We start from the raw sequence: 115,343 nt of genomic DNA on the forward strand, positions 1-115,343 counted from the left end.
TCCCCTTCGACCAGCACGCTATAAAACGCGGTGATCGATCCTTGCTCGGTGGTCCCGGCTCGCTCCACCAGTCGTGGCAACATTGCAAACACACTGGGCGGATAGCCACGAGTGGTCGGCGGTTCTCCGGCAGCCAACCCAATCTCACGCTGGGCGAGTGCAAACCGAGTGACCGAATCGATCAGCAATAAAACGTTTTGCCCCGCATCCCGTAACGACTCAGCGACGGCGGTTGCCGTCCAGGCCGCTTGGACGCGGAGGGCGGCTGGCTGATCGCTGGTCGCCGCGACCATGATCGTCCGTTTCATCCCGTCGGGGCCGAGACTATGTTCGATAAATTCACGGACTTCACGTCCTCGTTCGCCGACCATTCCCACCACAATCGTATCGGCGGCGGTTCCCTGAACCAACATGCTGAGGAGGGTACTTTTGCCGACTCCCGATCCTGCGAAAATCCCGATACGTTGCCCTAGACCACACGTCAAAAAAGCATCGATCGCACGAACTCCGGTTTCCAGCGGTTTACTAATCGCGGGGCGTTTCAAAGAATCGGGGCAGTCACGTTCTAGTTCGGCAGGCTGCAGTCCCGCTGGCAGTGGGCGACCATCGATCGGTTCTCCCAACGCGTTGATCACACGGCCTCGGAGTTCTGGGCCGACATGGATTCGAGCTCGCGTCGCCAACAATTCGACTTCGTCCCCGGCAGCCACTCCATCGGGAAAAGCAAGCGGTGCCAAGATCGGGCGGACTCCTTGGAATCCGATCAGCCGCGCCAGACAGGTTTGATTCCCAGCCATGCGAATTCGACAAACCGCACCGACAGGGGCCGTCATCCCTTCAATTTCAATATTCCCCCCCGAAACCGCAGCAACGCGGCCTCGGATTTGAATCAACGTGCTTTCGCAAACGGCGTCGCACAACGTCTGAGCTGACGGCAATGTGGGGAAGGTCAGATTCAAGACTCTTCTCCCTTCTCGGTGGTCGGCAACAACTGACGCGCCAAGCTTTCCAATTGACTGGATAACTGCGAATCGATACTGCCCCCCAGCTGACGCACCACCACTCCAAAAGGCTCTAGCGATTCATCCGGTTCCAATCGCGTGTCGTCGGGGACGCCGGCAGAACGCAACAGCGCTTCCAACGGCTCTCCTAATTTCACCAACGTTTCAGGATGGACAGCGACGACCAACGACCTGGCCGAACGCGCATGTCTGAGTGCCTGTTCGGTCCACCGGACAACCACCTCGGGCTCCGATTCCAAACGTGTCAGAATGACTTTCTCAGCGACCTGGATCGCGGTCTGCGTCATCGTCGACGCGTATTGCTCAAGCCACTCCGACGTCTGCTGCGTCAACTGTTGTGAGGTTTTTTCAAGGACTTGTAACCGCCGCTGGACTTCCCCGGCGACTCGTTTGGCGATTTCATCCTCGATCGTTTTTTTTCCTTCAGCGATCCCTTTTGCACGTCCTTCGACGGCCGCCTTTTCGGCGATTTCAGTCGCTTTGGTTTCCGCCTGAGCGATGACCCGTGCGGCTTCTTGTTGAGCTTGAACAATCAACTGGCGACTATTACTGGCGAAATCATCCAGGTTAAAACCGGCCAAACCGCTCGGGCCAACTTGTGATGTCTGCGATTTCGATTTCAGGACCGATGCCACTTAACAATTCCCGCAGAGAGCAAATTCTAGAAGTTGAAGGGGTCGTATGATTCTTGTTCGTTTTGGAACGTCCCGTTTGAGGGACGAGCCGTTTGTTTGGAGCCACTTTAAGCAGCGGCGGCAAGTGGACGATCGACGGGCTGCCGCGGGTTCCGGACCTGCGGTGACTGCATGGCAATGCCCAACTGCTCGCCCAAATGAGTTTTCGCAGTATCGATTTCTTTCAGCGTGACCGAACCAAAACTCTTCAGTTGTTGCCGAATCAACCGAGCTTGTTTGCGAGGCAAAGTTCCCAGCACCTGATCTGCAACTCGTCCTGGTAGCCCACAAACGGCCAGCAGCGCTTCCTGCCCGTCCAATCGAGAAAGCGCGTCCCGCAGTTCGACGGGGGCTTTTCTTTGCAGTTGCGAATCAAGCCAAGCCATATCGATCGGCAACGACTCTTCAGGTTCCGCCACGGTTTCCGCAGCCACTCGCAAAGGACGTGGTTCCGGGGATAGCGACGCGCCCGCGTGGAAGTCGTCGACGACGCCTAAATCGGGGCTGGCGACAGGGCGATTTTCCCATCCCACCACAGCCGCCAAGCCTTGCCGAACGTCGCCGGGCACCTGGTCCAAGATTGCCGAGAGGCAACGGGAACCGGTCGCATCACCAGCGTAGGGGCTGGCATTTGCAACCAATTGTTTCAGATGCTCACCGATCGAATCCAACGCGTCAGGAGGAAATTGGTCCAATTTTGCCAATCGATGCATCGCCGCGTTTCGTGTCGTTTCGGACATCCGCGGCAACAGACGCGCGGCTTGTTTGGGTTGTAGCGAAGCAAGCACGATCGCGATGGTTTGGGGATGTTCCTCTTCAATCGCACGAAGCAGGACCGGATCGGGAACCGTTTCCAGAAACGAAAGGGGAGTCTCCGCAGGAGATTCAGACGGTGTTCCCGATGGCCTTCCACCGGTAGGCGGATAAGTTCCCGCAGACGAGGGTCCCGTCGGTGCCGACGAAGCGGGGCTAGCCGCAGTTGATTGCAGCGACTGAACGCCCTGCAAAAATTCCCGCATCGCATGACTGCGTTCCATCGGATCGACATCGGTCAAATCGACCATAGCCCGTCTTAGTCGCGCACGATTTAGCGGCGGCATGCCCAAGAGCAAGCGACGGGTAATTGAATCATCCAAGGTCGTCAGCAAGATTGCAGCGCGGCGTAGCGCGGCCGGCGAATCAATCGTTGTCAGGGACATCGTAGGACTCCATTCCGTCTGTCGCAAAGAGAAGTCATCCTGACTTTTCTTTTTTAAAAAATAACTGGAGAAATCGGTTTTAGCGTCCGAGAGCAAATGGAGCCAGAGTAATTTCAGAGCAAGAGAGCCGATTGCGATACGAAAGGATTGCTTTCGCGGGGGCCGCGACATTTATTAGTGACGTACTGCCGGCCTGTTCTCGCCCCGGCGAGCGTAGCGACGTGACTGCCGTAGCTACCTTCGCCAGACGGTGGTTCCTGCGGCATGAGCATCACGGCCGCACTCGTTGCGCCGACGCTCCAAACCCACCGTCTGCAGACAGAGTTCCGTTTCCGGGCTTGCCACGGCGGACTTACAACTGGCAGCTACCGTATTGGGCGATCAAAAGGCTGGCGGAGAAGGATGAAATAGCAAAAAGGCATGGGGGTAGCTGCCAGTTGTTGCCCCAGACCGGGACAAGCCCGGCGGAAGCAAACTAGCCAACTCCCAAAAGCGCAACTTCAAAGCTTACGCAGCGGGTTGGGATTTTCGGATGCCTTGCCGTCGACCAACCTGTTCGGAAACATTCAAGAATTGATTTTACGTCCCTAGCGAAAGGCGACAGACGGAGAGAGCTGGATGTCGCACAAAAAAGGATGGCGATGCCCACTTTCACTAAGCGGCGTCACCGATCCAGGCTCGCAGCACGTTGGCCGCGACGTCGGGATTGCTTTCGATCAACTCGGTTAGTTCATCCTGCAGACTCTGCCCGGTGATTTTCATTCCGGGCGTGGAAGCCGGATCATCGGAACTTCCGCTTGGGGAATCTGCAGAGTCGGCTGAGATTTCCAAACCGAACCCTTCTTCAAACGATGCGGGTGCCGGTGGTGAGATACTGCGAGCCACCCCACGAGCGATCAGCAGCGCGACCAAAGCCAATCCCAATAAGGCAATCGTTTGCCATGATTCGGCCAACCAACCAAATGCCTTGTCGGCCGTTGTCGGACCGGCTATCGAAGCGACGGGCAAATCCGAGTAATCCCACACCTGAACCAGTTTCATGCGATCATCCCCTGGATCGACCGACTTCAACAGCACACTGACAGCCCCCTGAATCGTATTCTGAGTCTCTTCACGAATTTTCGCCAATCTGTCGGCAGGAGGTGGCGGGATCTCGGTAACATCCGCGTCCGGATTCTCTTTCAGATAATCGATCCGGTAAACCGATTCATAATAGGTTTTGGGCAATCCGATGCTGACTTGGACACGTCGCTCCTGCAGCGGCGCCACTTCCGACTGCTCGTACGTCTGCCCCGCGATCCCACGACTGGCTCTTGTTTCATCACTGGTTTTGATCGTTGTCGGGGTATCATTAATCGTCATCCGCTGGTTTTCAGCCAACGCATTGGGTTCGACACCCGGCACCCCTCCTCGCGCCCCTTTGGTGGTTTCCGATTCTTGTTTCCGCGAATGTTCGTCAAGCGGTTGGCGGTTGTCGTACGTCACCTTGGTTGTTTGGCTTCGAATCGTCGGATCGACGTCGGCGGTCACCAACAAGCGAAAATCGCCATACGGAAGAAGCAGATTACGAATCCGATTTTCATAATCGGATTCGATGCGTCGTTTGGCTGCCAGCAACTCACTCTCTTCGTCCCCCCAACCTCCAGACAACATCGCATTGGTATCGGTGACGGTGACATGCTCATCCTTTAATCCGGCAAAAGACGCGCGAACCAATTCACGAATTTGATTGATGCGCATCTTGCCGAGCGGACTTGTTCCTGCGGGGGTAACCGTCACGCTAGCGGTTTGACTATGCTGACTTCGAAAACCGCCCTTGTCCGCATCGTACTGGACCTCTGCCCATTCGACATCGGGAAAGCGTTCGATTTGAGCTCCGATTTGTTTCAGCTTTGCGTATTCAGTGCGGTAGCGAAATTGGTCGTTCAGTTCCAACGGGCTTGATTGTTCCAACGCTTTTTGCACGGCCGATTCAAAGCGTGAGGGAACGTTTCCCGCTTCGACCAGGGCGGCCAGGAATTCATGCTCGTTGGCCGCTGGCACCAGCAACCGCTTGCCCTCGCGCACCGACCCGTTCAAACGGGCTGCGCTAAAGGCCAACTCCATCTCCGCCAGTTCCGTGTCATTAAACAACGCACCGCCAAACAGCGGAGTCATTTTATTCTCGGAAGTCCCTTGCACAAGAAACGCAAGCGCAATCGCGATCGCAACGATCAACATCAATCCAATCCCGCGAGACGCCATCGGCATCGCAAGAAAAGCATTTTTGAATTGTTCGGCGGCGTCTTTGAAAAAATTCATCGTCTGCTACGAAAACGAATAAGGACTAGATTTGAATCTGCTGGACTTCCCGGTAGGCATCCATCAACTTGTTCCGCATCTGCAACATCAAGCGAAATGCCATGTCTGCTTTCTGGACCGATGTGAGGACTTCGGCTTGATTGACGTCTTCTCCTGTCAACATCCGATGCACTAACTGGTCCGCACTCTGCTGTGCCGTATTCACTTCCTGCACTTTTCCTGCAACCAGATCGAGGAACGGATTCCCCACCGGGTTGGTCGCTCCCGCTGCAAACCCTGGCGCTGCCGGAGGCGGCGGTGGTAGCGGCGGGGTATGAGAGGAAAAGCGAAGCGGTTGCATTTACTAAGCGATAATCGAAAGGGATTCGCGGCTAAGGTCTTTTGTAATTTCCATCACCCCAACGTTTGCTTCGTACGACCGAGTCGCCTCCAACGCGTCAACCATTTGCCCGGTCAGGTTGATATTTGGGTAGGCAACGTAGCCTTTCCACTTGCCCTCTTTGATCGCCAACGGATGTTTCGGGTCGTGCTTGTACAGCGGTTCGGACTCATCGGTTTGGATTTCCGATACTTTGACGCCGGATGCACCACTGCTGGTGGTCAATTCGTCATCGGTTTGAAAGACGACGCGACGAGCCCGATACGGGTTCGGCTTGCCCGTTTCATCCGTCAACGAAGACATATTTGCGATATTCCCCGAAACGGTATCGAGTCGTGTCCGCTGAGCAACCAGCGCCGAAGTGCTGATATCAAGAGATCGAATCATGATCCTACCTGTAAGCGAGGAACGTCAAAATGATGGACTACTATGCGCGTTCGGTGATCGCCGCTCGCAACACGTTGAACTGACTTCGCATCAAAGCGATTGCCAGATTGTGCGTGTGTTGGTTCTTAGCAATTTGAGTGACTTGAGTTTCCAGGCCAACGTCGCTGCCGTCATGAAAGACGACTTGCTCCATTGCTTTGCGGGGCCCATCGGCAAATTCAGGCTGGACTTCTCCGACCTGGGAGGGCGGTGCAAAGGCGAGGGCACTTGCGGACATCGGAGGCGAGGTTCTAGGCGTATTCGCTTCGTGGATCGATTCCGCCAACGCTTCTTGAAATGCGTCGACTTTTAGATCGCGTGATCGATACCCCGGAGTATCCGCGTTGGCCATATTCCCAGCCAAGACTTGATGGCGTCGCTGGGCAAAAATCGCCGTTTGCTCAAGCGCAGGGATCGAGGTCGATTGAAACAGATTCAGCATTAGGCTGCCTCCGTTTGGACCGCTCCAAGAGGAAATCGAACGGTAACGGCCGCACCACCTTGTGGGCAGTTTTGACGCACGATTTCACCGTGCAAACGAGCGACTGCCAGTGGGAACGAAGCGGAGCGTTCCTCGATCGAGCATCCCGAATCGGCGATTTCTAATTCCAGTAAGCCGCCACCTTGCCAGGCCACAATCGATAGTTCCCCATTGTCCATCTCGTTTAAAGACTGACCGATTAGGATCTCTAACAACTGCAACATGTCATCGGGATTTCCAGGCGAAGCGATGGTCGCTGGAATATTCATTTCCAGGACCACTTGCCCAGAATGCTGACTCAACACATTTTCGGCAGCTTTGGCGGCCAAACGACTCAGCGTGGTCGTTGTGGCTGTTGATTGCGAGGCCATCCGCGATTCCTTCAACAAGGGTTGGTTTTTCATTCAACCCTGTGATTACTAAGAATCACCGCCTCAAGACAAGAGAAATTTCCAGAATTATTAAAGTCGATGGATTCAAGTTCGAATCGATGGTGGAAATTCGGCTCAATCGCTGGAAGAAAGATCCAGGCGGCTAGGCCCGCGATTTTCATCCGCTTGGCGATAAGCCGACGCGGCATGCTGGGAACCGGTACTTTGCCGCATCCGCTCGGCCAACGAATCACGACTAACCATCAGCGTCGCCTCCGCTTCTTGCTCCATTTCCATCATGGCAGCCAGCAAGCGTTCGCCTTCATCAAAGTACTCCTGGCACTGCTGCCGGAGGTCTTCACTTGCCCAGCGGCGCGAGGCGGCCGGTTGGCTAGCAAAAGGTCTTAGTTCTTCTTGAAGTGCCGCAAACTTTTCCAAGTGTTTCTGTTTTTTGGCCAAATGAGGTAACAACTGAGAGACCTGTTCCTTGCGAACGAACCCCATCTGCTCCTCCGACAGCTCGTACAACTCTTGCAGCACAAGCATTCGCTGAGTTACCAGGTCGAGCAACTTTTCTGTTTCATGCGACATTTCTAAGACTCCCTTGTCTTGTCAAAGCGAAGTTACGCGTCCGCGTCCTGGGGGGCGACTTCCGGCGGAACCATCCAAGCGAATAACCTTTGCCATTGCTCACGATCATAGCGGGTCGTTTCCACAAACAGGCTATCCATTTCTTTGGGAATGCGTTGCAACACGCGTTCGGCTTGCCGGACAATCAGGTTGGCTTCCCGTTTTCGGCCCAAATCTTCCATGCACTGTGCCTGACCAAGCATCGCCTCCAGAGAGGCCGGTTCGTTCATGTATCGCAGCGAAACGCCGCGGTAGGCTTCGGCCGCTTCTTCATACTTCCCCAACTGACGCAGCACATCGGCTTCGGCAAGAAAGCAATTCCTGAGCATCGATTGGTCTTGGTTTGACAATTCCTGGTCTTCTTCACTGCGATCGAGTTGCTGTCGCAGCCCACTAAAGCCGTCGGCCGCCTGCTGCAGGTATTCATCACGGGACTGGCTAAGCCTTCTCCGGGCGACGTCCAGCAGGTCGGGAGCCTCGGATTCGACCTCAGGCCAATGGGCCGCCATCTGACGCGAGCGAGCTGCCAAATAGCGGGCATTCCGAGCTCGCTCCTGCGCTTCACGCAGCAATTCGTCTCCTGCGATTCGGTTTTCCGAGATCAGAATTTCTTCACGGTCCGCCGTTTCGTCCAGCCGACCGATAGCGGCCAGCAAGAGTTCCTGGTTATCTCGAAATTGAATTTGGTCGTCCGTCGGCGGCTGGATTTCCGGAGGCAATTCGCCTGTCAGGAAAAGATGATTTCGGTACGCATCCCGATAGAGCAACTGCCCCAGCAAATAGAGCGAATCACGCCAAACTTTGCTTTCGGGGGCAAGCGTCCCGTCGTACAGGTTTTCGTCCAGCAGTTCTCTAGCTTCGACGAAACGGTTCAGTTCTGCGTTGGCCAGTGCGGCAATCAAACGGGCTTCATAACGCAACGAATCGCGGGGATGTTCAACCACACAGGTGGTCAACGGCCGCAACGCATCTTCCGGTCGGTCGAGTGCTAGCAGCGTCCGCCCTTTAACTAGTAAGCCTCGCGGCTTGAGGGCTCGCTTTTCATAACGGAGGTATTCTTCCACCCAGGTCAGGGTTCGCCCGAAATCGCCCGCTTGTTCGTAAGCCTCGATCGTATCCCAAACCGCGGGAATGTACTCCGTGGTCGTATAGCGTTCCTTGGCGGCCGATGCCCGGGCATCGCCTGCTGCACGGTAATATTGGCGAGCCTTGGCGGCGACCTCCGGCGGCATCGCTCCATCGCTCTGGCGACCGTTCTCCAAAGTCGATTCGGCCCAGTCGCTAAGGGCTAGGCCTTCAAGCATGTAGGCCTGATCCAGAGGAAGGACGGGTGGTAGGCTGCGAGCCAAATCGACCGAGTACCTGTATTCTCCGGCTTCTCGCAACTGGTCTGCGACGCCCGCCATTCGCTGGCGAAATTCTTCCAAACGGATAATCCGGCCATCAAAAAGCCGGGGGTCACCAATTTCACGAACCAGATATCGAGCCGTCTGCAGCACATCTTCTCCCATTCCCTGAGACGCTAGCAATTCGGACTCGAGGACTCCGCCGGCAATGGATTCGGCATTGAAGGGGCGGTGCAGGCGAACGGTCGTGGCGACAGCAATCGCCGCCTCGTTCTCTTTCAAAGCCCGCAAGCCACGCGCGACCCACAACCGCGACCGAGTCGCCAAGAGCGGATCGGCTTCTCGATCAATCGCTTCAAGGTCTTCGATAGCCTTGCGGATTTTGGTCCGGATCGCAGGGGAGGGCAGGGCCGCTTTCGATCCCTCTTCTAAGCTGATCGCTTCGGTGATTTGAGAAATCGCATCCAGCAAGCGGGCTTCCTGAACGATTTGCGGATCGCTTCCGTTGTCGATCACTTCGCGAATCGGTTCGCGTGCCGCCGCCCATTGCTCTTTCTGTATCAACGCACGTCCCAGCAACAATTTCGCATTATCCAGGCCGATCGTTCCCGGCGTTTCCCATTCCAACAGGTTGCGGGCCGACTGAAGTGCGACCTCCGGCTCCATTTCGGCAGCCTGCAACTGGCTTTCCACCAACAGCGGCATCAGTTGCAAACGGGTAGCCGGGTCGATATCGATCGCCGTTTCTAAATACTTCGCCGCTTTCGAGAATTTCCCTTTGCTCAAGAAAGCTTCTCCCAGCAACTGATTTCCTTCGGCTTCCCGGCCAGGGGGAAAGCCATGTTCGGCGGAAGCCTGCAAATGAGGGATGGCACCATCCATCGCGATTCGCCACTCATTCAAATCGACTTGCTTGTTGGCCGCCGCTGCCAATCCTGCACCGATCAAAAATTCTTTCAGATGAATTTGGTCGGCATCTTCGTATTCTTCGGGGAATTCAACGGTCTGAGCCAACTTTGCCGCGACCGCCGGTCGGCCGGCAACATATTCCTCCGACGCCAATCGCAACGTTTCCTCGATCCCCGGAGCTCCACTTCGAGCCCATACGGTGAAAAGTGTTGCAAAGGCTCCGATGGAAGCGATTCCCACAACAGCTATCAGCGCAGCGGTCATCCCCATCGACCGATCAGGACGTTTGGACGAACTCGCTTCCGGGGATTTCTCTGCCATCGACGGCCAACTAAAGGAAATTCAAACCTAGTAGAACAGCGCAAGCCGTCACGCTATTACGCTGAATTCGCAGGTTCTATCGCCGAACGGCCTTTGCCGCCCCGCATTTAAAAAGGCATTTCACTCACTGTCTGGCCAGACTGCTTGCACTCTTTGGCCACAAAGTGGGCACTTCATTTACAAAGATGTGTCAGAAACGGTCAATACGAACGTGCTTAAGGAAACTTCCGAGCGGAAACCGCCGTCCAGGTCACCGGTAATCCGCAGAACCAGCACAACCGACCAAACTGCCCAGGCAGCACACTTTCACCAGTCCTTTCTACACCTAAAAACTCCGTCATCCTCCTACTTTGCGTGCTAGGTTTGTTTGGCATCATCGCCAGCCGTCACACGATCTACTTCATTCCTATCAGCCTCGCAGTCACCCACGGGGGGTCGAATACGAGGCCGCCGAGCCGAGAGGAACCTTGCACGTGCCCAAATCCAACACCGCTATCGAAACCGTTGCTTCCGAAACCGTCACCATCGACCGCCGTCGTCAAGAGCGTCGCGAAGAGGAAACCAACAGTGCAGCTCCTGAAGTCCGTCGCAAAACGCAACGTCGTCGTCAAATCGACCCGACCACCTGCGAACGGGACTACAACGAGCAAGAGATCGAATTCATGCACGCGATGGACGAGTACAAGCGAGCCGCGGGCCGCATGTTCCCAACCTGCAGCGAAGTCTTGGAAGTGATTCGTTCGCTTGGTTACGTCCAACTGAACGAAGATCAGCGAGCTCAGCTGGCATGGGACGAAAGCGACACGGTCGAACCCTACACCAACAGTCAAGACGAAGAAGATTTCGACTGCGAAGACGAATAAGTCGCGATTACCGGACAGCTCGCGTTGTACCGATAAGAGAGTGAGCGCGAATCAAAAATTCCAAATTCCTAGCGGAAGGGCGCGAGCCCTCCGGCCCGGGAACCACTCCGCAAGAAAGGCCGGACGGCTTGCGCCGTTCCGCTATGAGAGTGCTCGCACACCAAAATTTCTTAGCGGCAGGGCGCGAGCCCTCCGGCCAGAAAACCACTCCGCAAGAAAGGCCGGACGGCTCGCGCCGTTCCGCTAAGAGAGTGATTGCACACCAAAATTTCTTAGCGGAAGGGCGCGAGCCCTCCGGCCAGAAAACCACTCCGCAAGAAAGGCCGGACGGCTCGCGCCGTTCCGCTAAGAAAGTAGATGCCGGACGGCTTGCGCCGTTCCGCTTAAAGTCTGGCCGGTTATCACCGGCCAGACCGATCTATCAACGACGCCATGCTCGCTTTGCCTCAATCCTGTAGTTTGATTTCTTCCAGCGTCCAAGGCTGTGCCTGCAGGACTTCATGCCACTGAGGATTTGTTTCGCCGGACAGTTGCAATTGGTTCTTATCTCCCAATTTTTCAGCGACCATCAAAGCGACATGTGGCAGTTGTACGAAACGGCTTACGTTCAGCAGATCCGGAGCGTCTGCATTATTCACGGGCAGGTCGCTCAAGCTTAAATCTCCCAGCAAGTCACTAAACAGACTGGCGTACAAAGTCCACACCGCGGCCTCTCCTTTAGCCTGAATTTCGATTTTCAAATCTTTTCCCTGTGACATCCTTTCTTGGATCACCTGGAGAGCTCGGCAAACATCAAAGACTTGCATTCCTGCAACGGTTTGTCCCAGCAGCATGAAACGTCGACGGATATGCGTCCGCTCTTTCGAATCACGATCCCATTCCGTTGGCCCGACTCCACGCGGAAGAACATAAAACACAGGCGTTTCTTGCTGCGCGATCTTTTCCCAGGCAGCTTGCTCCGGTTCGACATTTGGAACTTGATTGGGGAACACGACGGCCAACCCGGCAGCAACCGCGGGCCATGATTCGCTGTCCAACACAACCACTTTAACTTTCGCCGGAGCTTCCGGCGACTTTGTGGCAGGCCCCACAACGTACATTCGCAGGCGATACGGATCCTGACTGGTGAAATCAACAACCGCACAAGCTCGCTTGTCTTTGTTGGCAACGTTAACCACTTCGGTTTCTAACGCACCATCCAAGGCAGGCCATCCACGAAAAACCTTGGATTGTAGGTTTTCAAGCCAGGTCGGTGCCTTCTCACGAAGCACTTCAACAGATTCAGGCAAACTATCGACAGACACAGCGGGAACAAAATCGTTGTGAATGGTGGTCACGCGTTCTTCGGGCGGCAAGGTTTCGAAGACTTTTAACTCGGCTGGTTCGAATAGCTTTGTCGCCGCCATTGAAATCAGCTCGCTATCGTTTCGCAAGTATTTATTCATCCAACGAAACGCGTGAATGCGAAGTTCCTGGGTATCCGAATGCGGGCCTGAGGTAATCTGCAAACCCAAGTCCGTCTCCGCCCCGTAAAGCCGATAAATCTCCCGGGTTTTCCGATAGACATCGACAACCCCTTCTAAAGGGAAGATTCGATCGCGATCCGTATTCGAAATCAATAACGGGCGAGGGGCGATCATTGCAGCCAGCTGGGCGTAATCCCACCGATAGGTGTTGACCATGTACATGCAGTCGCAATGCCCTTCGACGCAGCCGTCCACGATATGGTTATGCAGGTTGGTGATTCCAGCGACGGGAACCACGACTCCGATCCTTGGATCGATGGCAGCGGTAAACCAAGAATAAGATCCGCCGCCACTGCGGCCGGTGATCCCAATTTTCTCCCCATCCACTTCGGGACGTGAAATCAAATAATCGACCGCACGCGATCCGTTCCAGGCTTCGACACCCACGGGCGTGTAACCACGATTGTTCCACCACCACATTTTCTCGCGATAGGTTCCGTGATGGGTCCCCTCAATCTCTCCCAGCTGGATGGTATCGATCGTCAAGCAAACGTAACCGTTTCTTGCGAACCAAGCACCATGGTGTTGGTAGTAGACTTTGTTGCCATAGCTGACCCCATCGATTTCGACTTTCCCATGCCCACAGACATACAGGATGGCGGGCAGAGGGCCATCTTGTTTTGCCGGACGGTAAAGATTGCCAGTAACAAACAGTCCAGGCATCGATTCAAAGTAGACATTTTCGACGATCACTCCGTCGCGTTCGGTTTTTCCCGTCACGACCGCGTTTAATGGCGTCCGCTCTGGCATCGGGTCCAAGCCCAGCATCTCGAACAACTGGCTTTGGTAGACCTTGCGTTTTTCTTCCCAGTCGGCCAAGGAATGGATATCGGCAAACGTGGTTTCCTCGATCCGTGCGGTTTCCGCCGCAAAGTAATCACCTAGGGCAACATCCCCTTCGTAGGTTTTGCTTTCCTTGTCAGGAACGTTGACAAACTGTCCGCTCGCCGGGGAAAGGGAAAGTGCAAAACACAACCCCAAAAAACTACGTGACAATAAATCGCGAAAGCGAATCATGATCTTGCCTATCAATCTGAGATGAATTGGATTGCCGGCTTGTAGGGTACCCGATCCATTCACCGCGAACGGGAACGGGTTTTCACCAGCGGAAGGAAAACTGCGCAGCGGAAAGAATACTGTACAGCGATTTTGCAGAGCGTGCGAATGATACGATGCGAGCGCGTGACGTCTTGAACAACGGCCCCGTCAAATGGACCAACAAGCAAGCGTCGAGCTTTGCAAGCCAAGAGTCGCATTTCGGGCGTGCCAAAGCGGATTCACACCTTGCAGCGACCAGGACAAACCCGGGCGAAACAAAGAATCCGCATGCAACCTTGCACGACCATCGCGATTCGATTTTCGTGTCATTCTGCAGCTGCTGGAATTACAGCTGTTCTAAGACTCGGCGCACAATCGCGTTGATCGTGCTGATATCGTCCGCGGTGACTCCCGCGATCGGCTGGTTAGACAGCTGACTGACCAGACGTTCGATTTCGCTTCGGACTCCGTCAAGTGCAGCCTGCTGTTGTGGCGTTTTGGGCTGGCGCCCCGCTCCCATGTCCCAACCACGGGCACGTGCCCCTTGGCGGAACCCTTCGGGAAATTCGCCGGCACCTAACATCGCGTCAAACAGAGGCAGCAGTTGATACTGCATCTGCATCGCTTCTTCGATACGCCCCTCTTGAACCGATTGATAGATGGCTCGCGTCAGTTCGGGGACAACGCCACTGGTCGCGTTGGTGCCACCATCACAACCGGCGATCAGCATCGGAACCAACGCGGCGTCCCAGCCAGTCAAGAACGAGAAATCACTTCGTTGTGGGCGGATCGATTGAATCATCCGCATCATGTTCGGCAGGTCGCCTGAACTATCTTTGATCCCGATCACGCGTGGACAATCCATTGCCAAGCGCCGCACGGTTTCCACATCGATTGGGGATGCGAAGAGCGGGATATTGTACAAAGTCACATCGACGTCGACCGAATCGGCGATCTGCCGAAAGTAGGCGTACACCCCTTCGGAGCTTAAACGGTAATAGTAAGGAGCGACAATCGCGACGGCCCGAACTCCCATCTCGCCATAGGCGTTGCAGGCTTCGATCGTTTCTTTCACATTCGCTTCAGCGGCTCCGGCCAAAACCGGCACGCGGCCACGATTTTGATCGACAACCACCTGCACGATGTGGCGACGCTCGCTAGGAGTAAAGCGGATGAACTCCCCGGTACTGCCGTTGGGGTACAACCCATCGACGCCTCGTTCGATTAACCAGTCGACGTAGCCGCGAAGGCAATCATCGTCAACGCGTCCCTGAGAATCGACAGGGGTCAGGTTGGGGGTCAGAATTCCGGAGATACGATTCAGTGAAGACATGAGGTTGGGGTTCCTAGATGATTAACAGGGTGCACGTCTACAATGTACTTCGCCAAAACGGTTCTGTTCTCCCACCGTGCAATTGAATGCCCACTAAGAAGACAAAAAAGTCGCGAAATCCCCCTAAAACGCATGATCCAACCCAAATTCCGGCTTTGGCCCCTCCGCAAATAAATCGATTTTCGTGGAAATTCCTTCTCGCCAGCGGGCTCGGCTTGATTTGGATCCTGCTCTATTTGCGGCAACCGATTTGGCCCGTCAGCATGGTCCCCCTGGATGCCGATTCCAACGGACCGCGTTGGCTGTTATTCCTGGCGCCCGATCAGATGCTGGATGGCTGGCTGAATGGACCGGTCAACCTTTCCAGTTTGACGATTCGACTGGCCGTCTTTCTGCCAGCCTGCATCGTTTGGGCGGTTAGCTGGGACGCCGGCCGCCGCCTGCTGCGGGCATTCCCGCCGTTGAACTTTTTCCCCCAAAGACCTATCCGCGATCAGGCTAACGACAAACAGCAAACTCCCGGTCGTCTCTCCTTGCGAACGTTTGCCATCGAAAAAGGGGCCTTGGCAATCGCCATCGGCCTCAGTCTGCATTCCTTGATCGTCTTATTCGTCGGAATCGCCGGAGGTATCGGACATGCGTCTAGCTCGCTTCTCATTGCACTGCTGACACTTTCAATTGGCTGGCTGGCCGACTTTTTCACCAGAGGACGACAAGAGGCGGTTTCAGCAGCCGCTTCGATCGATTCAATTAACGCCGTGGAGCCAACCGTTTCCAGCGAAATCGAATGCACCGAACCAAACACGTCAGTCTCTCCCACGCTGCTCACACTCGGCTGGATGGCCACCGCCACGTTAGCCTGCTTGGTGATCGCTCGCAGCTTCATGCCTCCCGCAGAATACGATGTTCGTGAATACCATTTGCAGGGCCCAAAGGAATGGTCGCAGGATGGTCAGATCCATTTCCTCCCGCACAACATTTACACCAGCATGCCGATGGGTGCGGAACTGCATACGATCGCAACAATCGATTGGTGGCGATGGACCGGCAAAGAGGACGCTTGGTGGTGGGGAGCCCTGTCAGGCAAAATCGTGATCGCCGGGTATGCGTTGTTAGCCGCAATTCTGGCCGGAGCCGCGGTTCGGCGACGTTGCGGGCCGCTGGTGGGTATCTGGATGACCGCTCTGACGTTGGCGATGCCCGCGCTCTGCGAAGAGGCGGGCCTTGGATTGGTCGAACCGGCGGTCGCCTGCTATTTTGCCGGCGGAATCTTGCTAATTGTGTCTGCTGGGTCACCTCGCCGTGATTCCTCGGCCAATGTCCATCAAGCTTCCCTGGCATCGGCACTCTGGATCGGTTTTTTCGCTGGATCGGCGCTTGCCTGTAAATACCCGGCCCTCCTTTTTGTTGTCCTTCCGCTAGGGATCGCCGCAGCGTGGGGAAATCTTTCAGGCAGGAATGCCTCGATGCCTCGCGACACGGGGACAACCGATAACGTAACGGATTCAGAAGCCAAAACCTTTTCATGGAAACCAAACTGGCGACAGCTGGCGTGGTTCTCACTGGCCGTCGCGGTCACAGCCGGTCCCTGGTTTGCCAAGAATTTGGCGTTCACAGGAAACCCGGTTTACCCACTGGCCGGTAATATTTTTGGAGGAAGAACGCTGACAGACGCGAAAATCGAACAGTGGGATGAGGGACACAAAGGAGGACCGATAACCCTGTCTGCGGTCGCAACGGCAGCGGAGGCTCTGTCCTGGAAATGGAAACTGCAAAGCATGCTGCTTGTCCCGCTTGCGTTGCTGGGGATGGTTTGTTGCTGGTCCAACACCGAAGTCCGCCAAACTTTCCTCGTGACGGTTTGCTTAGTCGTTTTTTGGTTTTTATTCACCCACCGAATCGCTCGATTCCTAGTCCCCATCCTACCGCTGGTCGTCTACTTGGCGGGCTTTGGATGCCAACAACTGGTCGCCCGAGTAGGGCAGGGCAGAGCGGTTGCGTTGCTGCTATTTGGAATCGTGCTGAATGGACTGATGATCGGTAGCCCGCTGCTGGGGGATTCTCGGATTCTTGTGACGATGAACCACCTGCGGGCGGACGTTGACGCAAGACAAGGAGCCCGCCGAATTCCTGAATACCTTCACTATGTCAACGAACGCATGAAACCGACCGACAAACTGTTGGTCGTCGGCGATGCCGCAGTCTTCGATTATGAACCAGCGATTGACTATGCAACGACATTCGACCAATCGCAGCTAACCGCCATCACGTCGCATCAACCTGCCGAACAATGGCAGGCAGAATTTCAAAGGCACGGCTGGACTCACCTGTTGATCCACTGGGGTGAGATCGAACGTCTTCGTTCAACATATGGATTCGACGAAGCGATCACGAAGCAACTCGTTGAGCAACTGATCGCCCAACAAGTAATCGCTCCGGACCCGAAAGTTTTTTCAAACGGTCTAGTCGAAATCTACAAAGTAAATCCCCCACAAAAACCATCGGAGTAAACTCCCAGCTTCCAATCAAAACAAACCAAGGCTGTGCAAGCTGTAGCGAACGACCAAGCCGGCAACTACCACGCTAACCATGCTCATCAATTTGATCAGGATGTTTAGGCTTGGGCCGCTGGTATCTTTGAAGGGGTCGCCGACCGTATCGCCAACCACGGCCGCTTTATGCCCCGGGCTTCCTTTGCCGCCTAGGTGCCCACTTTCGTAATACTTCTTTGCGTTGTCCCAAGACCCACCAGCATTTGCCATGAAGATAGCGACGCAAAACCCTGACGTTAAACAACCAGCCAACAATCCCAGAACGCCTCCAACGCCCAACAACAGTCCGACAAAAACCGGCAGTGCCAGCCCTAACAGGCTGGGCATCAGCATTTGCCGCTGAGCCTCCGACGTACTGATTTGGATGGGTCGCTTGTAATCCGGTTTGGCTTCCCCTGTTTTGATTTTGGGGTTTTCCGTCAACTGCCTACGGACCTCGACCACCATTTTCTCCGCTGCATTGCCGACCGCTTTCATGGTCATCGCACAGAACACAAACGTTGCCATTGCCCCTAGAAACAAACCGATCAGGACTTTGGGGTTCATCAACGTGGTGTCATAGAAATAGGTAAATTCCTGCAGCGTTGCCGATGCGACAGGAAGCAAGGCATCCCCGTTGACCGCAAAGTGAAATTGGCCGTTTTCCCCAGCGGCGATCACTCCTTCGCTCAACTTAGCGGGACCGTCGGAGAAAGAAACATCCCTCCAAGATTCCGTTAGCAATGGGTCTCTAGCGATCATCGGTTGGACCAGATACCCGGTCGCGTTATCCCCATCACGGTGCACCATAAATCCGGGGGACAATTTATAAAACCCATCGGTATCGATGGTCTGCACCGCGGCAACGCCCCAGCGTTCAAAACCATCACGCACCCCTTCGACATAAGCGGCCAGCAGGGCGAGTGCCGTCAAAGCTGCGGAACCAATTGCGAAACCTTTTCCTGTCGCAGCCGTCGTATTGCCAAGGGAATCCAGGGCATCGGTTCGGGCCCGCACGGTCTCTTCCAGCCGAGCCATTTCAGCATTCCCGCCAGCGTTATCGGCAATCGGCCCATAAGCATCGGTTGCCAACGTAATTCCCAACGTGCTTAACATTCCGACCGCCGCGATCCCAACGCCATACAATCCCAAGGAGAAAAGCGAGATATCCCCGAACTGCCCCCCGGTGGCAAAACCAAAGGATGCGGTCATTGCGACGCACACAACAATCACCGGCACCCACACGCTCATCATCCCATCGGCGATCCCACCGATGATAATTGTCGCAGGCCCGGTTTCCGCCTGTTTAGCCAACCGTTGCGTTGGTTTGTACTCGTCACTGGTGACATACTCCGTCCATTTCCCGATCAACCAACCGGCCGCCAGCCCGACAATCACACTGAATGCGACGCCGGAAAGCCCGCCAAAATACTCGGTCCCAGGAACCAGAGGCATCAACCAGTAAACCAACCCCATCGCCATCAGTATCATCAAAACGGCGGCGAGGTTGATTCCTCGCGAGAGAGCTTTGAGAAGCGATTTTTGCGACGCGTCCTCACCGGTACGTACCGCATAGATACCAATGATGGATGCGATGATTCCCGCGGCGGCAATCGCCAGCGGCAACATCATCGTTGCCAACTGCGCCTCCGTCCCCTCCATCCCTTCGGGGACCATTTGCGGCGCGGCAAAGGCCGCTACACCCAGGGCGGCTGCCGCCAAGATGGATCCGCAATAGGATTCGTATAAGTCGGCGCCCATCCCTGCCACGTCGCCCACATTGTCGCCCACGTTGTCAGCGATCGTTGCCGGATTGTTGGGTGAATCTTCATTCATACTTTCTTCGACCTTGCCAACCAAGTCGGCCCCCACGTCGGCCGCCTTGGTGAAGATCCCACCGCCGACGCGCGCAAACAGCGCCTGTGCACTGGCTCCCATCCCGAAGGAAAGCATCGCCACCGAAATCTGTTCCAGGCTGTAAGCTCGTTCAGCTCCCATCAATGCTGGCCATGCCCAATACAAAATGGCAAACCAGATCGTGACATACAGCAACCCCATTCCGACAACCGTTAACCCCATCACGGCCCCACTTCGAAAGGCGACCTGCAATCCTTGGTTCAAAGAAACACGAGCTGCCGCAGCGGTGCGGCTACTTGCCTGAGTGGCGGTTTTCATTCCAAACCAACCACACAGTCCCGAGAAGAGACCTCCGGTTAAGAAGGCGATGGGGACAAATCCATTTAACAAATGCAGATAATAGGACGCGATTCCCAGCAGTACCGCCAACACCAAGAACGTGATCGTCACCAACCGATTCTGTTGACTCAGATAGGCATCCGCTCCCTCGCGAACATGCGTCGCGATCTCCTTCATTAGCTCCGTACCCTCATCGGCCTCCATCATCTGCCGATAAAACCGAAATGCCCATGCAAGCGCCAAAAGCGACGCTGCCACTGCTGCCAGCCAAACCATCAAAATCACGGTTGCATTCCTTGCCGAAGCGAGAGAACAGTAGTCAGGTATCCTTCACTAATTTAGAAGTTCATCGCGTCGTTACCAGTAGGGGGCCCGCCAGAAAGGTCAACTAAATGCCTCAATTAACCAACTAGGGACACCAAGGCACCACTACGACCTATAGAGCCTGGTTTTCGAAAACAGACGAACAGCCCTCGGCGATCCCCGACGACCAAATTTCCAGTTATCATGACGCTTTCCCACCTCCGCTCCTTTCCTGGATTTTCACCATGACTTGTATCGTAAAACCGTCGTTACGGATGCTCGGCTTACTAGCCGTCATCATCCCATGCAGCCTGAGCGCCGAAGACGCCTCAAGCACAGGCGTCAAAGCATTCATCGATTCAACCGGCCCCGGCTGGGTATCGCTGGGGGAAAAGGACTTTGTCCGCGTCAATGGCGACCCCGACACCTTGGTGTGGGAAGGAAAGCTTGCCAAATCGACCGGAGTCCCTATCGGCGTGACGCGGTCCGCCAAACAATACAAGAACTTTGAATTTGTGATCGAATGGCGACACCTAAAAGCGGCGGGCAATTCGGGCGTTTTTGCCTGGGTTCCCGAATCGGTTCTGGTCGACCTTCCACCGGGGAAACTTCCACGCGGCGGGATCGAAATCCAGATGTTGGACCATGGTTACAAAACGCAGTATGAAAAGAGAAGTGGAAAACCAGGTGACTGGTTTTCCACCAATGGAGACATCTTTGCGGTCGGAACATCGACCATGAAACCATTCCCACCTCTTTCGCCCAGCGGTTCGCGCAGTTTCCCATCGAAGGAACTAAGCAAAGGGACACCTGAATGGAACCATTACTACGTACGGGCCATCAATGGTGAGGTCCGGCTGTGGGTGAACGGCGAAGAGGTCTCCGGTGGCAACGAATGTAATCCTGCCGAGGGCTACCTTTGCTTGGAAGCAGAAGGCGCCCCGATAGAATTCCGCAATTTGCGAATTCGCGAACTGCCGTAAGCGTCATCGGCGAATGTTGTAGGATTGTTTTCTAAGCCGCTAATGGCTGGCAGAAAACATCATAATTTGGCCAGGATTCGATGTTATCGTGCCCGATTTCCTGGCCGTCACCAAAACCTGCCACGGCAGGATCATGGAACGTGATGCGGTAGTCTAATGAATGCATCAGATCAACAACCCCATGACGTTCCTCCGGAGCCATCAGTTTGTAAATTTCAGACTGAACGTAGGGACGACACTCTTTGATCGTTCCCTCCAACGACTTCAGCACGGACAGGTCATATCCTTCCGCATCCGTTTTGATGTACGAAACCCGTCCCCGACATTCGCTGTGGTCCTGTTCCAGCAACCGATCCAGGTTCCGTCCCTGGACCTTCTGATTGAAGGCGTGCCCATGCCGCCAACGACTGATTCCTTTATGGCGACCGCCATTACAAAATCCTGGATCCGAATATTCGAATTCCAGTTCGCAGTCCTCTTCGGTCGCAGCAACATTCAGAGGGATGATATTGGTCTTATCTGTATTTAGTTTTGAATTGGCTTCCAGAACCGGGTAGACGAAAGTGTTTGGCTCAAACGCCAGCACACACCCATCAGTGCCACATGCTAGGGCAAGCGGCAAAGTCGAATCGCCAGCATGGGCGCCGACATCGATCACAACGTCTCCAGGCTGCACCAGCTCCGACAGCCGCGACAATTCCCGCTCATTGCACTCCATTTTGTAGGTTTTGGGATGCATCCACTGCGCGTATTTGATTTCCCCGAACACCGGTGAATAGAACGAACGAAACTCATAGCCAAATTTCCTAGCTCGAGGTTTCATTCCCAATAAAAACAGAATCTCTTTTGCCTTCATCGCGGATTCTCCATCAATCAACTTGAACCAGCCTTGCAGACGCCGCCAAGCAGCGGCCCCTCCTGCAGGGGATCATCAGATAGCAACAGAAGCGAATCGACGGCAAGCCCAAACAGGGGGTTTCCGCCCCCGCAGTGCGGACCAGAACATGGCCGGACGGCTTGCGGCGTTCCGCTAGGAGAGTGATCGTGAATCAAAAATTCCTAGCGGCAGGGCGCGAGCCCTCCGGCCCGGAAACCACTACGCAGAAAGGCCGGACGGCTCGCGCCGTTCCGCTAAGAGAGTGACTGCAAACCACAATTTCCTAGCGGCAGGGCGCGAGCCCTCCGGCCCGGAAACCACGCCGCAAAAGGCCGGACGGCTTGCGCCGTTCCGCTAAGAGAGTGATCGCGAACCAAAATTTCTTAGCGGAAGGGCGCGAGCTCTCCGGACCGGAAACCACTACGCAGAAAGGCCGGACGGCTTGCGCCGTTCCGCTAAGAAGGTGATCGCGAACCACAATTTCCTAGCGGCAGGGCGCGAGCCCTCCGGCCCGGAAACCACTCCGCAAAAGGCCGGACGGCTTGCGCCGTTCCGCTAAGAAGGTGATCGCGAACCAAAATTTCCTAGCGGCAGGGCGCGAGCCCTCCGGCCCGGAAACCACGCCGCAAAAGGCCGGACAGCTTGCGCCGTTCCGCTAAGAAGGTGATCGTGAATCACAAATTCCTAGCGGCAGGGCGCGAGCTCTCCGGCCAGAAAACCACGCCGCAAAAGTCCGGACGGCTTGCGCCGTTCCGCTAAGAAAGTAGATCCCCGACGGTTTGCGCCGTTCCGCTAGGAATGTGATCGCCACTCGATATGCGCCACACAAACGGTGGAAACGTATGAACCGCCATTCCTGCTGAGCAAAGCGATTACTCCGCTGCGACCTCTCGCTCTCGCTTGCGAAATTTGGTTTTTTGAGGAAATATCCATTCCCACACATTGCCTTCACGTGATCCTAAACTCGACTCGTACAATTCCCACCTATCGGCAAGCGTAAAGCTTTCCACTCTTTTCAGTAACGCAGATTCGATTCAACTCTCTTGAATATCGGAGCGGGCACATGCGTCGTCTTTATTACCAGAAGCCAGGTTTTACCCTTGTTGAATTGCTGGTGGTCATTGCCATTATCGGGATCTTAGTAGGGTTGCTTCTTCCAGCGGTCCAGGCCACCCGCGAAGCGGCGCGAAGGATGCAATGTTCTAACAATCTAAAACAAATTGGGTTGGCAATGCACAACTACGAAGGAGTCCACAAGATCATGCCGCCAGCCCTGTTTGCAGCCGACACCCAAAGATGGGAACCGGGGGGGGAAGATGATGACGGGTTCGGCTGGCTAGTCGCTTTGCTTCCGTTTATGGAACAGCAGAACCTCTATGAAACGCTGAACGTCAATGGACACTATGGGACGCTTGGAAACCAAGGCATCCGTGATCAGCTGTATCCCGGCGTGCCAGCTGGAACAGTGATCCCTGGAGGGGACACTGTGGTGTCCGGATATCGATGTCCCTCCTCGATTCTTCCTGATTTTGTCCCAAACAGTTGGACCATCCCAGGCAGTAATATCGTCGGTGGAAGCGCGGTCCCTAATTCCTTCCCAATGTCGACCGGTTATGCGACCACGGATTACAAGGCGGGCGGTGGCAGCTGCTATGGCGACTACGGAGCAATGCACAAGATAAGCGAGGGGGGTGGAGCTCGCTTTGCAGATATGACGGATGGACTAAGCAACACGGTTCTCTCTGGCGAATCTTCGTACGTAACGTCGACAACCTCCAGCTCCAGCCGCCAATCGACTCCACCAACAGCCTTCCGTGACTGGCCGACGTGGATCGGTTCCTTTGGTAGCGGGCAGGACGAAACGGTTCGCATTAACGGGCGGACCAACAGTCCCATCAATGCCCAAACCAGTCCTGGCAAGATGTATTTTGCAATCAACGATGACAATGCCTTCAGCTTTCACCCAAGTGGGGCTCAATTTGTTTTCGCAGATGGGTCGGTCCATTTCCTCAGCGAGAACATTTCCATGAGCACTTACTGCAACTTGCATGACCGTCGCGATGGCAATGTCCTAGGAGCTTGGGATTGATGGAATAGAACGTTCTATCTCGGATTCGCCAATCTTCTCTCGGTCTCCAGGAGGCCTATTCATGTCCAAGATACCCTTAGTCCGTCGCTTTGGTTTTTCTGTCAGCATACCTCTTATCGGCTTGGTCCTTGCCGGTGGCTGTGGGCAAGGTGATTCTTTCCCCACCGCTCATGTCTCGGGACAAGTCGTATGTCAAGGCAAACCGGTATCGGGCGCCATGGTCTATTTCGAACCGGTGCGAACCGGCAGCCAGGCTTCCTCCATCGTAGGCAAACAGGGATTTGCATTTACCGACAGTGAGGGACACTATGTCCTTTCAACCTACGCCCCGGGTGAAGGGGACGGCGCCGTCGTTGGAATGCATCGGGTCCGTGTAGGTCGCGGCGATGCACAATGCGAATGCAGCATGAACGAAGAAGTCGATCTGATGCAGGCCGAAGTCCTCGCCGACACCGACAACTTCTTCGATTTAGTGCTTCCGAAAGCCTCGGGACGTCAATTGGCGTTGCAAAAACGCAATCGCGACGAAGACGACGAATAACGATGGCAACCCAAGGCGATCGGTAAACAGCGATGAAGCCCCAACCAGCCTCGAACTGTTCGACATGGCGGAATTTCCTTGTCGCTTGCTTTCGTCCGGTCGACGCAGCAAGTGCGATCCTATTTCGAATCCTGTTTGCGGCCTTGGCGGCCGGATGGGCGTGGAACTATCTCGCATCGGGCCGTGTCACTCAACTGTACGTCGATCCTCAATTTCACTTCACCTACGCAGGTTTTCAGTGGGTCCACCCCTGGAGCGGCGATGGCATGTATCTCCATTTCATCGCCTTGATGGGGCTTGCGATGATGATACTGACCGGCTGTTTTTATCGAGTGGCTTGCCTGCTTTTTGCGTTGGGATTTACCTATGTCTTTCTGCTAGAAAGAACGAACTATCAAAACCACTATTATCTGATTCTATTGCTCAGCTGGACGCTCCCCTGGTTGCCGCTGAATCGCATGCTTTCGGTCGATGCGTACCGACGCCCCCAAATTGCATCGCAATCGATCCCTGCCTGGGCCCTGCTCGCACTCCGCTTTCACATTGCCTTGCCCTACCTATTCGGCGGGATTGCAAAATGGACTTCGGACTGGATGCTTGGCCAGCCAATGGAAATGTTCCTCAGCACCAAAGCAGACCTTCCCGTTATCGGAACCTGGCTTGCCATCCCCGGCGTCGGAATATGGATGTCGTGGTGCGGAATGTTTTTTGATCTTGCCATCGTACCGGGCCTCCTGTTTTCCCGAACCCGTAAATACGCATTCCTGCTGTGCATCGGTTTCCATTTAACAAACGCAGTCTTATTCTCGATCCACATCTTTCCTTGGCTAATGATTGCAGGGAGCACAATCTTTTTTCGACCTGATTGGCCACGTCGTTTTCTTTCAGCCGAACCGGTTACTCTTTCACAAAAGTCAACGTGGCGCGGATCGACGGGCCAATGGGTGGCACTGGGGCTGGTTATTATCTATGCGGGCTTTCAAGTCATCTGGCCTCTGCGCAGCCGAATACATTCGGAACCAACCAGTTGGACCGAACGAGGGCATCTCTTTTCCTGGCGGATGATGCTCCGCGCAAAAGAGGTTGGTATTGGGTTCGCTCTCCGCGATCCCGCCACGGAAGCAGTAGTCAATGTCGACCACATGCAATTCCTGAGCACCGAGCAGTCCGAAAAATTTGCCCGCGACCCTAACCTGATCCTGCAAATGGCTCACTTTATCGCTGACAAATTCGAACAAGAGATGCGCAGACGCCCCCAGATCTACGCATTCGCACTGGTTTCCTTGAATGGCCGCAAACCGCAGTTAATGATTGATCCCAACACCGATCTTGCCTCCCTGCAACGAAACACAAGCATCGGCCCGGAAGGATTCGTGACGTTGCACGAACCACTACGCTCTCCGGCTTGGGATATCCCAATCGACCAGTGGCGAAACCATGTGGATCTTCCCGAGATCAAATTTCTTCAACGCATGTCCAACATATCCCCAACGGTAAACTTGGCCGGCACTCACTCTCTTCAGACTATCGAAAAGGACTAACCATGCATTCTCTATTCGTATCGATACGGCAACTTGTCGTCATTTCGTTTTTACTCCTTACCACAACCGTCACGGCACACGAGGGAGACCACTCACATGTTTCGGTGGTCCAACCTGCTGAAATCTATCGCCCTACGGCCATGCCCGATCGCATTGTGCTGTGCTGGAACAATGATCCACGAACAACCCAAGCGGTGAATTGGCGAACCTCTCAGGTTGTCAAAAAGGGGTTCGCAGAAATCGCCCCTGCCGAAGCGGGGCCAAACTTTCCCGAGCACGCGAAGCAGGTCGTTGCAACGACGGAATCATTGACAACCGACATCAATCAAGCTCATTTCCACAGCGTCTCGTTTACGGACCTCACCCCCGGCAGACGATACGCCTACCGCGTGGGCGACGGAGCCAATTGGAGTGAATGGTTTCATTTCAGCACGGCATCTGCCACGCCCGAACCGTTCTCCTTCATCTATTTCGGCGATGCCCAAAACAACATTCGCTCGATGTGGTCGCGTGTTCTCCGAGAGGCCCAACGCGACGCCCCCAAGGCAGCGTTTTTCCTGCATGCTGGCGACCTGGTAAACCGAGCGGAAATGGATGGCGAATGGGGCGAGTGGTTTGGAGCCGGAGACTGGCTAAACGCGATGATCCCCAGCATTGCTGTCCCAGGAAATCATGAACAAGCCAAAAAAGATGACGGGACACGGAGGCTATCCAATCACTGGAAACCAAGTTTCACCTTCCCCGAAAACGGCCCCACAGGTCTTGAAGAAACCTGCTACACACTGGTCTATCAAAACATGCGCATCATTGCTCTAAACAGCAACGAACGACAAGCAGAACAAACAGAATGGCTGAGAAAGGTCCTGAAGGAAAACCAGGCCGAATGGGTTGTCTGTACCTTTCACCATCCGATCTACTCCACTGGAAAAGACCGCGACAACCCAGAACTACGTGCCCTCTGGAAACCACTCTTCGATGAATACAAGGTCGATCTAGTCCTGCAAGGGCATGACCACACGTACGGACGAACGGGGCTGGATGTTCCGGAAACCATTGCAAATGTCCCCACCGGAATCCAAGCAGTCGAGCAAAAACATGGCACCGTTTACGTCGTTTCGGTCAGCGGCCCCAAAATGTACAACAACAATCGCTTGCCCTTCATGAAGCGACTAGGTGAGGACACTCAGCTGTACCAAATCATTCATATCGACGGCCCCAGCCTCCGTTTCGAAGCCCGCACGGCGATCGGCGAACTGTACGATGCTTTCGAATTAAGAAAGCAAGAGAACGGCCCCAACCAACTGATTGAACGGACTCCTGAAGTCTCCGAAAACCTTCGCCCGATTACCCAATAGGGACTACCGGATCTTTTTCAGGCTGCGGATTTCTAGGGACGTGCGATATATAAGTTGACGGTTTGACAGCAGCTGGCACCTGCCCAGACATCCAAGCGCCACGTCCCCTCGTCGGTTTACCCGACAGGAACGCAAGATTTGAAATTAGAGGTGGTTGCCCCCACGGTTTTCGCATCCCGTTCGGATTGCCGCTTTCAGCGGCAATCCGAACGGGATGCGTTTTCCTAGAGCCATGCGAACTAATTTCAAATCTTGGCTTCATGCCAGGCAAGCTGGCATGGGGCCTTTTCTCCCTGCCACACTCACTACTTATTTATCGCACAACCCATGAAATCACAAAAACCGTTTAACGTATCGTTCCGCGAAAGTGTGCTTTTAAAACAGACTTTCGCAAGGAACAGTGCGGTCACGTGATATGACTCAACCGGGTGGCCAGCTGAGCGGACGACCGCCCATTAGGTGGAAGTGCAGATGGTCGACCGATTGGCCTCCCTCTTCTCCGCAGTTAGTGATCAATCGGTAGCCTCGATCCAATCCCAGTTCTTCCGCCAACCGGGCAGCTGTTAGCAACAGATGGCCGGCCAATTGCTGGTGTTCTTCCTGCAATTCGGCTAGCGATGCGATCGGTTCCTTGGGAATGATCAGGACGTGCGTCGGAGCCTTGGGATCAATATCGCGAAAGGCCAGGCATTGATCATCTTCGTAAAGAATGTCTGCAGGGATTTCACGGCGAATGATTTTACTGAAAATGGTTTCAGACATGACTTGATCCCGGATCAAATGAATTACAGCAAACCGCCAAACCGGCGTTGTCGTGTGGCAAATTCGCGAATGGACTGCAAGAAATTATCCTGCGTGAATTCAGGCCAACAGCGTTCGGTGACCCAAATTTCGGCGTAACTGATCTGCCAAAGCAAATAGTTACTGATTCGCATATCACCACCGGTGCGAATCAGCAAATCGGGATCGGGCAAACCGGCCGTATCGAGGGCTTGCTGGATGGTTTCTTCGGTGATCGCGTCGGGTTCTAATTCCCCGGCGGCGATCTGGCGTCCCAATTTTTGAACGGACCGAGTCAATTCGTCTCGGCCGCCATAATCGATCGCCAAAACCAGCTGAGTCCCTTGGTTCTCGGCACACATTTGCAGCGTCTTGTCCATTTCCTTTAGGACCGACGCGGGCAAACGATCTCTGCGCCCGATGACCTTCAAACGCAGGCCCTGCTCCATCAGCAGGCGGCGTTCTTCAATCAGATACTGCTCCAGCAGGTGCATCAGAAATTCTAATTCTGCCGGGGGTCGCTTCCAGTTTTCACTGGACAAGCAGTACAAAGTGACCGCTTCGATATTCAAGCTTGTGCAAGTTTCGCTGACCATCCGCACGGTTTTAACGCCGTGTCGATGTCCCTCAATCCTTGGTTTTCCTTGGCGTTCCGCCCAGCGACCATTGCCATCCATAATGATGGCAATGTGTTTTGGAATCGCTTCAGACGGCAAACCAAGTTGCTCAGCCGTACAACGGGAATGTTCTACGTGTGTCATTCCAATTTCGTTTAATACGCGCGGCGGCGAATGAGAAAAAATCTTATCGGCCTGCACCCGCAGCGATTCCTGCAGGATCACGGTCGACAAAAATGGTCTGAGCCCGATCAGGACCGACCGACAGGACGCCGACAGGTACACCGACCAGTTCTTCGATTCGCCGCACAAACGCCATCGCGCCTGCGGGGAAGTCGGCGACGGTTTTTGCATCGTCGACAGGCTGTTTCCAAGGGGTCACCGATTCATAAATCGGCTTGCAGCGACGCAGCGAGTCCGCATGGCATGGGAATCGATCGATTCGCTCGCCATCCAGTTCATAGGCCACGCAAATTTTAATTTCATCCAGATGGCTCAGAACGTCCATCATCATCAACGCCAAAGTGGTGACGCCACTTAGTCGAGCGGTATAACGCAGGGCAACCGCATCGATCCAGCCACAACGGCGAGGCCGTCCGGTGGTGGTCCCGAACTCATTGCCCAGTTTGCGAATCTGTTCACCCACCGCATCATCTAATTCGGTCGGGAAGGGGCCACCGCCAACACGCGTGCTGTACGCTTTGCAAACGCCGATCACTTCACCGATCCAGCGAGGTGGAACTCCGGCACCCGCACAGATTCCCACTCCGCTGCTATTACTGCTGGTAACAAACGGGTAGGTGCCGTGATCGATATCGAGAAGGGCTCCCTGAGCCCCTTCGAACAGGATTCGGCGGCCCGCTTCTGCGGCATCGAGCAGCGGGTAAGTCGTGTCACCCACCATCGGACGCAAACGTTCTGCCCAACCGGCAGCCGCAGCGACGACGCGTCCCGGAGAAATTTGCTCCAGTTCTTCCGCACTGCCACCCAGCGATTGCAGAACTTTCAGTTTCTGATTCGCGACTTCCGCGATCCGTTCATCACGCCCCGAATCCATCAAATCGATCGCTCGGATCGCATGGGTACGGCCCACTTTGTCTCGGTAGCAGGGGCCAATGCCTCGGTTGGTTGTCCCAATCGATTCTTTGCCAATGTGCTGCTGGTTGATGATACGGTCTTCAGCGATGTGCCATGGCATCACCAGGTGCGCACGTTCGCTAATCCGCAGATTTTTGGTGACATCAACGCCCCGTTTGGCCAATCCGTCGATTTCGACCAAAAGGGTTTCGGGATTGATCACCACACCGGGCGTAATCAGGTTTTGCACCTGCGGGCGAAGGATTCCGCTAGGGATATGGTGCAATTTGTACACCTCATCACCCGCGACAACCGTATGTCCGGCATTCGCACCCCCTTGGTAACGAACAACCAGTTCAAATTCGTTTGCCAACAGGTCGACTAGTTTACCTTTGGCTTCGTCGCCCCACTGGAGGCCAATCACACATGTTCCGGGCACCAGAAATCCTCCGGTTTGCCAACCATCAAATATTTAAACAAGCAAAGAGAGTAGAAGACGGGTTCAAAGTCGACAAGCCGGGCTCTTGCTAGGACCGCTACAACCCACCGCTTTCGCGGCAAACTTCCCACCCACCGGGTGGTGAGACACTACCAATTGGAACAAGTAATGTAGCGTTGTGCGATTCATTTTCCCAATCGTTCAGTGCAGCGAATAGTCTCCATGTTTAAAAATTTATTTCGCGATCGAGCTTCACGGCGATCCGTGAAACGTTCACCGGCAAACGTGGCGAGGGCTCATTCCCATCCCAACAGCGGGGCGGAAGAGTCTCTCCCCGCGGAACATCCCCTGGGACCATTACCGACTGCAATCATGGCCTTTTTCAACGATCCAGCGGCCGCGATTGTGACGATGCCAGCTCTGATGCTGTTTCCAGAGGGACAACGTGCTCTGGTCACTCACGTCCACAACGGGCGGCTTCAGGAGCCCATTGAAGGGATCTGGCACGCTGTGGGGGACGTGACGAACGAACAACGGCTCGCTTTACTCGATTTGGTCCTCGAAACAACACAACGCTTGGACCGTTCCAGCCAGATCGAACTGATGAGCGTGGTCGATGACGTTGCCGACTCCGCCGGCGACCTCGCTTGGCAAGAGCAGGCTTGGCGTGGCCTCTTGCGAGCGAAACTTAGCAAACCCTCCCGGCGGGCCCACAGCCGTATCCGAAACATTAAAGACGCGATTCGAGAACTTGTCGAATTGATCTCGATTTCCGCGATTGTCGGCGAAAGGAATAGCCTGGCTGAAGTTCGTTTTCAGCGAGGCTGGAACCGCTTGGGAAGCCTCTGCCCGGCAGGGGCCCTCCCGGCAGAAGTTTTGGCCTGGGGAGACCTGGAAGAGGTTCTTCACAAGTTGACCTCGCTGGCCAAGGAACAACGGCAGCAGATATTTGTTGCTTGTTTAACCGCCCTACATATGGAAAAACAGCTTGACGCTACCCAGGCTTCGGTCGCGCGTTATATCGCCAACCAGCTAGGACAGCCCCCGTTTCAGGGACTGCCAAACTGCTGAGCAATAATTGACCAGAAACCAGAACGATTAACAAGAAACCAGAAGACCGCCGGGACCTGATCCTCGAATCCCCGCATCGATGGCTCTAAAGAGCCGACAGCGAAACGGGGCCGGCGGCAGGAATGTTTCCTGCCTTCGGAGCTTGAACTTGTTTTCCTCCGCCGCTTTGCACTTCTACGGAAATCTCATCTCCGGAGGCTGCCGCCGCTTCCCCCTGCGATGGACCGGCTAACTGCAAAGCTCCCAAAACGTCGGCTTGGTTCACCAAATCACGCAAAATGATCGGCTGATCCGGGCTGTTGCCGGGATAGATAGCCAACAACGGGATCGATTGACTTTCCAGTTCAATCAGCTTCTTTTTGATTTCCTCGTTGTAGTCACTCCAGTCTGCCAACATCGGAACCACATCCAGTTCGGCCAACAGATCCGCGGTGGAATCGGTGTTGATCGCACTGTGATAATTCCATTTACAGGTAGCACACCAGCTGGCCGTGAAATCGATCATCACGGTTTTTCCTTCGCTGCGAAGCTGAGTCAATTTTGCTTCATCGTAAGGCTGCCATGGAACGATCACATCGCCGGGCATCAAGAACCGGAAAGCCAAGAAACCGATCAACGCGGCACTTGCTACCCCAGCTCCCCAACTGGCCAAACGTTTCGAAAGTGTCTCCCAGTTCGGTACTTTTCCGATCATCCAACAACCAAACCAAACTCCGATCAAAGCGACAAACACAGGCAACTTTTGATCGTCCGAGAACATATTGAAGAAGAACGCGACCGTTCCCAACAGGACAAACGCCATCAACTGCTTAAGCGTTTCCATCCAGGCACCTGGCTTAGGCAACCAGCTGACCAGTCGTGGGCTAACGCCAATCAACAGGAAGGGAAGCGACATCCCAATCCCCATCGCGGTGAAAACGGCAAAGATCAGCAGCGGTGATTGCCCTAGCAGCAACCCCAACACCAAACCGAGTAACGGGCCTCCGCAAGGAGTCGCAATGACGGTGGTGAACAGGCCCTTCGAATAAGCTCCGACAGCTCCTTCATGATGCTGCATCTCTTGCGAGAATTTCCCCGAGGCGAAACCGGGGACGGGAATTTCCCAGACACCTAAGAAGCTAAGCGCCATCGCAAAAATCAGCACCGTAAGGGCCAATTTGAATTCGATATGCGTGAACTGCTCGCCCCAGCCAAACGAGAAGAAGGAAGCCAGCCCCGCCAGCACCCAAAAGACCGAAAGGACTCCTAAGGAGTACCACATATTGCTGGAAAAAATCGCTTTACGATCCTGACCAGCTTGGTCGGTCAGCGACATCAACTTCAGGCCTAAAACAGGCAGCACGCAGGGCATCAGATTCAAGATCAATCCGGCTCCAAGCCCCATCAGCAACATCATTACGACCGAATAGGACTTCTTGGTTTCCTGACCGTAAACGGTCGGTGCCGCAGCCGCTTCGGGAGCGTTATCCCATTTGGTTTCGGCAATAAAATCCATTACCTCGGCACGTTTGGCAGAAGCAAACTGGACAGCCGCCGGAGCCCCTTTGCCGTTTTCGCCAACCTGCAATTCCGTTTGAAATCGCAGGCCTTTAGGAAGCAGGCAACTGGTGTCCTGACATGCTTGATAGGCGATATACCCTTCGACCGGATGGGTCCCGGGGACCGCATCCTCAGGAATTTTCAGTTCGATCGTCCAGGTCGTTTTACCTTTTTGATACGTCGCTTCACCGATCGGTGTGTCTAGCGTGACCGGATCCTCCGACGGGGTCGGCATCCCAGGCTGCAGGACACCACGCTTGGTCAACACAAAATTGGTAGCGAAATTTTCGTCTTTGATCGAACCCGGATAGACATGAAACGAAGCGTCAGGATTCGCCGTTAGTTTCAATTCCACCGCGTCACCTGGCTTGGCGGTCGCAGGCAAAAGTTCACCGGTCCACTCAACGGCATAGTCGCCATCGCGGAAAGTGGCTTCGGTCGTTACCGGTTGATAGGTCCCTTTGTAGGCAGCGGTTAAATCCATTTCAAAGGGACGACACGAACCGCCCGTTTGACACGTCAGCCCGTTGGCCTTGATCTTGATGACAGCCGCGTCGGGCTGAACGCCAGCGGCGAATTCAATCTCCGCGGTCCAACGCACGGCCGTTTCGAATTCTTCGATCGTGACATCGGGCCATTCGGGGGCCTGACTTCGTTTGGGGTCTTTATCCGAAACAAAGGGGCTTAGCAGTTTTGCTTGACTGCCGTCCGCCATGGTAAATTTGGTTGGCAGTGGGCCACCGGGAGGCTGAGTCGTCGAATAGACGTGCCAAGCCGGCGACAGTTTTGCATCGATGTGCAAGCGTCCAACCGCCCCCTCGTCGGCCGCTTCGAAGCTGGCCTGCAGCTCGATCACGTCTCCATTCGCGTCTTCGTTCGGAAAGGAGAGAGAAGGAAAGCCATTTCCCAGTTGAGCCGACGCGTTCGACAACGGTCCGGCCAGTGCCAATACGACGACCGCCAATATCGGTTGCCAGAGTCTTCGAAATTGCATGGGACGGATGCGAGGAATCATCGATTCGGCCTTCATCTTACTAACCGCGTATGTGAGTACGGACCGCAACGCCAGACAGGCGGAAAAATTAGCGAGCCAAGAAGTAGTTTATCGCAAATTGCTGAAGTTGTTCGACCCTATTCCGGGCAACATCTTCCGTGATTTTTTCGCTCAGTCGTCCGGCTTTCTCTTCCCAAGAAATCCAGACAACCCAGTTTACCAGTGAAAAGAGACTGCTAACGTCACCTAAGTGTCTCGCCAGCTCAGCCTCCTGTTCAGAAAATGAACAGTGCTGACGATATCCCGCCAGCGCGGCAGGCCAAACAACTTTTTCTAAACAGTCACCCCACTCCGCGTTCATCTGGAACAACGGGCTTAAATTCGATGTCAATTTTTGAATCCCCCATCGCAACAAAAAGCCATGGGCGAATCGGGAAAGGTCGACCGCCGGGGTATCGATTCGCATCGCATCAAAATCAATCAATCCGCTGACCTGGGCATTCTGAAACAACACATGTTGCTCATGAACGTCGCGCAAAACCGTCTGAACCGGATAAGCGATCGTTTGGGCAATCGCCAGCCATTCGGTGATCGCTTGACCATGGGTTTGCCAACAGGCCCGAGCCACTCGATCCGCCGCCCCTAACCATTCGCGTCCGTCCAGACGATCTGCATCTAGTGGCCCCGCTTCCCACCAATCTTGAACGACCTGCAACCGCTGACAGCGTTCCAGTACGGCTGGCGGAACCACCGTTTGCCGGCCGGTCTCAGAAAACGTTTGTTGATTTGCCGCGGCATGGACTTGGGCGATGGCAGCGGCGCCTTTCTGCACCGCTTCGGACAGCTCTTGATGTGTCAACGTTTGTGGCCGCCAAGGTTCCCCCTCGATCCATTCGGTCACTTCCCAAATCCGCTGCTGATGCGTCAGGCAGCTCGATCCGTCAACGCTGCGGATCCACTGCGGAACCAAAGCACAGCCCGCCTGCCGAACGGCCGAAACAAACCGCTGCACGTCTCGGACTCGATCACCGGAAATCCCTTCAGGCCAACCGCGAACGACCACGTTTTGCGGCACCCCCATCTCCCTGCGAACCAGGACCCGAAAGACCAAGGCCCCACTAAGGCCACCGGACAATGGCTGGCATTCGACAACATGGGGCTCTAGTCCCCAGGCATCGAGAACGGCGATCGGAAGCGAGAGCCCTACGGTTCCCATTGGTCAATATCCCTGTTCTCTATATCCATCCCTGATCTCAAACGGTTGATCCGAAGGCCCAAACCCGAAGCCCCTAAGATAACGCCGCCTGTATCTTGCCAACTCTTTCACTCCAGATTCCCGGGTCGCCGCTGATGCGTACGGTGCGGCTTCCGTCCTCTTGTAGCAGGATCTGAATCCAGAGCATTTCCTGCGGCATCTCGGCGGCGAACCGGTCCGCCCATTCAATCAAAGTGACCGCCGGTTCCTCAAACAGTTCATCGATTCCCAGTTCCCACAATTCGTCTTCGTCAACGATTCGATAGGCATCCAGGTGAGTCAAGCGCCGCTTGGCTTGGTACTCCTGCACGACGGTAAAAGTTGGGCTGGTAACCGTTCCTTTTTCGACGCCAATGGTTTCTGCAAAACGCTGCGCCAAAAACGTTTTCCCGGCACCCAGGGTCCCGACCAATCCCAAACCACAACGTTCGGGAAGATGCAGATCAAGCAACTGAGCAAAGGCAAGCGTTTCTTCGGGCGTACGCCACTGCAGCGTCGCCAGCAGCGAGTGCTGTGAATGGAACATGACAGGCTCCTCACTCATCACTGTTCTCCGTGTATGTAGCCGCTTGGAGACAACCGTTCCAGCTTTCCGGTTTTCTGCATCCACAATCCGGTCCGGCCGGTCAACGTTCCGATCTTGGTCAAAGGGACTCGCACATCCTCGGGCAGGGCAGCCTCCGCAGCCATCGCACGCTGGGCGGCTTTCGGTTCCATCGCGACGATCAATTCAAAATCTTCACCATCGCCCAGTGCATGTTCCAGCAGCGTCCCGCCTTGTTGCTCCGCCCAAGGCCCCGCATCTGGATGGATCGGAATCGCCTCCATATCCAGTTCCACGCCCAATGCGCTCGACGCACACAGCCGATCAAGATCCAGCGACAACCCGTCACTCACATCCATCGCCGCATGCACGCCACCGATCGCACGCAACCGTCGCGCGAATTCGATCCGCGGAGTGAACCGCAGGTGTCGTCCTAACAAGCTTCCGCCGAAGGCTCCCGACACCAAAACCGAATCTCCCTCTTTGGCTCCACTGCGGAGCCACGCCTGCCCACTTTCGACATGTCCGATCGCGGTGACCGAAATCGCCAAAGGCCCGTCGTAGACGGTAATGTCTCCGCCGGCAATGGCGACCTGGTATTGATCGCAAATCTCCAAAATCCCTTCGTAACAGGCTGCGGCAATTTCAGTCGCCGAGCGCGTTGGCAGGGAAAGATTCACCAGAATTGCCGCCGGTTCGGCGCCCATTGCGGCTAAATCACTCAGATTGATCGCGACCGCTTTCCTGCCGACCTCGGCAAGCGAATGTTGATCGGCTAGGAAATCGACTCCGTCGACAATCCCATCACTTGCCAAAACCAGCTCTTTACCAGCCTGCGGCACGAAGACGGCTCCGTCATCGCCGATCCCGACCTTCACTTGAGGCAAATTGGCTTGTCGGCCCCGAAGCCATGCTAAAAAACTTTGTTCCACGTCGGTTCATTCCCGGTTGAAGATAATCAAACCCTTTACAATCGAGGCCTTACAATACCTCCTTTGATCGGTTTTGATCACCACCGATTAATCTCTAGTCTCCTGAGGGTCCCCCACGATGGCCACCACGCAGTCGCTTTCTGCCGCAGATATCAAGGTCGACCAGACGCAGTGCTTTATTGATGGAAAATGGGTCGATGCGGCGAGCGGCAAAACCTTTGCCACGATCAACCCCGCCACCGAGCAAGAAATCGCCCAGGTCGCCGAAGGGGATGCAGAGGATGTCGACCGGGCCGCCAAGGCGGCTCGCAAAGCGTTTGACAGTGGTCCGTGGCGGACAATGGACGCCCGCGACCGAGGCCGGCTGATGTACAAACTGGCCGATCGGATCGAAGCGGACATGGAGGAATTGGCGGCTCTGGAAACTCTGGACAACGGCAAACCGATCACCGAAAGCCGAACAGCCGACCTTCCGCTGGTGATCGATGCGATCCGGTATTACGCGGGCTATGCCGACAAAATCCACGGCAGCACCATTCCGATCCGCGGCAACCACCTCTGCTACACACGGCGCGAAGCGGTCGGAGTCGCTGGACAGATCATCCCTTGGAATTTCCCCATGTTGATGACCGCCTGGAAATGGGGGCCCGCCCTCGCCGCCGGCTGCACGATCGTGATGAAACCAGCCGAGCAAACCCCGCTGACTTGCCTGCGAATGGCTCACCTGGCTCAAGAGGTAGGCATCCCTGACGGCGTGATCAACGTTGTCCCCGGTTTCGGCCCGACCGCCGGAGCCGCTGTGGTCAAACATCCTCAAATCGATAAAGTCGCGTTCACGGGTGAACATCGCACGGCTCAGATTATCACACGCGATTCCGCGGAAACGCTAAAACGCCTGACTTTTGAATTAGGTGGCAAAAGCCCTAACGTCATTTTCGCCGATGCCGACCTGGACGCAGCCGCCCACGGGGCTTATGTCGGGCTGTACCTGAATCAGGGACAATGCTGCTGCGCAGGCAGTCGCTTGTTTGTCGAAAAATCGGTCCATGAACCATTCATGGAAAAACTGACCGCCCTCACATCCTCACGGCGATTAGGAAACCCGTTTTCCCCCGACACCGATCAAGGCCCACAAATCGACCAAGCTCAATTCGACAAGATCCTTTCTTACATCGACAAGGGGCAAGCAGAAGGAGCCGAGTGTGTGCAAGGTGGCAAACGTCACGGCGACGTCGGGTACTTTATTGAACCGACGATTTTTGATGGAGTCACCGACCAAATGGCGATCGCTCAGGATGAAATTTTCGGGCCGGTGCTAAGCGTGCTTACGTTTGACGATCACGAGGAAATCATCCGTCGTGCCAACGACACGTTCTACGGACTGGCGGCCGCAGTTTGGACACGTGACATCTCGAAGGCTCATGATTATGCTGCCCGCGTCCGTGCCGGTACGGTATGGGTCAATTGCTACGATGTCTTTGATGCCGCGGCCCCATTCGGCGGATTCAAGATGAGCGGCTACGGCCGTGAACTTGGCGAAGAGGGTTTGAAGGCTTACACCGAATCGAAAACCGTCACGATCGCCTTGGGCTAACTGCCCCCAACTCGAAACCGAACTCCAACGGCAACTTTAAGCGAATGGATCTAACCACCGACACGCAGTCCGCATTCCAGTGGATATCGGCACTCCCCTGGATGCTGCTGGCGATGGTAGCGTTGCCGCTGCTGATCCTCGCACGTTTCTTTCGGGTCTATCCCTCCTGGCTTTGGCTGGGGGTGCTGACGACATCGTTAATTGCTTCTTTGCTGACCATCACCAACAACCAGTTGCTGATAATGGTCGCCCTCTTGGATGGGCTGCTGGTTGCGGTTGTCGGTTTGGATTTGATGTTTTTGTGGCTTTCCACTTCCAATGGTTTGAGGGCTTGGCGAGACATCCCCAGCACCGCTTCGATCGGCAAAGCGATGGCCTATGACCTGACGATCGAGAACACCACCTTCACGACGATCCGCGGAGCGGTACGCGACGATTTACCTGAACCATTCCGAGGCGATCCAGACCAACATCCCCTGAAACTACCTCGTTCATCGCGGATCACCGTCCAACGCCGAATCACTCCGCTGCAGCGAGGAGCGTTCAACCTAAAGCGCGTCTACGTCCGCGCCCGCAGCCAACTTGGGTTCTGGCAACGGTTCCTACAGATCGATGTCGAAGACCGGCTAAAGGTCTATCCCGACATGCAGCAGTTGTCCGATTACGCATTGCTGGCTCGAACCAATCGCCTCAGTTTGATTGGCGTACGGCGAACAAGAAGGATCGGACAGGACAGCGACTTCGAACGATTGCGTGATTACTCACGTGACGACAATTACCGCCACATCGACTGGCGCAGCACGGCCCGACGGCGGAAGCTGACAGTCCGCCAGTTCCAGAGCGATCAAAGTCAGCGTCTGATTTTCATGCTCGACTGCGGGCGGATGATGACCAACGAGAGGGCAGGGTACTCGCTCCTCGATCACGCCCTCAACGCCTCTTTGATGCTGGCTTACGTCGCCCTTGAACAAGGGGATGCGGTCGGCATGCTTTGCTTCTCCGACACGATCCATGCCTACATCCCACCTCGAGGCGGGAAGAACCAGATGAACCGGTTGATCCAAGCCGGCTACGACCAGTTTCCACGTCTGGTTGAATCGAGGTACGACGAAGCTTTCCTGTATCTATCGAATCACTGCAAACGGCGTTCGATGGTCGTACTGGAAACGAACATCATCGACGAAGTCAACGCCGCGCAAGTGGTCGACTACCTGGGCAACATCAGCGGACGGCACCTACCTGTCGGAGTCCTCCTCCGCGACCGTCAAATGTTCGACACCGCCGACCATCCCGGCGGAGGCAGAGAGAACATGCTCCGAGCCGCCGTAGCCAGCGAGATCCTCTGCTGGCGAGACCAAGTGATCCGCGACCTAACCCACCGAGGAGTCCTAATGGTCGACACCTTCCCAGACGAACTAACCGCCCCCCTAGTCAACCAATACCTAGAAATCAAAGCCAAGCACCTGCTGTAGTTGGGAGACAAGGAGACAAGGAGACAAGGAGACAAGGAGACAAGGAGTTGGGAGTTGGGAGTTGGGAGTTGGGAGTTGGGAGCTGGGACAAAAAAGCGCACACTCCTTCACTCCTTCACTCCTTCACTCCTTCACTCCTTCACTCCTTCACTCCTTCACTCCTTCACTCCGTGTCTCCGTGTCTCCGTGTCTCCGTGTCTCCGTGTCTCCGTGTCTCCGTGTCTCCCCCACTCCTCATGATTGAACTGGTCGACCGATGGTCTAAAATGGGATTTAGGCGAGCTTGTTGCTCGGCCACGATTTTGGGGTTCGGATTTTTCGCTACTGGAGTCAGAAAGTTAATATCTACGATTGGCACAACTTCAGTCCGCTTCGCTTCTGTGCGAAAGTCTTTGTAGCTCTCGCTCTGTTGATGCTGGCGACGACGTCTTCTGCATCAGCGAATGAACCTCCTGCCGATGAACGGATCATCGAATGGCGATTCGATGGGGACGCGCAACCCTCGACGTGGACTGGCACCCCCGGCAAGCTTGGCGAGGGACCACGGCCGCCCAAACATCCTGAATTTAAAAGCGACAACAAGGCGATGTCCTTTGCGGGGCATGAAAGTGCGATCCTGATTAAAGACCAGGAGCAAGGCGGCGATGTCGATATTCGTTTTGGTAGTGGTGAGACCTTTGCCTTCGAAACATGGGTGAAGTTCAAAACCATTCGTCCAGGACAAACGGCCTACGTATTGGGTAAAGGACGACACCCAAAACATGGCGACGATTTCGAAGATAACAATCAAAATTACTCCGTTCGGTTTCAAGGAACCGGCGGCGGTGCCCGATTCGGAATTCTCTTCACTAGCGAACATCCCGAAACGAAGAAACGTGCTTGGCATCGCTGGTGGAGCGAAGCCAGCGTGCCAGCTACCGGATGGCACCATGTGGCGTTGCAATTCACGTTCGGAAAAAGCGACAGCTTGCTTGCCTGGATCGACGGGCAAGCGGTCACAGGCACATGGGACGAAAGTGGCGCGACCGACCTACCACCGGTGCAAGACGCCGACGATCTAGTCATCGGCACCGGCTTTAACCGCAGCGCAGGTTCATCGTTTCAAGGATGGCTGGACAACTTTGCGATCTATCGCTCTGGATTTGATCCGACGAAAATTGCTCAGCAGTACAACTTTGTCCCGCCGCCTCCTGCGGTAACTCCCGAGATGATTCCAGCGGGCAAGGTGCTGGTGCAGATCAGCGAGAAAGACGTTCCGAAATCCAATAGCTGGCCGGAAGCCCCGCAAGTTACCGAAACCTTTGAAGAAGAAGTCTTCGGACTTTTCGAACTTCCACACAAGTACGTCTCGACAGGCGTTCGGGGCGAGCGGGCCAATCCGTCTCACCTACGAGCCTCGGCGATCGTAAACCTACCCGCTGGCAAGCACCGCCTGCTGCTCCGTGGCCGTGGTGCGTGCCGGCTTTCGATCGACGGAAAACAGATACTTAAGACCTCGACACGGCCACCTGATCCCGGCGGCTACGCTCCCCTTTCGATGCAGGATGAATACCTGGATCTGGGACCGGACTTCCGCTTTGCACCGCCAGGCAATCGCGATACTTGGTCCGAATTCGAATCCCAAGGAGGCGAACATTTTGTTGTTTTGGAAACGATGGTCGGTGGCGTCGCCGGCGGCAGCACTTTCCGACCCGATCTAGGGGAGACCGTCGTTGCCGTGTCGTTGGAAGGAAGCGAAACATGGTCGCTACTTTCCCCTGGAGACCGTGAAGTTCGATACACCGACGAAGGCTGGCAAGCCTACGAATCCGAACGCCGCGAAGTGCTGGCTAAAATCAACGCCGCAGCGCGAGCCGAACGCCGAGTGGCCAACCAAGACTACTGGAATCAACGTCGCACGGCCGCTGCGAAGTGGTTGGACGAAACCGAAAAAGTAGCGGTCCCGAAACTGCCAAGTGGTTATTCCGCTCATAACCCGATCGATCATTTCCTTGCCGCTCGAATCGTCGACGTCCAACAAGACTCGGCGGAGGGTGATGCAAAAGGTGTCGACTATTTCGAACAGATCCGCCCTCTGCTGGAATCGCGTTGCTACGACTGCCATCAGGGCAAAAAGGCTCAGGGAAGTCTGCGGATGGATGATCACGAATCGGTGTTGGCAGGTGGAGATTACGACGGACACGCAATCGTTCCCCGCAACGTTGACGAAAGTGCGCTGATCGATCGCGTCACCGCGGAGGACGAAGATGTTGTCATGCCGCCCAAAGGTGCACGGTTAACCGACGCCGAAGTCGATCTGCTGAAACGCTGGATCAAGGAAGGTGCCGTATGGCCGCAGTTCGATGTCGATAATTTCCAGCCGACTCCGCTTTCCAATGACCTCAGCTTTCTCCGCCGCGTGTCGCTGGACACCATCGGTGTGCCGCCGACCGAATCCGAAATCGCTGCATTTCTTGCGAGCGCCCCAGAAACACGTCGCGACGAAGTGATTGACCGGTTACTGGACGATCCTCGCTGGGCCGATCACCGGATGGGTTATTGGCTGGACGTGCTGGCCGAAAACCCCAACATGATCAACCCGACGCTGAACAACACCGGTCCTTTCCGCTGGTGGTTATATGAGTCGCTGTTGGACAACAAACCGGTGGACCTCTTCGTAACCGAGCTGATCCGAATGGAAGGGAGCGAGCGACTGGGCGGCCCCGCCGGCTTCGCCACCGCAACGCAGAACGACCTACCAATGGCAGCCAAAGGGATCATCGTCAGCTCCGCGTTTCTCGGAGTCGAAATGAAATGTGCCCGCTGCCACGACGCACCGTCACACGTTTCTCTGCAGGAAGATTTGCTGCAGGTCGCCGCACTGCTGAAACAAAAACCTATCAAACTGCCCGCCTCCAGTAGCGTGCCGGTCGGTCGCCTGAGCGTAGGTAGCCGCAAACCTCTGATTGAAGTCACCCTGCAACCGGGAACCGTCGTCGAACCGGCTTGGCCGTTCGCTCGCTACTGCGATGAATCGGTCGCGGATGCCCTGGCTGAAAACCCCGAAAACTCGCGAGACCGGCTCGCCGCTCTGATCACCGCCCCACAGAACGAACGCTTCGCCCAAGTGATGGTCAACCGGATCTGGCAGCGTCTGATGGGCAGAGGCTTGGTCGTCAGCGTGTCGGACTGGGAAAAGTCCGGTCCCTCGCATCCCGACCTACTGAAGTGGCTCGGGCATCAGTTCGTCGCCTCCGGATATGACACCAAAGCGATCACTCGCCTGATCTTGAATTCACATGCATACCAACGTGCAACGGATGCGACCCTGACCGAAACCAGCCCACTTTTCATCTCACCGGCGCCGCGGCGATTAACCGCCGAACAGATCGTTGATTCGGCATTCCACGCAACCGGGACTCCGTTTGATCTGGAAGAGGTCAGCCTGGATATCGATAGCGTCCGCGCCATGGCGACCACGATCACACTGGGAAAAGCAAGCCGAAGCTGGATGCTCGCATCCAGTTCAAACGAACGCGATCGCCCCAGTCTTGGACTGCCGAAGATCACGGCCGTAACAAGCGTGTTAAAAACCTTCGGCTGGCGTGGAGCGAGGCAGGATCCAAAAAGCATTCGCGACTCCGAATCCAACATGCTTCAACCTGCGATCTTTGCCAACGGCGTGATGAGCACCTGGCTGACGCGGCTGAGTGACCAGCACGGGATCACACAGCTTGCACTGGAGGACCAGTCCGTCGACCAGTTAGTCGATCGAGTCTTCCTCAGGCTGCTCACACGAAAACCGTCGGCCGAAGAGAAAGAACGTTACGTACGTTTCCTTTCCGAAGGCTACGAAAGTCGCGTGATCCCGGAAGCAAAGCGAATCACCCCGCCCACCGGCAAACGCGGACCCGTCCGTTACGTTAGCTGGTCCAACCACGTCGACGGCCCCGCCAACACACTGGCGATAGAAAAGGAAGCGGACGCCCGCCGCGGCGCCCCACCCACCAATGCCCTAGACAACGACTGGCGTCTCCGCATGGAAGACATGTTATGGGCCGTCCTCAATGCACCCGAGTGGTTTTACACACCATAAAACAAGTAATATCCAAATCAAACGTAGCTGCCGTCGCCAGACGGTGGATCCCACGCTCTGGCAAACGCACCTACCATGGATACCCGACCATTTCATCCCCGGACACCATCATGAACCGACGACACTTCCTCGCTCAAACGGGTGCACTTGCCGGAGCCGCCCAACTCAGTCACTCCGCATTCGCCTCGCCGGCCGCGATCAACGTCCCCAAAGGCAAAGCCGAAAACGTCATCTTCATCTGGCTGGGGGGCGGAATGTCTCAGATCGACACTTTCGATCCCAAAAAACGAGGCAACTCCAAAACTTCACCAAAGCTGTCCGGAGCCGAGTACGACTCGATCGACACCGCCGTGCCTGGAGTCCAATTCTGTGAACACCTACACCGCACGGCGAAGCTTGCCGATCGCCTCACCGTTATCCGGTCGATAAACCATCACCTCGTCGACGAACATGCGTTCGGCACCAACTTCGTCCACACCGGGCGTCTGATTAGCGGAAGTATTACCTATCCTTCGATCGGAGCCATTATCAGCCACGTGCGTGGTCCGGTCAGCCCCGACGTTCCCGCCTACATGCTGATCGGCTATCCCAACGTCAGCCGCGGTCCTGGCTTCCTAGGCGCCAAAGCGGGCTACGTTTACCTGGTCGATACCGACAGCGGCCCTGCAGGCTTTTCGCGGCCAGAAGACGTAACGGCTCTTCGAGTCCAACGAAGACAGCAACTCCTCAAGCCACTCACCGACCGAGTCCCGGACAACTCCGTCGTCGCCCAGTACCGGACGGCTCAAGCCGAAGCACTGCGTCTGGCCGGCCCCGACTTCATGCGGCACTTCCGCCTGCAGGACGAACCCGCCGACTTGCGGAATGGATATGGAGGCGAATTCGGACAACGCTGCCTGCTTGCGCGACGTCTTGTGCAAGCCGGAGTCCGATTCGTCGAGGTCTCCCACAACTTGAACTTCGTCAACGGCACCGGCTGGGACACCCACAACGAAGGCCAACAGAACCAGCATCTTCTCATCAGAGACCTAGACATCGCCTTATCCGCGCTGATCACGGACCTTGAGCAACAGTCGATCCTCGACAAGACATTAGTCGTAATCGGCACCGAGTTCGGACGTCCCGCCGCCTACGACGCCCGAGGCGGACGCGGGCACCAAGGCAGCTGCTTCAGCCTGCTCTTAGCCGGAGGCGGCCTGAACCACCAAGGCGCCTACGGAGTCACCGACGAGCTAAGCAAGACGATCGAAGAAAACCCAGTCAGCGTCCCCGACTTCCACGCAACAATACACGCCGCACTAGGCATCAACCCATCCCACGAACTATTCGACGGCTCCCGCCCCATCCCCATCACCGACCAAGGAACCCCAATAGCATCCCTATTCAGCTAAGCAAAAAGAGACAAGGAGTTGGGAGCTGGGAGTGAAGGAGTTGGGAGACAAGGAGACAAGGAGACAAGGAGTTGGGAGTTGGGAGCTGGGAGCTGGGAGACAAGGAGACAAGGAGACAAGGAGCTGGGAGCTGGGAGCTGGGAGTCAAAGAAAAAACTAGCTCGCGGCGCGCACTCCTTCACTCCTTCACTCCTTCACTCCTTCACTCCGTGTCTCCGTGTCTCCGTGTCTCCGTGTCTCCCCAACCGGTCCCGCACCTTGACGCCGAGGGCTCACCTCCGCAATACTCCTACCAAAGCGCCCGTGGCACAATTGGATAGCGCGTCGGCCTCCGAAGCCGAAGGTTGTGGGTTCGAACCCCGCCGGGCGTACTGAGCAGAAAGCAGCAGAATCGTTACTCAAAACGATACCGAACAGCGTGTCTGTGCGGCGATTCCCCAAGATTTAATCCGGTAGTACTACCGGGGTAGTACAAGGATCGTTTCACATGGGGCATCTAAAGCGTGGATCTGTCCCGTCTTGTCGGCATCACAAGCCCACTGATCAGGCTGCCGTCACCATCGTTGGTGCTGACCACTATCTCGCTAAGCCGCCCGCAAAGCAGAGCACGCACGACTCCTGGCTGAATTCGCGGCTACGAGCAAAGTCACAAAGGACTTCGCGGAGGTTGAGAACGTCATCCTTATGGTCCAAGTGCTGCCCGCTTACGGGGAGTTCACCCAGACCTACTACGTCAAAGATGGCAAGCCCGCGAACGAACTTGACGCGTTGCGGGCAGTGATGCGCGACGCCAAGGTTTTGTTTTCCCATTTGCCAACGGAACAGTTTGGCCCACTGGCGATATAGACGGTGAGGCAGCGATCGATAGAACGTGGGCAAGCTCGCACGACCAACAAGAACATGCATCGACTAACGCGAATCTTCCGCTGGGCCGCCGCTGAGGAAATGGTGCCTGGCAATTTACTGCACTCACTAAACGCAGCTCCTGGCCTGAAAAAGGACGCTGCAATGCACGAGAGCCTGATCCGATCCTGCCCGTAGCGATCAATATCGTGGAACAGACGATTCCACACCTACCTGAGGTCACACGTGACATCCTTTCGGACGTGACGGAGTCAGTGAATGGTTACGGTAACGCGACTCGTCGAGCCGACGTAAAGGACTTGACCTTCCCAGAAATCCTGCAGGAGATCATGAACCGAGTATTGGCGGCGGAACGACAAAGCCAAGCCGAACTGGTGGAGGCACGAACGCGAGCGGAAGTCGAGCAGATCGAATCCGAATCACGAGCGGAAGTCACGCGACGTGATGGTCAGACGGAAGCCGAATCGCAAGGAACGAGCCAAGACGATGGAGAGCCACCTGGCACTGCTGCGACTTGTCGAACTCGAATCGCTGCGTGAACTCGCGCAGAACGGTAACGCACGACGATATCTCGGTCTCGACCGAGTCAGTCTAAACGGAACGGATTCAGGAAAGCACAATTCGTGATGGATACGAGTCGGGCATTCCGATTCAATTCAAGCAGGATCGATGATTCGATCATCGGTCCTGCGATTTTTCGTCCTTGGAATGTGCCGGAAGCACCCAACCGGCGATGCCTGGGAACATAGCCGTCAGATTAGAACGCCAGCAGCACATCGCTCTGTCTCTAGGCTTCCGGCAGTAACCGTTTTTGATGCTTGTTAGGCACTCGAAACCGTTCCCACAGAGAATGTCTTACCCGATGATGCAATCGCTGGGGTAGCTCAGGCTCTGATTCTCACAACTGATCAGCAAGATGCACAGGCAGTAGCGGAACGGCGACGGTAAACAGAAATCATCAAACCGACTCCCAGCACTCCCAGCACTCCCAGACTCGATGGCTCTGGAACGGCGTTGGTATCGCTGCGGAACGCATAATTGACTCTGCCGTGCCCTACGAGGTTGTCCTTAACCAATGCAGATGAGGCAGCAACACCGAAACCTCCTGCATACCCGCTGGTGGGGCCGTAATAGAAACCAAGATACTTAACATTCCAGTCTTCAGCCTGGATCGACTCGCCAATACCAATCGTGTCGTACCAAGCCATATTATTGATATTGAGCGGGTTGATGTCGATCGTTGAGATCGAATAGTCCCCCGGACTGCCGCCGAATATCAGAGCAGCTGCTTCCTGCCCCGTGTATGCCAGTGGACCGTTTGGAGGAGACAAATTCCAGGACTCTGCCAATGGGCTGGCGTATACATCCCAACTTCCGACGTAAATCATGCCTGCACGAGCCGCCTGCGACCAGCAGGTAACGGCAGCAAGGACTGCACACATCAAAACAAAATTTCGAACTTTAACTGACATAAGACGATTACTCCCTGTGCAAGAAACAAACAGTTAACCAGGCAACCTACTCACTACATATCACCGACAGGGAATGTGATATCAATTATGACAGTCACTTAGTTTTCGCGAAACCGATACAGTACCCCACGTTTAGATTTCACTCGCGACTCAGGTTGCGGGGGGCGAATTTTCAACCCGCCAGCTTGGTGTGTCAACCCTGCGATCCTGGCCGGGCATAGAACATCCAAATCACAGGAGAAAAAGGGGGCAGGAGCGAATGGCACTGCCGGCCGTATATAACGTTTTCTGCACAGCACTGAGAACCACGAGGCCCTCGTGGCATCGAAAATCATTATTTTTCTAGCCGAAGCATTTTGATATTTTGACGTGGCCGCTCTGCCTGTATCATTAACGTCGACGTGACTTTCCTTGGCATGGGTGCTTGAAAAACTTCGGTCAGGGAAGGCCCATGTCGTTTTACTCCAAGTGCCCGCGTAACGCGTCGCCATTTCGCATCTTCAGCGATTCCATGCTGCAAGATTCATCACTTCCGCTCAGCGAGGTGATTGATCAATCCATTTTCGACGAGAGGTTTGAACGCTTCGATGTCGATTTCTCTTGCGACGATGATGCCGTTTACACATCGCGAGGGCCGCATCGAACCGCGAGCGAACAAGCGCCGACCAAAAGTCCTCAAACTATTAGCCATCCCACGAGCCGCCTACCAAGCTCAACTGGTCGTGACCGTATGAACGTAAACCCTATGGTATCAACCGGCAGTGCCATTCGGGTCAGGAGCCGTTTTCGTTATCGCTGCCCCAAGTCGGCGATCGGTCTTCGTGCCGCGGTGGGTTAGAAAGTATACTCGTACCGGTGTACCGTCATCGACACGTTGCCGCTGGGGCAAAGCACGGAAGCACTGCGCATTAGAGGTTCGTTTTATGGCTTCCCCCACGATCGAAATCGGCGCCCTGGTCACAGGCCTGGGCGGGGGGTTGGCGCTGTTCCTGTTTGGCATGCGTCAGATGACCGACAGTCTCCAGACGGTCGCTGGCAGCAGCATGAAAAATCTGCTCGCGCGGTTGACCGCCAACCGGTTCACCGCTGCCTTGGCGGGGGCCATCATCACCGCGGTGATTCAGTCCTCGTCGGTCACAACGGTCTTGGTTGTGGGCTTTATCTCGGCCGGGCTGCTGACGTTCAGCCAGTCGATTGGGGTGATCATCGGCGCAAACGTTGGTACTACCATCACGGCGCAAATTATCGCGTTTAAGGTTTACCAATATGGTTTGTTGATGATTGCGAGTGGTTTCCTAATCAACATCACCGCCAAAGGTGAGAAATGGAAGCAGTGGGGGATGGTCCTATTGGGCCTGGGGATGGTGTTTTTCGGTATGGAATTGATGAGCACTGCGACGGTACCACTGCGCGAGTGGCCGCCGTTCATCGATGCCATGCAGAACATGCGCAGCCCACTGCTAAGTATCCTGGTCGGATTAGTATTTACATCGATCGTGCAAAGCTCGTCAGCCACGACCGGGATCGTGATCGTGCTGGCAAGTCAGGGATTGATTTCCCTGGAATCGGGGATTGGGCTGATTTTTGGCGCCAACGTCGGAACCTGCACAACGGTCATTCTGGCTGCGTTTGGGCGACCACGTGAAGCCGTTCAAGCTGCCTGGGTGCATGTTATCTTTAACGTTGGCGGCGTTCTGCTGTGGATGTTCTTCATTTATCCGCTTGCGGACCTTGTGCGGATGATTTCGCCGACCGCCGAAAACCTAACAGGAACGGCTCGACTGGCGGCGGATACGCCGCGACAAATCGCCAACGCTCACACCCTGTTTAACGTTGGCAACGCGTTGTTGTTCATTGGGTTCACCGGCCCGTTAGCTAAACTGGTCGATCGCCTTGTTCCCAAACGCAAAGTGCCGAAAGGGATTTGTCCGCTATACCTGGACGAGATGTTCCTGGAACACCCGTCCATGGCACTGGACCAAGTGCAGCGAGAATTGGTTCGGCTGGCGGAACTGGACCAAAAGATGTTGGAGCACGCTTTCCGCGTCGCAACCGTCGGAACGCAGCGCGACATTCGTCTGCTGCAAAAAGCCGAAGACGATGTCGACACCCTGCATGGTGCGATCATCACTTACCTCGCTCAGCTGTCGCAGAAAAACTTGGTGGCTCCCCAGCCGACGCAGCTGCACCAGTACTTCGCAGTGGCCAACTACCTGGAAAATGTTGGCGATGTGATTGAAAACAATGTGCTGACCGATGCCGAAAAACGAATGCGAAAGGGAGTGGCTATCAGTCCTGCCACAATTGATGTACTGCACACGGTTCATCTGAAGGTTTGCTGGGCGTTCGAGCGTGCTATCGATGCGCTGCGTGATCAGGATCAACAGGCAGCGTGTGATGCAGTGGAAAGCAAAACGATTGTGAACGAGCTCGCCGAAAAAGCGACGGCTCACTTGGCCCAGCGGCTGATCGCCTATGAGCCCAATCGGCTTGCTGCCTTTAAGGTTGAAACGGACATTATCGAAAACCTGAAACGAATCAACACGTTAACACGGCGAGTCGCTCGCCTGGCGCTGCCCGAAGGCAACACCAACGCCTCGGCACCGCAGCCACCGGATTCACCAGCGCAGCATCCCCCGGCGTATCAGCAATCTCTTTCTGAGTAAAACCCTAGATGCCATACAAAGTCGCACAATAAAAACCAGCTTCCTCGGTGCCAACCGAAATGTAACCGGTTCACGCGATTGCCTCCTGCGCAAAAGACACAGCGATAACAACCTACGTACCAAGCGACCAGCAGATGATCGCCGCAAGTAGTTCAGCATTTCGCGATGTCTTCACCGACGAATCGGTCACGAGGATTGGAACGTTAGCCTCCGAGCATCTGGACTACCAACGGAACCAACAGTACAGCGTCACAGCACTGAAGGAGACGACTGGTACGATCAGTGAACGCTACGCCTACGATGCATTGACCGTACTTGCTGGAAGCGGGAACGCATTGAGCGAATCGGCATACATACACAAAAAGAATGACTGAGCTGGCGAATGACGACGAGTAGGTCTCCTCGAGGTCATTCTTTTTCTTTCGCTGCTGACTGCTGGAGTTAGCAGCGGTTAGACCGCAGTGGCGTATAAGAGGTGGCGAGCGGTTTGATTCGCTCGCTTTTCACGCAGTGCTGGTGGACTGCCTGATGTGCCGCCCCAACAGATGATTTTGACCAGCATTAAAAGCTGGCACTTCGGTGACCACGGCATATTGCACCGGAGCACCGAATTGAGAAGATGGACGTGTGGACAGCAGCATTCTGGAAGTCGATCATTCGTTACTCGATCATATCGGCGAATGATCCTCGACCGATCCGGATTGGACTTCTATCGCGTCGTCTGGGGAGGGGCTTTTTGAACGTCCGCGACGAAGGCTCGCATGTAATCGGGAGCTAAGAACCGAACCTTCTCAAACGGACGACCGGTCTTGCCGCAACGCTTGGGCACCATTCCTGGCTCCCATTTTTGCTTGTCTGGCGGCTTATCTATTCACGTTTGTGACGATTGTCTTGCGGGGGATGTCGCTTCTACAGGTGCACGGGAATGGAACGCATTTGTTCGTTTTCTTGCCTTGATTGCGGAGGATCGATCCAGGGGATGTCCTGCCCATCTGTCAGTATCTGCGAAATCCGCGATTTGAATTCACGTGTTAGTTTGAGCAAAACGTCTCTTTCTCCGGCGCCGCTGGCTTCCAGTCCTGCTAGGTTTGCGACTCTTCCGGTGACGGTTCCGTTCTCATTTTTGCGGATATAAACCTTGCAGGTGTAGGCCGGAACGACGGGGGCTGAATCGCCCGTGATATCCAGCGATTTCGAAGGGTCAGGTGTTGGTTTCATGGTCCTATTCGCTTTCTCACATTTTTGTTCTGCCAACGATCCGCCTGCCGTTTTCTCTTAAAACCAGCTTGGCCGTGCCGGGAGAGAATTTGTTTTCGTATCGCGGCGACTGAAAAGGCGTCTTCAACGCTTGCAAAGTTCGTCGCTGCAATCGAGAACCTGTAGACTAACCGATTCATCCAAATCCGACGACACTCAATTTCCGCTCGCTGCCAAGCTGGTCCGTTTGCACTGTTTTTCGGGACGTTCTCTCACTCTCTGGCGGAAATCTTTCTTGCTCAGGCCCGTTCGGTCCTTGGGGACCATTATCGAATCCTCCTCGGCGACCGAGTTGACTGCGTTGTGGGATCGGCGTGCAGAACAGGATCGGCGGATGGAGATGATCGTGACGTCTCGCTCATTTTTGTATCTGTCGAAGTTTTACATCGAATGGGATGAATACGGACGTGAATGTCTGGCGGCCCCCCTTAAGACACAGCAACGCGTCGTCGCGACCGTTCTGGTCTTCGATCGCTTCGGTCAACGACTTGCCGGCACTCTGATGTCCAAAACCAACCGAGCCCAGCTTCAATGCCAGATCAACCTACTAAAGCAGGCAGGTGGCCGAGTCGTGATGTACACCCCCACAAACGCGATCGACCGGAAAGTGGGCTGCGGGCAACACATCAAGATTCAGTTGTCCGAAAGCGGCGAGGCAATCTTCGGCAGCAGCAATATCACTCGCAGTTCCTTCAAGGCCTGGAATGAATTTGCCGTCGCGTTGCGTGGCCCGATCGTCGGTCTATTAATACACAATTTTTTCGAACTGCTCGGTTCATCGATTCCAGAACACGAACCTTTACTGGACAAACGACACTCCCAGCCTATAAACATTCCACTGGACTACTGGTCCCATGACCCGAACCGAGACGCTGGCCGATGGGGTGCACTCGGTCGCCGGGAAATCAATCCACTGACGTTGATGCTAGCCGACAAAATTCGTAAAGCCCAACGCACAATCCAGCTGACCAGTTTCTACTACAAACCGGCACGTCTAATCGCCGAAGCGATTAAGGAAGCGACCGCACGAGGGGTGACGGTCGATATTTTTCACTCACACGCCTCGGCCCTCGATTCGCAACTCCCTTGGCTGGCGGCAGTGACCGATTACCCGGCGTTGGCGAAACAGGGCGTGCGAATCTACGAAAACCGACATGGCGAACATTCAAAAATCGTCTTAGTCGACGACGAATGGACGACGTTCGGAAGCTACAACTTCGAAGATGCGGCCGACAGCCGAATGGCTGAAGCGATGCTGGTCACGCAGGAAGCTTCGATTGTCGAAATGGCCCGAGCCATCTTCCAGGAACTGGCCGCCGACCCCGACAATCGCTTGGTAACTTCCGCAGAAATCAAGCAGTGGCCCGCATCTCGACGCATCGCAACCACTCTCTTTCGCCCAATCAAACAATGGTTCTAGACGACCGCCGCCTGAACGGTCGGGCCCTTGAAACGGAAGCAGAGAAAGATTGTTGTTTGTCGTCTTTCGCTCGGGACGTGAAACTTGCAGGTGACGATTTCAACCCTGCCCATCCGAGCCTGAGTGCAGTGCTTTTAGCCCAGCGGGCGGCAGATACTTGCCGTTGGCGTAAGCCAACGGAAACCTAGCGAGCGTGCGCATTAAAGCCCAGCGGGCGACAGACAAGGGTTGTTCTGTCGCCCGCTGGGCTTTCCTTTTCGCGATCCCCACTCCGGCGGCTCGCGCCGCCGGCAAGTATCTGCCGCCCTCCGGGCTACGTGTTCACTCGGCCCCATGTAGACTCGTCAACTGCTGCAAATCCTTCATTTATGGATTTCACGTCCCGAGCGAAAGGCGACACTGCATCATCGTGGCCTCTATCGGTTTGGCCGTTGGGGGCAATTACTGCGGCGTGTTCTTGCTGATTAAGTTCAGCATTTGTTTGGCTCCGACGACTGCGGGCATCACGACTTGGGTGGCACCGGCTTGTCGCAATTTCCCTGCCGTGCTGGAGTGCTCGGCTCGACTGATGATTTGCAAATCGGCATTTAAACCTTTTGCAGTCAAGGTGATAAAGACATTGTTTGCGTCGTTGGGCAAACAAGTGACTAAAAAACCGGCTTGCGCGATCCCCGCTGCCTGCAGATGTTCGTCTTCGGTTGCATCCCCATGAATATAGGCAATGTTCCGCGAGCGCAGTTCTTCGAGGATACCCGTCCGAAGATCGATCACAACCAAATCAAAACCTTGTGCGGAAAGATCGAGTGCAAGGTTCTGTCCCATTCGACCATAGCCGCACAGAATAACGTGTCTCGACATCTGGTCGATTGCTTTATGCATCCTTCGAATTCCTCTTCGTTGTTCCAATTCACCTGCCAAAATCACCTGAAACAGCCCACCAAACGTGTAGGCCGAAGCGGTCATCCCGGCCAAAATCACACCGACCGTAAACAGCTGCTGCGAATCGCTAAAAGAGCTTTGCTCCGCAAACCCCACGGTCGAAATCGTGATGACCACCATCCAAATGGAATCGACCCAGCTCATCGAGCCAAAGTATCGATAGCCACAAACCGAAATGACAAAAATCGATGCCAGCACCATCCCTCCTCGTCGAATACGATCAAACGAAGTGGTCGGCTTCCAGTGCTTTTTAATTTTTTTCAGCTTCTGTTTCATTCCTGCAGTGTAACTCAACGGAAGGGTTTCCAGGATCCTACCAAGTCACCGCAGCAGCGAAAATTCCAGCTAGAATGATGGAACGGCCCATTTTCTGAGACGGCTCTTATCTTTTTGGGATTCGACGATGCCAACTTCTTTTCGAAATCGCACTCTTTGCAGCCGTTGGCGGAACCTTACCCCTGGATGGGGAATGATCTGGTCATGCCTACTCCTTTTGGCTCCGGCACCTGTCGCCGTTGCCGCGAAACCTGTGGCCCCCAACATCATCGTGATCTATACCGATGACCAAGGATTTGGAGACGTCCGCTACCTCAACCCCAAGGCTAAATTTAAGACTCCGAATATGGACCGCATCGCCGCCGAAGGGATTGCGTTCACCAACGCCCATTCCAGCGACTCCGTCTGCACTCCGTCACGATACGGCCTGCTAACGGGCCGCTACAGCTGGCGCACGACGATGAAACAGGGCGTCATGGGCGCGGAAGGAAAATGCCTGATCCCCGACCAGCGAATGACGCTGGCGTCTCTGCTGCGTGATTCGGGTTACGACACAGCGATGGTCGGGAAATGGCATTTGGGAATGGATTTTCCGGGGACACCCGAAGACCGTGATTGGTCGCTTCCCGTCCAGGATATGCCGCTAGACAAGGGCTTTGATCATTTCTACGGCATCCCCGCCTCTCTCAATTATGGAATTTTGGCCTGGTTCGAAGGACGACATGCCGCGGTTCCTCCGCAGTTATGGACTGCAAAAAAACCGAATGCAAGGCACTCGGATTACCGAATCATGCCTCCCTACCAAGCGACAGCCGCCGAAACACGGCAGACGCTTGGCAAGCCCGGTTTCGAAGTCGCCGCCGACTTTATCGACAATCAATGTTTGACTCGGTTTACCGACAAAGCGATCGCTTGGCTTGATCAAACCACTCAGCCGACGGGAGAAACAGCTCCACAGGATTCCGAATCGCGCAAACCCTTTTTCCTCTACCTGCCGTTCACTTCGCCTCACTACCCGGTCTGTCCCTTGCCTGAATTCTGGGGTCAAGGCGAATGCGGCGGCTATGGAGAATTTGTGATTGAAACCGACCATCACATTGGCCGGATCTTGGACTACTTAGATCAAAAAAATCTTACTGAAGAGACGCTTGTGATCCTGACGAGCGACAATGGTCCGGAAAATTCGTGGAAAGGCCGGATCAAACAATTTCAACATCACAGCAACGGTCCTTACCGGGGCGGCAAACGGGACATCTACGAAGGAGGCCACCGGGTCCCGATGCTGATCCGGTGGCCTGCCGGAATCTCCAATCCGGGCCGCACCTGTGACGATCTGGTCGGACAAATCGATCTACTGGCGACCGTCGCAGAACTGATTGGCACCCCTTTGCCAGCGAACGCGGGCGAGGACAGCCACAGCTTCGCGTCGATTCTGACCGATCCTGACAAACCTCATGCCCGCGTACCTTTGATCAACCACGGAGTCAGTGGGCGGTTCGCGATCACCGACAAAAACTGGAAACTGGTTCAGGCTTCGAAACCTAATGGACAAGTCGAACTTTACGACCTTGCTTCCGACGAAGGCGAAACGAAAAACCTGATCGACTCGCATCCCCAGGTCGCCGAACAACTTCAGGAAAAACTGAATCGCATTATCTGTCAGGGTCGCTCGACCGCAGGCCCCGCTCAAGCGAACGACACCGGATACTGGAACCACTTGCACTGGATGTCCGCACAACAATACGACCTTCTCTCTCTTCCTGAATCACAAAGGTAATCACCATGCCGAAGCTCCCATCGATTCCCCTGACCCTTGGGGTGCTACTAGGTTTGCTTGGCTTCGCTCCCTCGGCGGTCATTGCCGAAACAGCTCGGCCAAACTTTTTGGTGATCGTGGTCGATGACCAATCTCCCTTTGACCTACAGCTCTATTCACCGGAATCGAAGCTGGAGACTCCTAATATTGATCAGCTTGCCGCCGCCGGTCTGACCTTCGATGGAGCTCATCAGATGGGATCTTGGTCGGGTGCCGTCTGCACGCCATCGCGGCATATGATCATGAGCGGACGGACCGTCTGGCATCTTCCAATGCCCCAAAAAAGGAACAAAAACAAAAAGGCATCCGAAGCTCCGCAACCGCCCAACATGGCACCGGCAAACCTTGCCGAAAACACGATGGCTGCGATCTTCAATCGCGCCGGTTACGACACGATGCGGACCTGCAAAAAAGGAAACAGTTACGCCGCGGCGAATGCCCAGTTCACCGTTGTCCGCGACGCGACCAAACGGGGCGGCACCGAGAAATCAGGAAGTGCGTGGCATGGGCAACAGGTTCTGGATTATTTGCAGGAACGCGAATCAAGCAAAGACGAAGACCCGTTCTTGATCTACTTCGGTTTCTCTCACCCGCACGATACCCGTGATGGGACTCCGGAACTGCTTGCCAAGTATGGAGCGACCAACCATAGCGATCGCAAAACACTGCCAGCGGCGAATCCTAAACAACCACCACTGCCGATCAACTACCTCGAATCCCATCCTTTCCCGCATGGTCACCCAGGCCTTCGAGACGAAGTCGCCGTCAGCGGAGTCTGGGAACGTCGTGACGAGCAAACCATCCGCAACGAGCTTGGCCGCGAATTCGCATGCAGCGAAAACATCGACATCCAAATCGGAAAAGTCCTCGATCGACTGCAGGCAATGGGACAATTGGACAACACTTACGTGATCTACACCTCCGATCACGGAATGGCCATCGGGCGTCACGGCCTGCAGGGGAAACAGAACCTCTATGAACATACATGGCGGGTCCCCTTCCTGATCAAAGGGCCTGGCATCCCCGCCGGACAACGGACGCTCGGCAACATTTACCTGTTGGACATCGTGCCAACGCTGTGTGACCTAGCCGGCATTGAAGCCCCGGAAACCGTCGAAGGCAAATCCTTTAAACCGATTCTCAACGGAGACCCCAACCCGATACGAGAAGTCCTCTACGGCGTTTACTGTGGCGGGACCAAACCGGGGATGCGGTGTGTCAAAAAAGGAGACTGGAAACTGATCAAATACGACACGCTCGATGGCGCCGTCCACGAGACTCAGCTGTTTAATCTGGCAGCGAATCCTCACGAGTATCTACCAGAACACAAACGCCAGGCCGCTCAAGAAACCGACCTGGCAGAAGCCCCTGAACACGCCGCCAAACGGAAAGAGATGGAAGCCCTTCTGCTTAGCGAAATGCAGCGTTTGGATGACCCGTATCGTCTATGGGATCAACCACAGTAAGGTGAGCAATGGCGAGGCGGTTCTAACAACCGGCACTCAAACGGAACCGGGTGCAAGGACCGCTTTGACGACTTCGCCGTGGTGCATTTTTTCGAAGGCGGTATGCCACTCTTCCAGAGGCCAGATACCACCGACGATCGGTTTTACATCTAATTGTCCACTCGCCAACAAAGCGAGGACGCGTTCCCAAATCGGCCAGTAGTGACTGAAGCTACCCTGCAGGGTGACGTTCTTTTGCACCAACGGGTCCAGATTAAAATTCAACGGTTGCGGCCCCCAGCCAACCTTGCTGATCCAGCCTCCGGGGCGAACCACCTGGAGAGCGATCTGCAGCGTCGCACTTGCTCCCGCGGCATCGATGACACCATCACACCCCAGTCCATCGCGATCTTTGCACCATTCTTCAGGCGAACCGATAATCGTTTCGCAGCCGTAAGACGCGGCGATCTTTAGGCGACCTTCATCCTGCGGCAAACCTGCCACGGCCACCTGAGCTCCACACAGCCGAGCCATTGCGGCGCACAGGATTCCGATCGTCCCTGGCCCCAACACCAAGACTCGGTCACCTGGTTCAATTCGGCCATTTTTGACGACCGCGTTAAAAGCGACACTGCAAGGTTCGGTCAGGCAAGCGATTTCTAAAGGCAATGCGTCGGGGACTTTATGCAGGATCCGCGAAGGGACTCGCACGAACCGTGTCATCGCTCCATCCACTCCATACCCAAACCCTTTGCGAGACGGATCGAGGTTGTAGCGGCCTTGGCGAGTCATCGGGCTATTAAGATCGATAACGGCAGCCGTTTCGCTAACGACTCGATCCCCTTCGTCCCAACCAACAACGCGTGATCCCACTTGCCGAATATGCCCGCTGAACTCATGCCCAAGAACAACCGGGTAATTTACCGGCCAGGAATGGTCCGCCGTCCACTGATGCAAATCGCTGCCACAGACGCCCACATTGGCAACTTCCAACAAGACATCTTCGTCACCGATCACAGGCGTTTCGATCTCGCGGATTTCGACGCTTCCAGCTTCTGGTGAATAGTTAACAACCGCGGGAGACAGCGTTTCAGGCATGGTGAGAATTCCTGACGGAGGAAGAAAGGGGCAGGGTAGGGGAGCCATTGTCGCCCTTTTGTTCGCCCAAAGAAAGGGAACCAAATTCGCCGCCCAGTAGGAACCAAACAAGACGCAGGCGTTGCCCGCTATGCGAATGTCTAGCCCGGAGGGTTGAGGGAGGATCGTTGCCGCGGAGGGCGTACAAATCGATGCAGACAGGTTTGGCGAATGTCGTGTTTCGCACCGCGAAAGCGTCGCTTTAAATGGCGTTGTCGATGCGTCGCTCCCCGCGAACGCAACTTTCGCAGAGCGAAAGGCGACACACGAATCGCTCCCGACAGGCCGGCAGCCCATCCTACGTTTTACCGGGACAGCTGGTCGCGTCCCTTACTGCACCGACTGGGCGTGGACGGCTTCGCAGATCATCCTTAGCGAAGATTCCAGGTCTCCGTCGGCCGTGCGGAAGGCATCTGCGTCGATGGTCAGCGGGGCCCCAAGAACGACTAGCGGCGCTCCGTGCTGCGGGCAGGCAATCGCTTGTTCGATGCTTAGCCCACCAACCGCTTGCACTGGAACCTTCACGGCATCGACAACCGCCCGCAACTGATCCAGCGGGCTTGGCATCGGTTGTCCAGCGGCTGCGATCCCACGGCGTTCATCGTAGCCGATGTGGTGGATAATAAAATCACAGCCCAGATCTTCCAGCCACTTGGCTCCGGCCACCATATCGGGACAGACCATATTGTCGCCCATCACTTGGCAACCGAAATCGGCGCCCGCTTTTACGACACACTTGATCGTTTCCGCGTGAGCTCGAGCCATCACGACGACGTGAGTGGCTCCTGCTTTGGCCATCATTTCGGCTTCTAAATAGCCACCGTCCATGGTCTTAAGATCGGCGACCAAAGGGACCCCGGGGAAGGCTCGTCGCAGTTCACGGACTCCGTGCAAACCTTCTGCAAGGATCAGTGGAGTCCCCGCTTCTAACCAATCCACGCCAGCCCGAATTGCCAATTCCGCGGTTTGCAAGGCTTCGTCGATATTGGTTAGATCAAGCGAAATCTGGACAATCGGTTTCATTATTCAAGGTGGGGGTTAACGGTAGAAAATTGAATACGGCCGGCCAGCATACCCGGAACTACAAGCGACAGTTCGCCATCGTGATTTCAAGGATGGCGGTAGCCCCTAACAGCTCCAGTTTTTCCATACAGGAGATCACGTCATCGCGGCGGACCATCGAGCGAACCGAGCACCACTGGGTGTCTTCCAGAGTCCCGATCGTTGGCGAGTTAAACCCGGGGGTGATTTTTTCAGCCGCCGCCAATTTTTCGCGAGGAACATTGTATTCCAGCAGCGAGTAATCACGAGCGATCGTAACCCCTTCTAAACGCCGAACGACCCTGTCGGCCGTTTCCTTGTCGCGGCAATTTGCATTTTGAATGAGGACCGTTTCGTAGTGTCCGATTTCATCCAGAATCCGCAGTCGATTGGCCGCCAGAGTGCTACCGGTTTCGACCAGATCGACAATCGCATCGGCCACCCCCAACTGAATCATCACCTCGACACTTCCCGAAAGGGAAACCAGATGTGCACTGGCATCGAATTTCTTCAAATAGTTGCGGGTCACGGTTGGAAAACTGGATGCGATCCGTTTGCCATTTAAATCAGCTGCGGTTTGATACGAGGAATCTTCCGGCACGCAGACGGCTAACCGACAACGTCCGACGCCCAGCGGCATTCGCACCGTCACATCAACGTCGGACTCATCGACCAGGTCGCTGCCGGTGATCCCCATATCGATAGCTCCTTCGGCACAGAGCGTCGGGATATCATCGGTTCGCAGAAAAGTCAGATCGATCGGCAGCCCACTCACGCGAGCGAACAGCCCTCGATTTTGGCGGCGGAACCGTAGTCCTGCCTGCTTCAGCAGATCCCCAGCCAGCTCGCTCAAGCGACCTTTGCTGGGAATCCCGATGCGCAGATTGCTTTGGGGGAGGGCAGGGGAATTCGAATCGGGCGATGGGCTGTTCATACCTAGTTATTATTCTTTCGTCTTTCGTTGGGCTTTTTCAACCAGCCCGGAAGTGCCTTCACGTCGTTCAAGTTCATCCGCGACTTCGCCAATATCGACGCCGCGCCAGGTCAACAGGACCATGGTGTGATAGATCAAATCGGCCGCTTCGTAGACAAAATGGGCACGTCCTTCGTCCCCCTCTTCGTCAGCCGCCTCGATCAATTCCTCGGCTTCTTCACGAATTTTGCCGCCGATTTTTTCAGCCCCACCATCCAGCAATTTGGTGGTGTAGGATTTCGGTGGCCGGTCGGCAGCTCGCTGCTGAAGCGTCTGCATCAAGCGGCGGAGGGCGGGAAGATCATCTGGAGTGGACATACCTACAGGTCCCCTTCAATGGGACCTTCTCCCTCAACATCGCCGCACCATTGCTGCAAGGCGGTGACAAGACAATCTCGTTCCTCACGATTTGCCCACAACGACTCGTCAGCCTCCAGCCGGACTTCATAGCGTCCTTCGCACATACAATCCTCTTCACCACAGAAGTGGGGCGTGTCAGAAACCCACACAATGCGGTAAAGAGGCAGATGCTTATCATCTACCAAGAACAGCGGTGACTCCATGGAATTGGACTCCATTGCAGTGAAGCACTGCATCAATTGAGTATTGAGTTACGAATTACCCATTTCGCGGCTGCGGGCAGCCGCCGTCCGAACCGCCTCGATCATGGCCGAACGGAGCCCATTTTGTTCCAATGCTGCCAAACCGGCAATGGTCGTGCCGCCGGGGCTGGCAACGGCATCCTTCAGAAGAGCCGGATGGTCGCCGGTTTGGGTGACCATCTGAGCCGCTCCGAGGACCGTCTGAGCGGCAAATTGCTGGGCTAGAGCTCTTGGCAGGCCGGCAGCGACGCCGCCATCGGCCAACGCTTCAATGATCATAAATATGTATGCCGGTCCTGATCCGCTAAGTCCGGTGACCGCATCCAGAGCCGATTCTTCGACTTGAGCGACGACTCCCACGGCCGCCAAAATCTGCTCGACCGTCTTCGCCTGGGCCTCGCTGACCTTGGGGCCACAAGAGAAAGCCGAAGCCCCGAACCCGACCAGACTAGGGGTATTGGGCATCACCCGGACGACCGATTTACTATCGAAAATCTTTTGCAGGGTCGCCAATTTGACTCCGGCAGCGACGGAAATCACCAATCGCCCGGCCCATGCCCCTGCAGCCGATTCGGCCACGCTGGGAAAAGTCCCCGGTTTAACCGCCACGATCACCGTCTCGGCCGACTCAACCGCTGCCTTCAAGGTCGCGGGATCGGCCTGTTCGACGCAAACGCCCAACTTGCTTTCGGTCCAAACCTGACACGATTCTGCCGTCCGGTTGATGACAGTGACCCGTGTTGATTCGATAACCCCCGCACGTATCATCCCTTCCACCAAGGCTCGGCCCATGCGGCCGCCCCCGACCAAAGTCAATTTACCGGCGATCGTTTTCATCTGTAAGAATCCTTTTAGAAAGTTCACGGAGAACCATCAGTAATTGACAGCAAGCCCGTCAAGCCCCTAGATTGATCGGTTTTTCCGCTTTTGAACAGTCCCTCGACAGGGACGACCAAATGGGTTTGTCTCGCGGGCAATGCCCACACCAAAAGCGTCCTGCATTTAAGTCAATGGAAACGTGGTCAACGTGCAAGAAGCCATTCAAAAAGCGAATACGTTGATCGAAGCGATGGGCTGGATCCGTCGCTTTCGAGGCAAAACGACCGTCATCAAGCTGGGCGGAAGCTTGCTTGAAAACGAGATCGCGTTGCAACACATCCTAGTCGACGTCATCTTCATGGAAACCGTTGGGATGCGTCCGGTGATCGTCCATGGCGGTGGCAAAGCGATTACGGCGGCGCTGGAAAAACAGGGAATTCAGCCGCAATTTGTGCAAGGCCGCCGAGTCACCGACGCTGCGACGCGGGACGTCGTCCGGACCGTTCTAGCAGGCGAATTGAACGAATACGTTACCCAGCAAATCGAATATTTGGGCGGACGCGGTATGAACCTTTCGGTCCATACGACAAACGTCCTGCATGGCAAACGCCTAATGCTGGACGATGAAGCAGGCGATTTAGGGTTCGTGGGTGAAGTGACTCGAGTCGATCGCCAAGTCATCGATGGGCTCTCCTATACCAACCAAGTCCCTGTCATTCCATCGATGTGTGTCGACGAAAACGACGGCGAACATCTGAATGTCAACGCGGATACCGCAGCGATGGCGGTCGCTCAGGCACTGGGAGCCGAAAAATTAATTTTCCTTAGCGACGTCAACGGCGTCCGGCGTGAAAAAGATAATCCCGATTCGATTATCAACTCATTGACCGCTGAGGAAGCTAGGCAACTGATCAAGGATGGTGCGATCGAAGGGGGCATGATCCCCAAAGTCGAAGCGTGCCTAGCCACACTCCAACGCGGGGTAGGCAAAGTGCATATCATTGATGGCAGCCTCAGACATTCGCTCTTGCTGGAAATTTATACGACCAGCGGAGTTGGCACCCAGTTGGTTCCTTAATCTAAATCAACTCTAAATCAGCCCCATCGAGCATGGCCAACAAACCGGAACACCGACCGCCGTTCCATCATTCTTGTGGCCTCTTAACCGCGTTCCTTTTTCCCTGTCCCCGAGTCATTAGATGGTTGCTTCAGAATCTGACCGATCTTCGCGGGAACTGGCACAGGCCTACGAGAGTGAACTGCTGGCCAGAACCGGCGGGAACCATGTGGTGTTCACCCCCTGCCGGGAAATGGCCATCGAATGGGCGATTGCTGCAGTCCGCCTCCGCTCGGCCGGCCAAAAATTCAAAATCATTACCTTCGTAGGGAATGAACTGGGGCAGACGCTTGCCTGTCATTCCGCGTCGGGATTTCCTGAATCCCAAGCCGACCTGGGGCCGCTGGTAGCCGGGTTCGTTCATTGCCCATGGGGCGACGCGTCTGCAGTCCGCGAAGCAATTGACGATCAGACCGCGGCGATCTTGATCCAGCCGATCCAAACGGCCAATGGCTTGCAGATGGCATCGACAGAATTCCTCCAAGAACTGCGCGAGATCGCCGACACAAACGGATTGTGGCTATTGAGCGATGAGAGCTCATTTCCATGGGGCGTCAGCGGAGCTCTCGATAGCCAGTCCTCATTTGGATTTGAACCACATGCAAGGATTCTGGCAGAAGGGCTTGCTGGCGAATTCCCTCTAGGAGTTGTGATCTGGCAGGACCAACTGCCGGATGCTTTGCAAACGCATCCCCTGCTGCAAACCCTGCCGGTCGCCGCGACCATCGCGACCGCAGGACAAACCGTTCTGAAAGATTTGAATGAGGAATCTTTACAGTCCGTTCAAGCGGTCGCAGCAATGTGCGAGCGAGCTTTGATTTCGCTGGTCGACGACTTTGAATTCGTCAAAGAAATTCGCCAACGAGGGATCCTGTTCGCCGTCGAAATGGACATTCCTGTCGAACCGCTTGTCGCCGAACTGAGCCAGCACGGCGAAGCGTTTCGAACCGCCGGTTCGCACACGCTCCGCATCCAACCTCCCTTTCAGATGACTTCCGAAGACCTGGAAAACTTGGTCGCGGATCTTCATCAAGTCCTACAGTCTGTCGAAAGAGCGGCTGATCCGACAGAGGAACCGGTCGCGGGACCTTAAATCGCATATGCTATCTGTTCGCGACCAGTGACCGCGGACCTTCACTGTCATCCTGTATCTACCTGGATTCCGAATCGACCCATGCGACACTTGCTGACCCTATTTGACTTGACACCCGCCGAAGTTCGTTCGATCCTGGCGACCGCAGTCCATCTGAAAAGCTTACTTGCCCAAGGAGAACGTCCTCCGATCCTTGCCGGGCAGACACTAGGCTTATTGTTTGAAAAACCAAGCCTCCGCACCCGCGTCAGTTTTGAAGCGGGAATCAACCAACTGGGTGGCGGAAGTTTGTTCCTTGGTGAAGACGTCGGCTGGGGCAAACGGGAATCACCTGCCGATTTCACTCGCGTCCTCGGCCAGTTCCTCGATGGAGTTGTATGCCGAGCGAAATCTCACTCACGTGTCGAAGAGCTTGCTCGGTATGACGCGATGCCGGTCATCAATGGCCTGACCGACCTCAGCCACCCCTGCCAAGCGTTGGCCGATATTTTGACGGTGGGAGAAGTCTTCAGCCAGTTGCCTGACAACCAATTTGATCTCGCCAGTCTGGCGGGTCGCGAAGTCCTGTTTGTCGGGGATGGCAATAATGTCGCCCGTTCACTCGCCTTGATCTGTGCGATCCTGGACATGCCCTTCACGCTCGCCTGTCCCAATGGATACGCCATCGACGACATCTGGATCGAACGGATCTCCAAAGCCTACCCCAAGGCAAAACTAAACCGGGTAGAACGTCCGGAAGATGCGATCGGCAGTGCCGATGTAATCTATACCGACGTCTGGACAAGCATGGGGCAGGAAGCCGAAGCGGCCGAACGCCGACAGATATTTGCACCTTATCGAATCGACGAAAAATTGCTGGCAGCGGCTCCCAAGACAGCCTGTGTGCTGCACTGTTTACCGGCCATTCGCGGTGAAGAAATCACGCAAGAAGTGATCGATGGCGATCAGAGCCAGATCATTCGTCAAGCCGGCAATCGCATGCATGCGCAAAAAGGCTTGCTCGTTTGGTTGATGGCCCCTGAATGGGTCGAAGCAAACATTAGCTAGGCAAGCGAGTAGCTTTTTAGCTTGCGGCGTCCAACGTTTAGCGGAACGGCGCATGCTCAATGCCAGCTACCTTGGCATCTGCGGGCGGATTCCCTTGCCGGATCGTCGCAAGTCGACCGGCAAATTCATTGTGTTTTCTAGGCGGATCGCCGGAAGGTTCGCGCCGTTCCGCTAAGAAAGTCGATGGCGTCGAGCTTGCAGCGTCCGGTGGGGCACGGCCCTATATTCTCGCGACAAAAGACTATGGCCGAACCAATGTCGCCATCAGGTAACTTCGCAGGCTTGCGATGACCCGATCGGTGCAGGCGGTTAATTCTCGCATGCGTCGGTCACGACCTCGAACCGGTCGCAACTGAGCATCGATCACCGTGGATGTCTGCAGACCGCCCGAAGCCGAACGTTTGGTGTGTTCCTCCGACAATTGAACGGTCAAGTCGAAATCGATTCGTTGATCGACGCGGCGTCGACCGCCGAAGGAAAACATCACGCTCATGCGAATGCTGACTTTGCTTTCGTTAACATCTTGGATCGTTGCTTGATGATCCGCGATAAACCCGCGTAACTTTTCGATCGCCAGGTCGGCAGGAACAGGGGTAATCATGCGGACTTCGGTATTGCCAACGTCCCCTCCTTCGAACCACGACAACCAACTGCTCAAGCGACCAGTTTTTCCGCTAGCCGTTTCCGGGTCACTGCTTCGTCCAGCACCAAGCTGAACAACTTGGTTACGTCCACCGTCCTTGGCCTTCAACAAAGCTCGGTCGGCTCGCGCCAATAAGGTTTCTGGCGAATCGCCGGCTTGGTATTCGGTGACTCCAAAACTAGCGGTCATGTTTTTGCGGTTCAAAGAATCAATCGGGGTGTTTTCGATCGCCGCTCGAATCTGTTCAGCTCGTTGGGTCGCTGCAGGGTTATCGCTGCCTGGGCTGAGGACGACAAACTCTTCTCCGCCGTAGCGACAAACCAAGTCTCCCTCCATCGTGCAGGCTTTTAAGACTTCCGCAAAACAGACCAATGCTTCATCACCAGCCTGATGCCCATGCACATCATTGATCCGCTTAAAGTGGTCGATGTCACAAATAATCAGACTGAACGTCGCTCCCGAATTGGTTGCAAGGTCGGTTAATTCGATCAATGCACGGTCGAACTGCCCGCGATTGTCAACTCGAGTTAGTGAATCCTTCGTCGCCTGTTCGTGTAAGTCGACCAGTCGCTCTTCCAAATTTGCTTGACGTGAAGCGTCATGAAAAACGGCCATCGCCCCGTACGTTTCGGAGACTCCGGACGTCACCGCCGACACATGAACATGCACTGGAATCTCGGTTCCATCTGCAACTCGCATCAGCATCTGCCGACTGCTGTACATCCCACTTTTTAAGCTTTGCAAAAGCGGGCATTGCGTTTCCGTAACCAGTTGATTCTGACTGTCACACAGCCCCACAAGATCGGGGGTCCAAAGATGATTGATGGCCGCCTCGGCACCCACACCCGACATCCGCTCGAGCGCCCGATTCCATTCGACGACATTTCCCTCTTTATCGATAAAGACGACGCCATCGTGCATATGATCGAAAAGCTGGCGATGGAACAGTTGGTACTGTGATTCAGCCTCATCCCCGGCCAATGAAACCGAGGATGCTCTTCCTGCGGTCGACCATGGGCGGGCATCGCGTTTGTCTTTTAACTGTCGCAGCCAACGAGTCATCACTTGTCCCTGCAACTTGGCAGGGTGGCTTTCTAACATGCGGCAATAATCATGAACCAATTCACCATCAAACTGAGTCCCCGAACCTTCAAGCAGTTCTGTGAGGGCTCGTTCGCGACTGATCGCAGGCCGATAAACATGGTCGGTCGTCATCGAATCAAAGGCCCCCACGATCGACAGCATCCGAGCTCCCAACGGTAACGCATCGCGCTGCGGCCCATCATCGCTGCGCCGACTGTCGTACCAAGTATGCCCGTATCGAACGATCCCGAGGATTTCGGCATCGTCGGTGCAGCCTTCCAGAATTTCACATCCCAGCCGAGGATAGAGGTCCATCGCCAACTGTTCGCGAACGGACAACTTACCTGGCTTGCGAAGCACGCTGTCGGGAATCCCGATCTTGCCAATATCGTGCAAGAGTGCAGCGACCTCGATTCGGTCGCGTACTTCGGGCGCCACCCCCATCCATTCAGCCCAAGCTGAACAGCCGACTGCGACGCGCAAGCTGTGGGCTGCGGTCGGTGGATGTTTGGTCCGCAAAGCGTAATAGAGAGCCGTAGCAATCCCCAGTCGCACCATCGCCAACTGGTTTTCAAATTCCATCTCAGGAGCCGAAGAGGCTTCACCGGTCAGCGAATCCGCAGCCGCCAAGGAGCCTAAATCTGCTAGCAAATCGGGGATAACCGTCGTTTCCGAAGCCGTGAACTCGAGTTGTTCTTTTGTAATTTCAGGCATGCCAAGGAACCATCAAACGCGGATTTAGCAGAAATATCTAGAAGTCGAACATGTCGTGGAAACGTAAGTCACAGTTACGTCCTGAGCAATCAAACACTGCAAAAACAGAGCTACAATCCGAACTCCGGTCTGTTCCCCAGTGGCCCAAAGTCGGGTGATGCCGTTTAACCGGAAGATGCGGGTTGATGTTGCCTTCAGGGCAGCCGCTCATCTACTCTTCGGCCTGAATTCAGATGGCTACCAGAAACCTTGGCGGTGACATGTCTCACGACCGGCGTCCTCAACTTGCCCAGCGGCGACGACGGGTGATTTATGCGCACGGCGTCGGCACAGAAACCTCTCAGTCTCCAGCCGCTTTCGCCGCTGCTCGAGAAGCTCGCCGGCCTGTGGCCCCCTATGGATCGCGAGTCCAACGGCGGTTGAGAGCACGTTGGTTTGGCCTCGTACCGGTTCGCCGCCGCACGATGTCCGCGGTGATTGTGACGGTTTTGTCCACGATCCTTCTGCTGACGCTGGCTCATTGGTTCGCGATTCGCTGGCCACCATTGGCTTATGCCCCCGATCTATCGCGACCACTACGACTGGATCACGCGGACAGTTTTGGCACTTGGCTGCGAACCATCCTCTGCCTGAGCGGGGCAGGAGCCGCCCTACTGATCTACCAATTGCGTCGCCACCGGAGCGATGACTACGAAGGCCGGTACCGAATATGGCGGCCGGTCATTCTCCTGATGGTGATCGCCAGTATTCAAGCGGTGACCGGATTCATCGACTGGGCAGGATTCCTAATCGATGCCGCGTTGGGCGAACGAAAAGCTCTCGCAGGTGGCGATTGGATGCGGTTGATCATGGCTGTCGGAGGTGCCGCCCTGGGGCTCCGTTTAATCGCCGAAGTCTGGCAAAGTCGACTGGCAACTCCGGCACTCATCGCTGGCCTGTTGTCGCTGGCCTATCCAGCAGCCGTCCACTGGAAATTGATGACCGTGGAATCCCCGCTGGCAGCCACATTTTATAGTGCAGCCCCCCTTCTTGGTTGGGCAGGGATCTGGATTGCGCTGGTGGCCTACCTCCGTTTGTTATACCGCGAAGTCCGACGTATCGATGAGAACGATCATCTAGGGGACCGACTGCGGCAATGGAACGTCGTTCGTTACTGGAATGCCGAGCAAGACGAAACCGACGAACAAGAAACAAAAGAACCCGCAGCGAAAACCAGCCGCCGCGCCGCAGCCAAAGCCAAAACGCCAACGCCAACGCCAAAACCTGCAGCAACCGTCAAAGCAGCCCCAGAAAAATCACGCCGCACCGCGACCCGCCCGGCGGCCGATAAAGATGCCGATCTTGACGACGATTCGGAAACGACCAGCGAAACCGAAAAACCACGCCGCCGTTGGCTGGGGCTTCGCAAACCTGCCGTCGCCAAATCCGAATCGCCTCAATCCGAGGACAAACCGTCCACCGCTAGCGAGCCCGAATCCGGCGACACCAAATCGGAAAAAAGCACTGCCAAACGAAGCTGGCTTGGACGAAAGAAAGCTGCACAGGACGCCTCCGAAGTAGACGCACAAACCGGTGACGCTGAATCAGAATCCGACGCAGCGAAACGAAGCTGGTTCAAACGCAAGAAGGCTGTTTCCGAAGAAACCGAAACGGAGCCAAATCCCGCGTCAAAGCGAACGGTCGCAGCTAAACACACAGACTCCGACGCGTCCGAGAATACCGACCACGCGGAAGACGAGGACGCCCCAGCCAAAACCAAACGAGGTTGGTTCCGACGCGGTAAAGCCGATGCAAATACAGAAAACGAAAGCACCGCCGACGCTGCGAACCAAAATGCCTCGGACGACGCAACCTCCGAAGACGAAGACAAACCAAAGAAGAAGTCATGGCTCTCCAAACTGTCCCTCCGTTTACCTCCCGGCGGGAAGAGCAACGAATCGGACGATGGAGACGACCAAGACTCCGCTTCCAAGCAGCCACAGCCGAATGATAACGATTCCTCACAAGAGGAAAGCGAAGAGTACATCGACCCAGACTCCATCGACTGGGACTCACTGAACAAGGCGGAACGAAGACGCCTAAAGCGGCAACTGAAACGGCAATCCAACGCCGCGTGATCCGTAAGAGCATGGCCGCAAGTTCAAATTCCTAGCGGAAGGGCGCGAGCCATTCCGCTAGGAAACCACTCTGCAAAAAGGGCCGGACGGCTTGCGCCATTCTGCTAAGAAGGTGCTCGCAAATTCAAATTCTTAGCGGAAGGACGCGAGCCCTCCGGCCCGCAAACCACTCTGCAAAAGGGCCGGACGGCTTGCGCCGTGCCGCTAAGAAGGTGCTCGCAAGTTCAAATTCTTAGCGGCAGGGCGCGAGCCCTCCGGCCCGAAAACCACTCTGCAAAAAGGGCCGGACGGCTTGCGCCGTGCCGCTAAGAAGGGGCTCGCAAGTTCAAATTCCTAGCGGAAGGGCGCGAGCCCTCCGGCCCGCAAACCACTCTGCAAAAAGGCCGGACGGCTTGCGCCGTACCGCTAAGAAGGGGCTCGCAAATTCAAATTCTTAGCGGCAGGACGCGAGCCCTCCGGCCCGCAAACCACTCTGCAAAAAGGCCGGACGGCTTGCGCCGTGCCGCTAAGAAGGGGCTCGCAAGTTCAAATTCCTAGCGGAAGGGCGCGAGCCCTCCGGCCCGCAAACCACTCTGCAAAAAGGGCCGGACGGCTTGCGCCGTGCCGTTAAGAAGGGGCTCGCAAGTTCAAATTCCTAGCGGAAGGGCGCGAGCCCTCCGGCCCGCAAACCACTCTGCAAAAAGGGCCGGACGGCTTGCGCCGTGCCGCTAAGAAGGGGCTCGCAAATTCAAATTCCTAGCGGAAGGACGCGAGCCCTCCGGCCCGCAAACCACTCTGCAAAAGGGCCGGACGGCTTGCGCCGTACCGCTAAGAAGTGATCGCTGCACCTATTCGCGTGCGGCCATGACTCCGCTACCTCGTAGCCGCCACAAGAAGAAGACCGTTCCGAGAGCCATCAGGACCGAACAAAGCAGAAAGATGCGTTGTGGCGAATCGCCGAACATCCCTCGGACAACAAAGTAGACCACCGCTGCAAAGGTCATGAAGGCGAAGGAGACCGCATTTGCGGTTCCTAAAAAACGGCCTCGCTCATCATCCGGAGAAAGACTCTGCAGTAACGCTTGCAAGGGAACGATATAGAACCCGGCAAAAAAGCCGGCTCCCATAATGAAGAGGGAAACATTGCTTAAACCGACCTGCATGATCGATGACCTTGGCATTCCGCCGACGCCTACGACCTCTGGTCCAACACCATATAAACGGGGCGTGACCATGCCTAACAGTGCAAAGAAAACGACCAACCCGATCGCTCCCAGCGGAATCAGACGCGGTTCAATGCGATCCCCTGAGATGAAACCGGCAAACGCACAACCGACTCCGACCGAAATCCCCAACACGCCCATCAGAATACTGGCACTCGCTCGATCGATATTCAGCACGGTCGTATATTCGGGGAGAATAAAAAAGGCTAACCCGGCCATCAGATAGAAGTATCCCCAAGCCATCATGACCATCAACATTCGAGTCTTCGCCATCTCTTTAATGGCAAAAACATAGGTCGTAAACGGGTTGTAATCGTATTTCAGATTCGGATCGCCTGGCTCCAGCCGATCCAGAAAGAGAACCGATATCCAACCGGCAATGGCAACCGCAACCAGTACGACTCCCGGCAACCATCTCATCCCCACCGTCGATCCGCCGTCAACGATGGGGTTATAAAGGTCGGCGACATAACCTGCCGTCAGTGTCCCCACGATCACCGCAATATTGGTCATCATATTGATCGTTCCATTCGCGCGGCTTAAGTCGCTTTCGTCGACCAATTCGGGGATCATCCCGTACTTTGCCGGCCCGAAGAAGGCACTTTGACATGTCAACGCCACCAAAGCGGCCATCGTGACCCACAGGTTCCCAAGCCAAAATCCAGCCATCGCGGTCATCGCAATCGGGATTTCACAAATTTTGACGGCGATGCTGACTCTTCGTTTGGAAAAGCGATCCGCAATCTGGCCGGCATACCCTGACAACAGAATGAAAGGAAGCGTAAAGCAGACGCCCACAATCGCTTGACCTCCGGTCCCCAGTTGTCCTTCCCAAACTCCCTGAGTGATCACCATATAGGTCAGCACTCCTTTCAGGATGTTATCGTTTGCGGCACCAAAGAACTGGGTGACCAGCAGGCTGAGGAAACCACCACGAAGCATTTTTGTCACGGGGCTTATTCCACTTGGAGGAAACTCGGTCGGAAAGAATCAGAGGGGGGCAGTATAGCAAGCCATCGCTACCCAACAGGAGCCCGCGGCATCGATCAGGCTTCGCGTTCCGAGGGATCCTCTTCACCGCGATATTTGGCAATCGCTTCGGGAAGCGGATACTGCGTCACATCTCGGTCCCCGCCGGTTGCTGCGATTTGCAGCAACCGTTCAAAGCCTCGGGAAATCAAAGTGCGGCGTTCGTTCACAAAAGCTTCATCCAAAGTCCGGCAATCGAACATCCCCTCCACCTCCACCGCTTCGAAATCGGGATGGTCAATGAACTGAGCGACAACCGGATTACAGCGCAAGTGACGCTCCGGAGTCGTATGCAGGACCTCGGGATCTAATTCACCGATCACATATCGCAAGTACAGATCGCTGTTGTCGATACCAGCGACCTCTTCGCCACAGACATCGCAGAGATATCCCTGTTCGCACTGGGCCATAAAAGCGACCTATTTCATCCCCAGGACATCAAACATCGAATACATTCCGGCGGGCTGATCCTGCAACCACTTGGCAGCGGCTAACGCGCCTGCAGCGTAGGAGTCACGATTGGAGGCAGCCACTTTTAGTTCGATCGTTTCTCCCATCATTCCAAAAACGATTGTATGCTCCCCGGGGTTATCACCGGTTCGAACCGCATGGTACCCGATTTCATTTCCCGTTCGCATGCCGGTTTTGCCTTCGCGACCATGAACATGTTTGATCGCCGAAGCCCCCGGTTCGCGTTCGAATTCTGCTGCGATCAACTCTCCGAACTTGAGCGCTGTCCCGCTGGGTGCATCTTCTTTGAAGCGATGATGGCGTTCGATGATTTCCACATCCACGCCTCCGGAAACATCTTTTAAAGCGGCGGTAACCTGCTGTGCCATCCGCATCGTCAGATTCACCGCAAGGGACATGCTAGGCGCCCACACGATGGCGATTTTTTCGGAGGCCTGTTTCAGCCGATCGTGCTGCTCCGACGTCAAACCGGTGGTCGCCATAACCAAGGCAGCGTTAGCTTTCACAGCCGAATCAATGACTCCGTCCACCGCTTCGGGAAGCGAAAAATCGACGATCACGTCAATATCGTCCGGCCACGCCGAAGCGACCGGCACGTCTAATTCCGACAGCCCCGCTAAAAACCCTGCATCTTTGCCAAGATCCGAATGGTCGGCATGTTCAATCGCAGCGACCACGCGGAAATCGGGATCCCCCGCAGCCAACGCAACGACTCGACGCCCCATTCGCCCTGCAGCACCGTGAACGGCAATTCGCAACATGACGCAAAACAACCTTGATGAAAGTACTAATCAATCCATAACAACGATTCAGTCAGTGTAGCGAATCAACGTTTTATTGCTAAGTCGGCGACCGTTAGCTGCGAGGGTGATACTGCTGATGCACTTTCTTCAACCGAGAATGGTCGACGTGGGTGTAGATCTGAGTCGTTTGGATGCTGGCGTGCCCCAACATCTCTTGGACTTGCCGCAGGTCCGCTCCTCCCGCCAACAGATGGGTGGCGAAACTATGCCGCAGACTGTGGGGACTGATCCCCGACTGGATATTCGCCCGCTTGGCGTACTGTTTCACCAGCCTCCACAGTTGGATACGCTCCAAAGGACGTCCGGTGCGTGACAGAAACAGCACATTGCTCCGCTCCGGGCCGCGGTCGGCCAGCATCGGACGCAGTTCCTCCAAATATTGATGGATCGCCGCAATCGCTCGAGTCCCGATCGGAACCATCCGCTGCTTCCCTCCCTTTCCTTCACACTGCAGGTAACGTTCCTCAAGCGACAGATCGTGCAGCCTCAGAGAACAGGTTTCACTGGCACGGCAACCACTGGCATAGAGGACTTCCAACATGGCGCGGTCGCGTTGCCAAAAGGAGTCCGATTTGCGGGGGGCTTCGAGAAAAGCTTCGACCTGCCGGTGGGTCAAAACTTTAGGCATGCGCTGCCATGCTTTCTGCGTCGCCAACAATTCAACGGGATTGTCGACGACAATCCCTTCCAACTGCAGGTACTTAAAAAACATGCGTACGGCAACGACATTCCGCGAGATGCTGGCGGGGGCCAAGCCGGAATCGTGCAGACGACTGACGTAGTTTGATAATTCGCGGATCGTCAGATTTTTCATCCGCCTGGTCCCGGCCCACTCACTAAAGCGGTCCAGATCGCGGCGATATGCGATGATGGTATTGTTTGCGAGATGGCACTCACCACGCAAATAACCGATAAAATCGTCAACCATCCCAAGCGTTTTGGCGGTTGACCCTGAGGCGGGGGCCGAGTTCTGTAATTGCTGCAGTTTTGTCAGACGAGCCATATCAGACCTTCAGCGGTGACGCAAACGATCCTCCATGACGTTGCACCAAATAGAACGAACCGATTGTTGCTAGGAAGATCGTAAAATACGTTACCGACCTTCCCCCGTTTCCCTGCACCAACCTATTATTGGTTATCGCCTGGAGAGCGTCGGCAGTCTGAGCCGACCTAAATTCTTTCCGAACAAACCAATCGCATCCATTTTGCGGACCCTATCATGAATGTACTTGTCGTTGGCGGAGCCGGTTACGTTGGCTCGCACTGTGCCCGTTTGCTTCGCAGCCAAGGGCATACGGTTTATGTCTATGACAATCTTTCACGAGGCCACCGCCAAGCGGTCCCCGATGACCGCTTAGTTGTTGGGGAGGCTGCCGACCGGGAACTACTGGTAAAAACGCTTCGCGACCACAAAATCGAAGCGGTCATGCACTTCGCCGCATTTGCGTTAGTGAACGAATCGGTGAATGATCCCTCGCTTTATTATCGCAACAATGTGATCGCCGCACTTGAACTGCTGGACGCGATGCGCGAAGCGGATGTCAAAAAGCTGGTTTTCAGTAGCACCACCGCCACCTACGGGGAACCGGATACGATCCCGATCCCCGAAACGACTCCGCAAAATCCGATCAATCCCTACGGGTTCACAAAACTGGTCATCGAACAGGCGATGGCTGACTACGCGGCCGCCTACGGCCTGGGTTACGCCGCCCTGCGTTACTTCAATGCCGCGGGCGCCAGCCCCGACGGGACCATTGGCGAAGACCACGACCCCGAATCGCACTTGATCCCATTGGTCCTACAGGTTGCCCTCGGACAACGGGAATCGATCACCGTATTCGGCAACGATTACCCAACTCCCGACGGAACCTGCATCCGGGACTACGTCCATGTCGACGACCTGGGGGCAGCCCACTTAGCGGCCATGGATCGTCTGGAACCAGGAAAAGGGATCTGCGTTAATCTTGGAACCGGCAATGGATACAGTGTCCGCGAAGTCATCGAAGCATGCCGTCAGGTGACCGGTCATCCGATCCCCGAAGTCTCCGGCGAACGCAGAGCAGGGGACCCACCCGAATTGATCGCCGATGCCAGACTGGCCAAAGAACTGCTCGACTGGACGCCCCAGTACACCGACGTCACCAGCATCGTAAAAACCGCCTGGAACTGGCATCGCAGTCACCCAACGGGTTACACCAAATAGCGGTTAACGATACGGCCTTTCTTGCAGAGTGTGTCGCCAGGCCGGAGGGCTCGCGTCCTGCCGCTAAGAATTACAATTTGCGAGCACCTTCTTAGCGGAACGGCGCAAGCCGTCCGGCCTTTCTTGCAGAGTGTGTTGCCGGGCCGGAGGGCTCGCGCCCAATGCCACTTACTTTAAGTCTATTCGGGGGGTGGAGGTTGTTCGGTTTTTGTTTTTTTCTTCTTGCGCAATGACTTTTGGAACTTGGTGGTTTTGGGGCGGCGCGGGTGGGCGATCCGTGGGTAGTTGCGTGGCTCCTTGCGAACTGGAAGCTTGCGTTTGGAGGCGCTGATTAACGCGCTCGTGAATGCTAGTTGCCACTCCTCAAATGTATCGCAGGACTTGCGCAGCAAGTGATCTTGGAAGCTCAGCCATACGCCGCTGAAGCTCAGACGTCGGGGCGTAACCTTGGCAAGTTTCGCCGCACTTCTTCGGAGCTGAGACACCAAGTTGTACGCGACGACCGAGCCCATCAGCTCTTTCATTACCATGTCCACGCTCTTGGCACGGATGTCCTCAGTGTTCATTGTCACTTTGGCATCCCGTATGTCGAACTCCACGTCGTACCGTCGACGATAAAGTTCTGCCAGGCAGGTCGCGTCGAACTCCAGCGAGCTGACCATCGCCAAAGTCGTGCCTCCTTCGAGCTGGACCTCGTGAATGAATACATCCAGGCATGTCCCCGGAGGGATATCGGGATTGCCTTTCAGATCTTTTTTTGTTGGAGTCCATTTGAGCCGGTAGCTCTTGTAGCCTTCGCCTTCATCGACCAGTTCCGCTTTTTTGCGATACGACTTGTACCGCGTCATCGACAGGCGAAACAAGAAATCATGTTTTGCCACACGTGTATGATAAGCCACGCCATAGATGCCAAAACCACTGTCAGCAAGCACAATGCTGTTACTGGGTAGTTCGCCAACAATCTCGCGAGCTTGCTTGGCTTCGCTGGAATTATTGGGTCCGTACATTGGGTCGATTTTGGGGACCAAAATGCAGCCACTTTGCATCTCGGCAGCGACCATTAGCATCGCCACTGGCCAAACCGATTCGCCGTACTGGTTGGTTGAAGGTGGAAAAGCTTTTTTCAGTTCTGGTGTTGGTGGCAGTGTGATCGTGGTTCCGTCGATAATGAAGACGCGGCGGTCATCGAAAGCTCTTTCGGCAGTGCGTCCTAAGTAGTCACAAACACATCGCGAGAATCGCTGGATCGCTTCGAGCGGCAGACGGGTGCGTGCCTTGGAGAACGTGGAAGTATTCTCTCCCAATGTTCCTTCGCGGACACGTTTATTGTCCGGAAAGAGGTCGGTTTGATGGTTCACGGCTTCGGAGACAACTTGACTCAGCGAAGCGCCACCACGTAACCGCTGGAGTATTAACAGCCAGATGGTCGCAGCTTGGCTGTAGACCATTCTGGTGTTGGGGCGATCATCGATATCGAAGATGTTTTTGAGCTCAGGAACCCGCAGGATCTGATCGAGAAGTGCCCTGGCAGCGACGAATTGCTCATCAGGCGGATCGGAAGGGTTTGGCGGAATAAGCATGACAGACCGTCAGAATGGCAGGGAATTGGAAACCTCCTGCAATAGCGCAAATTTTGTTCCATTCGCTCTGTTTGGCGAAATTTTCTCCAAAGGAAGCGGCATTGGGCTCGCGCCCTGCCGCTAAGAATTTCAATCTGCAAGCACCTTCTTAGCGGAACGGCGCAAGCCGTCCGGCCTTTCTTGCAGAGTGTGTTGCTGAGCCGGAGGGCTCGCGCCCTGCCGCTAAGAATTTCAATCTGCGAGCACCTTCTTAGCGGAACGGCGCAAGCCGTCCGGCCTTTCTTGCAGAGTCTGTTGCCGGGCCGGAGGGCTCGCGCCCTGCCGCTAAGAATTTCAATCTGCGAGCACCTTCTTAGCGGAACGGCGCAAGCCGTCCGGCCTTTCTTGCAGAGTCTGTTGCCGGGCCGGAGGGCTCGCGCCCTGCCGCTAAGAATTACAATTTGCGAGCACCTTCTTAGCGGAACGGCGCAAGCCGTCCGGCCTTTCTTGCAGAGTCTGTTGCCGGGCCGGAGGGCTCGCGCCCTGCCGCTAAGAATTACAATTTGCGAGCACCTTCTTAGCGGAACGGCGCAAGCCGTCCGGCCTTTCTTGCAGAGTCTGTTTCCGGGCCGGAGGGCTCGCGCCCTGCCGCTAAGAATTACCGAAGCGACTTGCTCTGCCCTGTGGCGAACCAGCCCTACTTTTTTCGCACGACCACTAGCCAGTCCTCTTGCGGATCTTCTGGCGCCGTTCCTAGCTTTACCTTGGATCCGCCTTGCAGGGACTTCTGTGAACCCGTGCTTAGGTCACCTCCGGTGCGAGGGTTGAACCACTGGACATCGAATTCACCACTTGCCTCCGATAGATCCAGTTCATGATTTCCACCTTCCGGCAAATAAACCAAGTAGAGTTCCCCCTGTTTGGCAAAACAAAAACGCGAAGCCTCGTGTTGTGGGTTTCCGACCAATTCATCCGCATTTTTCATTTCCCAAAACGGAATCGAATGGTCCGCGAAAAAATCGAGTGCAATTCGGCATGCGTCCCAACTCTGGTCTCGACTTCGCCAGTCTTCGCACACGATGTCGTTTTCGGCGAACTGGTATCCAAAGTAGTACTCACAGCCAGCCCCGCCAGCCATTAGCGTCCCCCATAACGTTTGCTTTCGGACCCTATTCTGGTCGTAGACCATTTTGCCCGTTCGATCATGCCCGTCGAACCCGCGGTAGCCCAGGTCAGGGCATTGTCCATGGGCAGCGGATCCCGATTCGTCAAACGCTACCACCCATGGTTTCCCTGCCTCAGCCGAGGCTGAAACCCATTTGATTGTCTGGGCATGCGTGGACTGCAAATTGCTGTTCTGCAGAGAAGCCCCGGTCAACTTGGACTGTTTACCTAGCAGCGGGCGATAGACTTTGTCTTGCTCGTTTGGATAGGTATGGATCACGATGTTGTTGCCGTAGGGATCCAAATCACTGATCGCATCCATCATCGCTTTCTGCTGAGCCGTCGTCTGCGTATTCTCTTCACCCAAGTTCCAGTTAAGCGCCAGATTGTGGCCGAACCTTGCGATCAATTCGCGGCAGTACAGTTTGCGTTGAATTCCCAGATCACCGCCGTCGAGTGATTCGGGAACAAAGCCTCCTCCTTTGCCCTTTTTGTGATCGTCGTTTTCGGTTTCTTGCATCTTAAAATGCAAATACATCCCGCGTTCGGTTCCATGCTGAAACACGATTCCCCACTGATCCAGTTTGCTGCAGTCATAGTGCAGTTTGTCCTCTCGCTGCACAAACGGCCATACATTGTCGCCGTCGCCACCCGCGTTATAGGTCAAGAAAGAGAACGCATTACATCCTTTGCCTGACAGATAGTTGACCGCACCAATCAGACCTTTTCCTTTTCCATCCCCCCAAGTCGGATCGCCAGGCTGCCAATCCTTCCGATGCGGTGCCCAGGATTTCAAAGGAGCCTTTTTAGCGTTACCTGCGTGAGTGTTGTCAAAATCTTTGTAGGCAAGGAGCGTCTCCGGCGCATCCGCTCCAGCTTTCAAGAAGTATTCACCCGACCCTGCAAACCGCAAATAACGTTTACCAACATATTCCAAACGGCCATGAGCCCGCAGGTCGCGTCCTTGCTTGTCGCTTTCGACGATATTCAGCGTTCCTGCCTGACCATCAAAAGGTTGCAGCGGTGTCGATTCCGTTTCCTTTTCGACGGCAACCAAATCGCCTTTAAGAAAAGAAACTTTATAGTCCCAACGTCCCGTCTTGTTCGGCGTGAAATGGGCTCGCCAAACGACACCTGATTCCGCCGACGAATTAGCTGCATCACCATCCGCCGCAAAGTAACCAGGGATATTGAATTCGCTTCCATCCTGGTGGGTGAACCGCACGGTCATCCGATAATCGGTATACGGATTGGGAACATTATCCTTTTCATGAGCAAACGGCCCCTGCAGATTCAGAGTCACGTTGTGCCAAAGTTTTTGCTCGCCGCTAACCGCCACGGAACCGTCGCCATCAGCCTGGCGTGGAGACTGCTGCGGGAGATCGCTGGAGGCTTTTGTAGGGCTGGCCTTAACCGCCGCTTCTGCATGCGATGACTGAATTCCGGGGCAAACCAACAAGATACCGGCCAGGACCCAACCACCTGAAATTCCAGATTTCATACCGACTCGGATCATCAATAGTCACTTGTAAAAGAGAAGCAAACGAAGAGTAGCCCCGCAGGACGGATTGGCCAGCGAACAAAGAAGCCCCCATTTTACAAGCCTTTTCAACGCGCGGGGCGAATTCCACCGACAAAGTCCGTTCGTTTTCAACTTCTCAACGCAGGAACGCTTTCCACAGACACCGTCCATTTGGAAAGAATAATCGCAGGTCCGCCTCTCGACACGTGCGATAAATAAGTTGGCGGTTTCCGTGGGGATTGCAAGCCAGCGATGCGACGAGTGCTGGCGTGACAACAATGCAGCAAGAACCATCGTCTGGCGACGGTAGCTATCGCAGGCACGTACCTGCACTCGCCAGAGCGTGGGCAGATCCGCAATACGTCACAAATCGATTTCCCGTCCCTCGCGAAGAACGCTTTTTTTGGGTTGTTTTCGCTGAGGATGTGGCGTTTGTTATTTGTTATTCTCCGTCTCGGAGAGACGGAGCTACGGATGAGAGATGGAGCTACGGATGGGTGACAGTCTCTCTGATCGATTATTCCGTTGGTGGTGGCACATCGTGCACGCTGGCACCTCGTTTGGGATCGAGCACCAGAATCGCGAATCGCTGTACTTCCCCCAGTTCGGTGGAACTGAGACTGGCGTAATCGAATCGGCCTCGCAGGTCGGTGTACCCATCCTTATAGAATTTCACTTCGCCGTTGGCCATTCTTCCATACACTTTCACATAAGCCGAAGCGACCGGTTGGCGGTTCGCCGAATCGCTCACTTGCAGCTGTCCAAATCCTTCGGAGACGTACGCGGTCAAACGACCTCCGTAGTACAAGGTTGTTGCATGAGCCGATCCACTGACGACTTCAATCAGCAGTGTCTGTTCGGACCAATCGTCTTCTAACAGGTACTCGGTGGTCCCGGCTTCCGCCAGTTTGAGCGGCTCAAGCAGATCGGGTTGTACCGTAGCCATCCGGGCAAGGTCTTCTTTGACGAACGGCGTCTTACTAAACAACAGTTCCAGATCGACGCGATACAATTTAATCGTTGCCTGTGGTGCATTACGATGCGTAATCCGCACCCGTTTTCCTTCGGTGACAACGTTTAGGCTGGGCTGTGAATCGGCTGCGCGAGCCTGCCGACGTTCGCGATCCATCATCGCCAGATCGGCTGCTTGGGGATCGACTGCCAAAGCGTCTTCTTTTGCATTAACGTCTCCGCTTAGCCCGGCCTGCAAATCGCGATGTTGTTGCAAGACTTCGGCGATCGCACCAAAACGCTCCTTCCACCTGGGGACTGGATGCTCCTTACCGGCTTGAGCAATTTTCTCTGCGGTCGCTAGGTCACCTTGATGAAGTGCCAAATAACCGGTCAGGTAGTCTCGCTGCAGACGCATATTCGTCGCCGCATCTTTCACTTCAGCAAAGCGAGCGAGCGCCTCTTCGATTCGATTTTGAATTAGCAGGTAGTAACACAGTGCCAGCTGCTGGTCCGTGGAGGGCGTTTGCTGATAAGCCAGAACCTTCATAAATTCACGGTACTGCAACAAAAACTTGTCATTCAGGATTTCCGGTTCCGCCCGTAGCGGATGGATCCGAGCTCGCACCAGCGGAGCGTATTCCAGATGTTCATACAGATTCCGTGGTATCGGTTGAATCGTTACCAAGGACGATTTGAAAACCGGCCCAGCGGTTTCAATCAAATCGTCGCGACTGGCCAAATACTCCTGCATCCCCAGTAAATCCTGATGGTGCAAGCTATAAGCGAATAGTTCGGGAACCCAAACGTTTCCAGAACGCAGTGCACCTAACACCGTTTCGTAAACATCCAGCGCTCGCATTCGGTGCAGCACTAACGACCAATCCAAGCGGTGTAGGTTTGCCGTCTGCAAGAATTTTCCGATCTGTGCAGCGGAACCGTCGCGAGCGATTGCCTGCCACGATTTCTCGTCCGTCACCGTCGGGCTTGCGACGACATTAAATTCACGCGTTTGGCCCAGAGCTACCGCTCGGCCTGCCTGCGAGACACAAACGGGATAATGCACGAATGTTCCTGAGGCAGGAAAATAGAATTCGTATTGTTGCCGATGAACGGCAAAAGGTTCCAGTCGAACCGTTGCACTATCGGTTGCCAAACTGCCTGCCAACGGAATGGCTCCGGCAGGAATCTGCCAAAGCAAGTCGACCGTTCGTGGCTGGGGCGTCGGATTGGTTACGATCACCTGCCCGACATACGCCACCTGAGTCAAGTACTCAACGGGTGCGACGCGAACCTGCTGGTCCTCGTCATCGACCGGTGGCGTTCCCACCGCTTCAAAGCGTTGCCCAACCAGCAGACTTGGATCTCCTTCCATCGCCTGCAAAGCGACCAAGCGTTTTGTGATAACCGCGACGGAATGTTCCGGAGCGTAGGGCTGACCTGGTTTGTCAGGGAGCGCGACGTCGCCCGCCTGAAGGGGCAGTCCACAGACGGCCAGTGCAGCGAGGGCCGCGTGATAGTTATCCGTTGGATCCAGCAAATGTTGACTCAGTTTATTGGCTGGCCCATTCTGCGCCCAATCGGCCCAGAAGTGGTCAACCGCGATCAACTGGGCATCCGCATCGGCGGTCCGCACTTGATCCCACTGGCTCTCGGCCCACTGCTTAGTGGGGTCAAGCGGCTGATAGAAATTGGCAACCCTGCCCAACGAACGTTTTTTACGGAACCCGAATCCCAAGGCGTTCGCTTGTGGTTTGGCATTAAAGAACTTAGCCGATTCGGACTTATTCTCCGCACGATCCAGAACCTCCGACTCCGCTTCTTCTGCCATGTCGCCCATTCCGCCGCCCATCCCCATTCCACCAAAGGCCATTCCTTCCGCTGGCGCCGCTTCGCCCATCATCATCCCACCGACGCCACCTCCACCACCAAATCCTCCCATGCCACCCATCTGGTCCATTCGCGATTCCGATAGCCGCCGGCTTCGCAATCCCGATTCGACGGCTCGGCGCAGTCGTTCTGGATCTTTTTTCAACATCGCAACCCGCTCCCTCAGATCACGTAAAATCGCGTCACGGGCCGCAGGTACCGCGCGTGCCAAGATGGCTCGCTCGATCGCGTTTAATCGGTGGTATTTCCAAGGCTCCGTCCAGGGCGTCAGATCGGTCCCCAGCAACCATTCATCAATCAGTTGGCGTTCCTTTTTGTTTTCAAGAAACGGCCGGACGACGTTTTTGAAAAACGGACGATCATGCTGTGACAAAAACAGATGCACTTCATGGCAGGCCAATCTCCCATACGCCTCGCGTTTCGCTTCGTCGTCCATTTGATGCCAGCGGGCAAGTTCTCGAAAGTCACCTAATCGCGGGTCGTCGACCAACGTTTGGTACAGCCCCATCAGGTCGGCCAAATTTGAATAAACCTGCAATTGAGCCGTCCCTAGCTCGTCCAATTTCAATGGCTGATCGGGCGAGGCGATTAGGACTCCGCGTTCAAACGCGTAGGGCGATTCGGCTTGCAACGCTTGCGCAAGTCGCAAATCGCGTCGTTCTGGTTCCGCCAACTTGCCGTACAGAGTCCGCTGAATCAATGTGTTCGGGTCCATCACAACGATTTGCACAATCGGCCACTCTTCAAGGAGCGCTGCGGGAACCGTTACCTTGCCGTTTTCATCGGGCAACAAGTTCAGCGCGACACCTCCCCCATTGGCGAGAAAATCATAGGTGGGCGTCACATCGATTTGAGGACCAACCTGTTTCGCGTGCGATCCACGGCCCCTGCTGCGCTTAGGAGCAGCCACCGCTGCGGCTTGAGGCTCGTCCCCATCGGCGGCGATTTGCGACTGATTCGTCGTTTGATCGGTTTCCCAAGGGTTCAACAAAAGTGAAGGCTGCGGCAGCATGACGCCAGGATATTTACTCGCGAACTGCCTTTTCAAAACGTACTCGTATTCTTCGCCTAGCTTCATCCCGCTGATATAAGCATTGCTTAACAACTGCAGATAGGAAGATTGAAGATCCGAAAGGTTGGCCAGTCGTAAACGGTCGACGACCAACCGACGGGGTACGTAATGGCTGGCCAAAACATGCACGCGAGCGGCAGGGGCTTCACCAGAAAGCTGAACTTCAATCCCATTGGCAGTGGTTTCGATACGGGTAATACCAAGCGGATCCCGCCTTGGAACCTGCAGAGCACGGACCGTTCCAACGGCGTAGCCAGCGTGCACATCGCCATCACTGATCGCGATCGATACGGTCCGCTGCCGTTGCAAATCATCCAAGCGATAGTTACCAGCCTGCAACGGTGTAAAACTTAGCAGACCATCTTCGACCGAAAGTTGTTTTGGCAATTCTCGCAGCGGACGATCCTGCCGCATCTCCCAAATCCGGAAACGGTTGGTGATAGGCAATTCCGTATCCAAAGCAAACTGCACGGGCTGGTCATTCCCCGCATGGACGCGCACCGGCCAATCGGCTTGATCCAAAATCAAATGCCGTTGATGAACCGCTCCACCTCCGACTCCCAAAGTTAGGCTGGTCACATTTGGCAACGGACCAAGAACCACCACCCCCGCATCATTTGTTTGCAAGGTCTGCTGAACCGGTCGGGGGCGGACGGTCGTTTGCAGCGTGACAGCCACCGACGTGGCGCCCGCCAATTCTCCATTGCGGCCCCGAACCTCAATCACCCAATCTTCACCACGCCGTGTCAAATACGCATCGACGGTTGCAGCCGTCTGGTCGATACCGTTCACATTCCAGTGATCCGCGAACTGCACGTCTTCGATGCGTCCATCGGCAATCCGTTCGACTTGGCCGACCACTCGCAGATCCAAACGCTGCAAACGGGCGGGGACCCGAAACGCAAGCGCCATTTCCGTCGTCTCTGTCCATTGCAAATCACCGTATCGTTTGGTCGATTGAATTCCGTCCAGGTCAGTCGACACGATCTCGACATAGGCATCCTGCAGTAAGGACAGGGACACCGGTTCGCCATTCATCGTCAATCGAGGGCGCAGACCGATCGTTGCAGTGCGACCGGCCAGCAGTTGTTGCTCACTTATCAGGACGCCCGCGGACAACGAATACGATTCTTCCATTTGAGGCAAAGTGATCGTTTCTGCCAAATCGCCCACGACCACAATCCCTCGACGCGTCGTCGAATTGGCGACCATCGGCAAAGTGATGGCTCCCGATTCATCCGCGGTAAACTCCTGCGACCCAATCCACATCCGGCCGTCTTGCAGTGGTTGCCGCTGTTCGTCAAACAGTTTTACTTCCAGCCCATCGACCGTTAATTGCGTCAATGCCTGAATTTCACCACGACGAATCATGGCTCGCGTTCGTAGTCCTCCACCCAGCAGATCGACAACCCAGACGCCACGGCCTTCGATTTCGGGCAATGCGATTGTTTCGCGGTGCCTGCGGACCGCTGGCTGTGCAAACTCAATCCGCCGTTGGTGCGTAGCCACCAAGCCATCCAGGTCCAGATCCGAATTCAACGGTTCCGTATGCGTACGGTAATAGGCTGTGGGATTGATCTTATAAATCCGCACCACCATTTCTTGAATATTTTTCACGTCAACGAGCAACTGACTGGGTTGCGTGGGATCGTGGACCGGCAGATTTTCAGGTGCCAGAGTCAATTCAATTTTTTCTTTCAGCGACTGCTGATTTTCAGGAGAAAGCCTGCGGTACCAATCGGCAGGCGTCCCGACGCCGTTTAACAATTGGGTTTCAACGAAAACATTATCCAGATACTCTTTTTGCAACCACGGTGCGTAGGCCGCTGGGGATTCGGCATCTTCCAGGAAAATTTCCAGGTAGGAACGGACCAGATCGGCATCGTTGCCAATGGGAGGCACAAACGCCCATGCAGAATAATCTTCGTTCATTTTGACAAGCGCAGAACCTGCATTTCGACGCAGTTCTAACGGAACCAATTGTGATTCACGCGGTAACTGCAAGTACCGCACGAAACGAGATTCAAGCGGTTTACCGACGGCCAGGTCGGCTTCCAGCAATCGATACAGCACGGCGGCCTTCAGGGCATTCCAAGCGGGTGGCAACGTCGTCAGATACTCATCGGCCCGTTCGTAATACCGACGGCGGACCGCCAACTGCTGCCCCATATCGGAATCGTCACTCGGACGCATCCGCAGCAGGCGCTCGCGGATCATCGGTTCCGAAAACGCGACCTCCGGAATCGCTTCCGCCACCCGTTCTAATTGCAATTCCGTCAACCAACGGTGAGCCGAAAATTCACCGAACCGTCGACTACTGGGCGAATTCTGTTTCAATTCCATGATCACCAGTGAATCCAGGTTATCCATCCACGGACCATCAACCTGTTCTAGCAACCACGACACATTGACCGGCAAACCGGCCACCTCATTCGCCAAGAAACGTTCTCCCAAACGTTGCAGGCCTGCTTGAGTCAATTGTCTTTCGCTTCTCAGTGAATCGTCAATCAGCGTATCGATAACCAGCGCATTTGCGGGCAGCGTATCGGGGTAACGACGTTCGCCGCGCAAAGGCGGCGCGGTATGGTTCAGCTGAATTCCTAACCGGGCGCGAAGGTATTTGATCGTTAGATCCGGCGTCGCGCCAAATGTCAACAACCGCTGCCGGTCCAACATCCCTCGCAGCAATGGACTGGAGTTCAGATGAATGTTGTTTTCCCACTGCAACAACAGATCCTCGGACTTCGCTAACTGGCCGGTGACTTGGTAGTGCAGGCAATGGTAGTAATAGAATTCAACACTCCCCGGCACCAATTCATCTAGAATCGACTGGCGATTCTCAGCGAGTGCATAGCGTTCGACCAAGCCAACCGGGTCGGCATGTGCAGTTGAGCTGAAATGACTTACCATCATCAATGTTATCAAGGATCCGAAGAGGGCAGGGCGGAAGCGATGATCGACACACGTCATGAACATGAGAAGCGTTTCCTGAATGGTAAGCGATAAGCGTGAGCAGCATTGACATAGACGAGAGGGCTTGGAGCCGGTTCCCGGCAATTAAACGGCCCGATAGCTTTTGCATTAGTATTTTCCGGATCGAATCCATTCCCTCACGACATTCCAGCCCGTAAGGCCCCATGACAACCACCGAGCCCTTTTTTCCGCAATCCGGGCGACTGGCAGGCATCGACTATGGCACCGTTCGGATGGGAATCGCCATTTGTGATCCTGGGCGTATTTTAGTCAGTCCATTGGAAATCTTACGTCGTAGCCCACCGGAGCAAGAAACAAAATATTTCCGACAACTGGTCCAAACCGAACGGATTGAAGGCTTCGTCGTCGGGTTGCCGATCCACTGCGATGGAGGCGAAAGCGACAAAAGCCGGGAAAGTCGCAAGTTTGCGATTTGGTTACAGGAAACCACCGAACGGCCGGTGCGGTTGTTCGATGAACGTTTTACCACGGCCGATGCGACACGACGTTTGCAAGCCGGGGGGATGTCGCGGAACCGCCGCAAACAACGCCTGGACGCCGTCGCCGCCCAAATCGTGCTGGAATCATTTCTCGAAGCGGCTAGGTATTTTGGGGACGAAAAACTGCCCGGCCAGCCAATCGATGCCCCCGATGATGGCGCCGCTCCACTGGATGACAGCGATCAATAACCCGCAAGCCTCCAGAAGGAGGCTTAATTGTTCGTCTTTTGGGGCAAATGACCTATAATAGGGATGTTCGTGTCTCTTCTCCCCCTTTTCTTGGCGTTTCAAACAGTCATGCGATTTGAATGGAAGAATTTCAGATTGACTCGCTGCGTTCAAAGTTTGCGGTGGGTGGGCGTTGCTGCCGTCCCATTCTGCTTCCAGTTTGCAGCCGCTGCCGACACGCTTGAACTGACACACGGCACCAGTGTTGCAGGCAACATTCGTCAATTTGAGAACGATCCACGTCCCTATGCGTTGGTGCAGTTGCACGACGGGCTGCGGATCGCCATCCGAAAATCGGACGTTCGTAAAACCCGCGATGCCGAACTGATCGCGCAGTATCGCCAGCTTGCAGCCAGGGCTCCTGATACCGTCGAGGGCCAGTACGAGATGGCTCGATGGTGCACTAAAAACAGCCTGTCGGATCACTCTGAATTCCACATGCGACGCGTGATTGCAATCGACCCTGAACATGGTCCCGCTCGCGAATCTCTCGACTACGTTAAACGTCGTGATGAATGGATTCCCCGAAAGCAATGGGCACGCGAGAGAGGATTGGTCCGCAGTGCTGGCCGATACCAATTGCCCGAAGACCTTGCGATGCAGGCAGAATCCAAAGAAGTGGACATCAAGGTCAAGGCATGGAAACGTGACATCGCCCGCTGGCGTATGGCATACCTTCGCGGAGGCGACAAAGCGGGTGAAGCATTGGTGGCGCTGCGGGCCATCGATTCACCGTTGGCCGTTCCCGCACTCGGTGACGAATTGACCAATCCTCGCAACCAAAATCAACCGCATGCACTGCGGCTATTGTGGATTCAATTGCTGGGACAATTCGCAATGCCTGCTGCCGTCGAACCATTGGTCCGCGTCGGAGTCCAGGAAAACGATCCGGTGATCCGTGAAGCGGCGTACGAGCGATTGCAAAATTATGGCTACCAGTCGGCCGTACGGACCTACGTTCCGATGTTAAAAAGCTCGAATAACGCTGAAGTCAACCAAGCGGGACGCGCCCTGTCATTCCTTCCCGATCCCGAGATTCGGTTTGCCCTTGTCGACGCCCTGGTCACCTCCCACACGACCACCAAACGTCCGCAACACGACACGAATGTGACCTTGGGACAGAACGGGGGAGCCGGCGGCCTATCCATGGGCGCCAAGGCAACCTCTAGGACCGATCATTTGCGCAACCCGCATGTCCTCAGCGCCCTTCGTGAAATCGCTCCCGAAGTCGATTTCCAGTACGACAAAGATCGTTGGCGACAGTATTTCGCACAGCAACTTGGCAGCTACCAAGGGGATATGCGGCGCGATCAATAACCGCGATCCAGAATGTCAGTATCGCCTTGGCAACCAACGTGCATTGGGGAACATTCAGGGCAGCCGCTCCGGGGACGGCCAGCACATCAAAGATTCGGGCCACGACGGTTAAGCCGTTCACCGATAGATGAGTGGTTTCCGTGGTAAACGAATCGCCTGCGATTCGCTTACCGCGCGAATCACGTCACCTTAGAGCGGAAACTCTTCTTCGGCGGCACTGTCGGAGTAAAGAGGCATATGTCGATAGTAGACTTCCAAAATCATCGTCGCCATGGAAGTCGTATAAAGTCGCCCGCCATGTTCGGTCCCGTGCCCCACATTCCCAAGGTACCAACTTCCTCTAGTGGGCCCCGAATCCGATTGCTCGGCAACCAACCAATCTCGCAAGACGGTATTGAATTTATCCCATTCGGGACCACCATGCTGCCGAAGCACCTGAGCGGCATAGTAGTCGTAATAGATATCGCTCTTCACAACTCCGGTCTTCGCCAGATTCGCGACCCCTTTCTGGATCCCAGGATGATCTTTGCCCCAGCCCAAATACATTCGGCAAAGCAGGCCAACGGCGTTACACGCTCGGTGTCCTCCGGCCCTGGCCGATGGTTCGGTGTACCCGTACAGCGAACCATAATCGGACTGGACCGAATCAAGGAAAAGTGACGACCCGCGGATTGAAGCAGGCGAAACCGTCAGGTGCCCCATGTAACCGCTCTTCAAAGCCATGATCTGCCATCCAGTCGCGGAGGTGTCTCCGGCTTGTCGCGGCGAATACCGCCACCCGCCTCCACGAGGATCCTGAGCATACATGATGAAATTCAGGGCCCCTTGAGCGGCGACGGCCAAACGTGGATCTTCGGTCATTGCGTAGGCTTCGCAGAGGACGATTGCCGCCAACCCGTGGGAGTACATCGATCCACCTTTCTCGGTGTAATCAACAACCGGCAGGCCTCCCTTGTTTCCAGGTTTCCCATTGGCGACCAAAAAAGCCAAACCACGTTGAACGGTTTGCTTGTGCTCGCCATCGAACTGAGTTTGCCCGGCTCCTAAAAACGGAAGCAGGGCTAAGGCGGTTGCGCCGTTGACGCCCGTATCCAACGTCCCCGAATGATTACACTGCGGGTCACGGCAGACCAGTTGATGATTGAAGGTCCAACCACCGTTAACTGCTTGGTGTTTTTCCAGCCATTCCAAGGCCATGCGAACGGCCGCTTCACTGGAATCCGTACCGCCGTACTTACGCAGCATTTGTTTCTTAACTTCAGCACTACTGCGACTGCCAAGTTCGCTAGTCGATTTCGCACTGAGTGTTTGCAGCGAATCGGCGACGGGTGCCATCTGGCTGGCCATGTCGACCAAGCTAACCGGCATGGAGACCATTTCCAAAGGAGTCTCCATATCGATCGGCTCCATCTCTTCCATCGGTTCCGGGGTGTCGACCACCTCTTCGCTAACCTCTTCTTCGGTCTCTTCCATATCCTCCGACGGAGGTTCAATGGTGTATTCTTCGATTTCGGGCCCTTCTTCGGTACCGGCCGCCGCACTGAGAACGTTGATCACTTGTTCAGGAACTTCGATCGTCATCAACGCCAAAGATAGCAGCAGCAAAACATGAACGAGCATGCTGACCATCCAAGCGGGGACCGCCTGAAAGAGGACAAATTTACGTTGGAAGTTAGCGTCGTCCGGCTCGCTAAATTCCTGGCTTGTCGCCGCCGTACCGCGTGTTTTTTGTGGAGTTTCTGACGCGAGCATTTCCGGTTCAAGCGCATCGGCGTGTGTGGCGGCCCCAAACCCCAGAAGGGGATAAAAAACAAAGGGAAGGAAAGCCATACCGACTCCGAATCCAGCCCCTTTATTAAACGCCTTGGCGACGTCGATCGCCACAAGGATCATCACAACCGGACCGACCACGGGGATCAACAACAACACCAACCACCACAGTGGGCGCTGGGCGATTTCCAACAAGACAACCGCGTTGTAAACGGGCACTAAAGCCGCCCAGCCCGGTTTGCCGGCTTTTACGAAAACCTTCCATAGGCCGGCGATTGCAACCAGCCCCAACAGCAATCCAAGCAGTCCAATAACCGCAAAAACAAGCAGAGCAGCTCCGGCAGCCGACGGAATCGCCGCATCGGATTGAGCAAAGATGAAACAGTTTTGGAAGAGGGTCATGCTGAGTCCCTACGCGGCCTGATAGGCCCATTAGAAATCGAAAGAAAAGCAAGCCCAGAATGATTCTGGAAAGGTCCATTATACGCAAAAAAAAACCACAATTCAGCGATTTCAGGCCTCATTCTCTCCAATTCAGGCCTATCCACCGGCTCAATCGCCATTCGCGTTTTGCTCTGGTCGAATATTAGAACGGTGAAAAAGCTTAAAAGTACCCGCTTAGCTGTGCGGCGACGGCGAGGATTTTTCATTCCCCCCCGCCTGCTAACGATTCAGACGCACGTTGCTCATCATCAGAACGTGCTCTTTGACCGCCCCAGCGACACGCGAATTCAACTGCACCGATCCTTTGCCGCCAACGACCCCCACGGCTCCGCTGTTCATTTCTAGCCAAAAAATGGTTTCATGAATCGGATCGTATCCTCGGGGGGTTCCTTCCAGCTCGATGGCAACCCAACTGTCCGAAGATTGCTTTTCTTGTTCTTCGATTTTTTTCTCCACAACGGTATCCCAGTCATAATGCCGTTGATCCAGCAGCGCATGCCGCAGGTGCCCGACTCCGGGGACCCCCGCCAGATCGATCGTGCGATCGTGCGATTCCATTTTTTCGGCTAACGGACTCCCTTCATCGAATCGCAAACGCAAGACGGCCGAAGACTGCAACGCGGCCACCGCGTCCGCCCCAAAAAAATCGATCGTCTTTTCCAATTGAGTCCGCCGCAGCTGGATCCCTGAAACGGCTCCGATCACTCCGATCGCCAGCAACCCCAGGGCGAACAGCGCCCACCACCCTCGGCGGAAAGCTCGTTCGCCCTCTTTTCCAGCTTCTTCAAACACCGATTCCGTTTCTTGTTCCGGTTTGTCAGAATGATTCATTGTTTTCCTTCTTTCCCAAAGACCGAACCTCTTACTGCAAATGTCCCTAATGCCTGAATCGCGTCTTCCAACTCCGGTCCAAGAACTGAAGGTCCCTCTAACCGCCTCACCCTATTCTATTTTGGTCGGGACGGAATGGTGGGAACAGGTTGGCGAGACCATTCACCGCACGCTCCCTGATATGAGCCATGCATTTTTCGTCGTCGATTCCGAAATCCGAGGCCAGTGGGGAGAACCGCTGGTCAAGCAACTGCGGGACGTAAACATCCGAGTCGACCTGGCAGAAGTCCCCTCCGGCGAAAACAGCAAATCCCCAGAACAACTGGCAGGGCTTTGGGAGCAAATGCGAATGGATCGAGCCGACCGGCAATCGGTGGTCATCGCCGTTGGTGGCGGAGTCGTCGGAGACTTAGCAGGGTTTGCCGCAGCGACGTTCAATCGAGGCCTTCGCTTGGTCCAAGTCCCCACCACCCTTTTGTCTCAGGTCGACAGCAGTGTAGGCGGGAAAACAGGAATCAATCTTCCCGATGCCAAAAATGTCGTCGGAGCCTTCTGGCAACCCTCGCTGGTCGTTATCGACACGGTCACGCTGAACACCCTTCCGCCTCGAGTCCTCCACAGTGGGTTAGCGGAAGTTGCCAAGTACGGTGTGATCGCCGACGCTGACTTTTTTGCATGGCTGGAAAAGAACGCTTCGCGGCTGGCCAAAGCCGACCCAGAGGCACTGCGACACGCAATCGCAGTTAGCTGCCAAACCAAAGCCGACGTCGTGATCGCCGACGAACGCGAAACGACCGGACGCCGAGCCACATTGAATTACGGCCATACGTTCGGGCATGCAATCGAAGCGACCGCAGGTTATTGGAAATTTCTACACGGGGAAGCGATCTCCATCGGAATGCGAATGGCAGCCCATTTGGCCTGCAGCCGAGGCTTGGTCGACGCCGCCTTTGTCGACCGCCAAAACGCGCTTCTGAAACAGCTGCAATTGCCTCTCAGCTGGGACGAAGCCGACCCACAGGGGATGCTACAGGCCATGCAAAACGACAAGAAAGTCAGCCACGGCAAATTACGATTTGTGTTGCCGACTGAAATGGGCCACGTGCAAATGTATCAAGACATCCCCGACGCCCAAATTATCGAAGCGATCGAAATCTGCCAAAGCGACCCGAGCTAGAATGTTCCAAACCCGGGTACCCCGCCATGGATGCGTGTAACCCGATCAGACAGTCGCTTTCGTCCGCGGAGCCATTCGCGTTGGAAGTGAAATGTATTGGTGACGCTTGGGGGGGCTGCCCACGCTCTGGCAAGCGTCGCTACGTGACTGCCGTGGTTCTTGCTGACCAGACGCTGGCCGGCGGGAACCGGTCAGCCTTTTAGTGCCGGATGCCTCGGCGCCCTAGCACTCGATACAGTTCAGCTTCATCAGTGATCCCTTCTTCGACCAATTGCCAGGCTCGCTGTGCCAAGGTCACCATTCCTGCATCGGCAGCTGCCTGACCGATCTGATTCGCGGGGACGGTCCCCTCAAGCAAAGCCCCAACGACATTGCCTACCGCGTCGTCCCCGTCCAGGACCATCAATTCGGCGATCGCGACGCGTCCGTGATAACCAACGCCTAAACATTCAGGACATTCGCGAAGTCCGTTTTCTCCTGACCGAATCAGCGGAACATCACGGCATTCGACGCACCGCTTACGCAACAATCGCTGGCTACATAAAGCTCGTACACCGCTGCGGATCAAATAGGGCGGCAAGCCCATTTGCACTAACCGCTGAACCGCCGTTGCCGTATCGGGGGCGTGCAGAGAAGAGAAGACCAAGTGCCCTGTCAGCGAAGCTTGCAGGGCTGCTTCGGCGGTTTCGGGATCACGGATCTCACTGACCAACAGAACTTCAGGATCTTGCCGAACGGCACTGCGCAAGGCCGCCGCCAGACTCATCCCCGAGGCGGCATCGATTTGGCTTTGGCTGACTCCAGCTAAAACCGATTCGGGTGGATCCTCGATCGTTAAAACGGAGCGTCGCACGGGGCGTCCGACGATGGCTCGCAGGCAGGCATAAAGCGTGGTTGTTTTTCCGCTGCCCGCAGGCCCGGTTAACAGAATCGCCCCTTCGGTCTCGGTCGTTAGTGCCGCCAGCGTCGAAGTCACTTCCTCCCCTAGCCCCAACGTTGCCAGTTCATGCAGCTGAGCCTCCGCACGGAACAACCGAATGACGGCTCGCTGTCCATAAAGCGTTGGAAACAACCCGACTCGCATATCGCGGGCATCGATAGACAGGTCGATTCGCCCTTCTAATGGTTGGCCTACTTTGTAGGTTGGCAAACCGGCCAAAACCATCAGCCTTGCCGAGGGATCGGTGCGGCTGCTTTTGGGAACCGTGGCGATCGGGACCAAAGCCCCATCAATTCGAAACAGGATCTCCCAGGAATCGCTACGTGGGTGCAAGTGAATGTCACTGGCTCCCTGCTGCCAACCTTGGTCCAAGATCGCATCGACCAATTCGACGGCGTATTGGTCGCTGTCGGGAGCAAGAGAATCGAAGTCAAACGACACGGTACTTCCGCCTAGGGCGTGAGCGAATCGAGGCAACGTATTTGCGTTGCCCTAAAACAATCGATTGTACCCATTCAAAGCGGCAACGCGGTACGCTTCTGCCATCGTGGGGTAATTGAAAGTCGTTTCCACAAAATACTCGATCGTATTATTGGGAGCCGGTTGATTCATGATCGCTTGCCCGATGTGAATGATCTCCGATGCGTTTACTCCAAAGCAGTGCACGCCAAGGATCTCGCGGGTTTCACGGTGGAACAGCAATTTCAGCATCCCAACCGTGGCACCAACAATCTGGGCTCGTGCGAGGCTCTTAAAATTGCTTTGCCCGACTTCATATGGAATACAGGCGGCGGTCAATTCTCGTTCGGTCTTGCCAACCGAACTGATTTCCGGGCTGGTGTAGATGCCGGTCGGAATATCATGAACCCGTAAATTCCCGTCTTTCTCTCCCAGCATATGCATCGCGGCCGCACGCCCTTGCGTATAAGCAGCACTGGCCAACGACGGGTAACCAATCACGTCTCCGACCGCGTAGATATGATCCCGAGCGGTCAGGAACTGATCATCCACGATCAATTGGCCGCGTGAATTGGGTTCGATGCCAATCGCTTCCAGCCCCAATTTTGCCGTATTTCCTTGTCGACCGTTTGCCCACAAGATCACGTCCGTCTTCAACCGCTTGCCGCTCTTCAGCGTTAGCACCGCACCACAATCGCCAACCCCTTCGCAGCCTTCGATCGATTCAAAGGTTTCGTTGTGACGAATCAAAACCCCTTGATCTCGCAAATGGTAGGACAAAGCGTCGATGATCTCATCATCCAAAAATTCAAGCAATTTGTCTCGAGTGTTGACAAGGTTGACTTTAATCCCCAGGTTCCGAAACATCGAAGCGTATTCCGTTCCGACCACTCCGGCACCGTAGATGGTGATGGTGTGCGGTTTGGTATCCAGTTCAAGAATCGTATCGCTGTCGTAGATCGCAGGGTGACTGAAATCGACACCGTCTGGACGAAACGGTCGCGATCCCGTGGCGATCACAAAATAGCCCGCAGTGACTCGTTCCCCTTCGATGTCGACCGTGTGGTCATCGACAAATACAGCCGTTCCTTTAAGGACCGGGACGTTGTTCCGATCGTAGAAGGACTGTCGCATTTGGACCTGCTTTCCGATGATCGCTTGCGTCCCCTGCTTCAGCTGTTTCATCGTCGGACTGACCCGAATCCCCCACTCGCGAAACATGGGGTTTTTGAGCGCATTCATCGTCGAAGTAATCGAATACCTCAACGCTTTGCTAGGGATGGTTCCCCAGTGTGTGCAACCACCACCGAGCGAGACATGACGTTCAACGACGGCTACCCGCTTTCCACCCTTGGCCGCCTGCATTGCGGCTCCCTCACCGCCAGGGCCCGAACCAATTACCAGCAGGTCGTAGTCATATTTCATGTCACTCATAACCATTTATCGCGGTTTTACGGAGTTTTTGCACAGACTGCTTGTCGATCTGAATTGATTGTTACAAATTAGAATCGATCGCCAACCCTGCCTTCATGCAGTTATTTTCATTCAATCCGAGATCCACCATGCAACTTGCCGCCGTTCAAATGGATGTCACTCTGGCCGCCATCGAGAAAAACCGCGACCGTGTGACCGAATGGACGACCCAAGCAGCCCGTAACGGTGCCGATTTGATCGTTTTCCCCGAATGTGCGCTAACCGGATACTGTTTTGAAAGTCGCGAGGAGGCAAACGATTCGGCAATGACGGTCGACGACCCTCGCTGGAAACCTTTGCTCGAATGCGTCGCGAATAACAAAGTCCACATCAGCCTTGGTTTTCTAGAAAAAACGCCTGAAGGGTCACTGTTCAACGCAAGTGTCCTGATCGGCCCCGACGGAATGGTTGGCGGCTATCGAAAAATCCATCTTCCTCAGCTTGGTGTCGACCAGTTCGTCGACCGTGGCGACAAGGAATACGCGCCCCTTCCAGCCGGAGACGCAAACGTCGGATTGGCAATCTGCTATGACAGTTCCTTCCCTGAACCGATGCGTGTGCTCGGGTTAGCCGGAGCCGACATCATCGCACTTTCGACAAACTGGCCCGTGGCTGCAGCCCGAACCGCTGAAATCGTGCCGCCCGCTCGAAGTATGGAAAACCACCTTTATTTTGTCGCTGCAAATCGAGTCGGTCACGAACGGAACTTTGATTTCTGTGGATTGAGCAGCATCTGTGGTCCCGACGGGATCGAACTGGCTCGAGCCGCCGACGATTCGGAACAGATTCTCTACGCAACCGCCGACCTGAAATTGGCTCGCAGCAAACGGATCGAACGAACCGTCGGTGCCCATGTCATCGATAGATTCGCCGACCGACGTCCTGAATTCTACAAATCCATCATTGAGAAAAAGACCTAGAAATGTTTGACGACGATCCATCCGAGGACTTCGACGACGAAGAAGGACCGACCTCTACAAACATCGATGTCGAAGGGGCTTACGTTTGCGACAACTGTGGTGAAGAAATTGTTGTCCCGTTAGACATCGCCGCCGGAACAAGCCAGCAGTACGTCGAAGACTGTCCCGTTTGTTGCAGCCCAAGTCTGATCCATGTTGAATTTGACGCCGAGGATCGAGCCCACGTGTGGGCTGAAGCCGAACAAGATCGGTACTAAAGAATCGCCTTCCCCTTTCCATTCGGCGCTCGACCATTGCGACTGTTCTACACGGACCATTTTGAACTGCCATTGCCCGAAAAACATCGGTTCCCGATGTCAAAATACAGGCTGCTTCGACAACGCGTTTTTGAATCACCGAATTTCAGTCCGCAGTCCCTCCAGGTCCCTCAGGCAGCGACCGACCAACAGTTATTGACCAGCCACTCCGCCGACTACATCCACCGCGTGCAAACGGGAACCTTGACGTCCCAGGAAATACGGCGGATCGGATTCCCTTGGTCGGACAAAATGGTCGAACGCTCGCGGCGCAGCGCCGGGGCGACCATCGCGGCGGCTCGTTCCGCCTTGACCGATGGAATCGCCGCCAATTTAGCGGGTGGCACGCATCACGCATTTGCCGACGCGGGGGAGGGCTTCTGTGTCTTCAACGACTCCGCAATCGCCATCCGAACGATGCAAGCCGAAGGGTTGATCCGACGAGCTGCCGTGATCGACCTAGACGTCCATCAAGGAAACGGAACCGCCTCCATCCTGACCGGAGATTCCAGTGCGTTCACTTGTTCGGTCCACGGAGTCAAGAATTTCCCGCTTCGCAAAGTCCCCAGTGACCTAGACGTCAGCCTGCCTGATGGAACCAAAGATGACGAATACTGTGCGGCGGTGGAAGCGGTCTTCGACAGCCTGCAACAAGACCAATCGCAGGCTGGCAACTACGACCTTGTCATCTATCTTGCCGGAGCCGATCCGTACGAGAAAGATCGGCTGGGACGCCTATCGCTAAGCATGCAGGGATTGCGCCGCCGCGACGAAAAGGTGATCGGTTGGTGTCGCCAACACAAAATCCCGGTTGCTGTTGCCATGGCGGGTGGCTATGCAAACGAGGTGGAGGACATTGTGGACATCCATTTCCAAACCCTCGAAGTGCTTCGGCAATCTTAACGCACACGACTGCGGCAATGGTTTGCCTAAGAGCCGCCTCCAGTGGCTTGTGCCGCCGCAAGGGCGGCACCGATACGCTACATCGATCGCCCGCAAGATCCGTTGCTGAAATTGGATTTCCCCAAACCCCAATGCTTCACGGGTTGTCGTTGCAATCGGAAACAGAGAAAGACTGTAGCCTTTCGCTCCACGAAAGCAGTTCCAAAAGGACGTTCTTTCGCGGAGCGAAAGGCGACAATCACTCAATCGACCGTCCGTTCAGAACCTAGCTTCGTGACATGAACAACCGTTTCGACAACAGGCGTGGAGCTCGAATCAGCAATTCCACCTGATCGTCTTCGCTGTCGACTCCGTTACCAGGGACACTGTCGATATCAAACTGGTCGGCAGAGATGACTTCCACCTGAATCGTTTTGATCCCCCGTTCGTCGACTTGAGCCATCAAAACCAATTGCTTGGTCTGGCCGGCGGCAATATCGCCAACCGTCCAAACTCCGGTAGCCGGATCATAAGTCCCCGATCCAGGATCGGATGAAACCAAAGTCATTCCGTCGGGGAAGGGGACCGCGACCACAACACCCGTGGCGTCAATCGGTCCCGCATTCGAAACATCGAAAGTCATCGTGATCACGTCGCCTTCCAGCGGACTGTCGTTATCGACCGCAGCGGAAACCGACAAATCGACAACCGGCGGCGTGATGGTAACGCTGCCCAGATCATCCTCTCCGATCAAACCATTGCCGGGAGTACTATCGGGATCAAACTGAAGCACCGAGGTGACCTCCGCGGTATTCACAACCGGCGAAGCGGTCAGCACCGTTGCCGTAATCACCAACGTCGCGGTTTCACCAGAAGCTAAGGAAGCGACCGTCCACATACCGGTCTGCGCCGAGTAATCACCGACGCTGGCAGAGGCGGATTCAAATTGCAAGTCCGCTGGCAACCGATCCTGCACTGCGATTTGTTCGGCGGTATCGGGTCCTGAGTTAGTCAATTCCAGCAAAAACTGAACCTGAGCCTCTCGATCGGGAGTCGCATTATCAACCGATTTCTGGAGTTCTAAATCGGCCATCTGAGTCCGGAAATCGACACTTGCCCAGTCATCCTCGGTCGTGTCTTGATTGTCGGGATCGCTATCGATATCGGGCTGATCACTCTTCGTCACTTCGGCACTATTTGTTGCGCCACTGATCTCGCCTACACGTGCCGAAATGACAAGCGTCGCGGTCTCGTTGGCGGCGACCGAACCGACAGTCCAGATTCCGGTTTGAGCGTTGTACTGACCTTGGCCAATCTGCACCGATTCAAACGTGACGCCTGCCGGCAACAAATCGGTCACTTCAACACCGGTTGCCGTCGAAGGCCCTGCATTACTAAGTTCCAATGAATAAGCGATCACGTCGCCTACATTTGGTCGTTCCTCATCCACGATTTTCGTGAGCGCCAAATCGACCAACTGCGGCGTCAACGTGACGTCAGCGTAATCATCCTGATCGGGATCATTGTCCGCCGGCACGCTATCGGGATCGAACTGATTGCTGGCGATGACTTCTGCCGAATTCGAAACGGCTTGGTTACCTTGTACCGTTGCTCGAATCTGCAACGTCGCACTCGCACCGTTCGCTAATTCAGGCACTTGCCAAATGCCTGTTGCGGAATCGTAGTCGCCGACCGATGCCGTGAAATCAACAAAAGTTAATTCTGGAGGAAGTTGATCTTGAACCTGAATCTCGGCTGCCGAATCGGGTCCTGCGTTTGCCAAAGTGATCGTGTAAAGAACTTCGCCCCCGACGTTGGGAGCAGAATTATCGACCGTTTTGGTTAGCGATAAATCACTACTTGCCGGAATAACATCAACAGCTGCAAAGTCGTCGTCCGCTTCGACGCCGTCCCCAGGCTGACTGTCGCTATCAAATTCGTTTGCAGCCAATACTTCGGCTTGATTGGTTAACGTTTCAAAAAGGGTCAAGCTGGCGATGATTTCCAGGGTTACCGCTTCGCCCGCCGCAAGGTCACCCACTTCCCAAATCCCCGTCCCTGAATTGTATCCACCCTGCTCAGCATTTGAGCTGACATACGCTAGGCCGGTCGGCAATTCGTCGCGGACCGAAACCCCACTTGCGTCGTCCGGTCCATCATTGCGGACCGTCAACGTGAACGAGACCTCACCTCCAATCGGCACCCGTGACTCGGCTACCGATTTTGTCAGCGACAAATCGATGACGGGAGGCGTGACTCGTGCGGAAGCATAGTCATCATCGCTTCCCACATTGTCGTTGGGGGTTGAATCGGAATCGACTTGATCCACAGCGATCACTTGCGTCACATTCGTCGACGGCTGGTTGTCGACGACGGTCGCATCGATAAACAACGACACCGTCCCACCATCGGTCAATAAGTCGATCGTCCACTCCCCGGAGACCGGATCGAAATCACCAGCGGAAGTGCTATGCGAGAAATACTCCAACCCCGCAGGCAAGTTATCAGCAACCACGATGCTGGTCGCGTTATCAGGTCCGTCGTTTGATAATTCAATCTGGAAGCGGACAACGTCACCGACATTGGGTGCGGATTCACTCACCGTTTTCGTCAGCGACAAATCCGCAACCTGAGTCCGAATCGAAACCTCCGCTAAATCGTCATCGCCAACAACACTGTCGCCAGGGACGGAATCAAGATCGGGCTGATCGGCGGCCTGAACCTGAACGCGGTTGACCAGTTCGTTTAACAGACGATCAACACGAACCGTCAATTCTAGTGTTTCTTCATCTCCCGGTTCGATCGATGCCACGCTCCACAGCCCCGTGCTACTAACATAGCTGCCAGCACTCGCTTGTTGATCGGTAAGAACCACGCCACTTGGCAAACGGTCAAGCAAGACAACTCCGGTGGCCGTGCTCGGTCCATCATTACGAACGGTAATCAAATAGGTGATCGAATCTCCAACATTTGGCAACGAGTCGCTGACGGTCTTGGTAACCGACAAATCGATTTGCTGCCCATTTACGTCGACACTGGCAAAATCGTCATCCGTGCTGTTGCCGTCATTCGGAGTTGAATCCGGATCTTGCTGGTCGACCGCGACGACCTCCGCCGTGTTGACCAACGTTCCAGCCGCCTCAACGGTCGCTACCACCTGCAAGGTTGCATCACCATTAAACGGTAGATTTTCAAGACTCCAAATCCCTTGGACTTCGTCATAACTACCCAGCGTTGCCGTATCCGAAACAAAGGCCAACCCGGCTGGCAAGATGTCCTCGATCTCGATATTGGTTGCCGCGTCCGGCCCTGAATTGCGAACCTGAATCGTGAAAGTGACTTCTTCGCCAACATCCGGAGTGGCTGCGGAAACGGTTTTGGTCAAACTGAGGTCCGCCGTGGCCAATTGAAGCCCCACGCTGGCCTGATCGTCCTCGGTCGAATCGCCGTTGTTCGGTGAACTGTCGGTATCGTACTGACCGGCGGCTATCACCTCGGCCGTGTTGACTCCGGGGGTCGCATTAACGACCGTGGCACGAACTTCCAGAACGGCGGTGTCCCCGACAGCGATCGTTGGGATTGCCCAGTTTCCGTTCGCTTCCGTATAGGTTCCGGAAGTGGTGGATTCACCCGCAAACGCATAACCGGCAGGCAAAGAATCCAGAACGATCACATCGGTTGCGACATCAGGGCCGGCATTGTTCGCCCGAATCGTGAAAACGACTTCATCCCCAAGATTCGGACGCGCGTTGTCGACCGTTTTGGTCAAAGATAAATCGATCGCCGGGACATCGATCGTTACGCTGTCCTGATCGTCGTCGTCAGGCAGGTTGTCGTTCGGTGTACTGTCGGGATCCTGCTGCTGGGAAGCGGAAACCTGAGCCGAATTGATTAAGGTTCCTGGTGAATCAACCGTTGCGGTCAAAACCAAAATCCGCGGCACCCCGACGGCAATATTACCAACGGTCCAAACACCTGTCGCTTGATCGTACGCGTCAGCATCCGAAACGCTCACCAACGTGAACCCGGCAGGAAGTTGGTCGGTAACGGTCACGCCACTGGCGGCATCGGGCCCCGCGTTGGAAACGGTCAGCGTAAACGTCACCGATTCGTCTACGTTGGGGGTTAAATTGCTCGCCGTTTTGGTGAGAGACAAGTCGGCAGTCGGAGTCGTTAATCCTGCCGAGGCTTGGTCATCCTCCTCGGCGTCCGCGTTGTTCGGCGTGCTGTCGACATCAAACTGGTCGGCGGCAATCACCTCGGCAGTATTCACCAACGACCCGTTCGCTTGAACGGTCGCGACCATGGTTAAAGTCTGATCATCGCCACTTTCCAACGACGCCAATGTCCAGACGCCACTCCCTTCGTTGTAACTTCCGGCACTCTCTGTCGCCGACACCAAAGCCAATCCGGTCGGGAGCAAATCACGGACTGCGATGCCTGTTGCTGTTTGAGGACCTGCGTTGCTTAGCGTGACCAGAAACGTGACGTTATCGCCAATATTTGGGCGTTCGTTATCGATCGTTTTAGCAACCGATAAATCGATCGTCTGCGGATCAACATTCACCGAAGCCTGGTCGTCCTCGCCCGGCAAACTGTTTGCTGGGGAACTGTCCGCGTCAAATTCGTTGGCGGCGGTGACCTGTGCCGTGTTCACTTTTCGGCCCGCGTTGTCGACCACTCCTGTGATCGTGATCGTTGCACTGTCTCCACTGGCGATGGTTCCGATCGTCCAGATTCCCGTGGCAGAATCATACGTTCCGTTGGCGGTCGAAAACCGTCGAAACGTAATTCCTGCGGGCAATGCGTCAGTGACTTCGACGCCGGTTGCCGAATCGGGGCCCGCGTTGTCGACTTGAACGGTAAAGGTTACTTCCTGCGAAACATTCGGAGTCGCATTGTCGACCGTTTTGGTCAGCGATAAATCGGCCTCCTCATAGTTCGCAAAATCTTGCGTAAAGACAGTCGTACCGACCGTCCCCACCAGTTCCGCAGCGCCGTTCACATCCGCCCCCGCCGTGATCTCCATCTCGATCGCAGTCACGTCCGTAAAATCGGCTCCTCCGCCAGACGTTGCAACAAAATCGCTGAATCGAATCAGTTCGGCGGACAGAAAGTTCTGCTGCGTTAAAGGAATCGGCAGGGTCGCCGAGCTATACCGAGTTGCGGTGCCAGCAACCCCGTCGTCGCTATACAACCGGACAATGACATTTCCTCCAGCTTGATCCGCCCGGATCTGCAATTGGACGCCAACCGCATTTGCCGTCAAATCAACGTTAGCCAGCCCTGTATCGTTAACGCTTAACGCATCCCCATCAACGCCATCCCAGGTAATTCGTCGCTCTCCAGCCCCCGTAGTCACCGAGTCGAATGTGAGCTGATCGGGCAACAATGGATTGTCCACATTCAATTGCACGGCACCGTTGACGCTCGTTTTATTGACATACATGTCTCGTTCGCCACCGATCACTTCCGGAGCCGCCACGCTACTTGTCACCGGCACATCGTCCTGGATCGTATCGATCACCTCCTGACTGGTTTGGTCAAAACTATCGATGGTCGTCCGGATCTGCCCTTTGACAGCTTCCGCACTGACGGTGATCAGCGGGGACTCGGACTGCAACAGCCCAAGGGCTGGCTGTGCAGGCTGAAGCACAAAGTACCCTCCAGCGGTCAGATCCGAAAATTCGTACAGACCATTTGCGTCCGTGGTGTCGGAGCCAACCAAACTGTCGCCACCGGATGGCTGGAAAATCCCGTCACCATTGTCGCGGTACAACTGAAGCGTCGCCCCGGCAATTTCTTCACCGGCCGTGTATCCGTTGTTGCTAACATCATCAAAGACTCGGCCTTGAAGCACGGCCAAGTCGACAGCAGCTGCTAGCAAACGCCTATCTTCTAACAGTTCCAGGCGAGGCTGAAAGCGACGTTGACGGCTATGAGCATTCGCATCCGATTTTACGAATGCGGCCAAAACTTTACGGCGACGCGCTGACCATGATGACATTGCAGTTCTTCCTTGAGAGTCGGTCGGTATCGATTCGGCAACAGAATTCGACATTGCCCGGGATTGCCAAATTCACGCTTCATCAACCAAGCGACCTAGGCAAACCGGGAGGTCTGCGAAGATTCTAAGACATGCAACGACTGGGGGAAAGAACCACAATGAAACAATACCGAAGCCAGACGTCCTGACCAGAGAAGGGGAGGGTCCTGTTTCGAAGAATTCAATCTTCTTTCCGCTTTCGGCGACCGCGCAGAGGAGACACGAAAGGGGCAGAGACCATTTGCGGCGACCACTGGAAATCGCCCCCATTCTTAGCGGAACGGCGCGAGCCGTCCGGCCTTTAGCAGAGTGGTTCCAGCGCCCAGAGAGCTTGCACGCCCAATACCGCAAGCAATCTGCGATTCGCGACCACCTCTTAGCGGAACGGCGCGAGCCGTCCGGCCTTTTGCAGAGTGAGTTCCAGGGCCGGAGAGCTTGCACGCCCAATACCGCAAGCAATCTGCGATTCGCGACCACTTCTTAGCGGAACGGCGCGAGCCGTCCGGCCTTTTGCGGAGCGAGCTGCCCGGGCCGGAGGGCTCGCGCCCTTCCGCTAGGAATTTCAGCTCTTAACCATCCGAAACACCTGCGAATTGCTAGGCAGCGGGCGTCACGAGCAAAGCATTTCTCGACCGATGGAAACCGCCGCGACTTCGTTCGACGTCCGAATTGCAACGGCCACGAAATCCTTAAAACCGCAGCTCGGCTCCGATGTTGACACCGTGTGCCAGATAGTCGGTTTCGTTGAAACGGAACCCGGGACGTAGGGCTCCGACGAACGGAACCGTTTCTTCGGGAAAGAGATTTGGATTGACATCTTGGTCAATCTGTTCGCCCGCTCGCACCACTGCTGGCAAGTAGATAGCGTTGTAACCGACCGTTGCATGCAGGCAACTTGTCAAACGAAACCCGAACGTGATTCCCAATTCAGGAACCATCGTGAATTGTTCTCGTTTGTGAGTACCCATATTGGTGCGCTGGGCATACAGGCCACCGGGATAAGTGTCCGAAACTCCGTTTTCCGTTAGCACGGTGTTACCAGAAATACCAACTTCCTGCGTGTTGTTACCGAGCGCAACGCGCATTTTTGTTTCTAACCAAGCGCGTCGAAAATTGGCTTGATAGGTTACCCCTAGCTGAAGTCCGTTGAATTCGTTGCTCGATGAAAAATTCTCGGCCAGACTGATTTCTCCTCTCGGAGTGACCTGCGATTCCAGCTGCTCCCGAAAGCTCAACGAGTCATCAAGGCTGATGTGTCGATACCCGACAATCCAATCGATACGATCGGGTGCCACGTCTCCAGCACAAGCGACAACGGCCATCGGGACCATCGAAACACGTCCATTGACCAAGTAGGAACTAAAACTTGAATTGGATCCAATCGACAACGAACCATTAACAAGGTTTGGATAGGAAACCAACTGAGCGGTTTCCTGACCTTGGGTGATATCGAAGAAGGGCCTACCAATAATCTGTGTCCCATCACTCGATACGGCGTACCCATCGTTCTGGTCGGCGAACATCATGTACTCACCCTCGATCCCAACCGAACCATCCTGGACCAACCAGAACCCGGCTTGAAAACGAGTGCCACTGACCGCGCCGCCATTGATTTCGGATCCACCAAAGAGCGTCGTCGTCCCTGGCATCCCGAGGATTGCAGCCTGATCCTGAGGCGTACCGATTGGGCTGGTCGTTACCAGAGGCGGCACGTCCATCCCGTCGGTCCACATATGCAGATATTCCCAGCGGAACCAAAGTCGGTCATCAACCTTCCAGGACGTCGGCATCAGCCCACCCATTCCGGTTCCCGGGTAATACCCGGCTCCCGAAGTGGCGTAGGGATCCCCGCCATAGTTGTTATTGACAACTGCCTGAGCCCGCGCAGTGACGCTGCTTAACGCAAATAGCAACAACCATCCTAATAGCCAGCGCGAATTCAACTTTCGACTCCCGTCCTGGAAAATTTATCGTGATTTATTCTCAGATTCATTCAAGGAATCTGCATCACCTGCCGGACCATCGGCAATCCAACCAGTGGGCGTCAAGACGAATTGCTGCTGCAATAAGTCAATTGACAAAAAGAAAACGACTCCATTGATAAGGTGCCAGGCGAAATGGGTCCCGACGGGAAACCATTCGCAAATCCAAAGGTCCACCGTGCGCAAAGAGACTGCCAAGGCAAACGCGGTAAAAATCCCAAGCATGCGATAGGGCAGGCGTGTTTGCGTCTGGACCTGGTAAAGCCCCAGCCCCCCCAAGACGAGCAACGTAGGAAGGTAGTTAAGCGATCCGTTAAACCAAGCTGGTCCGTTCAGATCCCTTGGGAACAGCATTACCAACCCATGAGCTGCCAGAAACAGCGTGCAACTGACAGTCCCCCAGCGACGCGAGAGTCTGGGAACGATTCGTAAGTAGAACCAGAGAAACCAAACCTGGAAAACCAAGATCGGCGCCACATCCAACACCATTGCCCAGCGGGTAGCAAAGGTATGGAACAAGGCGCTGCCGATCGCGACCAGGCCAGCCAAAACGACCAACCCAGCGACCGGCCAGGGAAGGGCAGGGTGGGCGATTCGCCCACCTGCCAACCCTTTCTGCGTCTGCCTCCTGCCTCGCCACCAAACGGCAACTGCCGCGATCACAAAGGCAAAATTGCTGAACGCATTAAAAGGTTCAGCCCAAAAACTAGGATCACATCGTTCGCAGTACAGATCGAGTGGTTCGAACATCTAGCCGCTAACGCGTTGAAAGATCCATCCAAGCAGCCACTTATTTGGCAAGCAACAAGTAGGTCCCGCTTTTGCCGGCGACCGCCAAATCGACCTGTCCGTCTCCGTTGAAATCACCACTGGCGATTTGCAAACCGGTCCCGACGCGGCCTTCATCAATGGTATACCGCGTAAAGCTATTGCTGTCAGAGGACCATTTGTAGTAGTAAAGACAAGGTACTTCTTTGCCACCTGGGTCGCCCCCATTGTGAGCAAAGTAGCGTTTGCCAGCGACCAATTCACCCTGACCGTCTCCATCCAAATCAATCCACGCAAGCGTATGAGGCTGACTGAATTCGCGATCGATCAAGTGTTTTTCCCACAGCGTCTTTCCTGCGTCATCGGTTCCCTTATTTTCCCACCACTCCAAACCATAATTGTGCCCATAACCGACAATCATGTCGTTCTTGCCATCCTTGTTTAGATCTTCAATCAAGACAGGCAAACTGGCGTGAATGTCCCAATCGGGATGAAATTCCCAATTTCCCTCCCAAGGGTTTTCGGCTGGTTGTTCGTACCAACCTTGCCCGACCAAAATGTCTTTGCGTCCATCACCGTTCAAATCCCCGACCCCAACTCCATGTCCATTCGCTTTGGCCCCTAGTTCCTGACGTTGCAGGCGAAATGCCGCCGCTTGCCCCTCTTTAGGCTCTTCAGGAACGATCCGCCAAACCAACATAGGGACATCTTTTTTCCAGCTGTTCACGATCCATTCCGGAATCCCATCCCCATCCAAGTCTTCAAATAATTGGCCTTCGTTGGCACTCGCTCCAGTATCGGTCCACAGATGTTGCGTCCACTGCTTGCCCAATCGCAAACCTTCCTCGCCGGGATTTTCGTACCAGTGAACCTGGGTTGGAATAAATGAACCGGCGACAACATCCAGTTTCCCATCCTGATTCACATCAAATAGATAATCACCATTGCTTTGCACGTACCCATTCCAGTCCTCAATATTTCGGACCGGTCGCGGCGTCCAATCGGGAGCCGCATACCAGTATCGGCCCGCCACCAAATCCAATTTTCCATCGCCATTTAGATCTCCCGCAGCAATTCCCTCATTTGCATCGACAGCCAAAGGGTGGATAGAAAACGTAACCGGTTCCTCCGCAACGACCGGCGCCGCCAAGAACATCAGCTCACCGACGAATAGAGAAGCAAGTAGTCCCGACAGCCCCCACAGTCGCACGTTATTACCTGCACGACGCAATAGTGAATCCAGGCGGGACTGGCGAAACAGCGAAAGGTAGGGCATCTGGGAAGGCTCCAAGTGGCGTACAGCAGGTCTAAAAAGCAATTTTAAATAGTGGGATTACCGCAAACATTAAATCCCCCCACCATCTTACCTAAAACAAATCAACGGTACGTAACGAACAGCCGATTATTAGTATCACCGTCACTTTCGGGGGGGGGGGACTGGCAACCGACTTTCACTGCACTAAAACAACCTAAACCCGGTTTGCGAATCCCACACCTAGCTTGGAAGCTAAAGATTCGAATACAAACGGAACTAATCTGGAGAGAATGATTCAATGAAACTCCACTTTGAAGAGTTAAAGATCGGCGACACGTGGACCAGCGCTCCACGCCGACTGACTCGGGACGATGTCGTCGAATTTGCAGATTTGACAGGCGACCATGACCCGTTACACGGCGGCGAAGACAATGACGCGGGCACTCCCTTTGGGCGTCCGATCGTACACGGCTTGCTTGGTTTATCGATCATGGCAGGATTGTCTAGCGATAACCCCGCGGTCAAAACACTCGCACTTGTCCGCATCGGCGAGTGGAAATTCGAACGCCCCGTCTACTTTGACGATACCGTTCACGTGGTCACCGAAGTCCAAGAGATGCTTCCTTACGGACGTCGCGCGGGGCGAGTGATCTGGCATCGCCGCCTGGTCAACCAAAACAACCAAACCACGCAAAGTGGGATTTTGGAAACCTTGGTCGCAACGCGGACTCGCCTTCCACGGATCAACCAACCTCGAGTCGTACACACCACGATCCGAACCCCATCCGGCTCTTCGGTGATGCGTTAAGCCAAGCAGCTTACCTAACCAGCCAGCGTGCTTGTCACCTTTCGCTCGGGACGTGAAACCAATATGGGTTGGTTTCCGAGTGGAAGTGCAAGCCAGCGACGCGACAAATGCCGTCGTGACAAGAATGCAGTAGGAAATACCGTCTGGCTACGACCGTCACCCTCCTGAGCTCGCCAGACCGACAATACATCACCAATAAATTTAACGTCTCACGCGAAAGACGTTACAAAACAATTCACCGTCTCGCAGGCCCGGCGAAAAAGCCGAATCTCTATCGCTGATATTCCACCGCCAATTGCTCACGAAAAATCTTGCTGTTATGACGAATGTCGACGGGCAATTTTCGCGGGTGGATACGGATATCCTGAATCGATGCCGTTAATGGATTGCTACCCGCCAACTGCTGCAATTCAGCGATCAACCTTTCCGTTGCGGGTCTCCCTTTCGGGCGAGCCCCTTTGTACGGTTCGATGACCAACACCGCTTGCTGATTCGGCGCTTCACCGATCCCAATCAAAGCCGATCGGAAAACATCTTGGTGATTATTGAAAATCGCTTCGCAGGGAACGGTATACAACACTCCGGCATTGGTTTGCACACGGTGTCCCTTGCGACCACAGAACCAGAATCGATCCTTTGAATCGAGGTATCCGACGTCGCCAACTCGGTGCCAAATCCGGTCCCCGTCGCGGACTTTATGAAGAGCGTTTTGTTCGCTGCGGGTGACATACTCGCGAGTCACGACCGGCCCGCAAACCATCAACTCACCAATTTCGCCAACCGCCAGCTCTTCGATTTGATCGATCGATTCCAAGGGTCCGTCGGTGATTCGAATCACTCGCCATTCCATCTGCTCAAAACGGCTGCCGACACACGTCCCGGCTCCCTGGCGACTTTGATGGGCGGTTTCTTCCAGGACCTCACGAGATTCGATCGACGCGATGGGCAACGATTCGGTCGCTCCATAGGGCGTGAAGATCTCGGCGTCCGGGGCGATGATGTCTCGCAGCATCGCTAAAGTCTTCGGCGGAACCGGAGCTCCGGCGGACAGAACACGCGTCAGCGTCGGTAGTTTTTGATGATGCTCACGGCACCAGGTAGCGACCGTATTCCAGAGTGCTGGCGAACCAAAGGCTTGGTTGATTTCCCACTGCTCGACCGCTTCCAGCACTCGCTTGGGATTGATATCCGCAGGCTTGGTCGGATCCATATCGGGGATCACCGTGGTAACCCCCATCATTGCATCGAACAGACCGAACAGAGGAAAACATGCGAGGTCTCTTCCCCCCGGTCGAATGTTGTATCGCTTGCGAATCAGATCGACCTGATGATTAAAGATCCCGTGTGTGTACTGGACACCCTTGGGCGGCCCGGTACTACCGGTCGTAAATATCACCGCAGCGGAATCGGAATCCTGACGGGTCGGCAACGCGACTTGCGACGCCGCACCTCGCTTGGTGATTTCAGAGAGCGTCTGTTTTCCGCTCCAGCGTTTCGATCCAACCGTCACATTCCACACGGCCTGAGGAAATCGTTTTCGCAGCGCGGCTCGAATCAGCTGAGCCCGGGGGATCGCGATAAATCCTTCTGGCTGAGCCGCCGCCAAACAGTCGATCAAGTTACGTCGTCCCATGCCTGGATCGATTAGAACGACCGTGGCCCCCGCTTTTAGCAGCCCAAAAGTCAGCATCAAAAAATCGATCCCAAAGGGCACCAACATCGCCAACCGAGTTCCCGGAGTAACGCCCCACTCGATCAGGCCTCGAGCAATCGCATCGGTCTGCTGATCCAGTTCGGCGAAAGTGATTACACGATACGATCGCGGCCCACTTGCAGGTGGTTTTCCTTCGGGTTGAGCAATCGCAACCGCCGTCGGCACCAAACCAGCAACTTTCCTAAGTCGATCCGCAACGTTTCGATTGGTTTTTTCCGTCATTCCGTCGGCCGTGCAAAAGGTGAACAATTCGAGGTGGGTTCCATGATGTCTGCAAACTCATTGCGGCGGGAGGCGACCAAGACTTCCACATGGCGAATCATTTCGGCCGCCAAATCGATCTGCAGTGCCGTCGCAGCCCCTTTCCAGCCCGGGACGCCGTTCACTTCCAGAACTCGGGGCAGACCATCACTCGCTTCCAGCACATCGACCGAACCGATTTCGATCCCGATGCGTCGCGCCACACGCAAAGCTAACAATCGTTGCGATTCACTAACAGGAACCGCGACGCTTTGCCCGCCCTGCGAAACATTCGTCCGCCACCCTTCGCGAGCTTGGCGGCGAATCCCCCAAACCCCATCCCCGATCACAAAGTACCGAGTATCGATTCCGCCAGGCGGAACAAATTGCTGGACGTAACAGACCGCGTCCAAACGTTCCAGTGTTGCAAAGGTGGTCCACGCCAACTGCGGATCTTGGACGCGCATCACACCGCGACCTTCACCACCGAACAGGGGCTTAACCACCACGTCTCCCCCCAACCGTTCGAACGCCTCCATCGCTTCGCGTCGCGACTGCACAACCACCGTCGCCGGGACATCGTATCCCAAGCCACTGACAGCCGTTAACGTGGCATACTTATCGATGGCTGTCTCTAGCGCGCGGGGCGGATTGACAACAACCGTTGGGGAATCGATCAACGAGTGCAGCGTCGCTAAACGAAACGTAATTTGCTCCAGCGAACCTGTTGGCATTGTCCGGGTTAAAATCGCGTCAAACGATTCCAAAGTCCCCAAGGAACAACCCGGCCGGTGTCGGCCTTTACCATCCAAGGATGCAGCCAAAGTTTCATAGCGGGCAAACTGCATCTGGTGCCCGGCTGCCTGAGCCGCAGACCGCAAACGGTCCGCATGCCAGCCTTCATCGGGACCGAGGACCAATATCTGAAGCGGTTTGCGATTGGATGCCGGAACGGCAGGCTGATCCATCACGAAATACCGAAAGAGCGGCGTAAAACATCCCCAGCCAAACGCCCACTACGTCGGGTTTGCCCGGTTCGCAAATTGACCATCGTCACAACAGCAGGACTGAACAAATTCGGATCCACTTTGTAAAAGTCGTACTCGTAATCTTTAAACACTTCAGCAAAGGGCCGTCCGTAATCAGCCGACGACTGGCTGGGCACTTTATCAATCACTTGGTCGACGGCATCCTGGTCCGCGTCGACCCACAACGTCACTCGGCCGCCGTACAAGATCGCGTCGTTCGTTCGGCCAATGCCGCCGACGGTGTCGCCCGGTTTTGCCATCGGAGGCAACGGTGAATTCCCCCATCCCGATACAACCTGACGGACATCAAAGCCGCACTCGTGCAATTTATGCATCGCGGTTTCAACGCTTCGAGCGACGACTTGGACCGTTCCCGCAAGAGAGGTGGACGGGGCGACGCAGAGCGTCAGCGCAGAGGCTTCCTTCTTACATTCCGCAGCGATCGCAGCGATCACCCCTTCGGTAGGCAAACGGTCCGATTCCAACACCCCGGCAACCACAGCGGACTGCTCCTGCAACTGCAGCGATTCCAAAACCGCTTCGCGGCCTCGCAGCATCCGCATCGGCCCGCTTCCCATTGCAAAATAGTCCTCCGCCTGCACCGGCCAGCCGGCATACTGGCCACCTAAACAAGCGAGCAAAGGTTGGTCGGTCTGAACCGTTACCGAGACATCGCTCCCCAGTTCCGTGTCGGCTGTCGTTTCCAAGCGAACCTCAGCCGCCCCTCCTAAACAGACTCGAGCCATCAACAATCCAGCGGCCAAAGATCCTGCACCTGCGATCCCCGCATCAAGGATGCGAGCCCCCGCGATCGAATGAACCTCCAACCGCAGGTTCGCGGAATTTTTCTCTGCTTGATCACACAAGCCAACCGCCGCCGCATTTAATGACATCGAATCCCTGTCCATTCCGCAAAAACAAAAGCAATCTTCGACCACAGGCCGCTATTGAACCTGAAATACGCGTCCAGGGAAAGCGGCACGATGAATCAGTAGGTGCTTCGCACGACCCGCTGGATCGCCTCCAGAATATCGTTACCAAGAATCCTAGTCGCAGCGATCTCCGCAGCCTGCTCCGGGCGTCTAGCCCCCACAAGGGCACCACTTACGCCCGGCTGCGATGCTGCCCAACCAATGGCAAGCTGAGCGATGGTCAGACCACTTTCGGCAGCAAGCTCCTGCAATGCATCGATCGCATCATGAGCCTTGCGGCGAGCTTCCCCTTGGAAAATCGGATAATTCGGACGACTATCCCCAGCCGAGAAAACGTGATCGCGGGATATTTTTCCCGCCAATAGACCTTTCATCAACGTCCAGTAAACATGGACGTCCGTCCCAGCGGCAGCCGCTTCTGGAATCTCTTTAATCAACGCTTCACGCTGCAGCAAGTTCAACGGTGTTTGGATTGCACTGCAGGCAACGACCTGAGCAAATTCAGCTCGTTGAGCGGGCGTCGCATTGCAAATCCCCACCCGCTTAGCCGCCCCGGCAGTCAGCAAGTCGGCCACTGCGCCAGCCGACTCGGCGACCGGCACCTTGGGATCCGGAGAATGCAACATCAACAGATCGAAACAGGAAATCCCCATTCGCTCAAGCGAAGTCTCCGCGTCTGCGATCAGCGTTTCCGGACGACCATCGATCACTCGCTGCCGATCCTTAGACCAACGCTGGCCAACTTTGCCGATGATTTCCAAGGGATCATCGGGAGAAGCCTGCTGCAAAAACGGGCCGATATATCGATCGCTTTCGCCGTCATACCCATAACTAAAAGCCGAATCAAAAGTACGCACTCCGTGTGCGATGGCTGTTTCAATCGTCGCAATGGCGTCCGCCTGAGTCACACCAATAGTCGTGACACCCGCGATTGGCCACAGACCAAGAATGACCGGTGAAAGATTTTGAGGCATCGCACGAAAGCCGAATGAGATGGAGGTGTAAAAAAGGAATCAAGACGGGCAAGCCACTTACTAGCACGAAGCGCGAGCGAGTATTCACGGCCGCCACGCAACCGAGTAATCTGGACCCGCGTTAGCGAGCCGGGTGTTCACTCGCTTGCGTTTCGTGCTTGTATTTGTATTTGTATTCACTTACTCGCTTGCGCTTCGTGCGACGGGGAAATGGAATTCGCTTACTTGTTTTCCATTTACCTCATGATGCCGGAGCGTCAATTCGGGCTTGCCATCTTTTCCTTTGGCTTCGACACGCCCCGACAAAAAGCCTCCAGCGACTCGTAAAAACTGATGCGATGGTCGCTTGTCCCCCGGCTTCCAGCCCAATTCATGATCGGCGCTTCCGGGCCCGCAGCCGAATTCCCACAGCCCTGATTTTTCGTCGTTCGACGCGTATTGCCAATGGCGATCACCGCAGAAAATGATCAAACCGTCGATCTCCTCAAAGGCTTCCCGAAGCTCGTCTCCCTCATGGACAAAATTATCGTTGGCATGGTTGTCACTTTTGTTATCACGGTCTGGACCAACAATCGGCGTTGGACTGAACAGCAATTTAAAGGTTGCGTCGGAGTCTTTTAAGGTCTGCAACAGCCACTCTTTTTGCGTCTTGCCCAAGATCGTTTTCTCAGGCCCGTCCGGCATGGTGTTGGGGCTGCGGAAATCGCGACCTTCCAAAATCCACATCTGAGCATGCTTGCCCCAAGAGACCGTTTGGTAGCGAGGTTGATGCGAAGGGAATTGCTCTTCGTTGAACAGCTGAACCCCTTCTTCAAAGGAGACCGATCCGTAGCGTTCTCCTGGCCAACAATCGTTCTTCAATGTGTCGTGATCATCTTTGATGAAGTAGGTCGTATGGTTTGCATAGAACCGACGGTTGTTGGGCAAAGCAAAAATACGCTGCCACTTGAACCGCATCAACTCCTTTGTCATCGCCCACGGATCCGGTTTGTCGTAGTATTCGATGTCTCCGGCGTGGACGACAAAATCGGGACCAATCTGCTCAAAAGCTGGATAGATTTTGTGTCCTAAATCGCCATCATCACGGCGAATAAAATCGTGACAGGTCGTCATACAAAACCGAACCTCTTTTTCACTGCTCGCTTCCGGTGCCGTTTCAAAACCGCCTCGCAAAACCGCCGAGAGGGCTTCTGCGGGAACTCCATCTTTGGTCAGCGGGCGAGCTTCCACGATCGCTGCGTACTCGGTTCCAGGCTTTAGATTTTCCAGGGCCCATTGAGCCGTAAAATCGTTTTCCGAGACTGTCGTCTTCCATTCGGTCGTCTTGGAATCGTAACGTTTCAATTTCGGGAAATAGGTCAGACGGACTTCACCAGCAATGCCGGGACACGCCCCCAGCATTTGGTCTAACTCAGCTCCACCGGGCAACTGTGCGGCAAGAAGCTTTGTTGCATCGGTCCCCTTCGCAAGTTTCTTTGCCTTGCTGTTGGACAATTTTACGAAAGGAAGCCCATCCATCTTCGCTTCTGGATTTTTCGTCGTCCGAGTCCACAACACGATCGAGTTTTGGTCCGCCCAACTGTTCCGCATCCCATTCGCCAAGAACGGCCCTTCGACGGGAGAGGCAACGGGCGATTCGGTAGGAGCCGGCAAAACGGTCAATTGAAAATTTTTGTAAGCCGCTTTCCCACCATGATCGGTCAACATCACCCGGTCTCCGTCACGGGGCTGCGCAAAACCGGACTCTTCAAAGAACTTGCTACGTGCGTAGATCGCATCCCACGCGGTTCCCACGGTCGAAGTTTCGGCGACCAGTTTGCCGTTGAGAAAATGCTGCAAGTGAGTCCCTCGGACGACCACTCGAGCATGATTCCACTCACCAGCGGGCTTCAAGGGTTTGTCGAGTGCGGGTGCCTTCAAATCGTAGATCGAAGCGGTCGATCCATTGCTAGGATTTTTCAGCG

84 protein-coding genes and 1 tRNA gene (2 of these 85 running past the window's edge) are annotated in these 115,343 nt (G+C 55.1%); 34 read left to right on the top strand and 51 right to left on the bottom strand.

What is annotated here, in order from left to right; all coding sequences use genetic code 11:
• From FF011L_RS19875 to FF011L_RS19920, 10 genes are all read right to left on the bottom strand, one after another.
• Window positions 1–959, bottom strand: partial view of a FliI/YscN family ATPase gene (locus FF011L_RS19875; RefSeq protein ID WP_218932757.1) — the 5' portion only. 451 nt of this gene lie to the left of the window's left edge; 959 of the gene's 1,410 nt are visible here — the first part of the coding sequence; the start codon lies at window positions 957–959; its stop codon lies beyond the left edge, outside the window.
• A complete protein-coding gene (locus tag FF011L_RS19880) occupies window positions 956–1,657 on the bottom strand; it encodes a FliH/SctL family protein (protein ID WP_145353609.1) in 702 nt (233 codons plus the stop codon). The genes FF011L_RS19875 and FF011L_RS19880 overlap by 4 nt, the downstream gene beginning before the upstream one ends.
• Before the next feature lie 107 nt (window positions 1,658–1,764).
• A complete protein-coding gene (locus FF011L_RS19885) occupies window positions 1,765–2,895 on the bottom strand; it encodes a hypothetical protein (RefSeq protein ID WP_218932758.1) in 1,131 nt (376 codons plus the stop codon).
• A 654-nt stretch (window positions 2,896–3,549) separates the two neighbouring features.
• Window positions 3,550–5,196: a beta-cystathionase gene (locus FF011L_RS19890; protein WP_145353613.1), complete on the bottom strand. Its 1,647-nt coding sequence runs from the start codon at window positions 5,194–5,196 to the stop codon at window positions 3,550–3,552.
• 25 nt (window positions 5,197–5,221) lie between these two features.
• Window positions 5,222–5,536 carry a flagellar hook-basal body complex protein FliE gene (gene fliE, locus FF011L_RS19895; protein WP_145353615.1) on the bottom strand — a complete coding sequence of 105 codons (315 nt, stop codon included), beginning with the start codon at window positions 5,534–5,536 and terminating at the stop codon, window positions 5,222–5,224.
• Window positions 5,537–5,539: 3 nt separating this feature from the next.
• Window positions 5,540–5,962: a flagellar basal body rod protein FlgC gene (gene flgC / locus FF011L_RS19900; protein WP_145353617.1), complete on the bottom strand. Its 423-nt coding sequence runs from the start codon at window positions 5,960–5,962 to the stop codon at window positions 5,540–5,542.
• 40 nt (window positions 5,963–6,002) lie between these two features.
• Window positions 6,003–6,443 carry a flagellar basal body rod protein FlgB gene (locus FF011L_RS19905; protein WP_145353619.1) on the bottom strand — a complete coding sequence of 147 codons (441 nt, stop codon included), beginning with the start codon at window positions 6,441–6,443 and terminating at the stop codon, window positions 6,003–6,005.
• On the bottom strand, window positions 6,443–6,886 hold the full coding sequence (locus tag FF011L_RS19910; RefSeq protein WP_145353621.1) for a sensor histidine kinase family protein: 444 nt from the start codon (window positions 6,884–6,886) through the stop codon (window positions 6,443–6,445). The genes FF011L_RS19905 and FF011L_RS19910 overlap by 1 nt, the downstream gene beginning before the upstream one ends.
• Before the next feature lie 102 nt (window positions 6,887–6,988).
• Window positions 6,989–7,444, bottom strand: a complete 456-nt coding sequence (locus FF011L_RS19915) for a hypothetical protein (protein ID WP_145353623.1) — start codon at window positions 7,442–7,444, stop codon at window positions 6,989–6,991.
• A 32-nt stretch (window positions 7,445–7,476) separates the two neighbouring features.
• On the bottom strand, window positions 7,477–10,059 hold the full coding sequence (locus tag FF011L_RS19920) for a tol-pal system YbgF family protein (RefSeq protein ID WP_145353625.1): 2,583 nt from the start codon (window positions 10,057–10,059) through the stop codon (window positions 7,477–7,479).
• Window positions 10,060–10,532: 473 nt separating this feature from the next.
• Here FF011L_RS19920 and FF011L_RS19925 point away from each other — a divergent pair, with 473 nt between their 5' ends.
• Window positions 10,533–10,922, top strand: a complete 390-nt coding sequence (locus FF011L_RS19925) for a hypothetical protein (protein ID WP_246109528.1) — start codon at window positions 10,533–10,535, stop codon at window positions 10,920–10,922.
• A gap of 446 nt (window positions 10,923–11,368) precedes the next feature.
• Here FF011L_RS19925 and FF011L_RS19935 read toward each other — a convergent pair whose 3' ends face one another.
• Window positions 11,369–13,465 carry an alpha/beta hydrolase gene (locus FF011L_RS19935; RefSeq protein WP_145353632.1) on the bottom strand — a complete coding sequence of 699 codons (2,097 nt, stop codon included), beginning with the start codon at window positions 13,463–13,465 and terminating at the stop codon, window positions 11,369–11,371.
• Window positions 13,466–13,832: 367 nt separating this feature from the next.
• Window positions 13,833–14,819: a dihydrodipicolinate synthase family protein gene (locus FF011L_RS19940; protein ID WP_246109529.1), complete on the bottom strand. Its 987-nt coding sequence runs from the start codon at window positions 14,817–14,819 to the stop codon at window positions 13,833–13,835.
• A 215-nt stretch (window positions 14,820–15,034) separates the two neighbouring features.
• Between FF011L_RS19940 and FF011L_RS19945 the strand changes: the two genes are divergently transcribed.
• Window positions 15,035–17,329, top strand: a complete 2,295-nt coding sequence (locus FF011L_RS19945) for a hypothetical protein (RefSeq protein WP_218932759.1) — start codon at window positions 15,035–15,037, stop codon at window positions 17,327–17,329.
• A gap of 15 nt (window positions 17,330–17,344) precedes the next feature.
• Here FF011L_RS19945 and FF011L_RS19950 read toward each other — a convergent pair whose 3' ends face one another.
• Entirely contained in the window at window positions 17,345–19,822 is a 2,478-nt protein-coding gene (locus FF011L_RS19950) for a sodium-translocating pyrophosphatase (protein WP_145355654.1), read from the bottom strand.
• Between the two features lie 272 nt (window positions 19,823–20,094).
• Between FF011L_RS19950 and FF011L_RS19955 the strand changes: the two genes are divergently transcribed.
• Entirely contained in the window at window positions 20,095–20,832 is a 738-nt protein-coding gene (locus FF011L_RS19955; protein ID WP_145353636.1) for a 3-keto-disaccharide hydrolase, read from the top strand.
• Window positions 20,833–20,863: 31 nt separating this feature from the next.
• On the opposite strand, the gene FF011L_RS19960 is transcribed toward FF011L_RS19955, so the two are convergent.
• Window positions 20,864–21,688 carry an FkbM family methyltransferase gene (locus FF011L_RS19960; protein ID WP_145353638.1) on the bottom strand — a complete coding sequence of 275 codons (825 nt, stop codon included), beginning with the start codon at window positions 21,686–21,688 and terminating at the stop codon, window positions 20,864–20,866.
• A gap of 1,084 nt (window positions 21,689–22,772) precedes the next feature.
• Between FF011L_RS19960 and FF011L_RS19965 the strand changes: the two genes are divergently transcribed.
• The 4 genes from FF011L_RS19965 (at window position 22,773) to FF011L_RS19980 (ending at window position 27,235) form a co-directional block, all read left to right on the top strand.
• Window positions 22,773–23,798 carry a DUF1559 family PulG-like putative transporter gene (locus tag FF011L_RS19965; protein WP_145355657.1) on the top strand — a complete coding sequence of 342 codons (1,026 nt, stop codon included), beginning with the start codon at window positions 22,773–22,775 and terminating at the stop codon, window positions 23,796–23,798.
• Between the two features lie 61 nt (window positions 23,799–23,859).
• Entirely contained in the window at window positions 23,860–24,339 is a 480-nt protein-coding gene (locus tag FF011L_RS19970; protein ID WP_145353640.1) for a hypothetical protein, read from the top strand.
• Between the two features lie 32 nt (window positions 24,340–24,371).
• The gene (locus FF011L_RS19975) at window positions 24,372–25,880 is read left to right on the top strand and encodes an HTTM domain-containing protein (protein WP_145353641.1); all 1,509 of its coding nucleotides are present in this window, start codon (window positions 24,372–24,374) and stop codon (window positions 25,878–25,880) included.
• A gap of 2 nt (window positions 25,881–25,882) precedes the next feature.
• Complete coding sequence (locus FF011L_RS19980; protein WP_145353642.1) at window positions 25,883–27,235, top strand: purple acid phosphatase family protein; 1,353 nt, start codon at window positions 25,883–25,885, stop codon at window positions 27,233–27,235.
• Window positions 27,236–27,655: 420 nt separating this feature from the next.
• On the opposite strand, the gene FF011L_RS19985 is transcribed toward FF011L_RS19980, so the two are convergent.
• From FF011L_RS19985 to FF011L_RS19995, 3 genes are read right to left on the bottom strand one after another with little or no spacing between them, the layout of a single operon-like run.
• Window positions 27,656–27,997: a histidine triad nucleotide-binding protein gene (locus FF011L_RS19985; protein WP_145353643.1), complete on the bottom strand. Its 342-nt coding sequence runs from the start codon at window positions 27,995–27,997 to the stop codon at window positions 27,656–27,658.
• A gap of 23 nt (window positions 27,998–28,020) precedes the next feature.
• Window positions 28,021–28,776, bottom strand: coding sequence for a polyprenyl diphosphate synthase (uppS, locus tag FF011L_RS19990; RefSeq protein WP_145353644.1), 756 nt, complete (start codon window positions 28,774–28,776; stop codon window positions 28,021–28,023).
• Between the two features lie 43 nt (window positions 28,777–28,819).
• Window positions 28,820–30,148, bottom strand: coding sequence for an adenylosuccinate synthase (locus tag FF011L_RS19995; RefSeq protein ID WP_145353645.1), 1,329 nt, complete (start codon window positions 30,146–30,148; stop codon window positions 28,820–28,822).
• Between the two features lie 222 nt (window positions 30,149–30,370).
• Here FF011L_RS19995 and FF011L_RS20000 point away from each other — a divergent pair, with 222 nt between their 5' ends.
• Window positions 30,371–31,219 (top strand): hypothetical protein, encoded by an 849-nt coding sequence (locus FF011L_RS20000; protein ID WP_145353646.1) that lies wholly within the window; start codon window positions 30,371–30,373, stop codon window positions 31,217–31,219.
• Between the two features lie 85 nt (window positions 31,220–31,304).
• On the opposite strand, the gene FF011L_RS20005 is transcribed toward FF011L_RS20000, so the two are convergent.
• The 4 genes from FF011L_RS20005 to FF011L_RS20020 all read right to left on the bottom strand — a co-directional run bounded on the left by FF011L_RS20005 (window position 31,305) and on the right by FF011L_RS20020 (window position 36,483).
• Window positions 31,305–33,773 (bottom strand): protein-disulfide reductase DsbD family protein, encoded by a 2,469-nt coding sequence (locus FF011L_RS20005; RefSeq protein WP_218932760.1) that lies wholly within the window; start codon window positions 33,771–33,773, stop codon window positions 31,305–31,307.
• A gap of 67 nt (window positions 33,774–33,840) precedes the next feature.
• Window positions 33,841–34,968 (bottom strand): phosphotransferase, encoded by a 1,128-nt coding sequence (locus tag FF011L_RS20010; RefSeq protein ID WP_145353648.1) that lies wholly within the window; start codon window positions 34,966–34,968, stop codon window positions 33,841–33,843.
• 73 nt (window positions 34,969–35,041) lie between these two features.
• Window positions 35,042–35,551 (bottom strand): tRNA (adenosine(37)-N6)-threonylcarbamoyltransferase complex ATPase subunit type 1 TsaE, encoded by a 510-nt coding sequence (gene tsaE, locus FF011L_RS20015; RefSeq protein ID WP_246109530.1) that lies wholly within the window; start codon window positions 35,549–35,551, stop codon window positions 35,042–35,044.
• Complete coding sequence (locus FF011L_RS20020) at window positions 35,551–36,483, bottom strand: thiamine-phosphate kinase (protein WP_145353649.1); 933 nt, start codon at window positions 36,481–36,483, stop codon at window positions 35,551–35,553. Before FF011L_RS20020 ends, tsaE begins: the two co-directional genes overlap by 1 nt.
• Window positions 36,484–36,601: 118 nt before the next feature.
• On the opposite strand from FF011L_RS20020, the gene FF011L_RS20025 reads away from it, so the two are divergent.
• The 7 genes from FF011L_RS20025 (at window position 36,602) to FF011L_RS20050 (ending at window position 46,418) form a co-directional block, all read left to right on the top strand.
• Entirely contained in the window at window positions 36,602–38,077 is a 1,476-nt protein-coding gene (locus FF011L_RS20025; protein WP_145353650.1) for an aldehyde dehydrogenase family protein, read from the top strand.
• A 44-nt stretch (window positions 38,078–38,121) separates the two neighbouring features.
• Window positions 38,122–39,549: a DUF58 domain-containing protein gene (locus tag FF011L_RS20030; RefSeq protein ID WP_145353651.1), complete on the top strand. Its 1,428-nt coding sequence runs from the start codon at window positions 38,122–38,124 to the stop codon at window positions 39,547–39,549.
• 283 nt (window positions 39,550–39,832) lie between these two features.
• Window positions 39,833–43,624 (top strand): DUF1553 domain-containing protein, encoded by a 3,792-nt coding sequence (locus tag FF011L_RS20035; RefSeq protein ID WP_218932761.1) that lies wholly within the window; start codon window positions 39,833–39,835, stop codon window positions 43,622–43,624.
• A 110-nt stretch (window positions 43,625–43,734) separates the two neighbouring features.
• Complete coding sequence (locus FF011L_RS20040; protein ID WP_145353653.1) at window positions 43,735–45,015, top strand: DUF1501 domain-containing protein; 1,281 nt, start codon at window positions 43,735–43,737, stop codon at window positions 45,013–45,015.
• 297 nt (window positions 45,016–45,312) lie between these two features.
• Window positions 45,313–45,386: transfer RNA gene (locus FF011L_RS20045), tRNA-Arg, on the top strand.
• 313 nt (window positions 45,387–45,699) lie between these two features.
• Window positions 45,700–45,861 (top strand): hypothetical protein, encoded by a 162-nt coding sequence (locus FF011L_RS26505; protein WP_218932762.1) that lies wholly within the window; start codon window positions 45,700–45,702, stop codon window positions 45,859–45,861.
• A 206-nt stretch (window positions 45,862–46,067) separates the two neighbouring features.
• Window positions 46,068–46,418: an SPFH domain-containing protein gene (locus tag FF011L_RS20050; protein WP_145353655.1), complete on the top strand. Its 351-nt coding sequence runs from the start codon at window positions 46,068–46,070 to the stop codon at window positions 46,416–46,418.
• Window positions 46,419–46,787: 369 nt separating this feature from the next.
• On the opposite strand, the gene FF011L_RS20055 is transcribed toward FF011L_RS20050, so the two are convergent.
• Window positions 46,788–47,351 carry a PEP-CTERM sorting domain-containing protein gene (locus FF011L_RS20055; protein WP_145353657.1) on the bottom strand — a complete coding sequence of 188 codons (564 nt, stop codon included), beginning with the start codon at window positions 47,349–47,351 and terminating at the stop codon, window positions 46,788–46,790.
• A 587-nt stretch (window positions 47,352–47,938) separates the two neighbouring features.
• Here FF011L_RS20055 and FF011L_RS26510 point away from each other — a divergent pair.
• The 3 genes from FF011L_RS26510 to FF011L_RS20065 all read left to right on the top strand — a co-directional run bounded on the left by FF011L_RS26510 (window position 47,939) and on the right by FF011L_RS20065 (window position 50,391).
• The gene (locus tag FF011L_RS26510) at window positions 47,939–48,085 is read left to right on the top strand and encodes a hypothetical protein (RefSeq protein ID WP_218932763.1); all 147 of its coding nucleotides are present in this window, start codon (window positions 47,939–47,941) and stop codon (window positions 48,083–48,085) included.
• A 189-nt stretch (window positions 48,086–48,274) separates the two neighbouring features.
• Complete coding sequence (locus FF011L_RS20060) at window positions 48,275–50,017, top strand: Na/Pi cotransporter family protein (RefSeq protein WP_145353659.1); 1,743 nt, start codon at window positions 48,275–48,277, stop codon at window positions 50,015–50,017.
• Window positions 50,018–50,151: 134 nt separating this feature from the next.
• Window positions 50,152–50,391, top strand: coding sequence for a hypothetical protein (locus FF011L_RS20065; protein WP_145353661.1), 240 nt, complete (start codon window positions 50,152–50,154; stop codon window positions 50,389–50,391).
• Window positions 50,392–50,926: 535 nt separating this feature from the next.
• Here the strand turns inward: FF011L_RS20065 and FF011L_RS20070 are convergent.
• Complete coding sequence (locus FF011L_RS20070; RefSeq protein WP_145353663.1) at window positions 50,927–51,235, bottom strand: hypothetical protein; 309 nt, start codon at window positions 51,233–51,235, stop codon at window positions 50,927–50,929.
• A 274-nt stretch (window positions 51,236–51,509) separates the two neighbouring features.
• Here FF011L_RS20070 and FF011L_RS20075 point away from each other — a divergent pair, with 274 nt between their 5' ends.
• Window positions 51,510–52,694 (top strand): phospholipase D-like domain-containing protein, encoded by a 1,185-nt coding sequence (locus tag FF011L_RS20075; RefSeq protein ID WP_145353665.1) that lies wholly within the window; start codon window positions 51,510–51,512, stop codon window positions 52,692–52,694.
• Window positions 52,695–53,135: 441 nt separating this feature from the next.
• On the opposite strand, the gene FF011L_RS20080 is transcribed toward FF011L_RS20075, so the two are convergent.
• Window positions 53,136–53,927, bottom strand: a complete 792-nt coding sequence (locus FF011L_RS20080) for a potassium channel family protein (RefSeq protein ID WP_145353667.1) — start codon at window positions 53,925–53,927, stop codon at window positions 53,136–53,138.
• 175 nt (window positions 53,928–54,102) lie between these two features.
• On the opposite strand from FF011L_RS20080, the gene FF011L_RS20085 reads away from it, so the two are divergent.
• Window positions 54,103–55,686, top strand: a complete 1,584-nt coding sequence (locus FF011L_RS20085; RefSeq protein WP_145353669.1) for a sulfatase family protein — start codon at window positions 54,103–54,105, stop codon at window positions 55,684–55,686.
• Window positions 55,687–55,691: 5 nt separating this feature from the next.
• Window positions 55,692–57,191, top strand: a complete 1,500-nt coding sequence (locus FF011L_RS20090) for a sulfatase-like hydrolase/transferase (protein WP_145353671.1) — start codon at window positions 55,692–55,694, stop codon at window positions 57,189–57,191.
• A 36-nt stretch (window positions 57,192–57,227) separates the two neighbouring features.
• On the opposite strand, the gene FF011L_RS20095 is transcribed toward FF011L_RS20090, so the two are convergent.
• The 6 genes from FF011L_RS20095 to proC all read right to left on the bottom strand — a co-directional run bounded on the left by FF011L_RS20095 (window position 57,228) and on the right by proC (window position 61,760).
• A complete protein-coding gene (locus FF011L_RS20095; RefSeq protein ID WP_145353672.1) occupies window positions 57,228–58,268 on the bottom strand; it encodes a zinc-binding dehydrogenase in 1,041 nt (346 codons plus the stop codon).
• Window positions 58,269–58,637: 369 nt separating this feature from the next.
• A complete protein-coding gene (locus tag FF011L_RS20100; protein ID WP_145353674.1) occupies window positions 58,638–59,330 on the bottom strand; it encodes an orotidine 5'-phosphate decarboxylase / HUMPS family protein in 693 nt (230 codons plus the stop codon).
• 58 nt (window positions 59,331–59,388) lie between these two features.
• On the bottom strand, window positions 59,389–60,282 hold the full coding sequence (hisG, locus tag FF011L_RS20105; protein ID WP_145353676.1) for an ATP phosphoribosyltransferase: 894 nt from the start codon (window positions 60,280–60,282) through the stop codon (window positions 59,389–59,391).
• Between the two features lie 9 nt (window positions 60,283–60,291).
• Complete coding sequence (locus tag FF011L_RS20110) at window positions 60,292–60,639, bottom strand: phosphoribosyl-ATP diphosphatase (RefSeq protein WP_145353678.1); 348 nt, start codon at window positions 60,637–60,639, stop codon at window positions 60,292–60,294.
• Between the two features lie 2 nt (window positions 60,640–60,641).
• Window positions 60,642–60,917, bottom strand: a complete 276-nt coding sequence (locus FF011L_RS20115) for a hypothetical protein (RefSeq protein ID WP_246109531.1) — start codon at window positions 60,915–60,917, stop codon at window positions 60,642–60,644.
• Between the two features lie 15 nt (window positions 60,918–60,932).
• On the bottom strand, window positions 60,933–61,760 hold the full coding sequence (proC, locus tag FF011L_RS20120; protein WP_145353682.1) for a pyrroline-5-carboxylate reductase: 828 nt from the start codon (window positions 61,758–61,760) through the stop codon (window positions 60,933–60,935).
• A gap of 190 nt (window positions 61,761–61,950) precedes the next feature.
• Here proC and argB point away from each other — a divergent pair, with 190 nt between their 5' ends.
• From argB to argF, 3 genes are all read left to right on the top strand, one after another.
• The gene (argB, locus tag FF011L_RS20125; protein ID WP_145355667.1) at window positions 61,951–62,820 is read left to right on the top strand and encodes an acetylglutamate kinase; all 870 of its coding nucleotides are present in this window, start codon (window positions 61,951–61,953) and stop codon (window positions 62,818–62,820) included.
• Between the two features lie 121 nt (window positions 62,821–62,941).
• Window positions 62,942–63,952: an aminotransferase class III-fold pyridoxal phosphate-dependent enzyme gene (locus tag FF011L_RS20130; protein WP_145353683.1), complete on the top strand. Its 1,011-nt coding sequence runs from the start codon at window positions 62,942–62,944 to the stop codon at window positions 63,950–63,952.
• Between the two features lie 81 nt (window positions 63,953–64,033).
• The gene (argF, locus tag FF011L_RS20135; protein WP_145353685.1) at window positions 64,034–64,999 is read left to right on the top strand and encodes an ornithine carbamoyltransferase; all 966 of its coding nucleotides are present in this window, start codon (window positions 64,034–64,036) and stop codon (window positions 64,997–64,999) included.
• A gap of 241 nt (window positions 65,000–65,240) precedes the next feature.
• Here the strand turns inward: argF and FF011L_RS20140 are convergent, their stop codons facing one another.
• Window positions 65,241–67,439 (bottom strand): diguanylate cyclase, encoded by a 2,199-nt coding sequence (locus tag FF011L_RS20140; protein ID WP_145353687.1) that lies wholly within the window; start codon window positions 67,437–67,439, stop codon window positions 65,241–65,243.
• Window positions 67,440–67,672: 233 nt separating this feature from the next.
• Between FF011L_RS20140 and FF011L_RS20145 the strand changes: the two genes are divergently transcribed.
• A complete protein-coding gene (locus FF011L_RS20145) occupies window positions 67,673–69,556 on the top strand; it encodes a hypothetical protein (RefSeq protein WP_145353689.1) in 1,884 nt (627 codons plus the stop codon).
• A gap of 827 nt (window positions 69,557–70,383) precedes the next feature.
• On the opposite strand, the gene FF011L_RS20150 is transcribed toward FF011L_RS20145, so the two are convergent.
• The 4 genes from FF011L_RS20150 to xerD form a co-directional block, all read right to left on the bottom strand.
• The gene (locus FF011L_RS20150) at window positions 70,384–71,700 is read right to left on the bottom strand and encodes an MFS transporter (protein ID WP_246109935.1); all 1,317 of its coding nucleotides are present in this window, start codon (window positions 71,698–71,700) and stop codon (window positions 70,384–70,386) included.
• A 104-nt stretch (window positions 71,701–71,804) separates the two neighbouring features.
• Window positions 71,805–72,197, bottom strand: a complete 393-nt coding sequence (locus tag FF011L_RS20155) for a hypothetical protein (protein ID WP_145353693.1) — start codon at window positions 72,195–72,197, stop codon at window positions 71,805–71,807.
• 9 nt (window positions 72,198–72,206) lie between these two features.
• Window positions 72,207–73,019 (bottom strand): 4-hydroxy-tetrahydrodipicolinate reductase, encoded by an 813-nt coding sequence (gene dapB, locus FF011L_RS20160; RefSeq protein WP_145353695.1) that lies wholly within the window; start codon window positions 73,017–73,019, stop codon window positions 72,207–72,209.
• Between the two features lie 94 nt (window positions 73,020–73,113).
• Window positions 73,114–74,064 (bottom strand): site-specific tyrosine recombinase XerD, encoded by a 951-nt coding sequence (gene xerD, locus FF011L_RS20165; protein WP_145353697.1) that lies wholly within the window; start codon window positions 74,062–74,064, stop codon window positions 73,114–73,116.
• 216 nt (window positions 74,065–74,280) lie between these two features.
• On the opposite strand from xerD, the gene galE reads away from it, so the two are divergent.
• Window positions 74,281–75,264, top strand: a complete 984-nt coding sequence (galE, locus tag FF011L_RS20170; RefSeq protein ID WP_145353698.1) for a UDP-glucose 4-epimerase GalE — start codon at window positions 74,281–74,283, stop codon at window positions 75,262–75,264.
• A gap of 179 nt (window positions 75,265–75,443) precedes the next feature.
• On the opposite strand, the gene FF011L_RS20175 is transcribed toward galE, so the two are convergent.
• From FF011L_RS20175 to FF011L_RS20185, 3 genes are all read right to left on the bottom strand, one after another.
• The gene (locus FF011L_RS20175) at window positions 75,444–76,844 is read right to left on the bottom strand and encodes an IS4 family transposase (protein ID WP_145350968.1); all 1,401 of its coding nucleotides are present in this window, start codon (window positions 76,842–76,844) and stop codon (window positions 75,444–75,446) included.
• A 676-nt stretch (window positions 76,845–77,520) separates the two neighbouring features.
• Complete coding sequence (locus FF011L_RS20180) at window positions 77,521–79,503, bottom strand: DUF5060 domain-containing protein (RefSeq protein ID WP_145353700.1); 1,983 nt, start codon at window positions 79,501–79,503, stop codon at window positions 77,521–77,523.
• 523 nt (window positions 79,504–80,026) lie between these two features.
• On the bottom strand, window positions 80,027–86,398 hold the full coding sequence (locus FF011L_RS20185) for a transcription antitermination protein NusB (RefSeq protein ID WP_145353702.1): 6,372 nt from the start codon (window positions 86,396–86,398) through the stop codon (window positions 80,027–80,029).
• Between the two features lie 161 nt (window positions 86,399–86,559).
• Here FF011L_RS20185 and ruvX point away from each other — a divergent pair, with 161 nt between their 5' ends.
• Both ruvX and FF011L_RS20195 read left to right on the top strand, forming a co-directional pair.
• The gene (ruvX, locus tag FF011L_RS20190; RefSeq protein WP_145353704.1) at window positions 86,560–87,084 is read left to right on the top strand and encodes a Holliday junction resolvase RuvX; all 525 of its coding nucleotides are present in this window, start codon (window positions 86,560–86,562) and stop codon (window positions 87,082–87,084) included.
• A gap of 69 nt (window positions 87,085–87,153) precedes the next feature.
• Entirely contained in the window at window positions 87,154–88,440 is a 1,287-nt protein-coding gene (locus FF011L_RS20195; protein WP_145353706.1) for a HEAT repeat domain-containing protein, read from the top strand.
• Between the two features lie 189 nt (window positions 88,441–88,629).
• On the opposite strand, the gene FF011L_RS26925 is transcribed toward FF011L_RS20195, so the two are convergent.
• Complete coding sequence (locus tag FF011L_RS26925; protein ID WP_246109532.1) at window positions 88,630–90,612, bottom strand: DUF5684 domain-containing protein; 1,983 nt, start codon at window positions 90,610–90,612, stop codon at window positions 88,630–88,632.
• A gap of 261 nt (window positions 90,613–90,873) precedes the next feature.
• Window positions 90,874–91,485 carry a hypothetical protein gene (locus FF011L_RS20210; RefSeq protein ID WP_145353708.1) on the bottom strand — a complete coding sequence of 204 codons (612 nt, stop codon included), beginning with the start codon at window positions 91,483–91,485 and terminating at the stop codon, window positions 90,874–90,876.
• 49 nt (window positions 91,486–91,534) lie between these two features.
• Between FF011L_RS20210 and aroB the strand changes: the two genes are divergently transcribed.
• Window positions 91,535–92,662, top strand: a complete 1,128-nt coding sequence (gene aroB, locus FF011L_RS20215) for a 3-dehydroquinate synthase (RefSeq protein ID WP_218932764.1) — start codon at window positions 91,535–91,537, stop codon at window positions 92,660–92,662.
• 199 nt (window positions 92,663–92,861) lie between these two features.
• Here the strand turns inward: aroB and FF011L_RS20220 are convergent, their stop codons facing one another.
• Together FF011L_RS20220 and sthA are read right to left on the bottom strand one after the other, a co-directional pair.
• Complete coding sequence (locus FF011L_RS20220) at window positions 92,862–94,043, bottom strand: GspE/PulE family protein (protein WP_145353712.1); 1,182 nt, start codon at window positions 94,041–94,043, stop codon at window positions 92,862–92,864.
• Window positions 94,044–94,094: 51 nt separating this feature from the next.
• Window positions 94,095–95,495, bottom strand: a complete 1,401-nt coding sequence (gene sthA / locus FF011L_RS20225; RefSeq protein ID WP_246109533.1) for a Si-specific NAD(P)(+) transhydrogenase — start codon at window positions 95,493–95,495, stop codon at window positions 94,095–94,097.
• Between the two features lie 128 nt (window positions 95,496–95,623).
• Between sthA and FF011L_RS20230 the strand changes: the two genes are divergently transcribed.
• The 3 genes from FF011L_RS20230 (at window position 95,624) to FF011L_RS20240 (ending at window position 97,653) form a co-directional block, all read left to right on the top strand.
• Window positions 95,624–96,454 (top strand): carbon-nitrogen hydrolase family protein, encoded by an 831-nt coding sequence (locus FF011L_RS20230; protein WP_145353716.1) that lies wholly within the window; start codon window positions 95,624–95,626, stop codon window positions 96,452–96,454.
• Window positions 96,455–96,456: 2 nt separating this feature from the next.
• Window positions 96,457–96,711, top strand: a complete 255-nt coding sequence (locus FF011L_RS20235) for a CPXCG motif-containing cysteine-rich protein (RefSeq protein WP_145353718.1) — start codon at window positions 96,457–96,459, stop codon at window positions 96,709–96,711.
• 96 nt (window positions 96,712–96,807) lie between these two features.
• Window positions 96,808–97,653, top strand: a complete 846-nt coding sequence (locus FF011L_RS20240; RefSeq protein WP_246109534.1) for a histone deacetylase family protein — start codon at window positions 96,808–96,810, stop codon at window positions 97,651–97,653.
• Window positions 97,654–97,918: 265 nt separating this feature from the next.
• On the opposite strand, the gene FF011L_RS20245 is transcribed toward FF011L_RS20240, so the two are convergent.
• A complete protein-coding gene (locus FF011L_RS20245; RefSeq protein ID WP_218932765.1) occupies window positions 97,919–103,639 on the bottom strand; it encodes a SpaA isopeptide-forming pilin-related protein in 5,721 nt (1,906 codons plus the stop codon).
• Between FF011L_RS20245 and FF011L_RS26515 the strand changes: the two genes are divergently transcribed.
• The gene (locus FF011L_RS26515) at window positions 103,630–103,767 is read left to right on the top strand and encodes a hypothetical protein (protein WP_218932766.1); all 138 of its coding nucleotides are present in this window, start codon (window positions 103,630–103,632) and stop codon (window positions 103,765–103,767) included. The two genes, FF011L_RS20245 and FF011L_RS26515, sit on opposite strands and share 10 nt — an antisense overlap.
• A gap of 600 nt (window positions 103,768–104,367) precedes the next feature.
• On the opposite strand, the gene FF011L_RS20250 is transcribed toward FF011L_RS26515, so the two are convergent.
• The 3 genes from FF011L_RS20250 to FF011L_RS20260 are packed head-to-tail and all read right to left on the bottom strand — an operon-like array spanning window position 104,368 to window position 107,704.
• A complete protein-coding gene (locus tag FF011L_RS20250) occupies window positions 104,368–105,621 on the bottom strand; it encodes a BBP7 family outer membrane beta-barrel protein (protein WP_145353724.1) in 1,254 nt (417 codons plus the stop codon).
• A 24-nt stretch (window positions 105,622–105,645) separates the two neighbouring features.
• Window positions 105,646–106,410, bottom strand: a complete 765-nt coding sequence (locus FF011L_RS20255; RefSeq protein ID WP_145353726.1) for a ceramidase domain-containing protein — start codon at window positions 106,408–106,410, stop codon at window positions 105,646–105,648.
• Between the two features lie 40 nt (window positions 106,411–106,450).
• A complete protein-coding gene (locus FF011L_RS20260; protein ID WP_391560887.1) occupies window positions 106,451–107,704 on the bottom strand; it encodes an FG-GAP repeat domain-containing protein in 1,254 nt (417 codons plus the stop codon).
• 277 nt (window positions 107,705–107,981) lie between these two features.
• Here FF011L_RS20260 and FF011L_RS20265 point away from each other — a divergent pair, with 277 nt between their 5' ends.
• On the top strand, window positions 107,982–108,491 hold the full coding sequence (locus tag FF011L_RS20265) for a MaoC family dehydratase (RefSeq protein ID WP_145353728.1): 510 nt from the start codon (window positions 107,982–107,984) through the stop codon (window positions 108,489–108,491).
• Window positions 108,492–108,762: 271 nt separating this feature from the next.
• Here the strand turns inward: FF011L_RS20265 and FF011L_RS20270 are convergent, their stop codons facing one another.
• The 5 genes from FF011L_RS20270 to FF011L_RS20290 all read right to left on the bottom strand — a co-directional run.
• A complete protein-coding gene (locus tag FF011L_RS20270) occupies window positions 108,763–110,427 on the bottom strand; it encodes a fatty acid CoA ligase family protein (protein WP_145353730.1) in 1,665 nt (554 codons plus the stop codon).
• On the bottom strand, window positions 110,424–111,413 hold the full coding sequence (locus FF011L_RS20275) for an ATP-grasp domain-containing protein (RefSeq protein ID WP_145353732.1): 990 nt from the start codon (window positions 111,411–111,413) through the stop codon (window positions 110,424–110,426). The genes FF011L_RS20270 and FF011L_RS20275 overlap by 4 nt, the downstream gene beginning before the upstream one ends.
• The gene (gene mch, locus FF011L_RS20280) at window positions 111,413–112,366 is read right to left on the bottom strand and encodes a methenyltetrahydromethanopterin cyclohydrolase (protein ID WP_145353734.1); all 954 of its coding nucleotides are present in this window, start codon (window positions 112,364–112,366) and stop codon (window positions 111,413–111,415) included. The genes FF011L_RS20275 and mch overlap by 1 nt, the downstream gene beginning before the upstream one ends.
• A 95-nt stretch (window positions 112,367–112,461) precedes the next feature.
• Window positions 112,462–113,379: an aldo/keto reductase gene (locus tag FF011L_RS20285; protein WP_145353736.1), complete on the bottom strand. Its 918-nt coding sequence runs from the start codon at window positions 113,377–113,379 to the stop codon at window positions 112,462–112,464.
• 180 nt (window positions 113,380–113,559) lie between these two features.
• A protein-coding gene (locus tag FF011L_RS20290; protein WP_218932768.1) for a family 16 glycoside hydrolase crosses the window boundary here: on the bottom strand, window positions 113,560–115,343 show its 3' portion. Its footprint extends 406 nt past the window's final position; 1,784 of the gene's 2,190 nt are visible here — the last part of the coding sequence; its start codon lies beyond the right edge, outside the window; it ends in the stop codon at window positions 113,560–113,562.

The organism is Roseimaritima multifibrata, from assembly GCF_007741495.1.
Classification (GTDB): domain Bacteria; phylum Planctomycetota; class Planctomycetia; order Pirellulales; family Pirellulaceae; genus Roseimaritima; species Roseimaritima multifibrata.

What these genes read in the sequence shown, in the direction of transcription:
- FF011L_RS19885 (WP_218932758.1), bottom strand. Translation starts at nt 2,895, where the DNA reads ATGTCCCTGACAACGATTGATTCGCCGGCCGCGCTACGCCGCGCTGCA.
- FF011L_RS19890 (WP_145353613.1), bottom strand. Translation starts at nt 5,196, where the DNA reads ATGAATTTTTTCAAAGACGCCGCCGAACAATTCAAAAATGCTTTTCTT.
- fliE (WP_145353615.1), bottom strand. Translation starts at nt 5,536, where the DNA reads ATGCAACCGCTTCGCTTTTCCTCTCATACCCCGCCGCTACCACCGCCG.
- flgC (WP_145353617.1), bottom strand. Translation starts at nt 5,962, where the DNA reads ATGATTCGATCTCTTGATATCAGCACTTCGGCGCTGGTTGCTCAGCGG.
- FF011L_RS19905 (WP_145353619.1), bottom strand. Translation starts at nt 6,443, where the DNA reads ATGCTGAATCTGTTTCAATCGACCTCGATCCCTGCGCTTGAGCAAACG.
- FF011L_RS19910 (WP_145353621.1), bottom strand. Translation starts at nt 6,886, where the DNA reads ATGAAAAACCAACCCTTGTTGAAGGAATCGCGGATGGCCTCGCAATCA.
- FF011L_RS19915 (WP_145353623.1), bottom strand. Translation starts at nt 7,444, where the DNA reads ATGTCGCATGAAACAGAAAAGTTGCTCGACCTGGTAACTCAGCGAATG.
- FF011L_RS19920 (WP_145353625.1), bottom strand. Translation starts at nt 10,059, where the DNA reads ATGGCAGAGAAATCCCCGGAAGCGAGTTCGTCCAAACGTCCTGATCGG.
- FF011L_RS19935 (WP_145353632.1), bottom strand. Translation starts at nt 13,465, where the DNA reads ATGATTCGCTTTCGCGATTTATTGTCACGTAGTTTTTTGGGGTTGTGT.
- FF011L_RS19940 (WP_246109529.1), bottom strand. Translation starts at nt 14,819, where the DNA reads ATGTCTTCACTGAATCGTATCTCCGGAATTCTGACCCCCAACCTGACC.
- FF011L_RS19950 (WP_145355654.1), bottom strand. Translation starts at nt 19,822, where the DNA reads ATGGTTTGGCTGGCAGCAGTGGCAGCGTCGCTTTTGGCGCTTGCATGG.
- FF011L_RS19955 (WP_145353636.1), top strand. Translation starts at nt 20,095, where the DNA reads ATGACTTGTATCGTAAAACCGTCGTTACGGATGCTCGGCTTACTAGCC.
- FF011L_RS19960 (WP_145353638.1), bottom strand. Translation starts at nt 21,688, where the DNA reads ATGAAGGCAAAAGAGATTCTGTTTTTATTGGGAATGAAACCTCGAGCT.
- FF011L_RS19965 (WP_145355657.1), top strand. Translation starts at nt 22,773, where the DNA reads ATGCGTCGTCTTTATTACCAGAAGCCAGGTTTTACCCTTGTTGAATTG.
- FF011L_RS19970 (WP_145353640.1), top strand. Translation starts at nt 23,860, where the DNA reads ATGTCCAAGATACCCTTAGTCCGTCGCTTTGGTTTTTCTGTCAGCATA.
- FF011L_RS19975 (WP_145353641.1), top strand. Translation starts at nt 24,372, where the DNA reads ATGAAGCCCCAACCAGCCTCGAACTGTTCGACATGGCGGAATTTCCTT.
- FF011L_RS19980 (WP_145353642.1), top strand. Translation starts at nt 25,883, where the DNA reads ATGCATTCTCTATTCGTATCGATACGGCAACTTGTCGTCATTTCGTTT.
- FF011L_RS19985 (WP_145353643.1), bottom strand. Translation starts at nt 27,997, where the DNA reads ATGTCTGAAACCATTTTCAGTAAAATCATTCGCCGTGAAATCCCTGCA.
- uppS (WP_145353644.1), bottom strand. Translation starts at nt 28,776, where the DNA reads ATGACACACGTAGAACATTCCCGTTGTACGGCTGAGCAACTTGGTTTG.
- FF011L_RS20000 (WP_145353646.1), top strand. Translation starts at nt 30,371, where the DNA reads ATGTTTAAAAATTTATTTCGCGATCGAGCTTCACGGCGATCCGTGAAA.
- FF011L_RS20005 (WP_218932760.1), bottom strand. Translation starts at nt 33,773, where the DNA reads ATGATTCCTCGCATCCGTCCCATGCAATTTCGAAGACTCTGGCAACCG.
- FF011L_RS20010 (WP_145353648.1), bottom strand. Translation starts at nt 34,968, where the DNA reads ATGGGAACCGTAGGGCTCTCGCTTCCGATCGCCGTTCTCGATGCCTGG.
- tsaE (WP_246109530.1), bottom strand. Translation starts at nt 35,551, where the DNA reads ATGAGTGAGGAGCCTGTCATGTTCCATTCACAGCACTCGCTGCTGGCG.
- FF011L_RS20025 (WP_145353650.1), top strand. Translation starts at nt 36,602, where the DNA reads ATGGCCACCACGCAGTCGCTTTCTGCCGCAGATATCAAGGTCGACCAG.
- FF011L_RS20030 (WP_145353651.1), top strand. Translation starts at nt 38,122, where the DNA reads ATGGATCTAACCACCGACACGCAGTCCGCATTCCAGTGGATATCGGCA.
- FF011L_RS20040 (WP_145353653.1), top strand. Translation starts at nt 43,735, where the DNA reads ATGAACCGACGACACTTCCTCGCTCAAACGGGTGCACTTGCCGGAGCC.
- FF011L_RS26505 (WP_218932762.1), top strand. Translation starts at nt 45,700, where the DNA reads ATGGTCCAAGTGCTGCCCGCTTACGGGGAGTTCACCCAGACCTACTAC.
- FF011L_RS20055 (WP_145353657.1), bottom strand. Translation starts at nt 47,351, where the DNA reads ATGTCAGTTAAAGTTCGAAATTTTGTTTTGATGTGTGCAGTCCTTGCT.
- FF011L_RS26510 (WP_218932763.1), top strand. Translation starts at nt 47,939, where the DNA reads ATGTCGATTTCTCTTGCGACGATGATGCCGTTTACACATCGCGAGGGC.
- FF011L_RS20060 (WP_145353659.1), top strand. Translation starts at nt 48,275, where the DNA reads ATGGCTTCCCCCACGATCGAAATCGGCGCCCTGGTCACAGGCCTGGGC.
- FF011L_RS20065 (WP_145353661.1), top strand. Translation starts at nt 50,152, where the DNA reads ATGATCGCCGCAAGTAGTTCAGCATTTCGCGATGTCTTCACCGACGAA.
- FF011L_RS20070 (WP_145353663.1), bottom strand. Translation starts at nt 51,235, where the DNA reads ATGAAACCAACACCTGACCCTTCGAAATCGCTGGATATCACGGGCGAT.
- FF011L_RS20085 (WP_145353669.1), top strand. Translation starts at nt 54,103, where the DNA reads ATGATCTGGTCATGCCTACTCCTTTTGGCTCCGGCACCTGTCGCCGTT.
- FF011L_RS20090 (WP_145353671.1), top strand. Translation starts at nt 55,692, where the DNA reads ATGCCGAAGCTCCCATCGATTCCCCTGACCCTTGGGGTGCTACTAGGT.
- FF011L_RS20095 (WP_145353672.1), bottom strand. Translation starts at nt 58,268, where the DNA reads ATGCCTGAAACGCTGTCTCCCGCGGTTGTTAACTATTCACCAGAAGCT.
- FF011L_RS20100 (WP_145353674.1), bottom strand. Translation starts at nt 59,330, where the DNA reads ATGAAACCGATTGTCCAGATTTCGCTTGATCTAACCAATATCGACGAA.
- hisG (WP_145353676.1), bottom strand. Translation starts at nt 60,282, where the DNA reads ATGAACAGCCCATCGCCCGATTCGAATTCCCCTGCCCTCCCCCAAAGC.
- FF011L_RS20110 (WP_145353678.1), bottom strand. Translation starts at nt 60,639, where the DNA reads ATGTCCACTCCAGATGATCTTCCCGCCCTCCGCCGCTTGATGCAGACG.
- FF011L_RS20115 (WP_246109531.1), bottom strand. Translation starts at nt 60,917, where the DNA reads ATGCAGTGCTTCACTGCAATGGAGTCCAATTCCATGGAGTCACCGCTG.
- proC (WP_145353682.1), bottom strand. Translation starts at nt 61,760, where the DNA reads ATGAAAACGATCGCCGGTAAATTGACTTTGGTCGGGGGCGGCCGCATG.
- FF011L_RS20130 (WP_145353683.1), top strand. Translation starts at nt 62,942, where the DNA reads ATGGTTGCTTCAGAATCTGACCGATCTTCGCGGGAACTGGCACAGGCC.
- argF (WP_145353685.1), top strand. Translation starts at nt 64,034, where the DNA reads ATGCGACACTTGCTGACCCTATTTGACTTGACACCCGCCGAAGTTCGT.
- FF011L_RS20140 (WP_145353687.1), bottom strand. Translation starts at nt 67,439, where the DNA reads ATGCCTGAAATTACAAAAGAACAACTCGAGTTCACGGCTTCGGAAACG.
- FF011L_RS20145 (WP_145353689.1), top strand. Translation starts at nt 67,673, where the DNA reads ATGGCTACCAGAAACCTTGGCGGTGACATGTCTCACGACCGGCGTCCT.
- FF011L_RS20150 (WP_246109935.1), bottom strand. Translation starts at nt 71,700, where the DNA reads ATGCTTCGTGGTGGTTTCCTCAGCCTGCTGGTCACCCAGTTCTTTGGT.
- FF011L_RS20155 (WP_145353693.1), bottom strand. Translation starts at nt 72,197, where the DNA reads ATGGCCCAGTGCGAACAGGGATATCTCTGCGATGTCTGTGGCGAAGAG.
- dapB (WP_145353695.1), bottom strand. Translation starts at nt 73,019, where the DNA reads ATGTTGCGAATTGCCGTTCACGGTGCTGCAGGGCGAATGGGGCGTCGA.
- xerD (WP_145353697.1), bottom strand. Translation starts at nt 74,064, where the DNA reads ATGGCTCGTCTGACAAAACTGCAGCAATTACAGAACTCGGCCCCCGCC.
- galE (WP_145353698.1), top strand. Translation starts at nt 74,281, where the DNA reads ATGAATGTACTTGTCGTTGGCGGAGCCGGTTACGTTGGCTCGCACTGT.
- FF011L_RS20175 (WP_145350968.1), bottom strand. Translation starts at nt 76,844, where the DNA reads ATGCTTATTCCGCCAAACCCTTCCGATCCGCCTGATGAGCAATTCGTC.
- FF011L_RS20180 (WP_145353700.1), bottom strand. Translation starts at nt 79,503, where the DNA reads ATGATCCGAGTCGGTATGAAATCTGGAATTTCAGGTGGTTGGGTCCTG.
- FF011L_RS20185 (WP_145353702.1), bottom strand. Translation starts at nt 86,398, where the DNA reads ATGTTCATGACGTGTGTCGATCATCGCTTCCGCCCTGCCCTCTTCGGA.
- ruvX (WP_145353704.1), top strand. Translation starts at nt 86,560, where the DNA reads ATGACAACCACCGAGCCCTTTTTTCCGCAATCCGGGCGACTGGCAGGC.
- FF011L_RS26925 (WP_246109532.1), bottom strand. Translation starts at nt 90,612, where the DNA reads ATGACCCTCTTCCAAAACTGTTTCATCTTTGCTCAATCCGATGCGGCG.
- FF011L_RS20210 (WP_145353708.1), bottom strand. Translation starts at nt 91,485, where the DNA reads ATGAATCATTCTGACAAACCGGAACAAGAAACGGAATCGGTGTTTGAA.
- aroB (WP_218932764.1), top strand. Translation starts at nt 91,535, where the DNA reads ATGCCTGAATCGCGTCTTCCAACTCCGGTCCAAGAACTGAAGGTCCCT.
- sthA (WP_246109533.1), bottom strand. Translation starts at nt 95,495, where the DNA reads ATGAGTGACATGAAATATGACTACGACCTGCTGGTAATTGGTTCGGGC.
- FF011L_RS20230 (WP_145353716.1), top strand. Translation starts at nt 95,624, where the DNA reads ATGCAACTTGCCGCCGTTCAAATGGATGTCACTCTGGCCGCCATCGAG.
- FF011L_RS20235 (WP_145353718.1), top strand. Translation starts at nt 96,457, where the DNA reads ATGTTTGACGACGATCCATCCGAGGACTTCGACGACGAAGAAGGACCG.
- FF011L_RS20240 (WP_246109534.1), top strand. Translation starts at nt 96,808, where the DNA reads ATGTCAAAATACAGGCTGCTTCGACAACGCGTTTTTGAATCACCGAAT.
- FF011L_RS26515 (WP_218932766.1), top strand. Translation starts at nt 103,630, where the DNA reads ATGATGACATTGCAGTTCTTCCTTGAGAGTCGGTCGGTATCGATTCGG.
- FF011L_RS20245 (WP_218932765.1), bottom strand. Translation starts at nt 103,639, where the DNA reads ATGTCATCATGGTCAGCGCGTCGCCGTAAAGTTTTGGCCGCATTCGTA.
- FF011L_RS20255 (WP_145353726.1), bottom strand. Translation starts at nt 106,410, where the DNA reads ATGTTCGAACCACTCGATCTGTACTGCGAACGATGTGATCCTAGTTTT.
- FF011L_RS20260 (WP_391560887.1), bottom strand. Translation starts at nt 107,704, where the DNA reads ATGCCCTACCTTTCGCTGTTTCGCCAGTCCCGCCTGGATTCACTATTG.
- FF011L_RS20265 (WP_145353728.1), top strand. Translation starts at nt 107,982, where the DNA reads ATGAAACTCCACTTTGAAGAGTTAAAGATCGGCGACACGTGGACCAGC.
- FF011L_RS20270 (WP_145353730.1), bottom strand. Translation starts at nt 110,427, where the DNA reads ATGACGGAAAAAACCAATCGAAACGTTGCGGATCGACTTAGGAAAGTT.
- FF011L_RS20275 (WP_145353732.1), bottom strand. Translation starts at nt 111,413, where the DNA reads ATGGATCAGCCTGCCGTTCCGGCATCCAATCGCAAACCGCTTCAGATA.
- mch (WP_145353734.1), bottom strand. Translation starts at nt 112,366, where the DNA reads ATGTCATTAAATGCGGCGGCGGTTGGCTTGTGTGATCAAGCAGAGAAA.
- FF011L_RS20285 (WP_145353736.1), bottom strand. Translation starts at nt 113,379, where the DNA reads ATGCCTCAAAATCTTTCACCGGTCATTCTTGGTCTGTGGCCAATCGCG.